The following is an 83,854-nucleotide window of genomic DNA, read 5'->3' on the forward strand; positions in this document are numbered from 1 at the left end:
GCTGATCTTAAACAGCGTATCTGTGATATCTATCATCACCATAAAGGTCGATATGGCTACCGCCGAATAACTCAAGCACTTAAGAACGAGGGTTTAACTCATAACCACAAGCTAATTGCACGGCTTATGGGACAGCTTAAGCTGACTGCCAGAATCAGAAGGCAGAAGTATCGATCCTACAAAGGACAATGCGGCGTCATTGCCAAGAACAGCGTTAAGCGTAGGTTTAGAGCGAAAGCGCCCAATCGCAGGTGGCTCACTGACATTACTGAGTTTAAAGTGGGCGATGATAAACTGTATCTGTCTCCAATACTCGATTGCTATAACAATGAGATTGTCAGCTACCAGCTCTCAAGACGACCTGTATATGATTTGGTCAAACACATGCTTGAACGTGCGGTTAAAGGCATAGCATTAAAGCGTAAGGGTAGAGAGGAGCTAACGCTGCATTCAGATCAAGGGTGGCATTACCAGATGAAACCGTTTGCCAATACGCTCAAAGAAAATAATATAAAGCAAAGTATGAGTCGAAAGGGAAACTGTTTAGATAATGCGTTAATGGAGAGTTTCTTTGGGGCTTTGAAGTGTGAAACTCTCTACATTCAAAAGCCTAAAACGATTGAGGCTTTAGAGAGACAGATTCATGAGTATATGCATTACTATAACCATGAGAGAATTCAGCTAAAACTAAAAGGACTGAGCCCTGTGCAATACAGAACTCAGTCCTTGATATCAACTTAAACTGTCCAAGTTTAGGGGGTCAGTTCAGCAAAACGCTAAGCGGTTTTATTTTTAACAGTCTAAAAGACTTACTGATTTTTCTCATAAACTGGCTTTTTCGCGCAGATGGCTTTTACTTTTTCGCGGGTATCAGCGATTACTTGCTCATCACCGCGGCTATCTAACACGTCACAAATCCAGTTCGCCACGTCTTTAACGTCTGCTTCATCGAAGCCACGAGTGGTCAATGCTGGCGTACCGATACGGATACCAGAAGTCACGAATGGAGATTTTGGATCGTTTGGAACCGCGTTTTTGTTTACAGTAATGAACGCATCGCCGAGCCACTTATCCGCTTCTTTACCAGTCATCTCTTGCTTAACGAGGCTAATTAACATCAGATGGTTTTCAGTTCCACCAGAGATGATTTCATAACCGCGATCGATAATTACCGCTGCCATGGCTTTGGCGTTTTTAACTACTTGCTCTTGATAAGTTTTAAAGTTGTCTTCGAGTGCTTCTTTAAAGCAGACCGCTTTGCCCGCGATGGCGTGCATCAATGGACCACCTTGGTTGCCTGGGAAAACCGCAGAGTTAAGCTTTTTGGCAAGCTTGTCGTCGCGCGACATGATGATACCTGAGCGCGGCCCACGTAAGGTTTTATGCGTAGTACTAGTGACCACATCAGCGAATGGTACTGGGTTTGGATACGCGCCAGTGGCAGCAAGGCCTGCAATGTGCGCCATATCGACTAAGAAATACGCGCCGATTTCATCAGCGATATCACGGAAACGCTGCCAATCGACGACTTGCGAATAAGCAGAGAAACCCGCGATGATCATCTTCGGCTTATGCTCGCGCGCTAAGCGATCGACCTCGTCATAATCAATAAGACCAGTTTCTTCGACTAAGCCATACTGTACCGCGTTGTAGTTTATACCTGAGAAGTTGATATGCGCGCCATGGGTCAAGTGACCACCAGCATCAAGACTCATGCCAAGCACCGTATCATTGGCTTCAAGTAACGCTAAGAATACGGCAGAGTTGGCTTGGCTACCTGAATGCGGCTGGACGTTGACGTACTCTGCGCCAAATAATTCTTTGGCACGGTCAATAGCCAATTGCTCAACGACATCGACATGTTCACAGCCGCCATAGTAACGCTTACCTGGATAGCCTTCGGCATATTTATTAGTTAGATCTGAGCCCTGGGCTTCCATTACCGCTTGCGAGCAGTAGTTCTCTGAGGCGATAAGCTCGATATGACTCTCTTGACGCTGGCTTTCAGCTTCCATGGCTTCAGCAAGTTTTGGATCAAATTCTTTTATAGAGATATCTTTAAACATAGTTATGTCCTATAGCATATTTTTATTGAGAATGATAAAAAGGGTTTAAAAATAGAAGAGTAAGCGCTGAGTGCTGGCTTATAATAAACCTAAAATAAACTCATGCTTGGTGACGATACTTCAGCATCCATCTTGCAGGTCTTATCCTACTGAAATTTTGCTGTAATTTGAGTTTAACATGAAACCCGATAAGGTAAATGCAAAAACTCACTTTGGGCTGAGTAAATGAGATTTTTTTAGGCTATGAAAAAAGAAGTACCAAAATAGCAGGCCTTGATGAGTTACTAGTTTAGCTTACTAAGCCACAATCTCCTCATTTATTGCGCACGTTCCTCAGAGATTTGCTCAGCACCTAGCACTTATCAAGACGAGACAAAAAGTCCGGCAAAAAGGTTTCACTAATTAATAATCTTCTACCGTACCAATCATAGCGGGTTTGGCGCTGCCACCCTTGCTCAGTATGGGAGATAAAGCGCTGATGGGGTAGCGTCCGGCGGCGCTTAAAGAGTACATAACCGATAGGCGTGCCTTTTAGCTGTTGTAAGCGCTTGGCAGATCCCTGCAAACTAGGTAGCGGAAAAACGCTTTGTGCCCATACCCAAGGCTGCTCACTATCGCCATATAGTTTCGCTTCGCGCACCCAAGCCAGTATCGGTCTGTTGTACTGCTTGACTGACATGCCGAGCTGCTTTTTTTGCGCTAAGCTCAATAGCCGATAACCTTCGAAACAGCGCTCTACCCGCAGAGGTTGACCTGACTTTGCTTCTAATATGGCAGTCAGTGAGCCTTCGACATTGAGCCAAGAAGATAACGCTGCCGGTGGCGATATAGTAGAAGGAGTACGAGCGTTAGAAGAGTGACTTGGCATAATTAACAAAAGCGATTGATTATTAGAGATAAAAACACAAAAAATAGCCTTCAAAACCCTAGTATTTGATAATAAGGTAGAAGGGAGGTTTTAAGTGGTGGTTATTGCTCACTATCAAAGACTGGCATATTGTCAGCATTGAACGGCAAAGCTTCGTGCGCTTGTTGACGATACTGCGCCATACGTTGGCGATCCTCCATACAAAAATTGCTGATCGCTGGAATAAAGCGCTCATCATAAATACGATGTAAGGAGTGGGTCGTCGTCGGAATAAACCCGCGCACTAGCTTGTGCTCGCCTTGCGTACCCGGATCAAAATACTGCAAACCTTGTTCAATAGCAAATGCTATGCCCTGATAATAGCACAGCTCAAAGTGTAAGCTGTCATAGTCAGCAAGCGCGCCCCAGTAGCGCCCATAAAGCGTTGAATGCTCGCTATCAGGCTTATCGTACAGAAACAAACTACTAGCGATAATCTCGTTATCGTTGTCATACGCGAGCGCCAGCATTAAGTGCTCAGGCATACTCGATGCGAGCGCCATAAAAAAGTCCAACGTGAGATAAGGCTGCTGACCGCGCACGGCATAAGTCATGACGTAACAATGATAAAACGCTTTCCAGTCACTATCGGTGATATCGCTACCGCGTTTACGCGCACATACGATATTTTGCTCGGCAACTTTACGGCGCTCAGCGCGGATAGTCTTGCGCTTTTTCGCTCTTAGCGTCGCCAAGAAGTCATCAAAATCAGTGAAAGGTTGAGCATTGGCGATCAAGTTTTTGTTTTGCCATAAAAACTGACAACCTTGACGCTCAAGGATAGGCAAAGACGTTTTGTTTATGCTTCTTGATTCTGGCTGCTGCCTTTGTGTCTGACTACCATCTTCGCCAGCTAAGGCTATGCGGCTCTTATCAATAACCTTCGCAATCTCTTGGCTTGATGAAGCAGCTATAGTCGCAAGCTTAGACTCAGCAAATAAGCAATGCCAGCTAGACGCGCCGACTTGCTGAGCAATATCATCTACCCCTTTGATGGCGGTCTGTATTATTTCAGGCGTTAAGCTCCGATTTGCCGCTAGCCATAGACGTTGACCACTAATCGGTGTATAAGGCACGCTCGTCACTAGACGCGGATAATAATCCAAACCGTAATGTGCGTAAGCCTGCGCCCAAGAGTAGTCAAACACAAACTCGCCTTGATGATGACCTTTAACAAAAACCGGCATCACCGCAATAGGACGGTGCTTATCACCATCATAAACAACGACATAAATCGGCAGCCAGCCTGCTTTTTCACCGATGGCACCAGTATCACTTAGCGCCTGCCAAAAGGCAAAAGACATAAATGGCGTGTCAGGCGCTTGCCAATCAGCTTGGGTTTGCCAACTCATATCACCTACTAGCGCATACTCTAAATTCATGACACCTACTATTATTGTGTACTAAGTCACTCTTAGCCTAACAAACTTTGATAAGAATGCGGTTACAATTTGCAAAACTCTAACGGTTCTCTTTTATGCATTTTTAGCGGTGAATTAGCTTTAATATGCGCTAAAAAATAAAAAAATAGCTCATACTAAAGCTGGCAAAAAGATGCTATTCATACTGATGACTGCTAGAATAAGGCTTTTAACAGTTTAATATAATTCCAAGATATGAGATATTAGCAATCATACTATCCCTAGTTCATTTTGATACATTGACATCGTCTTGAATTTATAGTTTGCCAACACAATGCATTATTTATCATTGACTATCATTGATTTTGGGCGGCTTACCTATGTAGGCGTTTTAACGATGATAGCCAAAAGACTTTTTGATAAAGGTTTGCTATAAAAAGGTTTATTGTAAAAACTCTCAGTAGAAGCAACATTCTGCAAGAGACCACCCGCCAATTCTTACTCTAAAATCATTTATTTACACGCGTAGCCGTTGTTAACTGAAGGCTGAAGGTAACTCAAAGCGGAATACTATTAGCAAATACGAAATTGCCAAACTTAACATTTATTATTGATAATCACTTAAAGGAATAACTACTATAATGTCAAAACTAATTTATACAATAACGGATGAAGCCCCAGCGCTAGCTACCCTCTCCTTTTTACCTATCGTCACAGCTTTTGCCAATACCGCAGGCATTGAGGTTGAAACTGCTGACATCTCGTTAGCAGGACGCATCATTGCTTTATTCCCTGATTTTTTGACTGAAGAGCAGCGTATTCCTAGCGCCTTTCAAAAGCTGCGTGAATTGGTTAAAACGCCTGGCGCTAACGTTATTAAACTACCTAATATTAGCGCTTCTATTCCACAGCTAAAGGCAGCTATCAAGGAGCTACAAGATAAAGGGTACTTCTTACCTGACTATCCCGATCATCCAGAAACGGATAAAGAGCAAGACGTACGTATTCGTTATGACAAGATTAAAGGCAGCGCGGTCAATCCTATTCTACGTGAGGGCAACTCAGATCGCCGCGCACCAAAAGCCGTCAAGGCTTACGCTAGACGTCATCCGCACTCCATGGGCGCGTGGAGTCCAGATTCTAAGTCGCACGTGGCGACTATGGATCATGGCGACTTTGCCGATACAGAGACCTCAGTGACAGTTGACGAGCCGACAGATTATCGTATCGAATTTACTAACGATAATGGAGAAATTACTGAGCTAAAAGCGTCAGCGCCCCTACTCGCAGGCGAGGTGATTGATGCAGCGGTACTGCGCCATGACGCCTTAGTTGCATTTTTAGACGCGCAAGTTAAGGACGCAAAAGCAAAAGATGTGTTGTTCTCTTTACATCTAAAAGCCACCATGATGAAGGTCTCTGATCCTATTATCTTTGGTGAAGCGGTAAAGGTTTATTTTAAAGAGCTATTTGAAAAATACGGCGATACTTTTAAAGCGCTAGACGTCAATGTCAATAATGGCTTTAGTAATCTACTCGCTAAGTTAGAGGAGTTACCTGCTGACAAACGCCAAGCCATTGAAGCTGAGATTGCAAATATCTATCAGCACAATCCTGGTCTAGCGATGGTAAATTCAGAAAAAGGCATCACCAATTTGCATGTGCCTAGCGATGTCATCGTCGATGCCTCCATGCCGGCGATGATTCGTAGCTCAGGCATGATGTGGGGCGCTGATCATGAACTGCACGATACCAAAGCCGTCATTCCGGATAGTAGCTACGCTTGTGTTTATGATGAGACCATTAAATTTTGCAAAGAGCACGGCGCCTTTGATCCAGCAACGATGGGTTCAGTGCCTAACGTCGGGTTAATGGCCCAAAAAGCAGAAGAATATGGCTCACATGACAAAACCTTCCAAATCCCATCTGCAGGCAGAGTGCAAGTACTAGATGCTGCCGGCAACGTGCTCACTGAACATCAAGTCGAACAAGAAGATATCTGGCGGATGAACCAGGTCAAAGACGCACCGATTCAAGACTGGGTAAAGCTCGCCGTCACTCGCGCTCGCGCTAGCCAAGTACCTACTATCTTTTGGCTAGATAAAAAACGCCCACATCACGCGGCTTTAATCAAAAAAGTAGAGCGTTACCTAAAAGATCACGATACTGAAGGCTTAGATATTCGTATCATGCCGGTACGCGAAGCCACGCGCTTCACCTTAGAGCGTCTAAAAGCAGGCAAAGATACCATCTCAGTCACCGGTAACGTGCTGCGCGATTATCTTACTGATCTATTCCCAATTTTAGAGCTAGGAACCAGTGCAAAAATGCTCTCTATCGTACCGCTGATGAACGGTGGCGGCTTGTTTGAGACCGGGGCTGGTGGCTCAGCGCCGAAGCATGTGCAGCAATTGGTTGAGGAAAACCATCTACGCTGGGATTCATTAGGCGAGTTTTTAGCTTTAGCAGAATCATTAGAGCACTTGGCTATTCACGAAGACAATGATAAAGCGCAAGTGTTGTCAGATACATTAGATACTGCGACAGAACAACTACTAATGAATAATAAATCGCCCTCACGCAAAGCCGGCGAGCTTGATAACCGTGGCAGCCACTTCTATCTAGCGCTATACTGGGCTCAGGCGCTAGCAGCGCAAAATGACAATAGTGAGTTAAAGCAGACCTTTACACCACTAGCTAAAGCCCTCGCCGATAATGAAGACGCCATTGTCAAAGATCTCAATGAGGTGCAAGGAAACGCTGTTGATATCGGCGGTTATTATCTACTAGACAAAGAACGGGCTGAAGATGTCATGCGCCCAAGCAAACTGCTAAATGATACGATCGCCTCAATACAATAGCTTTAAAATAGCTTTGAGCTCATAACGATTAAGTTGAGCCGTAATCCTTGATGCTCATACTTTAAACGATCTCCACGAATAGTTTCTGATATGAGCGTGGCACGTTTTATTTTAGTCTCGTTATGGTAAAAAACACTCGTGTCGCTGTTGTTCTCTGTGGGCTAATGTTAAAATTAGCCTTAAGCTATTCAAAATGAGACTATTTCCAATCGTTTAGAAGGGTCAATCAACTGAAACTGGCTATTATTAACTATCTTTAAGCACTCCCTTCGATGGTTAGCTTACCCGTATTATCACTTTGATAAATGAACCACTTATCGCCCTACCCGTTTGCAGCTGTCTTTATTTCAATTCGCAAACACCTTTTATTTTTATAAGAATCAAACGCTTAATGACAACCAAAAGGAATAAGAGATTACAATGTCAAAAATTATATACACAAAAACCGACGAAGCCCCAGCGCTAGCCACCCTATCTTTTTTGCCTATCGTTGAAGCCTTTACCAAAACCGCAGGCGTCGAAGTAGAGACGAGTGACATCTCCGTTGCCGCGCGCATTTTGGCTGAGTTTCCTGACTATCTTGACGAATCGCAGCGCGTTCCTAACAACTTAGCGGAGCTTGGTCGTCTCACCCAAGATCCTGATACTAATATTATAAAACTGCCTAATATTAGTGCTTCTGTGCAGCAGCTCGAAGCCGCTATCAAAGAGCTACAAAGTAAAGGCTATGCGATTCCTAATTTGCCAGAAGATCCGGAAACTGAGGAAGAAAAAGAGATTCGTCGCCGCTATGGCAAGGCTTTAGGTAGCTCAGTCAACCCAGTACTACGTGAAGGCAACTCAGATCGCCGCGCGCCAAAAGCGGTCAAAAACTACGCGCGTAAACATCCGCACTCAATGGGCGAATGGAAACAGTGGTCACGCACGCACGTCTCGCACATGCATAGCGGTGATTTTTACCACGGTGAGCAATCGATGACCTTGGATAAAGCGCGTACCATACGTATGGAGCTGTTAGCTGACGATGGCACTATCATGGTCAAAAAAGAGAAATTGGCTTTATTAGATAAAGAAGTCATCGATCTAATGTTTATGAGCAAAAAATCCTTGCTTGAGTTCTATGAGCGCGAAATGGAAGACTGCCGCGAAGCCGGTATCTTATTTTCATTGCACGTCAAAGCGACGATGATGAAAGTCTCGCATCCTATCGTCTTCGGTCATGCGGTCAGAATTTATTATAAAGACGCTTTTCAAAAACATGGCGCACTATTCGATGAATTAGGCATCAATGTCAATAACGGCATGGCCTCTTTATACGAAAAGATCAAAGAGCTACCCGCCTCACTGCGCGAAGAGATCGAAGAAGACTTACACGCTTGCCAAGTCCATCGTCCGCGCCTAGCTATGGTCGACTCTAATAAAGGCATCACTAACTTTCATTCGCCAAGCGATGTGATCGTCGATGCGTCTATGCCAGCGATGATTCGCTCAGGTGGTAAGATGTGGGGCGCTGATGGCAAGCTTTATGATTGCAAAGCAGTTATGCCTGAATCTACTTTTGCGCGTATCTATCAAGAGATGATCAATTTCTGTAAGTGGCATGGTAATTTTGACCCTACAACAATGGGAACCGTACCAAACGTCGGCCTTATGGCACAAAAAGCAGAAGAGTATGGCTCACATGACAAGACTTTCGAGTCAGCTGCAGACGGTATCGCTCGTATTGTCGATGTGGATACTGATGAAGTATTAATGGAGCAGCGCGTTGAAAAAGGCGATATCTGGCGCATGTGTCAGACTAAAGACGAGCCTATCCAAGACTGGATTAAGCTTGCTGTACGCCGTGCACGTGAGTCAAATACGCCGGTTATCTTCTGGTTAGATCCATATCGTCCGCACGAAAACGAGCTGATCAAAAAGGTCAATATGTACCTAAAAGACCACGACACTGATGGCTTACATATTGAGATCATGTCGCAGGTCCGCGCGATGCGTTACACTTTAGAGCGCGTCGCTCGCGGCCTTGATACCATCTCAGCTACCGGTAATATCCTGCGAGATTATCTGACTGACTTGTTCCCTATTTTAGAGCTTGGAACGAGCGCTAAGATGCTCTCGGTAGTACCACTAATGAAAGGCGGCGGTTTATTTGAGACCGGCGCTGGCGGCTCTGCTCCTAAGCACGTGCAGCAGCTGATTGAGGAAAACCATCTACGCTGGGACTCTTTAGGCGAGTTCTTGGCCTTGACTGAATCCTTGGAGCATTTAGCCAAGAATGACGACAATCCCAAAGCTCAAATACTTGCAGACTCACTAGATAAAGCTACCGAAAAGCTGTTAGTCAATGACAAGTCGCCATCGCGTAAGACTGGCGAATTAGACAACCGTGGTAGCCATTTTTATCTGGCAATGTATTGGGCACAGGAGCTTGCGGCGCAAGATCAAGATGCCGAGCTAAAAGCTCAGTTTGCGCCTCTAGCTGAGCAGCTTGAGAATAATGAACAAGCGATCGTTGAAGAGATGAATGAAGCGCAAGGCAAATCTATAGATATCAAAGGCTACTACTTAGCTGATGAAAAACTAGCGGAAGCGGCCATGCGTCCGAGTAAGTTATTTAACGAAGCTATCGCTTCATTATAATAGTGATTAACAAATCGCTACAACGCTAGTTGAGCGATATAGAGCGCTTAAATGATAGCTACACCTCAATGGTATAATACTGTTGAGGTGTTTTTTATGGCAAAGATTGATAGTATGACTATCTCTGATCTTTAATTAGGAACACCCCTCTCATGGCCACCTCAAGCTTAGTGCTTTTTAACAAACCTTATGGAGTACAAAGTCAGTTTCGTGATGACAGTAATAATAACCATATCACCCTATCGCAGTATTTCACCGATAAGTCACTGCGCGTAGCCGGCCGTCTAGATGCCACCTCAGAGGGTCTATTAATTTTGACTAGTGATGGACGGGTGAATAAAGCCATTACCCATCCGCCTAGCCAAAAAACCTTTAATGATGATAAGTATAAACAAGGTAAAACTTATCTGGTGCAAGTCGAGGGGACTGCCAGCCAAGAGCAGCTCGATAAATTATCAAACGGTGTGTTGCTAAAAGACGGTATGACGCTGCCTGCGACAGCAAAAATGGTCGCAGAAGACGAGCTACCTATTAAATTGTGGCAACGTGATCCACCGATACGCGAGCGCAGAAACGTTCCGACTTCGTGGCTGATTCTGACGATTTATGAGGGCAAAAATCGTCAAGTCAGACGCATGACTGCGCACGTGGGCCTACCTTGCTTACGCCTTATTCGCTGGTCGGTTGCTGGTTTTGACTTAGAGACACTCGCGAGCGGAGAGTTTATGCGAATTCATCTCAATGCTGAGCGCTGTAAGCAGTTAGGGATTGATAACTAATAGGCCTTTATACTGTTCAGAAAATCGTAGTTATTATTAAGGCTACCACAAGCGCCTTAATCATATTGAAATAGCTCTCTCAAACTCACTAGATTTATCTGTTAAATCTGCTAGTATTTAACTACCATTTTCTATGGTTACGTTTGATCCCGCCGGCTTATGTTAAGGATTACTATGATACTGTCATCGCGTTTTAGCGCTTCTCTCATCAGCGTTGTGGCAGGGCTTGCCCTAAGTGCTTGTCAGCCTGCCTCTGATCCTAGCGAAACAACAGTAGAGACCACCGATACCCCTATAGTCACGCAAAGCTCGGCGACTCAAGAAGAGACTGATGAGGTAATAGTAGCGGATGAAACGGACGAGAGTATGGTCAATAGTGAGCAGATGATGGAGGACTATAGCAAAGCGATGACTAGAATGGATAATGAGATCATGATAGGCATGGTTTATAACGACCCAGATACCGCTTTTGCCAAAAGCATACTCGCTCTTCATCGCGGCGCTGTAAATCTGGCAGAACTACAGCTCAAATATGGAACAGATCGTGAGCTCAAACTACTGGCTCAAGAAATTATCGACTCTCAGCAACAAAAGATCGGCATCAGCAATAAGTGGCTGGCCAGCCATCCTGATGCCCCTAACCCTAAGCCTAATACTGAAGCTATGCAGCTTGACTATGCGGATATTGTAGGTTCTATGAACTATAATATCAGAATGGGTACGGACTCTCCTGTCGCAGATTTAGCTTTTGCCCGCGGGATGCTTGCTCACCAGCGAGCCGTATTGCAACTCGCCCAGGTACAGCTTAGATATGGTACTGATGTAGAGATGCGCCGACTGGCCGTACAGATAACCAAAGACCAACCACGTATTATCAGAATCTTAGAAGATTGGCTGACTAAAAATGCTCCTACGCCTGCAGCAGAGGACTTAGAAGCAGAAGACAATACCGATGTCACTAATGAAAATGCAGCCTAAGCCTAACTACAGCTCAACCCTATTACTTACCAGCACGGCAACGCTGAAACAACCTAGATCGATGATAAGACTTTTACTATGAGTAAAAGTCTTATGCCTAAATAAGGTTTGAGCGCGATTAGTCAGATAGAACTTCTAGCCAAGCCGCAGCAGACGCTGCCTTGTCAGACTCTTTTTCCGCGTCATCTGCACTCGCTAGCGTTAAACTTATCTTATGCGGGAACGCTTCTTGTCCCTGAGTGGCGGTAGCGGCGCTCTGTTTTGGCCGCACCGTAATCGTCATTAGCTCGTCGCGGCGGAACAAATGACAGCTCACTGGTTGGTTAAGAGGACTAAATAGCGCTAACTGCTTACTGGTGGCCTTGATACCGTCAATGGCGACAATGATATCATTAGCTGAGATACTAGCCGTTGCCGCTATGCTACCGCGCTGCACGCGATTAACCTTTAGCCCCATAGCGGTTTCTTGACAGCGCATGCCCCAAGGGATGTTTTTATCTGCCGTTTCTATCTCGTTCTCATGCCAGCTGATACCATTAATGCTCAGCAGCATCTCAATGGGCAACTCCTCAACCCCATTGATATAACGCTGCTCAAAATCTTGCCACTCCGCCTTTGGCATAAACTCGCTAATCACTGCTCCCATATCGGCGCTACTGATACCGATACGCTGTTTGTCGTTTTGCTTGGCCCGCGCATAAAAGGCTCTGATAACATCGAATAAGCGATAGCGGCCGTCGCTCTTTTGTAACAGCGTTAGATCCAAACACAGCGCGACTAAAGCGCCTTTATTGTAGTAACTGATACCAGCATTGCCGGTATTTTCATCGCTACGATAGAGCTTAATCCAAGCATCGAAGCTCGATTCGGCAACGCTTTGGTTGGCGCGGCCATCGGTTTGATAATAGCGGTTGATCTGCTCTGCCAATAGCTTTAGATAGCTGGGTTTATCGATGACACCTGCCGCTTGCAGCATAAAATCGTCAATATAAGAGGTAAAGCCCTCAAACACCCAAAGAAGCGGGGTAAAAGCTTCGCGGCGCAAATCCACATCCATCATCACATCAGGGCGTACCGTCTTCACCCACCACGCATGAAAGTACTCATGGCTACACAGACCCAAAAAGCGCTGATAATCTGAGCTAGGCAATACGGGCTCATCACTACTTGGCAGATCGTTACGCGGCGTAATCAAACTCGTTGAATTGATATGTTCAAGGCCGCCATAATCTTGACCGCTGGCATAGGTCATAAAGGTGTAATCACTAAAGGGCGCGTCTCCTAACCAGTTCAGATAAGTCTGACAAATCTGCGTGATGTCTTGTTGCAAGCGCCCCATATTGGCATTATGTCTGCCTGAGAGATAAAAGCTATGTGGCAAGGTTTGATGCTTATCGTCTTGAATAATAAAGTCAAAGGACTGTTGCCTGGCAATCTCAAACGGATGATCAATCAGCTGATAGTAATCGTCTGCTTGCAGGCCATAACCGTGATGATTATCTAGCTGTAAATGGCTAGCTTTAAGGCCACAAGCTAACACCGCATCACTTTGGTTAGTCTCATTATTATCTATAAAGCTATCAGTTGTGGCATCATCATTATTATTGTTAGCTATAAAAGCGGCTGGAACTAATAAACTGACTTGTACAGGAGACTGTTCTTGATCTGTCACTGCCAAAGCTAGTGAGGTGAAATTACCATAAAGACGCTGCTGATCGACATAAGCGCTACGCACGGACAAATCATAGCAGTAGACTTCATACTGCACTTTTATTGCTTGTCCTACTATTGCCTCTGGTAGCTGCCAGCTGTGCTTATCTATTTTTTGCGCGCGGAAAGAGAGAGTCGGCTCATCTGCTCCCATCTCATAATGAACAGCGGTAATATTACGCGCAAACTCACGCATCAAATAACTACCCGGAATCCATGCCGGCAGCCACAGCTCAGGGCAGTCCATAGTCGCTGTAAAGCTCAAGGTCACGTCGACTAGGTGCTCATTAAAACGGGCGAAATCTAGGCTATAGCTAATAGCAGCGGTATTATCGCTTGAAGCCGTTTTTTTATTGTCCAAGCGCTCGGTTAAATGATTAAAAGTAGTTACGGTCATAATCTCTGCTTATTATCTTGATAGTATTTATCGTTATGGTAGAAGTCCTTGCACAAAAACGCAACGGCTAAAGCGTATGCTGCATCTAGCAGTAGCGCAAATTCAGAGCGGTCTAGACCGCAAATAGCATGATTATGCGATAAATCCTCTTTTTTTATGCTTTTTGCCTTGAAAGTTATCATAACCATCTCAATTAAAGAGGCTAACTGCTACAGTTACTCTAATTAATAGTGAAATTAACAGTTTCTATTTAACAGTTACCTTAATAAACTGATGATAATTGATTATTGATATGGCTCTTTAGCTGATCGACCTTTTTAGGTTTATTACCTCCAAATTTAATTTTATAACGATATTCAATTTAGGATAATTTATGACTACTATCGCAAAAGATACCGCCGTCAAATTCAACTATACGCTAAAAGATGATGAAGGTAACATCCTTGATCAGTCACCAGAAGGCCAACCTCTTGCTTATCTTCATGGTCATAGCAACATCATTCCAGGCCTTGAGCAGCAACTAGAAGGCAAATCTGCTGGCGAGAAAGTCAATGCAGTCGTTGAGCCTGCTGAAGGCTATGGCGAATACCAAGAACAAGCGGTACAAAAGGTCCCCCGCGATAACTTCCAAGGTGTTGATGACATCCAGCCTGGTATGCAGTTTCAGTCAGAAGCTGGCGGCCAAGTCATGCTAGTGACAGTAACTGATGTTAACGATCAAGAAGTTACTGTTGATGCTAACCACCCTCTAGCAGGTAAGCGTTTGACTTTCGATGTCGAGATTCAAGAAGTACGCGCAGCTACTGAAGATGAGCTGAACCACGGCCATGTCCACGGTGCCGGCGGCGTTGAGCACTAATCTACCATCAGATTTTTATAGCTGAGTTGTTTTAATACTCAGTTATAAAGCGCAAGAGCCCGTAGTGTAATAGCTACTGGCTCTTTTTCGTTGTAGATTCTATTTAAGGTTTTGTTTTTATTTAAACGTAAAAAGACCGCATCGTGACAAGCACCATGCGGTCTTTATTACTTAACATCCTTGTTAATATAACTTCATATCTAATCCCGAGATATGCTGTTATTCAGGCTTATAGCCCTATCTTCCTTGATCAGCAGTCCATCCCTGACGCAATTCATAAACCATCTATCTTATAACACCAATCCCTAGTGTAAATAAACAGTATCAATAAACTGTGCAGTGACACTATAATCGCAAATTAGACGGTAATAAGTAAGACGTTTAAGCGTCAGCGCATGTAAGCATATGCTTACATGATATAGATAGGATTATAAACTTTCCGCTGGGCTAGTAATCACAGTAGGCTCAGCGTCTAACATGAGACGCGCCGCTTCAAAGATATATGCTTCGTCCTCAGGCAGCTCTGGACGCTCACTCTCCTTCATCTTACTACGCTCTTCAAACTTCGCATCCATCGCTGCTTGATAAGTGTTCCAGTTAGCATAAGGGCTAGAACCTGTCGCTATTTGTCTTCTATTCTCAGCTTCTAAAGAGCGCTGCTCGATCAGCTTCATTTTGGCGCGGCGCTTGTTAATGTCTAAGGCGATAGGTTTTTTCTCGTCATCCATATCTCGAATATCATTAAGCGTAGATAAATAGACGAATTGAGGATTTCGTTCTTGCCGAATTTTGGACTGCTGATTCAAAGTGGTTAGCATATCAGTACTAAATTTGCCCTCAGGCTTATAAGCAGCGGTCTTGATAGTATCCCATGGTAGCGCATTCTTTTGCGCGCGCTCACCAAAAGTGGCATCATCATAGATATTGACGAGCTCAACATCTGGTACTACACCTTTATTCTGCGTACTACCGCCGGTGATACGATAAAACTTACGCTGAGTCAAAGTCGCAGACCCTAACGCGAGACTGTCTAACTGAATCTGCGCTGAGCCTTTACCAGTAGTCGTGCTGCCAACGACCAAACCGCGGCCGTAATCCTGAATCGCTGCGGCAAATATCTCACTAGCTGAGGCTGAGGCTAAGTTGGTAATAACCACTAGCTTACCATCGTAGAGCTGCTTGCCACCATCATCGTCGCGGTAGACTTGGATGTTACCGCGGTTATCACGGATCTGAACCAAAGGTCCACTTTTAATAAATAACCCAAGCATCTTAGCCACTTCGTCTAAAGACCCGCCTGGATCGTTACGCAAATCAATGACTAAGCCGTCGATGTTTTGCTTATTGAGCTCCTTGATAGCATTTTCGGTATCGATGCTGACGCTACGGTAATCCTCGCCATTACGGCGCGCTCTATAATTTAAATAAAAGCTTGGTATTTCAAGTACACCGATACGTTTTGGTACGGTATTAGCACTCTTCGCGCCGCTAGAATATGGCACCTCAACGACGCGCTGAGTCACTCCCGACTCTTCTTGTTGGATGACATCGCGTACCACCGTAATCGTACGAGCGCTAGCATCAGGAGTGTTTGGCTGACGCAGTTTTAGGGTGACTGACGTACCACGCTTACCACGAATGAGGCTCACAATCTCGCGAGTGGACCAACCGACCACATCGGTCATGTTTTTGCCATCTTTAGCGATACCAATAATCAAGTCGTTTGGCTTGATTTGTCCCGTCTTAGCAGCAGGGCCACCATCGACTAAAGTAACAATACGAGTATAGTCTGGGTTTTTGCGATCGGGACGAATAGAGACCCCAATACCTTCTAATTGTAGGCTGGATTGAATTTGCAGCTCATTGGCTTGAATTGGGGCATAATAATTGCTGTGCGGATCATAAGTGAGCATTGCGGTATTTAAGATAGTCTCCATGATCTGGTCATCTTTGAGACGCTCCATCTGCCCTTGCTGTCTTGACAAGCGGTTGAGTAAGATCTCACTTGGCGTGCGCTGATCATCACGTACCAAATCCTGACCAAGAGTGATATCAGGATCATCTAAGAAAACTTTTTCTTTCGCCTTTTCACTCTCTTGACCCAAAGTAATACTCATTAGCTGAAACTTCAACTGACGCGCCCAATAATCGCGCTGAGCTTTTTTACTTGTGAAATGAGGCAGCCCTTCACGGTCAAGAATAATAGTCTCATCATTGGTCAAATCAATATCAGTTTTGAGCATCTTTGTTGCCATCTCAAAATATTCATTGGAGCGCTTGCGATAACGCTCAAAGACATCAACACCAGCCGATAAGTCTCCACGCTTAAGGCGACTACCGAAATCGTCAGCATACTTTTTCTTAAACTCAGCAACATCAGCTTGCAAAAATAGCGTATGGTTTGGGTCTAAGCTGTCAATATACATATCTAATATATCGCTACCCATCTCAGTATCGAGCGGCTGATTCAGATAGTGACTACGATCTAATAAAGCGGCCACTTGCCTAGTTGTTATTTTTTGCTCGGGGGTTTGTACGAAACTTCCAGTCTCAGTGTTTGCCACTGCCGTACCGTAGCTTTGCGTCATAATAGCGCCGACCACGCCAATTGAGGCAATACTTAATAACCATTGTGTGGGTTGTTTTTTCATCATATCTACCTAGTTGTCTTAGGGGGTATCTTAAGTAAAAGTATAAAGAGCAGTCCATTATGTAACGATACTTTATAGGAGTTTTTGGATAGCACTCTTTGAACAGCCATATCGGCTAGTCACCTTTTATAACGACTGGTGGCTGACAGCTCACCGGCGACTACCATCAGTTTGTTATTAAAAATCAATCAATATTATCATGATTTATAGACCTGCGCTGTCTCAATCTGTATGAGCAAACCTTCTGTTATATTTATATGCTCATTCATAAACATTGCGGTGAGATTAACTGAGTCGTTACATTATAACTGTAGGGTAATTACTGGCATAATGGGCTAACCCTTAACTTTTACACTTATAGATAGAATCTAAGATATACCACTTGACCTATATCACTTAAACCAGCGAGCTTAGCAATTAAATTCAGCAAAGCCTAAGAAACTGAATTTATGATAATTGATATAGCGACCAATACTATTATGGAGAACAAACCATGTACGGCGTAATAATGACGGATGTTGGCGGCAGCACCTTAACAGCTGATGATGTCAGCTTGCTTGAACAAGCTCAGGTAGGCGGGATTATTTTATTTGCTCGTAACGTCGTCGATGCGGCGCAAGTACGACAGTTATGCGATGACATTCGCTATTATAATCCTGATATCTTAATCGGTGTCGATCAAGAAGGTGGCCGAGTCGCAAGGCTACGTGATGGCTTTACGCCGCTACCGGCAATGGGGAGGCTCGGCGACTTATTTGATCAAAATCCTAGCGAAGCGCTAAGCTGTGCCTATGATTGTGGCTATTTAATGGCCGCTGAAGTATTAGCTGTTGGTATCGATTTGAGCTTTGCCCCGGTGCTAGATACTAATAGCGTGAGTGAAGTTATCGGTGATCGCAGTTTTCACAAAGACCCGCAAGTGATCACGGCCTTAGCGACCCAGTTTATGCGCGGAATGCGCGCAGCAGGTATGGCAACGACCGGCAAGCACTTTCCAGGTCACGGCGGAGTTGCCCCGGACTCACACATTGCGGAAGCTATCGATACACGTTCTCTCGATGAGATTATAGGTCATGATATGCAGCCCTTTGCCCAGACTCTACCTTGGCTCGATGCCTTGATGCCAGCGCATGTGATCTTCTCGCAGGTAGATAATAGACCTGCAGGGTTTTCGAAGGTTTGGTTAAAGGACATCATTCGCGACCAACTGAAGTTTGATGGTGTGTTATTCTCCGATGATTTATCGATGGCAGGCGCGCAGGCCGCAGGTGATGTCAGCGACCGAGTACGCGCCGCGATCAATGCCGGCTGCGATATTGCCTTGGTTTGTAACGACCGAGTAGCTGCGCACGAAGCGGCAGAAGCAGCACAAGACTTACCTTACCCTGATCAGCAGCGTATTAAGACAATGCGCGGCCAAATTCCTGAATGGCGAGGAGATTTGGACTCAACTTGCCAGCAGTTTGAGCATTGGCAACAAGCTCGGCACCGAGTTCTAGAGACCTTTTTTAATATGCAAACGCCAAGCTCAGATAGTAGTCAAATGCAGGATAGCAAGACGTTAGATAATCCCAATAGTCTGAGCGATTTAAGAGATCCTACTGACTATAAATAACGCTTATCCCTACAAGATAAAAGTATAAAAAAAGCTGCCCTTTAAGTAGGACAGCTTTTTTGCGTTAAATGACAATACAGCTCGCTAAGATTAGTTAGTAGGATCTAAATCTATACCTTGACTTGGATCATCACCGTCTGGCAGTACATCATCATTATTATTGTCTAATGGGTTTAGATCAGGATCTATCATATTACCATCAGCATCCAAAGTACGATCATCACCATCTACTGTGACATCATCGTTATTAGCATCTAATGGATTTAAGTCTGGATCCGTATTTAAGTTTTGACCATCACCTACTGCTACCGCATTATCAGTAGCCATACTCTCATCATAAACGCTAAATTCGATACGGCGATTACGGAAGCGGCCTTGCTCAGTAGCGTTTGTCGCGATAGGATCAGTCTCGCCCATGCCTTTCGTCATAAGCTTACTAGCATCTACCCCTTTAGAGACTAAATACTCTTTTACAGCATTAGCGCGCTCTTGTGACAGTTCCATATTGTAAGGGTTAGAGGCTAGCTTATCCGTATGTCCAATAATCATCAGCTCCACATCTGGAGTTTCTTCGATCAGTTGGGCGGCGCGATCGAGATAAGGTTTATTCGCATCAGGAATGATAGCTTTATCAAGCTCAAAGTTAATAACTTGTAAACTTAGTGCGCGAGCTACATCTCTTGGATCTGGGTTTTCGCCAAGATTATTCATCGCGGCGTCAGTAGCCACTAAGCTCTCATCGATCTCACCTTGCAGATCTAACGGACCTTCGGCGCTCACTGTCATTCCAGGAGCTGCAGCTTGCAGATCATTAACTAATTGGTCGAGTACCCCTGCATCTGCGGCGTTAACGATAATCTCATCACCTTTAATAACCATATTTGCGTCTGGTACGCTTTGGAAAATAGGCAATATTGAAGACAATTGCGCAGCGGCTGGCATATCAGCGGCAAAGCTGTCATCCACATCGGCACGGCATTTATCGGCCTCAGCGCCAAAGGCATTAGATAGCGCGTTCATAACATTAGTTTGTAGCGCTTCATCACCTACATTCATGCGGCAAGCATATAACGTGTTCGCTTCACCAGTGGCTAACGTCAGTGAGGCCGGCTCAATATCAGCAGCAACGACCGTTTGCTCATCGGTCACCACCTCTTCGGTGGCAACTGGCGTAGCTACTGGGGCTGGATCTTCTTGACACCCTCTGAGCAGCGCCCAAGCTAGAGCACCTAAAATAATTAAACCGATAATAGGCAGCAGCGCTTTCATAAAGCTACCGCTTTTCTCTTCTTCGTGAACTAAAGGAGCAGTGCTTGTAGTGTTTGAGATACGCTCACCAGCCGGAGCATTAGCAATCATGCCAGCAGGAACAACGCCCGCTGCCCATGCTGGAATATGATGCTGATAAGTAGATAAATTGTCATTCAAAAACTGTGGTACAGGTGTGCTACCTGCTAAGCTTTTGATTTCATGAAAAGCTAACGGTGCGGCCATAGCAACCAGACCTCGCGACGCGGTCGCATCAACATTATGCTTAGCCGCAAGCTCACGAGAGATTTGATCACGGTGGCTACCGTCCGTCCATACTCTATCATAGAAGCCTTGATCGTCTTGAGCGATATTTTCGTTAGCAAAACGCCCATAGGTGTCCTTGTCAGCTAGGCGCGCGGCAAAGATGGCATAAAACTGTTCTAGTAGGTTTCTTTTCGCAGGGTTGTTATCATCCCCAAGTACTGCTGGAGTAACCGTGCGGGTTAAATGACTAATAATATCCATAAGAAGCTCTCTCCAATTATTATGATTTAATTTATAAAATTATATGGTTTAACTTATCATTATTAAGCTAACCTTTATTAAGCCAACTGTCCTTAACATTTATCGTATTAGTATTTGTATCACCCTTGATACTCTTAACATCAGTATTTTTAAGTAACGGTGTGGAATATTACGATATGGCTATTTAGTTTTACTAAAGACAGTATAGAAGTAGGAGCCTAAATATCACAATAAATGCGCTGTTGTACAAATGATACAATAGGTAATGTTTCAAGTATGACGCGTAACTTTGGTGACTATTTAGCGGGATTATTTTACATTGTAACGACTAAAATAAACCTCACAATCAATTAGAGCTTATACTTTATTCAACTCGAGACTCATTATCTAAGCGCTCAGCAACGATAACGCTATTGGCTAGATCGTCTACTTCCGCTGTAGACATTCTGCCTATCGCTCCAGTATTCGCTATAGGATTAGTATCTAGCTTAGGATTAACCCCATTATAAGTGCTGTTATTTGCATTATTGTTTACGTTGCTACTGACAGTATTGTTGGCATTATTGGTATTGGGATTAGCGTTATTATTAAAACTGTCATTGGCTGAAGGTTGGGGATTAAAATTATCGTTTTCCTGCGCTTCATTTTGCCATTCAGAATTATCAGCTAATACTGCTTCCTCCTCGCTTGATGTTGCCGGATTTTCTATAGCGCTAAAACTAGCATTAGTCGTTATGTTAGCGGTGGGCACCAAAGCGCGCATGTCTGTCAGCAAACGCTGTGACAAGCTATCATCGGGCGACTCTATGATGATAATATCGTTTTGTAGCTGTAATCGCGCGAATGGTGCAGACTTCAACAAGGTAAAAAGACTCGGTAGTAGCTCTACATTAACAGCAGTAAGGCTATCGGCAACGCCTGATTTTAGCTGCAATTCACAGATACTCGCTTCCTCACCAAAGCTGCTCACTAACGCTTGGCTCAGCGCGTCTTGTAGAGTCGAGCTACCAACGATACCGTTACAAGTATAAAGGCGGCCACTATTATCAACGGCGATCAGTAGCTCGGCTGGTGTCAATACTGCAGCGACTGGTTCAGGATCAATGATTACCATGTCCGGCTCTACGCTTACTGGCTCAGCTGTAGTGGTTGTGCTGATATAGTTAGGTTGAATCACCAACACCCATACCAGTGCCAAAGCGGCTATCGCGGCGGCTAATAACAGTAAACGCCATAATAAGTCCTGTCTGTTGTTGCGCTTACGAGTACGCCTAAACTGACTGTGGCTATGACTATGAGCGCTATCATCGATGGCAATATGCGATGCTGCGGCGCTTTGTTCACTAGCGTTTACTGTGGCTTTTGTAGCTGTTGTAGCAATGGGTTTGCCAGCTTCCATCGTTGTAGGAATAGTGACTTCATCAGCATTTAAGTCACTACGAAGGCTAACAGAATGCGAACTCCAATTAGAACCACTATCTATCTCCTGTTCCGTTAGTACTGATTCTGCCCAAACCGGCAAATAATGACGAATGTCTAGCTGCTGCTGTTGTAAAAATGCCGGTAAAAATTGACCATCCGCTAGTGTTTTGAGCTCATGGTAAGCTAAGGCACTTGCGCTAGTAATCAGCGCTGCTGTAGCACTCTTATCAAGATGATGGGTCGCCGCTAATTCATCAATAATGAGCTCACGCTGGTCTGGGTCTGGCCATAACTGACTGAACAAGGATCTATCTACTGTATTGACTGTTGATAGCTCAGTAGCTGTCAACACTTCTGAGGTTGATTGTTCAGCCTGCGCGGTGAGAGGAGGAGCCGCTTGTAATAGCTGGGTATAAACCTTAGGTAGGGTCAAACGCGCAATCAGCAGCGCATAAAACTGCTCTAACAGACTAATGCGAGCTATGTCTTGCTCTGCTCCTAGAAGCGGCAGGCTGACACTTTGCTCAAGCTGTTCGATAATAGTCATAAAGTCATCTTTACTAGAATTAAGAAGATCGTGATAAAATTTTAATTTAGAAACCACTAAGATATCATTGCTATATCATCGCGATACTCTTGGCCTCGTTCATAAAATATAATTTGTATAGCTATGTAAATTCAACTGACATGTAATTGTGCTTTATCCGTAAAGACCTTAAGATGATCTATATATAGCTATGCTTTATATTATAAATTATGTCTGCTATTTATTATTAGTTTTCTCATAACACTTGGCACATCATTTAGCAGTTATTAAAGCATAATTTTTGGTCTCTAATCGTTTTTTGCTTAGCCATTTTGGTATTGATTTTTAGTGTCATCTACTTGTCACTCATTTATATTTTTATCCATCAGGCGTTGCCTAAGGATTGTCTTTTGCTAAATCATACCACTCTTATTATCATCGTTACGGTGATTATTAGCTTATTAGCTTGGCAAAACAAAGCCCTGTTTAATCGGCTTATTTTTTACCCACCAGCAATCACTGATGGTCAATGGGACCGCTTTGTCACTCACGGCTTCATTCATGCAGATAGCATGCATTTGTTGTTCAACATGTTTACCTTGTACTTTTTTGGGCGTGCCATTGAGGGCTTATATCAGCCCTTTCTAGGGGGCTTTGGGTTTATCGCTTTTTATATCCTCGCCATTATAGTGGCGATGATACCAAGCTACCTTAAGAATAAAAATAGCGCCAGTTATTTAAGTCTAGGAGCTTCGGGCGGGGTGTCAGCGGTGCTATTTGCCTATATTTTGTTAGCGCCATGGGATATGATTTATTTGTTTGCCATCGTCCCTATCCCTGCTATTTTGTTTGCAGTGGCTTATGTGAGTTATAGTATTTATGCCAATAAGCGTGGTGGCTCTAATATTAATCACATGGCACATATGTGGGGCGGCGCTTTTGGAGTAGTCGCGACTATCGTCTTAGAGCCGCGAATACTACCTCACTTTATTAACGCGCTCCTCTCGCCTGGCTTTTAGCATAAAGCTTTTGGATGTGAGTTTTTCAAAGTTAACCACTTTGTGAGCAAATTACTTACAGTAGACTGGTTTAGTTGAATGACAGATAAATTAGATTAACCGTTATGATTATAGATATTATTGGTGATATTCATGGTTATGCAGATAAACTTACTGGATTATTGACGCAGTTGGGTTATGTACATAACGGTGAGTATTACGTACCGCCTACCAATCACCGAGCCTTATTCATCGGTGATTTGATTGACCGCGGCTCGCAGCAACTGCGGACGCTAGAGATTGTCTTTGCGATGCTCGATGCTGATGTCGCTGATGCCGTTATGGGTAATCACGAATACAATGCGCTGGCTTTTGCCACGCTTGACCCTCATAACGAGGGCCACTATTTGCGCTCGCATACTGAGCTGCATACTCGCCAGCATGAGGCGTTCTTAGCAGAAGCGCCATTCGACTCTAAAAGCCACCGCTACTGGCTTGAGCGCCTCTATGAGATTCCGCTTTGGCTTGAGACTGATTACGCCTGCTTTGTCCATGCTTGTTGGGACGTCGATAGTATGGCGATACTCAAACCCTTGCTAACCGCTGATAACTGTCTAACAAAAAATGCGTTAGTCATGACCTCGCAGCAGCCTAGCTTACATTTTGACGCCTTAGAGCGGGTATTAAAAGGGGTAGAAACACCGCTACCCGATGGTTTAGTCATGGTGGATAAAGAAGGCACTGAACGCTCGCGAGTACGAGTACAGTGGTGGCTAGAGGAACTTAACCAAAAAACCCTTCATGAAGTAGCGCGAGCGCCCAAATCAGGCTTGGCGCAAATCCCAAAAGATGCATTGGCTGAAAATATCGACTTTGCACTAAAGACCGATAAACCCATATTTGTGGGTCACTACTGGCTAACTGGTGAGCCGCAGCTGCTGAGCCCGCAAGTGGTCTGTATCGATTATTCAGCCGCAGTCGATAGTGGCTACTTGACTTGTTATCAGCTCGATACTAAGCAGCCATTGCCGTTAGATAGTGCTAATTTTGTACAATATCATCACGAGTAGATGACTTATCATTCATAGCTAAGTTTATTAACGTATATAAAGCCAAATACCTTATCACTTATATCTGCCCGCTTATTATAAAAACTTGTCTTTACGGCAGTAGGGAAACTTTTGTATGATGGGCTTTTTGAGGATATTGCACCATGAGCACACCATCTAGCGAACAACCAAGCCCTATTGCCTCCCCAGTCGGTCAGCCGAAAGTCGGCATCATTATGGGCTCGCAGTCTGATTGGGCGACTATGAGTGCAGCCGCGCAGCTATTAGCGGATTTCGATATTGCCTTTGCTTGTGAAGTGGTCTCCGCTCATCGTACGCCAGATAGATTATTTGAGTATGCTAAAAGTGCTAAAGATCAAGGTCTACAAGTTCTCATTGCAGGCGCAGGCGGCGCGGCGCACTTGCCTGGTATGTGCGCCAGTCAAACGCCCCTACCCGTATTGGGCGTACCAGTGAAGTCCTCTATGCTCAGCGGCTGGGACAGCTTGCTCTCTATCGTACAAATGCCAAAGGGCGTAGCAGTTGGTACTTTAGCCATCGGTACCGCCGGCGCTTATAACGCCGCATTATTAGCTATTCAGATATTGGCGCTGCATGATGAGGTTATCGCTAGTAAACTACATGAACTCAGACAGCAGCAAACACAGACCATTCTAGCTAGCCCAACGCCTGGCATCGTGAATAGCTGATAGTTAGTTTATAAAGCAGCTAGATGATTAGAAAATTGCTTTTTCAATCGTTTTACTTGATATTTATTATCAGATGCGTTTAACTAAACCTAAGGTGCCTATAACGATAGCGCACCTTTTCTTATTTCTACTCTGATCTAAATCGCTTATTTTAAATAGTTAGAAAGTCCAAAATAGTTAAAAAAACCAAACCCACCGTACTTACTGTACCTACTACCAAATTAAAGAGCCTGTTATGACCACCGCCAATGCCTACCCTACTTCTCAAACTATTCGTACCATCGGTATCTTAGGTGGTGGCCAGCTCGGCATGATGCTCGCTGAAGCTGCTCTACCGCTTGGCTATCAGTGTGTATTTTTGGAGGATAACGCTGCTTGCCCAGCCAGCCTTTATGGTACGGTCTATCATAGCGAGCAGCTAGAGGACTTTATCGCTGCCGCTGACGTCTTTACCTTAGAGTTTGAAAACACGCCGGCAGAAACGGTACAAAGGCTCGCTACTCTCGCAAAATCAGGTAAAAACAAAGGCATGTTTCCGCCTCCTATCGCCCTAGATGTCGCGCAAGATCGCCTAAAAGAAAAGCAGATGTTCAATGAGCTAGGTATCGCTACAGTGCCGTTCAAGGCCGTCCATTCATTAGCACAGCTACAGCAAGCTTGCCAAGACTTAGGGCTGCCTATCGTCCTTAAAACCAGCCGCGGCGGTTATGATGGCAAAGGTCAGTATGTGATCAAAGAGGACAGCGACATTAAGGCAGCTTGGCAAGCGCTCAAAGACGCGGTATCGGGCAAAGGTAGTCTGACAGCTACGCCCGCACCGCTGATCGCTGAGGGCTTTATCCACTTTAGCCGCGAGGTTTCTATCATTGCAGCGCGTGGACAAGAGGGAGAAGTGCGCTGTTATGAGCTGGTAGAAAACCATCATCATCACGGCATACTGGCCAAAACCCGAGCGCCAGCTGTCGGCACTAGCCATTTGTTTCCTAAAGCAAAAGCGGCGATGACTACGCTGATGAATCATCTCGGTTATGTGGGAGTCATGGCGCTCGAGCTTTTCGTCAGTAAAGATGCGCAAGGTCACGACTATCTGCTAGCCAACGAGATCGCGCCGCGCGTGCACAACTCCGGACATTGGAGCATTGAGGGCGCGATTACTAGCCAGTTTGAGAATCATATGCGTGCGGTCGTTGGTTTGCCGTTGGGCGATACTGATAATATCCACCCAGCGATTATGGTCAATGTTTTAGGACAATACCCCGATATCGAGGACGTGCTAGCTATCGATGGTGCGCACTATCACAGCTATCATAAAGAAGAGCGTGAAGATCGTAAAATTGCTCATATTACCTTAATGCCGAACGATGTGGCTGATCTAGAGCCTGCTTTAGCTAAGCTAGTCGGGGTATTGCCTAACAAGGTCGGTCTAGATAAAACCACCGACTTAGCCGCTAAAACGAAAAACTCAAACTCAGAAGCTAACGCTATAAGCGCTGATAAGACACAAACAACGTCAGAAGCGGGTAAGTCTAATGATACTGACAACAGCCCTACACCTAAAAAGACCAACCATAAGGCCAAAGAATAATGCAGATCTGGGTGGATGCTGATGCGGTGCCAATCATTGCCAAAGACTTGATTATCAAGACTGCTGAGCGCACGCAAACCATGGCTATATTTGTCGCCAATCAGCCTATCAAGCTGCGGAAATCACCGCTGCTACTGATGACGGTAGTGCCACATGGCTTTGATAAAGCCGATGACTATATCGTCGAGCAAATCCAAGCAGGCGATCTGGCTATCACTAGTGACATTCCTTTAGCAAATGACATACTAGAGAAAGGCGGGATGGTTTTGACCCCGCGCGGCATGATATATGATAAAAACAACATCAAGCAAAAGCTCAACATGCGCGACTTTATGGATACTATGCGCGGTACTGGGGTGCTAGAGCTACAAGAAATGAGCGGACAAAAGCCTTATGGCGAGCGCGATAAAAAAGCCTTTGCCGATGGCCTCAATCGTTTAGTGCGCTAAAGTTTAAGGCGAGTTTTTACTTTATTCTGTCATTTTGCAAAGCGTATACACTCTGCTACTAAACACTATGGAATAGGCACCTAAGCTAACCCAAGATATCCCCTATTTTTGTTATGCTAGCTTTAGTATTTCTTGAATACTTCAGTATTAAAAGATCATTGAAAGCAAAATTCAAGATTTTAAGAAAATCACTTTTTAAAAATAGTAATAAAAAAATAGGACTGTATATGAAGATTTTAGTAATAGGCGCTAGTGGCCGTGTTGGTAGTGATTTGGTCAAACAACTTTTAGCTGAGGATCATCAAGTCATCGGTACGACTCGTCAAGATGAAAGGCTGTTTTCTGATGACAACTACACTCAGCTAGATTTGGATATTATGGCCGATAAAGATAGTATCCAGCAGCAGCTAGAGGATGGTATAGAAGCCGTTTATTTTGTAGCCGGCTCCGGCGGTAAAGAGATACTAGAAGTAGATTTGCATGGTGCGGTAAAAACGATGCAAGCGGTACAAGATAAAGGTATTAAGCGCTATATCATGCTCAGCACCGTATTTTCTTTGGATACCAACAAGTGGGATAATGAAGGCATTAAAGATCTAAAAGGCTATTATATTGGTAAGCACTATGCCGATCAGTGGTTAGTCAATGATAGCCAACTTGATTATACAATTGTACAGGCAGGCGCGCTAAAAGAGCGGGCAGGCACAGGCAAAATCGCTATTGATAAAGATGAGGCCGGTGAGAACGCTATCGAAGATGTAGCAGCGACTTTAGTTGCAGTATTAAATGCAGATAACGCCAATAAAAAAGTCTTTAATATGCAAAATGGTGAGACGGCTATTAAAGAAGCAATTGCTAGTTTATAACTGCTAGAATCTCTCTAAGCAAAGAGCAGTTCAATGTAAAAAAGGATAAGTTAAATAACTTATCCTTTTTGCATTTATGCCAAACCACTTGGCAAAGCGATGACCTCTGAGAGCTTGTCAGTGCCAGTGATAACCATGAGCAGCCTATCTACCCCTAGTGCTATGCCGCTGCATGGCGGCAAATCATCACAAGCCACTAGCAAATACTCATCTATCGGCATCTGTGCTAAACCATGGATTGAGCGCTGCCTATTATCCGCCTCGAAACGCTCCCTTAAAGCCTGCCCATCTGCCAGCTCATCATAAGCATTAGCAATCTCAATACCATCGATATAAAGCTCAAAGCGTTTGGCGATCAGATTACCTTCTTTATCGAGACAGGTTTTGGCTAATGCTGCCGTGGCTGGTGGATAATCGATAATCAGCGTTGGCAAATCATGACCGAGCTTAGGCTCAACGAAATGGCTAAATAACAGATCAAGCCAGCCTTGCCGACTCTCTGCGCTATCTGCAGAGAGTGACTCTGGCGTCGCGACATCTATGTGAGCCAGCCCTTTATCTTCTGCTACCGCTTTTAGGGTCTCAAGGCTAGCGCTCAGCGGATGAATACCGACATGATCCATAAAAGCATCGATGTAACGATAATGATTCATAATGACCGGATAGCCATATAGCGCTTCTAGCAGCTTGCCTAATTCTTCAGCCAAATCGTTCAAACTATAATGCGGCTGATACCACTCTAACATCGTAAACTCGATATTGTGCCGCGAGCCGACCTCATTATCCCGAAACACTGAGCAAATCTGATAAATCGCCACTTGCCAGCTGGCTAGCAAACGCTTCATCGCAAATTCAGGAGAGGTATGCAGATAAAAGGGGCGCGGTTTATCCTGATAAGTGACGCGAGCGGCAACCGACTGCAAAAAGGTATCGGTATTTGCCGCTTGTGAGAGTAGCGGTGTCTGTACTTCTAATACTTGACGCTGGGCGAAAAACTGGCGAATCGTCGCTAGCATCTGCCCGCGTCTGCGCGCCATGTCTAAGGTCATGGTTGGAGCATAAGCGGGCTTATTATCTGACATATCTCTACTCATTAATCTTTATTACTGATCGTCTACTTTAGGTGCTCATCAATAGCGTTTACGGGTTACTATTTGCTGTTATTTATAGCTACTTTACTTGATCTATAATTGCCATTCGCGGCGTAGATGGTAGTCGCGTCTGAGCTGATCAAAGTCATGACCACTCACCTGCCCATTCACCACTTTTTCGCGCAGCTGCTCATCATCTTGTTTGATATCATAGAACTTGCTCAGTTTATCAGGAGCAGTCTTGAGCTCTGACCATAAGTAAAGATTATCAGGAAGCAAATTATGCATAGACTGAGAGGGTGTGATTTTGAGCTCATCGCATAGAGCGTCATAGATCATTTGCGTACCGCGAAGCTTACCTTCTAAGCTGTAGCCGGCAATGTGCGGCGTTGCTAGCGCTAGTGTGTGCAGCAAGGATGCCAAGATTTGTGGCTCATGCTCAAAGACATCGAGCACCACTTGGCGCCCATTACGCTCGATATCAGCCGCTAGCGCTGCCGCTTCAATCACCGGTCCGCGGGCACTATTAATCAGTAACGTAGCCGCCGGCATCTTCTGCAAGGCTGAGTTATCGATCAAATGGTAGGTAGAATATTCGCTAGCCTCTTCATCCGTTAAAGGTACATGCAAGCTTACGACCTGGCTTTGTAGCACCTGCTCGAAACTGGCATTATTGAACTTCGATGCTGGCAATAAAGGATCGTAGCCCAGTACTTGCCAGCCCAAATCAGTGGCATATTGCGCCAGCGTCTTACCAATATTACCTAAACCAATAATGCCTAGCGTTATAGTCTGGGACCAGTACTCTGGCCGCAAAGTCAAAATTGCAGTCAGCACGTATTGAGCGACTGAATGCTTGCTGGAGCCTGCCGCATTAGCAAAGCGAATGTGGCGCGCGCTTAGATAGGCTTGATCAACATGATCGGTACCGATAGTAGCAGAACCGACGAATGTCACGCTATGATTATCCGCTAATAGCGACTCATTGATAGGCGTTACTGAGCGGATTAGCAGTATTTCAGGTTGATGCTCAGCGAGCAACTGCGCATCAATATCACGCCCTGCTACGCGGATAATATTGACCCCTTGCTGAGTATTTTCCCCAAGCGTCTGCGCATTAAAAAACTCATCGAGGCTTGCGATATTGCTATCAGCAATGATGGTCAAGGGAGCAGTCTTCTGGGCTTTATCATTGGTCATAATTAGGCCTCTTTTGAGATAGTCGGTACAGGTTTACGGCGAAAGGTCCTAAGTCATGGGCACTTAAGCGATGACCAGGCTTCGGTGCTAGCTTGAACTTTTGTTATCCGGCTTATTTGCTAGCGAGACGACGCCATCGCCTGACAGTACCACATCTTGCGACGCAAAGATCTCATTTTTATGATTAGATATCCATTCCCGCCATACGGCCAAACCGATAGCTAGCACGACTGGACCGATAAACAGGCCGACAAAACCAAAGGCAGTCAAACCGCCTAATACGCCGATAAAAATAATAATAAAAGGAATCTTAGTAGCGCCGCTAATGACGATGGGCCGAATCAAATTATCGACCCAGCTGATGACTAATATTCCCCACAACGCCAGCCCAATGCCTTCTGTAGTATGACCTTGACTGAGCAGCCAAATCGACACTGCTCCCCACGCAAATGGCGTACCAAAAGGAATCAAAGCCACAATAAAGGTGATAATAGTTAGTAAGATAGGGCTCGGAGAGTTGGAGAAGTAATAACCAATCCCTGCGAGCAAGGCTTGCGCCAAGGCCGTTAAGCCAATGCCATAGACTACCGCTTGTGTCGTGGTACCGACAGAGTCAATATAGCCATCGATACGATTGCCGATGATATTACGCAACGCCTGTCTAATCTGGCGCATCAGACTATTACCATCACGGTAGAAGAAAAACAGCGTCATTAGTGCCATACCAAGTTTTGCTAAACTACTGAACACGACATCAAATGCCACTTTACCATAGTACAAATGCGACTGTATCCAGGTCCGGAACGCTTCAAGCGCGCTCTCAGGATCTTTATTGATACTCCAAAGAATATCTCTAATCTGCTGACCAATCACCGGCAAATCTTTGATCGCGTCTGGCACATCTAGATAACCCGCCTTCACGCGGTAGATAATATTGCTATATAAGCTAACCGCTTCTTGCTGGAGGATAAACACCCCAACAATCAAAGGCACCCCTATGATTAAGCTGATGCTAACCGTCATAATACCGGCGCTGACCCCTGAGCTGAACTTTGCCTTTTCATTAAAAAACTTATAAATAGGAAAAGTAACATAAGCTAAAATGGCCGCCCATAGCGCTGGTATAATAAAAAACTGTATTACTTGAAAACACAGAATAAACAATACCACTAGCAGCGTTACAGCCAGCAAGCGCTGAATAATAAACTCTTTTGTCCAGTTTTCAATCATAGCTATCAACCAAGAAGGCACCATAAAAACCGCAAGATTTTTATCGTAAAATGTATAAATATAACGATATGACGCCGCTGAAATGTATGGCGCTCATAAAGACAGACTCAATAGGGTGTGTTTGCTATTTCACGCGCAAGCACTGCTGATAATGATTAATGAACCTACTAGCGCTGTTTCAGGCAGAGTGCAACTTGACGATATAACAAATATAATAACTATTGATGGGATAACTCGTAATAGAAGACAGACTTCTAATAAGCTAGGTTTACTTATTTAGAGCTAAATCCTTTTAGTCACAGCATGAAGGAACACCAGCCCAATCGTCGATAGCCATTATGCAGCAACCCTCTATAGAACAGTAATAGTATGTTGTAATTTTTACTTACAATTTTATGCCTAAGGTTGCTAAAGGCTAAAGCTAAATCACGTTTTTAATGAAGAACAATCCTCTGAAAATAAGACCAACTAGCTGATAAAGCTGACTCGATGACTGACTCTTATCATGAACACTAGTCAGTCATCTACTAAGCTAAATGACCGCAGCATTCTCGTAGGCTTGGCAATTGATGTTATACTAAAGGCATTGTGCTCGTGTTTTAACCGCTATCCAATTGCTACTCGATAAGATAGTTTGTAAGTATTAGGGCTAAGGTTGGTTCTGCATTTAGATCTAGTATTTTAGATCTCTAAGGTTTATTTTTAACTATTTTAGCTTAGCAGTTTTGCTGATAAATAACAGCCCTAACCCCAAGCGCTACCCAAAAAAATAACAATGCATTTACTTTATTTTGCTCGACTTATAACAACTCATTACTCAGATAATATATCTATAGGAAAATAACAATGTCAAAAGACAACAACACAAACTCTGCTGATAAAGGCAGAGTTAATAATACCCATGCAAATGCTGATACAGTCACCAATAATGCCGCTGGCAGTGTCACTTTTGCGTTAGCACAATCACATTTTTTGGTTGGCGATATCAATGCCAATACCGACAAAATGCGCAAACTGGCTATCGAAGCTCGCGAACAAGGCGCAGATGTCATCGTTTTTCCAGAATTGGCTTTACTTGGCTATCCGCCGCAAGACTTATTACTGCGTCCTAGCCTCTCAGGCCGAGTCAAAAACGCGCTATCGGCGCTCAGTGATATCGAAAACATCGTCATGATCGTGGGCTACCCTCATGTCGATCATCATGGTACTTTTAATTCAGCAGCTATCTTGCATAATGGTCACCAAAAAGGTTTTTATCATAAGCAAATCCTGCCAAATTATGGCGTATTTGATGAACGCCGTTACTTTGATAAAGGCCGTAATCAAGTTTTATTTGACTATAAGGGTCTTACTATTGGCCTGCTAATCTGTGAAGACTTATGGGAAAAAGCGCCTATCAGCGATCTCAAAAAACAAGGCGCTGATCTGGTCATCAGCCTCAATGCCTCGCCTTTTGAGCTTGATAAGCAAGACAACCGTAAAGCTATGCTAGCTAAGCGTAGTAGCGAACAACAGCTACCGATTCTGTATCTCAATGCTGTCGGCGGCCAAGATGATTTGGTCTTTGATGGCGGCTCAATGGCGGTGCAAGCAGACGGCACTGTCGCTCACGAAGCACCAAGGTTTATGGAACAGCTATTATTAGCGAGTTTGGATGTCAGTACTGCCAAGTTTAACACACAGCAAAAAGCGCCCTTGAGCCTTAGCCGTGAGTCGGAGATGTACCAAGCCTTAGTTGTCGGTCTACGCGACTATGTCAATCATTCAGGATTCACGGGCGTAATTATCGGCTTGTCAGGCGGTATCGACTCAGCGTTGACCTTGTGTATCGCTGTTGATGCTTTAGGTGCTGACAAAGTCTATGCGGTGATGATGCCTTATGAATATACCTCAAAGATAAGCTTGGAAGACGCCCAAGCGCAAGCGCGCCGCTTAAATGTCTCTTACACCGTCTGCCCGATCTTCGATGCTGTTGAAGGTATTCGCCATACTTTAGCGCCTTTATTCAATAAATCACCGGCCGATACGACCGAAGAGAACATCCAAGCTCGCGCCCGCGGCGTTATCTTGATGGCTCTATCCAATAAGTTCGGTCACTTAGTGATTACCACAGGTAATAAGTCTGAGCTTGCAGTAGGCTACTCAACCTTATATGGCGATATGGCGGGCGGCTTCGATGTATTAAAAGACGTCTACAAATCACAGGTTTACGATTTAGCCAGTTATCGCAATCGCTTGGAGGACACGCCCGTTATTCCTGAGCGCGTCATCACGCGTCCACCATCTGCTGAGCTGCGCCCTGACCAAAAAGACCAAGACAGCTTACCTGACTACGATACTTTAGATGGTATTTTGACGCTCTATATTGATGAAGACATGGGCTATCAAGAAATCATCGATAAAGGCTTTGATGCGGAGCTAGTCGCCAAAACCATCAAGATGGTGGATAATAGCGAGTACAAACGTCTGCAAGCGCCAATCGGTACTAAGATCAGTCATAAAGCCTTTGGCCGTGAACGCCGCTATCCGCTAGTTAATAAATGGTCTATTAAAGGCTAAGCGCGCTTTTAACAAATAAACGTCTTACTTTTATCATTAGCTGGGTGCTTGCCCAGCTTTTTTAGTTTTTATAAATAAGTTTTTGTTGTTTTACCTTTATTCATCTCTTCCTTATCATCATTGTTTTTTCTTTTATAACCGAGTACGTCATGAGCTTGCTAACTGCTAGTGTATTTATCTTTATCTTAATTGCGCTCAGCGCTATTGTCTCAAGCTCGGAGCTGGCGCTGGCCTCTGCCCGTAAGATCAAGCTACAAGTCATGGCCAAAGAAGGTGAAGTACGCGCTCTTGATGTACTAGCGATGCAAGAGCAGCCCGGTAGCTTTATCACCGTGGTACAAGTCGCGCTAAACGCAGTGGCTATCCTCGCCGGGGTTATCGGAGAGTCCGCCGTCAGTCCTTATCTAGAGCATTTATTCGGTAATGAAACAGCGGCTTCTGTCGTGTCTTTCATAGTCGTGACGAGCGTGTTTGTCCTCTTTGCCGATCTGATGCCCAAGCGTTTGGCGATGTCTAACTCTGAAGCTATCGCGGTGAAAATGGTCCGACCAATGATATTTTTGATTTTTATTTTTAAACCTATTATTTGGGTGTTCGATGGCGCCGCAAACTCACTTTTCAAGCTCATGGGTGTATCGACTATACGTCAAGATGAAATGACCTCTGAGGATATCTATGCAGTGATGGATGCAGGAGCAGAGGCTGGCGTTATCAAGCGTCAAGAGCACCACTTAATTGAAAATATCTTTGAGATGCAAGAGCGTACCGTTACTTCAGTGATGAACCCGCGCGAGCATATTGTCTATTTTGATACCACTACTAGCACCGAAGAGGTTGTTAGCGTGATGATTAAGCAGCCACACAATAAGTTTTTGGTCTGTAAGGATGATGACTTAGAACATACTGTCGGCTACGTAGAATCGCGCACCTTTTTGGCCGCTGTGCTAGAGCAGCAAGAAGTCTGCTTGCTGGATAACGCGCTGATAAAACCGGCGCTGTATGTGCCTAATACCTTATCGCTATTTGAGGTACTAGAGACCTTTAAATCGACCGGCGCTGACTTTGCCGTTATCGTTAATGAATATGCGCTCGTTGTTGGCGTGATTACCCTCAAAGACGTCATGAGTATCGTGATGGGCGAGCTGGTCACCCTTGAGGAGCAGCCTATCGTGCAGCGCACTGATAACTCATGGCTCATCGATGGGATGACGCCGATTGAAGATGTAATTCGGGCGCTAGGTATTGTCAATTTGCCACACAGTCAAAACTACGAAACCATCAGCGGCTTTATGATGTATATGCTGCGCAAAATCCCCAAAAAGACCGATACGATCGAATACGCTAACTATCGCTTTGAGATTTTGGCGACACAGCACTTAAAGATCAATCAGTTATTAGTCACCAAACTTGATGACGATGCTTAAGGAAGATACCTAAACTTAAAGACCTTAATCACGGGCGCCAAAAATAGCGCTACCAACGCGTACCATCGTTGAGCCATGCGCTACCGCTTCCGTCATATCAGCGCTCATGCCCATGCTAAGGGTATCCCATGAGCTCAGATCTGGATGAGCTTGCTGCATCTCATCGAACAGCTGCTGTGTACGAGCAAAGGCATCGGTGTCTGCTTTGGCAGGGATAATCATCAGACCACGCAATTGCAAGCGCTCATAGCCTTTTATACTGGCTATTAATTCCGGTAGCTGCTCAGGCGTACATCCAGATTTACTGTCTTCGTCATCGATATTGAGCTGAATTAAGACGTTGAGTGCTGCCATACTATCTGGGCGCTGATCATTTAAGCGCTTGGCGATAATGTCGCGCTCAAGCGTTTGCACCCAATCAAAATGCTCGGCGATATCACGGGTTTTATTACGCTGAATACTACCAATGTAATGCCAGACGATACCTTCTACCTCTGCCTTTCCTCGCAATTGGGTGATTTTCTCCAGCGCTTCTTGTAGATAGTTCTCACCAAAATCACGCTGACCCCTTTCCGCTAAAGCGCTTATCATCTCTACAGGTTTAGTCTTTGAAACGGCTAGCAGCTGAACGTCATCTATGCGGCGATGGCTTTGCTTGCACGCCTCTTCTATCTCTGCATTGACTTGTCGCCAGCGGCTTAGTAGTTTATCAGTAGCCCTATTTTCAGTATTCATAAATGACTCAGTTATTTTAGATATTTTTTAGAAGTATTTGTTTACACCATAGACTAAAAGTGCCGACTTAGTCTATTTTTGCATTTTATTTATATAGCAGATGGTCATATAATCCCAGTCTTGTTATTATATTGTTACATGAATTAACGTAAGCGCATGATTCGCTTATCTCAACTGTACTGGTTATAAAGACCTGATTGCCAAGAACTGAACAATAGGAAAGCACCACTATGACTGAAAAAAGCGCTATAAGCATCGAAGACTTATTGCAGTTCACCGTCAAGCATAAAGCGTCTGATCTACATATCTCAGCAGGAATGCCAGCGATGATTCGAGTCGATGGCGAGATGACCCGTATCAACATGCCGGCGATGAGCCATCAAGTCGTGCATCAGCTTATTTATGACATTATGAATGATAAGCAGCGCGCAGATTTTGAAGAGTTTTTTGAAACGGATTTTTCTTTTGCTATACCAAACTTAGCGCGCTTTCGTGTTAACGCTTTTAATCAAGATCGCGGCGCAGGTGCAGTGTTTCGGACAATCCCTTCAACCGTTTTGACTCTAGAAGATTTAGGAATGGGCGAGATATTTAAGAAAGTCTCAGACTTTAAGCGCGGTATTGTATTGGTCACTGGCCCAACGGGTTCTGGTAAATCAACGACTCTAGCGGCTATGATCGATTATATTAATGAGACTCGTAAAGAGCATATCTTAACTATCGAAGATCCTATCGAATTTGTGCATCAATCTAAAAAGAGCTTAATTAATCAGCGCGAAGTGCACCGCGATACTTTAGGTTTCGAGCCAGCACTACGCTCAGCCTTGCGTGAAGATCCCGACGTTATTCTAGTTGGTGAGCTTCGTGACCTTGAGACCATTCGGCTCGCGCTGACCGCTGCTGAAACGGGGCATTTAGTATTTGGCACTTTGCATACTAGCTCGGCGGCTAAAACGATTGACCGCGTTATTGATGTCTTTCCGGCGGCCGAAAAAGACATGATTCGCGCTATGTTATCAGAGTCTCTACAGGCGGTTATCTCGCAAACCTTATTACGCCGTAAGACTGGTGGCCGTATCGCCGCCCATGAAATTATGCTCGGTACTCCTGCTATTCGTAACTTGATTCGCGAAAATAAAATCGCCCAGATGTACTCGTCGATTCAGACAAGTGCCGGTGACGGTATGATTACTCTCGACCAAACTTTAAAAAACTTGGTCAGCCGAGGTACGGTATCGCGAGAGGTGGCGCGCCCTTATGCCAAGCAGCCTGAGACTTTTTTATAGTAAGTTAAGAATGAATAGCGTTTTGCTAAACTCGCCAGTAACAGAGCTTGAGAAAGGATTTATAAAGCTTTTTAAACGTAGATATTTTTTAATTTTATCATTTCATTATTATAGTTTAGGAAAACCATGGACTTCGAGAAACTGCTGCAACTCATGATTGCAAAAAACGGTTCTGATCTTTTTATTACTGCTGATGTCGCGCCTTCAATGAAGGTGAATGGTCAGATTTTTCCGATTGGTAAAACACCGCTCAATGGTGAACAGACTATGAAGCTCGTCAAAAGCGTGATGACGGGTAATCAGCAACAAGAGTTTGAGGCCACCAATGAGTGTCAATTTGCCATAACCGATGAAGCACAGCAAGCGCGCTTTCGAGTGAGTGCTTTTGTGCAGCGCGATATGGCTGGCATGGTTCTGCGTAAGATTGAAAGTAAGATTCCAACCGTTGAAGAGCTGGGTCTTCCCGCCTCCTTAAAAGAGTTGGCGATGAAGAAACGCGGTATTATCTTATTGGTAGGCGCTACCGGTACGGGCAAATCTACCACTCTAGCGGCGATGATAGGCCATCGTAATAGACACTCGCACGGCCACATTATCACCGTTGAAGACCCTATCGAGTTTGTCCACGAGCATCAAGGGTGTATCATCACCCAGCGTGAAGTGGGTATCGACACGCACTCCTTTGAAGCTGGCCTAAAAAACACTCTACGCCAAGCGCCAGACGTCATTTTGATCGGTGAAATTCGTAACCCAACGGTGATGAGCTACGCCATTCAATATGCCGAAACCGGCCATTTAGTGTTTGCCACTCTACATGCCAATAACGCCAACCAAGCTATCGATCGTATTATTCACTTTTTTGAAAGCAATCGTCATACTCAGACCTTTATGGATCTATCCTTGAACCTACAAGCCATTGTCGCTCAGCAGCTCATTCCTACTGTTGACGGCGAAGGACGGCGCGCGGCTATTGAGATTCTCTTAAACTCGCAATTAATCAGTGATTACATTCGTAAGGGTGAGATTCATGAAATAAAAAATGTCATGACTCGTTCGCGTGATAGCGGGATGCAGACCTTTGATCAGGCATTATTCGACTTATACGAAAATGAGGAGATAGATTACCAAGAAGCGATTAAACACGCTGACTCTCCAAATGATTTGCGTCTACAGATCAAGCTCAATAGTAAAAAAAATAAACGTAGCTTTACGGATAACAGTGAAAGCTTATCTTTGAATAACAGTTAATTTTATTCAACAAACACAACAAAAGCAGCTTACCCTTTTGAGATAAGCTGCTTTTTTGATGCAACAATATTAGCTATCTAGCGTTATCTTGGCATTCTTGATTATTACAAATACCGTACAGCACTAAGGAATGACCTGATAACTTAAAGCCATGCTCTTTAGCCACTTTAAGCTGCTCTTCTTCGATGATCTCATTATGGAACTCAACGATTTTGCCACAGATGTCGCAAACCAAGTGATCGTGATGCTCCTCTTGGGTAATCTCAAACACCGATAAGTTATTTTCAAAATTATGGCGCTCAACAATACCGGCCTGCTCGAACTGAGTCAGCACTCGATACACGGTCGCTAGCCCAACATCCTCCCCCTGCTCAATCAGCGCTTTATAGACCTCTTCTGCACTCATATGGTGACGTTCTGCTTGCTCAAGCAGCTCTAATATTTTGACGCGCGGTAAGGTTACTTTTAACCCCGCTTTACGTAATTCTTGATTGGTAATAGTCATAATATCCCTTCTGACTGTTAAGTCTTAACAAATAAGAATAAAGAAATCATTATTAAAAGTAGTTAGCCTTATACTGACAAGTTTAAAGCCGAAATAACGCGGTTATCAATCGCTAGCATTATCTAGCCACCCTAACGCAAGTCTATGAATCTACACTATAAATCATTAAAATCAACCTCAAGCACTGCGTAAATAATGTCGTAAGTGGTAGGCAATTGCAAGTAAATGACGTATCATTTGTTCAAGATTGCCGGCTAGAGTCGCGATAATGGCGATACACCGTGCCCCACCCATTTTTTATGAGTTATTTTACCATGATAAAGTCGTTAGTTCTCCGTACTCCAAATCTTTTATCTTCTTGCACAGCTTCTTTGCCAAAAGCCTTTTTGCGTAACGGACTGCTTGCTATGACCTTGGGCGTTAGCGTCGCCTTATCTGGTTGCTCGTTATTCAGCGTCTATACGATAGACTTGCCACAAGGGACTCCTATTACCCAAACGCAAGCGCAAAAACTGCAAGTGGGTATGAATCAGAACCAAGTGCTCTATATCCTGGGTAGTCCTGCTATTAGAGATACCCTTGCGCCCAATCGTTGGGATTATATTTATGACTATCAGGCCGGCACTGAAGGCAAGCGCAAAGGCATTGCTGATATCAAAAACGCCAGTCAGCATCTGATCGTTTATTTTGACGAACAAGGGATTGTGACTCGTATCGAAGGTGTTGATTCGTTACCCGCCTCTTAACTAGAGGGCTTCGCGACACTTTTGCTTTTACGCTGAGACATCGGATCAGCGTTTAAGCTGCGGTAGACCTCAATGCGATCGCTGGCTTGCAACTGATAGCTTAAAGGCTGCTTTTGCGCGTAAACGCCGACGTGCCAGAGCTTGGCTTTTGGCACCTCTACATCTGCCATCTGCTCACACCATACCGCCAACCCCTCAAACTGCGAGAGCCAACCTGCTTGTGCTAGCGCCTCGTATAGCGTCGTGCCTATTTTTACAGCTAACGATTTGTAGTGCTGACGCTGCGCGGTTTCGGCATACGCCAAATATACGGTGATCATGGTCTGCATCGAGGCTTTGGTGCTAGCAGTGGCCTGCTTTGCTTCTATCTTATCCATCAGCTTGACCACGACAGTATCCAACCGACAAAGGCCAAAATCATCGCTAGTGGCACCACTAAACGTATTGCTATACGCCAAAGGTTGTATAGGGCTTCGCTACTGAAATTCAAAGCCTTACGTAAATGGCTGATCTTCATCTGCCAGCCTGCAAAGATGGACAAAAGCAGTACCGCGATACTGCTTACAATGACGAGTAAACCTACTAACCATATAGTCGGTACTGCTACTGCCAAGATCGCGACTAATACGAGCGCGAGCACTAGGCTGACTAGCAAGCCAAACTTATGCGCCAATTGCTGAGTACTATAATGTAGCAAATAGCTAGCAACAAATAATACCCCAAACCAATAAGATAACTGCCCGATAGGCGGTAAAGATAAGGCGCTCGTTAATAAAGCGATAACCCCGACTACTAACTGCAATATCCAAATCGGTAGCACTCGCTTCGTAGCCGGTAGCTTAGCTGATGTTCTACCAGTAGAGAGGCTAGAAACTGAAGTATTGGTGAATGAGCTGCTTTGCTGATCGCTAGATACCGCGGTGATAGACTCTTTACTGACTAAATGCTGCCCAAACCAATATAGCCCTGTACCTGCGCCGACGCTGACTAAAGCCAAAGCGACCGCTCGCGCCCATTCGCTTAGCGTAATGTTAGTCATAGCAAAATCAATGCTCGGTAAACCATTAGCAAACCCTAGCAATAACCCTATAATAATAAGCCCTAGGCCAATAGGTAAAGTAGTTGCGCCAAGTAGGCTTAATAACACTACGATGACGACTAAGCCGCCTGCTACGGCAAAATGAGGTAGATTAGGCGCACTATTTAGCTCCGTCAATGCTGCTAAGACGCCGCTGCTTGCTCCTGATATAACTAGCGCGGCAATGACTATAGTTACTCCTGCTGCCAACCAGCCAAAGCTGCGCCAAACGGGGCTCGCATCTGCTTCGCGAGTCAGCTTTTGCATACCGGCTAATGGCGCCTCGACACTGCGGTAGGCTAAAGCAATCTCAGCATAAACCACCGGTAGCGACACCAATACCATCGCCAATAACCACAGTAGCCAAAAATCAATCTGTCCTACTAAATCCGGTACAAACCAACGAAACAGTAATAGCGGCAGTAATGCTGCTATAAAATAAGAAGCATAGCGGCTCATCATAATCTTAATCCAAACTAATCTAAGGTTAGTAATAATACAAAAAATACGCTCATCTTTAAACGGTAGCATTCAAACGATAGTAATAGTAAAGGTTAAACAGCTATAAAAAAACCCCGAGAACGGGGTTTAATCATTTGCCAATTATTATCTAAAGTAAGCGAACCATTCAGTCTATCTACTAAACCATCTTAGTGTAGAGCGCTAATGTAGTCTGACAAAATGCGAATATCACGATCTGATAGTCTTGACGATACCATCTGCATCATGCCTTTTTCGCCTTCTTTATCTGCATCGTTATAACGCTTTTGATCATCACCCGTCACATCATCTTCACGGCCCGCAGCACGAAACAGTTTGAGCTGAGTGGAGATATACTCAGCGTGTTGACCGCCTAGGCGCGGAAAAGCGGCCCAAGTGTTACCAGCCCCATCGGGACCATGACAACCGGCACAGCCGATAACGCCGCGCGACTTATTGCCACCTAAGAATAACTTCGTCGCTTCTTGATTGGTAGCCGGATTAGCGAACCCTACGCCCCAAACTGGTTGTTCAGAATAGTAACCCGCTACATTAGCCAAATCTTGCTGTGACAAGTTCGCCACTTGCGACTGCATAATACCATTGACTCGGTAACCTGATTTAAAGTTGACCAGTTGTTTATAGAGATATTTCACATTCTGGCCACCTAAGTTAGGTTGCGCAGGTACGACACTCACTCCATCGACCCCGTGACAGGCAGCACATACTGTTTCAGCGATTTGTTTACCGGCATTAGCGTCATATTCAGGAACGATAATAGCAGCTTGGACGCTGTAACTTGCAACACATAAGCTGGCGGCAGCGATTAACTTTTTCATTGATACGAATCCTACTAACTCGGCGTAAGCATTACTTGGAGTATTTGTAATATAGAGGAACCAGACATCTGATACGTACAGACATCTGACACATAATCGTCACTATGCTACTTATTAGCACAGTGCGTTCCTCTTTAGGTCTCAATTACAAGCCGCCCAGAAGTACTTACTAACATCAGGGTTTATTTGCGATTATTATAGCAAGACTTTAATGGATTTGCCTACTTAATCGTCATACCTAAGGGTTTTTATCATAAGAGTAATCACTTAAAAAGCCATCAGCAAGGTATTAATTAGCCCTTATTTACTCATATAATCGATTAATTTACGATAATCATCATCATTACACTTATCGCATAAGCCGCCCGCTGGCATCTGAATCATACCGTTTTTTACAGAGCTGACTAAGGCAGGCATCCCTTTTTGCTGTTTCAGCTTGGCCCAAGCCGCACTATCGCCTTTTTTTAGTGCACCCAGCGCACCGCTATCATGGCAAGCTGCGCACGAGTTATCATAAGTAGTGGCAATATCAGCCACAGCAGGACTGCTCATCAATATGCTACTTAACATCATTGCAGCGACACTACCGCCCAAAGTACGACTGGTCTTTGCAACTGTTTTGAGTAATGAACGCATAACACACCTCCTCTAGTAGATTGGTTGTTTTGCGACTGTATTTGCTAGTATTGTAACAATATATGTCATGTTAATATAGTTCCCTCCTGTTTAATTATGGTACAGCTAATAGGAGGAAAAGCGGTAAGCCATCGTATGGCTCAACATTTAGTGCAATTAACTCATTCACACGCTTTGAGCAATCTTAAGTGCCTATTTGCTTTAATGTTGGGCGGTTATTGATATAATGCCTCTATTAATTATTTCAATAATGAGTCCGTTATGAGCACCCCCTACAGCGATGTTGCTAGTGAGCACGCCGCATTCAACACCAAATCGCGTCAACGCATCCAGCAAACTGAATTTATGACCTCAGCGCCTACTTTTCGCCTCTGTCCTCCTGATGCTGGATTGGAGATCGCCTTTGCAGGGCGCTCAAACGCCGGTAAATCATCTGCTATCAATGCTTTGACCAATCAGCGTCAGCTTGCCCGCTCTTCCAAAACTCCGGGGCGCACGCAAATGATTAATTTCTTCAAAATCGGCGACACCGATAGACGCTTGGTGGATTTGCCCGGTTATGGCTATGCAGCCGTGCCGCTGGAGATGAAAAAAGAATGGCAAGTAGAGCTAGAAGAATATCTAGTCTCGCGTGGGAGCCTTGCTGGGTTAGTGCTCTTGACAGATATCCGTCACCCTTTGAAGTTTTTTGACGAGCAAATGCTGCACTGGGCAAAAGAAGGTGAGCTGCCGGTACATATCTTGCTAACTAAAGCCGATAAGCTTAAATACGGCGCTTCCAAAAATGCGCTGCTAAATATGCGTAAGCATCTTAAAAAAATCGGCTTAAATTGTAGCATTCAGCTGTTTTCAGCGCTGAGAAAAGAAGGTTTAGAAGAGCTAGCTGGAGTGATGGGGCATTGGTACGACTACAAGCTTGACGCAGACGGTATGTTACAGCAGCAAGCTAGCGAAATGGTTGTAACACAATCTGATAAGATTGAAGTGGACAGCTCTGTCAGTAATAACAATGAGCACTAAAATAAGTAACCGATGAACCTGCTTATTTAAATATTGATCATTGAGCAAAAAAACAGGCTACCTTATCATCAATAAGGTAGCCTGTTTTTTTGGGTCTATTTACCACGCTTTTGCTAACAGGACAATAACTCGGCTAACGCTTCAGGGGTCTGCACCTGATAAGTAGGCTGCTGCGCGGCAAGCTCTGCATGAGTTGCAGTGCCGTAATCGACAGCGATGCTCGTCATTCCTAGACGATTCGCCATTTGGATATCATAGATACTATCGCCAATATAAACCGCACGACTGACCGGCTGTTTGCTAAAATTTAAAATATCATGAAGCATCTGCGGATCAGGTTTCGAGCCTGCTTCATCGGCGCAGCGAGTCATTACAAAATACTCATGACTAGCAGAGGCTGATATCACCCGATCAAGCCCGCGACGGTTTTTACCTGTAGCGACCGCAAGCTGTTTACCTTGAGCCTTTAAGTTTTTTAACATGGCTTCTATTGGCGCAAAAAAAGGCGTACGCGGGCTATTGGCAATATAGTAATCGGCATAGCTTTGCTGAATAGCCAACTGCTGCTCTACGCTTGCCTGCGGATAGAGTATTTCAATACCGCTCAGTAAACTTAGACCTATGATATCTTTGATGGCTTTATCGTTAGTAATGAAACCGTGTGCCTGCCCTGCGATGTGCATGGTTTCGACGATTAGACCGATAGAATCCATCAAAGTCCCATCCCAATCAAAGATAATCAGCGCTTTATGGGCTAAATGATGCTCAGGGAGTAAGTCATTGATGAGAACACTGCGCTCAATGGTGGCTTCGGTCATAAATTGGCCTTTATTTTAACTTTCTGCAAAACGCTATAGTCGGATAATTAAGTTTATTTTAGCAGCTAGGTTTATTCTGGTAGCTCAGTTTGCTCAGGGAGCCAGTCCGCCATATCTTCTGGCAATGGCGCAGTAATCATCTCATAGCCAGGAATATCCAAACGCCACGCATGCAAGCAGAGACGGTGAACGCCTGATTTATCATGGACGTTGTATTTATCATCGCCCAAAATCGCGTGGCCAATATGCGCTAAATGCACGCGTATCTGATGGGTACGGCCGGTCAGCGGCTTAGCTTCGATTAGGCTGACGGGCTGCTCATTTATAGTGAAGCGGCTATGGACAATAATATCAGTCTGGCTGTCTTTGGCTTGCTCATCTTGCGCCTCGACTTTGACGCGGCGCTCGCCACTAGCTAAGGTATAGCGTAGGAGAGGCGCGTCGATACGCTGCTCGCCCATCACAGGCTGACCTTTGGCCATACACAGATAGTGCTTCTGGATGGTTTTATCGACCAAATGCTGCTGCAAGCTCTTGAGCGTTGAGCGTTTCTTGGATATCATTAGCAGCCCTGAGGTATCTTTATCGATACGATGAATCAGCTCTAGGTATTTCTTACCAGTGACCTCGCGCATGGCTTCGATTACACCAAAATCAAGCCCGCTACCGCCGTGCACGGCAATGCCTGAGGGTTTATTGAGCACCATAAGGCCTTCATCTTCATATACCACGCGTGCCAGCAGACTTTTGGCAAACTCAGTACTGATAATAGGTTTTTCGCGCGTGGCTAGTTGCACCGGCGCAATACGCACTACGTCTTCACGCTGTACTCTATCATGAGCTTTGCAGCGCTTATTATTGACGCGCACCTCATCAGAGCGAATCATCTTATAGATGTGCGCTTTTGGCAGACCTTTTAGACGGTTCAGCAAAAAGTTATCTAAGCGCTGATCGTGCTGATGGCGGGTGACTTCTAAGTAATTAACTTTACCAAAATTACCAATTTCGTCGTCAGCGCTTTGGGGACGGGTTTTGCTGTTGAATATCACAGGGGCTTCATGGCTAGGTTTATCATCGGTCATTGTCGAATTCGTCATTTTTAGTTAGGTGTTTACACAAAGATTTGTTATAGTTTAGCATGTTGAGCACGGGTGGCGGTAATGTTACGCGTCTCATCCGATTTTAAAGCAAGATATTTGCTAATCAACCAAATACCATTTACTTAATACGTGCATAACGACAGCTTAAATGATAACTTATGTTTAAATTAGGATTTACAACCCTTTGTTTATTCATCAGCCAAGGTCGCGCTATTGAGCAAGTAAGAATAGTTTGAACTGATAATAAATAGCTGACTTACTAAATTAGTTTTAAAAAACTATTGGCGGTCAAACAGATTTAACTGGTAGCGACGATATCCTACCTACAGTACCTACAGCTTAGTAGCTGTGTTAGTCCCTATTCGCATCGACGTATAAGCATTAGTATTAACGATAAACATTAGTATTAACGCCTAAAATGTGCCCAAAAAGGCGCTTAACTTTGTTGCGAAATAAGGTGACTGAAACTTGAATATTTATTTTGTTTGCCAAGTACGCCCCGCTAACCTGAAGTACCGCTATCAATTATCAAAAAAATTATCATTGTAATAAATGCTTTACTTATAAAATAATAGACAACCTCTTTTGCAGGTCTAAACTGACAACTTGTGCTTTACAACCACTTTTGTTAACTGAACGCTTACAATCACTGTATCAAGGATATTGATTGATTGTTCAATACAAAAAACTTACGGTTTGCTTATATGATTTGCTCATAATGGCAACTCTTGTTAGGACAACCAAGGTTAGAACAATCAATTTTTAGAAGCGTATTTAAACCACAGTTTTGTGAATGCCGCTATAAAATAGAATCTACAGCTTTACACCCTCTAGATTTTATCAGGAGCTTGACAGTAAGCCTCTTAGCCCTTTAAAGAGAAGCGTATCTAAACGGCTCGTTTATCATAGCGACTGGCGGCGCAAACTTTGCAAAGCAAATATATCGTTATAACCCCTCTATTATTTTGTAAACATTTTTTATGAGCGCTGAGATGAAAATCAGCTCTACTTGCCCATCAGCCTAAAATCTAGCTTGTCGTGATTGTGCGTCCTCATAGGATATTAATATGAAGCGCATTTTAATCAACGCTACTCAAAACGAAGAGATTCGTGTTGCCCTGTGCAAAGGCAATCATCTATACGATTTCGATTTAGAAAACCGTACTCGCGAACAGAAAAAATCCAATATCTATAAAGGTCACGTCACTCGCGTCGAGCCTTCGCTTGAAGCTGTGTTTGTCGAATATGGCTCACAGCGTCAAGGGTTTTTACCTATTCGCGAAATCTCTACAGAATACTTAAGCGGCAATCCGCGTGATGAAAATATCAAAAAGCTCATCAAAGAAGGCGATGAGCTCATTGTGCAAGTCGAAAAAGAAGAGCGCGGTAATAAAGGCGCGGCGCTATCGACTTATGTGTCATTAGCGGGTCGTTATCTCGTGCTGATGCCCAACAACCCTCGCGGCGGCGGTATCTCTCGCCAGATATCCGGTAAGCTGCGTGAAGATATGAAACGTATGCTCGGCAATCTTGATTTGCCCAAAGGTATGAGCGTCATCATCCGTACCGCCGGTATCGGTAAAACTCAAGAAGACTTGCAGCACGACCTCAACCACTTGCTCAATATTTGGCAAGCCATTCAAGAGCAGAATAAAAAATACCCTTCACCGCGCCTGGTACACCAAGAAGCAGGCGTCGTGACCCGTGCAGTGCGCGACTATCTGCGTGATGATATCTCTGAGATTTGGATCGATAACGAAAACGCCTACGTTGAGGCGGCCGGCTTCATCGATGCAGTAATGCCAAAACAAGCAGAAAAACTGCGTAAATATACTGATTATGAGCCGATGTTCTCTCGCTTCAACATCGAAAAGCAGATCGAAACCGCCTATCAGCGTGAAGTGCGTTTGCCCTCAGGCGGCTCTATCGTCATCGATCAAACCGAGGCGCTCGTATCCATCGATATCAACTCGGCCAAATCGACCAAAGGCTCAGACGTCGCTGAAACCGCTTATCATACCAATTTAGAAGCCGCTGATGAAATCGCTCGTCAACTGCGCCTGCGTGATATGGGCGGTCTTATCGTTATTGACTTTATCGATATGAATGATAACAAGCATCAAAAAGAAGTCGAAAAACGGCTGATTGATGCCACCAAATATGACCGCGCGCGCGTGCAATTCGGCGATATTTCTAAGTTTGGTTTGATGGAAATGAGCCGTCAACGTCTGCGTCCATCATTAGAAGAATCGACGGGCTATATCTGCCCACGCTGTCATGGCAACGGTATGATTCGTGATTTACGCTCATTGTCGCTATCGATTATGCGGCAGATTGAACAGATCGCGTTAAAAGAGCGTCAAGGTGAAGTACAGGCTGAAGTACCGACTGATATCGCCGCTTTCTTATTGAATGAAAAACGCGACAGCTTAGTCTATCTTGAGCAAGACAGCGGTACTCGCATTACTATCTTGCCGCACGCGCATTTAGAATCGCCAAACTTCAAATTGCACTTCAATCGTGATGGCTTTGCGCCCTCAAGCTACGAGCGTATCACTGATACTCAGCAGCAAGAGCATAGCGATTTAGGCTACGATGTTGATTGGCAAACGGCTGAAAATGAGCGTCCAGAGCAGCAGCCGACGCGCCAACCTCGTCAAAGCTCAAAGCCTAATAGCTCGGCTCCAAGCAGTCAAAATAAAGCCCAAAACGACAGCGCAAACTCTCGTCAGGCGAATAGCTCGCAAAGTAGCGGCCGAAATAATAATGACAACCGGCCTCAAAGCCAGCAACACACGGCTGATCGTACGGTGACCCACAGCGATCACAGTAACGAGCGTCGTAGTCAAAGTAATCAAACCAACCGCAACGCCTCGAGCGATACCAGCTCAACCGCAGCTACTAGCTCTGCCGCGCAGCCGCAAGCCGTCGCTTGGCTATCCAACTTGTTCGCGCAAGCGCCGCAAGCTAAAGTCGCTAATGTCAGTAGTCGCGATGCCGCAGAAGCGATAGAAACTTTGGTCAACACTGGCGCGCAGAGCTTAGGTTCATTAGGTCAAACCGATAGCAGTGCTTTAAACCAAAATGCTGCTACAAGCTCGCAAGATCAGAATCAGAGTTCTGAAGATTCAGGTTCTGAGCAGCAGCAAACGCGTCAACACAAAAATGATGACGATAAAGACCGCAGAGGCGATGATAGACGCCGCCGCAAGACTCGTAAGCCTAGGTCCTCACAGTCTTCTAAGTCGCAGCAAAGAAAAGAGCAGCGCGATGGCTCAAGTAGTAACCGCAGTCAAGACGATAACGACAGTGCTGCTAATAATACTACCAACGGCAGTCGTCAAGATAGCAGAGCTGACAATAAAAACAGCTCTGATAAGCGTCATAGCGATCGTAATACTGATAGTGATCGTAATGGCAGTAATGAACGTCAGAACGATCAGCGCAGTACCGACTCTGATGAGCAAACCCTTGCTAAGCGCAAGCCGCATAGCAAACGCAGCTCACGGGGTTCGCTTGAGCGCGGCAAGACGCTAGACGCTACGGCAAAATCTAGCTCTGCTGACCAAACTAAATCAGATGACGCTCAGCACAGTAATGCCAAGCAAAACAGCCAGCCGCGTCATCAGGATAATAATGCCCAAACTGCTACTAATGCTCGCCGCAATCAAGACCCTAACGAAGTCACGTTACAGGTCAATGAAGCGCCCGTGCAGCTCAAGACGCCGGAGGTCGTACATCTATCGTTAGATGATAGCAAAGCGCCCGCTTCTCGCTCCTCAAAAGCGGATAAGCAAGCAGACAAGCAAGCGACTGACAATAAGTCTGACGCGCAAAAAGCAAGTCAAACGACGGCTAAAGAGGATGCTAGTAACAGCGAAAAAAGCGCAAGCTTGGAAGCTGACAAAAACGCTACCAGCGTAAAAGCTGAAAATGCGAAGCAGACTGCTAGCACGCAAAACGCCGATAACGCTGTTACTGGCGAGCATAAAGAAGCGTCTGCAGCAGCTGACGTCGCTGGCGACAAGCAGACGGCTGAGCCAAGCCGCGACTTTGTCCTAGATCATGATAGTTTATTTGCAGCGCGTTACGTCACTGCCAATAAGTTCGGTCAGGCTAGCAATGACCCACGCGTAGTACGCAGTCAGCAACTAGCAAATGCTCAGCCGCAAGCGGACGACTCAGCTTCTACTGCAGTCAATCCTACGCCTAGCATTCGCGGCTCGGTTGGCGCTTTTATTCGGGCGACTTTAGCTTCGGCTGAGAAGCGCTTAGCAGATGAAGGCGTGATCCATTGCTTTATTGCTGCGATAGCTGAGCATTCACAGCAAGAGGGCGCTGCCGCAGAGACCAGGACTGAGCAAAACACTGGCTCTGTAGATATCAGCACCTTTAGCTTTAGCAACTATGGCTATGACTCGCTAAGTGCCGAGTACCTTCAGCGCTTTGCGGCTATGACTACCGCCACAAGCCAAGTAGCAATAGAGCAAGGCAAAACTTCAGTAGCGCCGCGCCCTATCGCTCAGCGCGCGAGCAATGATCCTCGTGGTCAACATCCTGACTATCAAGAAGCAACTCAGCAAGCAACTTTGACTGTGCCTGAAGTCGCAGGCGACACTAGTGAGGTGGACGCTGATGAAGTAGAAGCTACTGCGCTATCAAGAGAGGCGCAAGCTGAAAGCATCACAGCCGAAAGTGAGCAGTTGTTACAGGAAGAGCAGGCGCTTGTTAGCCAGGAAAGTCTGGAGACGAGCGTGGCTGATGAGTCTGCCATTACTGACAGCGAAGTAGCAGCGACAGACAGTACCGGGGCTGAGAAGTCAAAAACGACTATCGCCAGTTATAAAAACATGATCGAAAATGTGGCTGAGCAGTTATTGCCACAAACGGGAATGTTTAATCTGACGACGCCAAAAGTGCCGAAAGCGCGAACGCGTAAGCCAAAGACTGAGCATAAGAAGCCCACGCAAGCCGAAAAGGCTGAAGCAGAGAGTATCGATAAAGAAGCGGATAGTTAATGACACTCGCTTTTGCTATTAGAAATAGTAAAAGCGCCGATACTCAAAAGCCCCGATAGTTAACTATCGGGGCTTTTGTTTGTCAGGGCTCTTTATTTTGTTTAATGCTATTTAATATGCTTAGTGCTTTTAATTGCAGATCAATGTGCGGCTGATTTTGTGCCATCATCGTCGCCGCGTATTTTACCAACGATAGTAAAAATACCAACGATAATAGCGCCGATAATAAAGCCGATGACCCCATTTAAGAGAGCGGTAGTCACGCTTTCAAAAACGCCTGTCAAATGGGCAATATCCTCTACCCCATGATCCAAAAAGCCAATACCATGCACTAAAATACCGCCACCCACTAAAAACATTGCTAAGGTGCCCGCAATAGACAGAAATTTCATCAGTTTAGGCGCAGCAGCAAATAATACTTTACCGACTTTTTGGGTGAAGTCACCTTCTTCTTCCATGAGATGTAAACCTAGATCATCTATTTTTACGATACCCGCCACTAGGCCATAAATACCTATCGTAATCGCGATGGCCAAAATAGATAATACTAAACTGCGCTCAAGAAGCGTTGCCGATGCTGTCGACCCCAAGGCAATCACGATAATCTCCGCGGATAAAATAAAGTCAGTACGAATAGCGCCTTTAATTTTACGTTTTTCAAAAGCGACCAAATCAACGTTTTCATCCGCATTGGCTTGTAGACGAGCCGCGTGCTCTTCGTCATCAGATAATGCGTGTGGCCAAAATCTATGGATGACTTTTTCAGCGCCTTCATAAACCAAAAACAGACCACCACACATTAGCAAAAAAGTAACTAGCGGCGGATAGATGGCACTAATAATAAGCGCGGCTGGTACTAATATAAGCTTATTTATAAAAGAGCCTTTGGCGACTGCCCAAACTACTGGCAGCTCACGATTGGCTTTGACCCCCGTCACCTGCTCAGCGTTCAGCGCTAAATCATCGCCTAACACCCCGGCTGTCTTTTTTGCGGCGACCTTGGTCATGACCGATACGTCATCCAATATCACACTGATATCATCAAGTAGCGTTAGTAAACTGGCACCTGCCATGTATATTCCTTAAAAGTTATGAATTTATAATTATGCGTCAACAAATAACGGTATATCGACACTTATGTCTGTCTGTGCCTATTTTATCTATGTCTTTATTATTAGCTTAATCATAGAAAACCTAGCTAATGATGACATAACCAGAATGACATTACATAGTAAGAATGTATTTTATTTTTGATTTCCTTACAAAGGCTGTATAAAATTCGACACTGTTACTTATGACATTGGTATTGATGACACAGATGCTCATATTGATACTGTTTACTTTTTGGATGATGCTAAGATAAGAATGTCTCACTTAGCGCCTATTTAATAAAATGTGTTAAGATACAATGTTTTATTCGTTTTTATTTAAGTTTTATTCGGTTTTACTTGTGCTTTATCTGCACTCATTACCAAACCATAGATAAGCGCTAGCGCTTATAGGAAACGTTATATGTCTCTACCCCCCTTTCCAAAAGCTGGTGCGGCTAGCCACAAATCCGCTAATAATCCTAGACGCAATAGGTTGACGCGGGCGATGATGAGTACCCTACTGGTAATGATAGCGGCCGGATGTTCGAACAATGCCGCTGACGCGACGAGCTCTGATGTCGTCAGCAATAAACAAGCCGTGGTAGCGACCAGCAAGCCAGCGAAAGACAACGATGCAGCAGTAGTGAGCGCCTTGCAAGCTAACCTAAACGCCTCTGGCATTGAGGAGACTATTCTCTCTGCTGTGCCCACTGATATGGAGGGTATCTACTGGGTAAGCGCCGAAGGTCTGCCTTCTTTTTTTACGGATAAAGCCGGCAAGCATATCATTCAAGGTCAGATTGTCGCTGTCGGCGGCGAGACACCTGTCGATATCAGTGCAGATTTAGTTGCTAGAACCGCAAAAGAAGCGTTAGAGCGCGTCGATAAAAAGGACATGGTTATTTTCCCTGCAACGGGTGCAACCAAGTCAGTAGTATATTCTTTTACGGATGCAGACTGCGGCTACTGTCGTAAGTTGCATGAAGAGATTGCCGATATCAATGCTCGCGGTATTGAGGTTCGCTACTTAGCTTGGCCTCGTAGCCCAGAATCTATTCCCAAGATGGAAGCTATCTGGTGTAGTCAAGATCGCAGGGCAGCTATGAATCAGGCAAAAATGGGCGCTGACGTACAAGCGCCTAGCTGCGCAAACCCCGTGCAAGAGCAAATGGCTTTAGGGGCGAGTCTCGGCGTGCGCGGTACGCCAGCTATCTTTACCGAAACCGGTCACCAAGTGGGGGGTTATCTACCCGCCGCGCAGCTAGAACAAGCGATTAATGCTACTAAGTAGCGGCTGCAAAAATTAATTTAGTAGCACTGCAGTCAATACACCGTAGTCAGCAACATTGCATAGACGCAACGGCAGCTTGTCGGTATGATACGATAAAGCGTTAAATAAGCTCAGCGTTAGAGTAAGGTGCACTGAATATTCTGCTGTGTCACTGACAAAGACTATTGGTAACTGCTCAATAGCATCTAGTGGTTAATGAAGCGTCTCCTTACTTAAGCCTTTATCTCATCTTTAAGGGCGTTTTTTGGTAGTTTAACTGAGTATTTTGATAACCCTGACTTATCTTTTTTATACACTTATTAATTTTTGAGGATACTGTGAGTAAATCCATAAAACTAGCGATACTTGGACTCGGTACTGTCGGTACTGGCGTCGTCCATTTGATAAATGACAATTTAGACGAACTTAAGCGCCGTAGTGGACACGATATTACCATCACTGAAGTCGGTACTCGTCGTCAACGTGAAGATATTGATGCCAGTATTACCCAAAATGCCGATCTCATGGCAGTAGCGGCGAGTGATAATGTCGATATCGTCATCGAAGTCATCGGCGGCACTACCCTTGCAAAAGACGTCATCCTGCAAGCCATCAACAATGGCAAGCATGTGGTCACTGCCAATAAAGCTTTGCTCGCTGAGCACGGTAATGAGATTTTTGCAGCGGCAGAAGCCAATAACGTCCATGTTGCTTATGAAGCTGCGGTCGCTGGTGGTATTCCGATTATTAAGGTTATGCGTGAAGCCTTAGCCGCCAATAAAATTGATTGGCTAGCAGGTATCATCAATGGTACGGGCAACTTCATCATGACGGAGATGCGCGATAAGGGTCGTCCGTTCGCTGAAGTGCTAAGCGAAGCACAAGAGCTTGGCTATGCTGAAGCGGACCCAACTTTCGATGTTGAAGGGATTGATGCCGCGCACAAGCTTGCGCTACTAGCGTCTATTGCTTTTGGTATTCCTCTACAGTTTGATAAAGTTTATTGCGAAGGCATCACTGATATTACTTTACAAGATGTCAGCTATGCTGAGGAGCTTGGCTACCGTATCAAGCACGTCGGTTTCGCGGTTCGCCGTGATGGAGACGGCGATAAGGATAAGGCTGGTATTGAGCTGCGCGTGCATCCGACGCTTATCCCGCAAGACGCTTTACTAGCGAACGTCAATGGTGTCAAAAACGCGGTATTGGTCAATTCACATCCACTCGGTCAGACGCTGTATTACGGTGATGGCGCTGGGGCTGGGGCGACCGCTTCTGCGGTGATGGCCGATGTGATGGATTTGGTGCGCGTGATCGGCAGTGATGTTGCTGCCAAACATGTGCCGCACTTATCCTTTCAGCCTGAGCAGCTATCTGATACGCCCATTTTGCGAGCAGAGCAGATGACTAGCGGTTACTATCTGCGTGTACATGCTTTTGATAACCCGGGAGTGCTAGCAGATATCACGCGCATACTAAGCGATGCTGGTATCAATATCGATGCCATCTTACAAAAACCTGCGCACAAAGTCGGTCAAGTACCGGTCATTATCTTGACCTTGCCGGTGGTAGAGAGTCAGATGAACCTAGCGATTGAAAAAATAGAGAAGTTAGAAGCTATTACGGGCAAAGTGGTACGTATTCGCTTGGATGAGTTGGCTTAACTGCTGACTGTGCCGAATGACTACGACAGATTGGTCTGAAAAGCTTGTTTAGGGTCTGTTCAACAGCCCCTAATGTCTGACCAGCTTTTTGTATCACTTTATCAGTATAAAACTGAGCGTTTTAAAACAGTAAGCTTGCCCCTATAATAAAAGCAAGGTTATTGTAAAATCTTCGTTGATAAAGAATACCAATAGCAAAAATTAATACTGAAAAGGACGAATAACTATGTCAAATGATGCAATCGTAATCGTCAATGGCGCGCGGACGCCAATGGGCGGCTTTCAAGGCGCACTAAAAGATGTCAGTGCGGCGGATTTAGGAGCAGCCGCTATCAAAGCTGCTGTTGAGCGTGCTGGTGTCAGCGCTGATAGTGTCGATGAAGTGATTATGGGCTGTATTTTGACCGCAGGTTTGGGTCAAGGCCCTGCCCGTCAAGCCATGCGCAAAGCTGGCTTGCCAGATAGTACTGGCGCGGTCACTATCAACAAGCTCTGCGGCTCTGGCCTTAAAGCGGTGATGCAAGCTTATAACGGCATCAAAGCAGGTAGCTTCGACATCGCCGTCGCAGGTGGCATGGAGTCGATGACTAATGCACCTTATATCATGCCAGGCGCACGCGCAGGCTACCGTATGGGACATAAAGAGGTCAAAGACCATATGTTCCTAGATGGTCTAGAAGATGCCGAAACCGGCAAGCTTATGGGCCAGTTCGCGCAAGAGATGGCGAATGAGAAAGGCTATAGCCGCGAACAAATGGACGAATTTGCTATTGAGTCTTTGAATCGCGCGCTAACCGCTATCAAAGACGGTCACTTCGACAACGAAATCACCCCGGTCACTTTTGAGACTCGCAAAGGCGAAAAAACCGTCGATACCGACGAAGAGCCGGGTCTTGCGAACGCTGAGCGCATCCCAAATCTACGCCCCGCTTTTGCCAAAGACGGTACCATCACCGCGGCCAATGCCAGCTCAATCTCAGATGGCGGCGCGGCCGTGGTAGTGATGAAAGAGTCGCAGGCAAAATCAGAGGGCTTAGAGTTTCAAGCGCGTATTATCGCCACCACCTCAAACTCTCGTCATCCTAGCGAGTTCACTATCGCACCTATAGGAGCGATCGAAAAGGTCTTAGATAAAGCGGGCTGGTCAGTCGCTGATGTTGATCTTTGGGAGATTAATGAGGCTTTTGCTATGGTGACTATGGCTGCTATGGACGAGCTAAATATCGAGCATAGTAAAGTTAACATTGAAGGCGGTGCTTGTGCGCTCGGTCATCCTGTTGGCTGCTCTGGGGCGCGTATCTTGATCACATTGATTAACTCGCTACAACGTACAGGCGGTAAAAAAGGTGTCGCTACCCTTTGTATCGGTGGCGGTGAAGCGGTAGCGGTAGCTATCGAACTACCATAAAGCGTGTTACTCAGTTTTTTAACCTAATAGTTTATCCATTATGACCGTATCAGCTAAAGCTATGCGGTTTTTTATTTTGGTTAATATCTAAAAAACAATATGAAAAAGCATTTACTGTAAACAACCGTTAACTTATACCTTCGCCATGTTATAGCGCTTACAGCCTATTACACGCTTTTACGTCTATCGCACATTTTGCTACCTCGCTTATATACCTCCTGCTGTTTGCTCTTGTTATTCTAATAACCAGTTGAGGCGAGGTAATTAACAATAACTAATTCACTTACCGAACTGAAATTTTACAGAATTAGTGGTTATCAAATCAGCTATTAAGATTTTGACTGCTATATTCTAAGTACTTAACATTGTATTTATCACTCAAGTTTTCATTTTCAATAAAAATTAACTCATATAAAAGGAAGATAATAATGAGCCAACTTATCCGTTTACAAGATATTCAAGCAACTCACCGTGACCTAATTGGTGATGACTATTATGACCCAACTGGCAAAACTGCTTATGGTGTTAACGAAGACAAAATCGGTAAAATCGATGGTGCTTTAGTAGAAGATACGACTGGTCGTATTCGTTACTTAATCGTTGATGCAGGCGGTTGGTTTAGTTCAAAAGAAGTATTAGTACCTGCAGGCCTCGCTCGTATTGTTGGTGATGATGTATTCTTTGATAGCTTGACCAAATCACAAGTAGAAGCGATGGAAGTCTATGATCATGACTATCAGTATAGCTATAAAGAGCAGTATGAAAAAGATCGTCAAGCTTTTGTAGCCGATACTGTTCCTACTGAAGAGCACGTAGAAATTTCTGATGCCCATTATGAGGCTCCGAACACTTTGGAGCTGTTAGAAGAACGCCTAACGGTAAATAAAGATCGTATCGTAGCAGGCTTAGTCAAAGTCGGTAAACACGTCGTGACCGAAGAGCGTAACGTCAATGTAGAGTTAGAAGAAGAACACGCCAATATCCAGCGTACTAACGTAGACCGTGTCTCTGATCGCAAGATTGGTGATGTAGGCGCTGGCGAAACTGTTGAAGTAGAACTAGAAGCAGAACGCGCTCGTGTTGGTAAAGAGACTTATGTGACAGAAGAGGTCAGTGTCGGTAAAACTACTGAACGTCATACTGAGACTATCGTTGAGACCATTCAGCGCGAAGAGCTTGACGTCAATGATGAAGGTAATGTCGTTGACCGTGAAGGTAACTTATATGACCGTGATGACATCACTGCCGAAGACGTCCGCCGCGCTCGTGGTATGTAATAAGCTAAACTACTCATAACAGTATTTTATGATAGTTAAAAGCAGCTGAGTTATCTCAGTAAATTAAGGCCAGAGCTAGTCTCTGGTCTTTTTTTATGTTTAGAGTTAATTTGCAACTATAAGATTTTAGGCTAACTATACAACTGGAAATAACAAGGAAGATGACTATGAATAATGAGTCTAATAAACCATTAAACCCTAACATCAGTAACTCTGATATTAATAACACCGATGTTAGTAATACTGCTCCCCATAACACTATAGATAAGAAAATAGAAGATCATACTAGCGAGCATAAACTCCCCGCTCCCGATGAGATTAGCAATCGTGATGTTACTAATAAAGGTATAAACGCTGATAGTAAGGCCAATCATTTGGCAGGAGCGACTATCAATAAAGGCAGCGGCTATCTTGAGCTATTAGAAGAGCGCCCTGTGGTCAATAAAGAGCGTTTGGACGTCGGCAAAGTCACTGTCACTAAGCATGCGCGCACTAGAACGATTGAGGTGCCCATTGAGCTGGTTGAAGAATATATCACAGTGACTACCGCTTATGAGGATAGTGAAAGCCAAGATATACTTGCAGGCAATTTTGATGATAAAGATATATTGCGCCATGTCGAACCGAGCTTGGACAGCAAAGCGGTTGTGACTATTAATGGCAAACAAGTCGAAATTGGCGATGCACCAGTGGAGATTGTGCTATCTAGACAAGTGGCGACGATTACCAAAGACACTTATGCGATCCAAGAGATCGATATTAGCAAAACTAAGCATACCCATACCGACACGATTCAAGTCGAATTGAAGCACGAAGAGCTTGATGTCAATGAAGAAGGGTTTTTGGCGCACGATAATCAACAGGCTCCTAAAAAGTAATTTCAAACCTTGCTTGTTGATGAGCGAATAAGTCTGTATTTCTCGCTAAAATGGCACTAAAAAAGCAACGCTACTTTAAATCAGCGTTGCTTTTTTTATTTGCACAACTTAGCTAAATCCAAGACCTTATTAAGGCTGTAAAAATTAATCAATCTCATCACATTGATAGGTATTAACGTCAGACTCGCCTTCACTAGCGGTACGAATCACGCCGGTCTCACGCTCTTGATGCGCGACACGCCACTGGGTAAAGCCTGCGCTACCATCGATCGTTGTTGTGCCTTCATAGACTTCTGGATTGGTGCCTTCGTTGGTTTTATTGACTGTGATCACTCCTTTATCTGTGCTCAGCACCGCTTCGTTGCTATCGTCTTTATAAGTGACATCGACTTTTAGCTCAGGCGCACATAAATAAGTGATTTGAGTGACTCCAGTGTTCACCTCAGCGACCGTATCGGCTTGTACTTCATTAAGCGTAGCATCAGCAGCGACGACAGTATCGTTAGGCTCAGCAGGTTCCGCTGACATCGGCACGGCTTGCTCAGCGGCAATATCTTCTTCTAAGCTTGGTTCAGTTTCAGGCTCTTGTTGGCAAGCGCTGAGACTGATGACGCAGGCGAATACTCCGGTCATCATTGCAGACGCTCGTAACGATTTTGATAATCCTAGGCTCATGCCTATCTCCTAAATTTAAATGCTGAAAACTGACAGTGTTAAATGCTTAAGCTTATAATGATAAAGCTCATATTGATACGATTTACAATAATCAAGCTTATGATCATTTAGCGTGTTCAATACTATAGCTTGTCTCTCTTTATGCGCCTATATCGGATTTGTAAACAAGCGGCATCGCTCTTAGCCAAATATAAACCAACTATAACTGTCACTAGCTATCCGCTTTATAGTAGCAAATAGTTTACTAAGTTTTAAAGTAGATTCAGTAAAAAAAGCCGCAGCTACAAAAAACCCTCATCTATAGTAGATGAGGGTTGACAACAGCAATAAACGATTTAAGCATTAAACTGCTTAGATTTTGCCATGACACTGCTTATACTTAAGACCAGAGCCACAAGGACAAGGCGCGTTACGGCTAACGTTCATATTGGCATAAGGATTACCCTCTGCGCCATTAGCAGCGCCTGCCACTGCAGCACCAGCTAGATTCGCGCGTGCGCTCTGTGTTTGATTTTGAGCTTGGCGTTGAGCTTGGCTTTGATTAGCATTGGGATTACGGGCGGCGGCTTGTTGCTCATTACCAGCAAGGCCACTTGCATCTTTATGCTCAAACTGCATTTGCATACGTTCGGCATCCGCGCGTTGCTGCGCCTCTAACGCTTCGATCTCTTCTTTAGTCGGAATGTGCACGCGTGATAAGTCTTGTACCGTTTCCGACTTGATAGCGCCAAGCATCATTTGGAACAGCTCAAATGATTCGCGCTTATACTCTTGCTCAGGGTTTTTCTGCGCATAACCGCGCAGATGAATCCCTTTTCGCAGCTGATCCATTTGCGTCAAGTGCTCTTTCCAGTGTTTATCTAAGCTTTGGAGCATAAAGTGACGTTCAAGCTGTGCCGCATCCTTTTCGCCCATTTGCTCACGGCGACCATGATAATGATCTAACGCTGTCTCAATAATCTTGGCACGTAGGCCTTCTTCATCGAGACGACGATCTTCATCTAGCCAATCATTGACTGGCATATAGAGTTTGAACTCGTCCTCTAGCTCATCTTCTAGTCCATCGATATTCCACTGATCATCGATAGAACCTGGCGGTATAAATTGGTTGATCATCGCGTTATAGACATCGTGATGCATGGCTTCGATAGCTTCTAACAGGTCCATATCCGCGAGCAAATCATCGCGCTGACCATAAATGACTTTACGCTGCTCATTGGCGACATCATCGTACTTGAGTAGGTTTTTACGGGCATCAAAATCGCGGCTTTCTACTTTACCTTGTGCGTTCTCGATAGATTTTGAGACCATCTTATGCTCGATAGCTTCGTCTTCTTTGAGGCCCATCGCCTTCATCATATTGACCACGCGGTCGCCAGCGAAGATACGCATCAGATCGTCTTCTAAGGATAAAAAGAAGCGTGACATACCTGGATCGCCCTGACGACCGGCACGGCCGCGCAGCTGGTTATCGATACGGCGTGATTCGTGACGCTCAGAGCCAATAATATGCAGACCACCAGCCGCGACGACTTGATCATGTTTTTCTTGCCACTTCTCTTTGAGGCGTCGCATCTCCTCCGGCGATACTGATTCGGGATCTTCGATAAACGACTCCCAGTTACCGCCTAGGATAATATCGGTACCACGCCCCGCCATGTTAGTAGCGATGGTGACCGATTTTGGGCTACCCGCCTGCGCAATGATATCGGCTTCGCGCTCGTGCTGCTTGGCGTTTAGGACATTATGCTTGACGCCTTCTTGATCGAGCAAATACGACAACTCCTCGCTCGCTTCAATAGTCGCTGTACCGACGAGCACGGGAGCGCCTTTAGCCTGAATCTCTTTAATCTCGCGGATGATGCCTTGATATTTGCCCAATTTAGTCAGATAGATCTGATCATCCATATCGACCCGAGCGATCGGCTTGTGCGTTGGGATGACAATAACATCTAGATCATAAGTGGATTTAAATTCTGCTGCTTCGGTGTCCGCGGTACCGGTCATACCAGATAGCTTGTCATACAGACGGAAGAAGTTCTGGAAAGTCGTCGTCGCCAGCGTCTGGTTCTCTGCCTGAATCTCGACGCCTTCTTTGGCCTCAACTGCTTGGTGCAGACCCTCTGACCAGCGGCGGCCCGGCATCGTCCGACCCGTGTTTTCATCGACGATGACCACTTCGCCCTCATCAACGATATAATGGACGTTTTTGACAAAGACATGATGGGCGCGAATAGCGGCTTGTACGTGTGCGAGTAGCGGCAAACGGCTTGGGCTATAGAGGCTCTCGTTTTCGCCAAGCTCGCCGACTTTGACCAAGAAGCGCTCAATCTTCTCATAGCCTTTTTCGCTGATTTCAATCTGGCGGTTTTTCTCATCGATCCAGAAGTCTTCGTCTTCGTTCTCTTTGTTGGCTTCTTCATCTTTTGAGCGTATCAGTAGCGGAATAATGGTATTAATCAGCGCATACATACGTGATGAATCTTCCGCTTGCCCTGAGATAATCAGTGGCGTGCGCGCTTCATCAATCAAGATAGAGTCAATCTCATCAATGATACAAAAATTCAGCGGACGCTGTTTTTTTTCTGCGAGGCTAAAGACCATATTATCGCGCAGGTAATCAAAGCCGTATTCGTTGTTGGTACCATAAGTGATATCCGCTTGGTAAGCGTTAACCTTTTCTTGTGCGGGCTGCTGCGAGTAAATAACACCAACCTTTAGACCTAAAAAGTTAAATAACGGCCGATTTAAGTCAGCATCACGCGCGGCTAGATAGTCGTTAACGGTGACTAAGTGTACGCCTTTATCACTGATGGCGTTTAGGTACATAGCGAGGGTTGCCATCAAAGTCTTACCTTCACCGGTTTTCATCTCAGCGATTTTACCTTCATGCAAGGTAATACCACCGATCAGCTGGACGTCATAATGACGCATACCAGTGATACGCAGTGAGGCTTCGCGGCAGACGGCAAACGCTTCTGGCAATAGCGCATCAAGGCTTTCGCCTTTTTTATGCCTATCCTTAAACTCCGCCGTCTTTTGCTGTAATTGCTCATCAGACAGGGCTTGCACGCCAGCCTCATGGGCATTAATCTTAGTGACCACTTTGCGCATACGCTTGAGCTCACGGTCATTTTTGGTGCCAACCACACTGCCTACAATCTTTGATAACATAATTTTTTAACCTATGGAAATATTCGATAATTAAAGCGCGCAGACCCACATTTAGCCTGACGTTTTATTATCACCCAATTAAGTGTGTCGTCATTATATATGGTTATGCTGCTGATGGATACAAGGGGCAACGACTAGATATTCGCTGTCATTAAGCGCCCGCTCTCGTGTTAAAATAGGGCTTATTTTTCGCTTTAGCGTTGAGGCTTTATCCCCTTAACTATCGCTAAAAAAGCCTTATAAGAGATTTTGCATGCCTGTTAAGCCCGTCGATCCTACTGCTAACTCCGATACCCTATTAACCATTGGTGATACCGTCTTCGACTTGGCGCACCATACGCCGATGATGGTGCAATATCTGACCATGAAAGCCAGTTATCCAAACGCTTTATTGTTGTACCGGATGGGCGATTTTTATGAGCTGTTCTTTGACGATGCCAAACGCGCCGCGCAGATATTAGATATTACTTTAACTCGCAGGGGTAACGATAAAGCCGGCAATAGCATCGCGATGGCGGGCGTGCCTTTTCACGCCGCCGATAGCTATATGGCACGGCTGATTGCAGCGGGCGAGACGGTGGTGGTTTGCGAGCAGATCGATGAATCGTCCAGTCATAATGCGCCCGTGCTCGCCGATAAACAAAAAAAGAATGCTAGCACCACACCGAATAATGGCATCATGCGCCGCGAAGTGGTCAAGACCTTGACTGCTGGCACGATCACCGATGATGCGCTCATTAGCGCCGGATCTACGCCAACGGTCGTCGCCATCGATATTCAGGCGGATTTAGTAAAACCGGCAACGACTAAGCGCACGAAACAACCGCTACAAGCCGCTATCAGTCAGCTCGACTTAGCGGCCGGTACGCTAACCACACAGACGCTAACGGTCGCGGACTCGGCGGAACCTGCTGAGGCTCGCGCCCAGCTACAAACACAAATGCTTACTGTACTCGCGCGTTTTGCGCCTAGCGAAGCAATTGTCAGTGAGTTAAGCGATGAGCAGTGGCTCGCTTGGCTGCGCGGCCAGCTAGCCTGTCCTATTATCGAGGTCGCGGCTACTGATTTTCACCCGGATCATGCGGCCGCTACCCTCTGTGAGCAGTTTCAAGTGCAGCGCCTTGATGGCTTAGGTATCAGTCAAGCGCTGCTAGCGCAAACCAGCTGTGCGGCGCTCATTCACTACGCGCGGCAAACCCAGCAACGGCAAATACCGCAGGTCAATCAGCTCATCATTGAGCACAGCGACGACTATCTCATCATCGATGCCGGCAGTCAGCAAAACCTTGAGCTGTTCACCCCGGTGAGTAGTAACGGCACTTCTTTAATCTCCGTGCTCAATCAGTGCCAAACGCCGATGGGTAAGCGCTTACTGGTGCAGCAGATGAAGCGGCCACTACGTCAGCGTACGCGTATCAATTTGCGTTTGCAGGCGATAAGCGCGCTATTGTCAGCCAACCACACCACTTCACACTCAAACCATTCTGCCTTAGTGAGTGAGCTGCGCGATACGCTAAACACCATTGGCGATATCGAGCGTATCAGTAGCCGTATCGGCCTGATGAGCGCCAAACCGCGTGACTTGCGCAGGTTAACCGATAGTATCGCGCAAAGTGCTCAGCTAGCACAGTTATTGACCGATGCTGGTATCGATGCTGAGCAAGCAGGCTTATTACCGATGCTAATGCAGCAGCTGCCCAATTATTTACCTGCTGTGCAGCAAGTCGCGGAGCGTATTGAGCGCGCTATCGTTGCGGAGCCGCCTGCGCATACTCGTGATGGCGGTATGCTCGCCACCGGCTTCGATGCTGACTTCGATCGGCTAACGCATCTGCATGATAATATCCAAGCTACCCTCGATACAATGGCAGATAGCGCGCGGCAGCAGTATAGCCTCCCGAGCTTAAAAGTCGGCTTCAATAAAGTCAGCGGCTTTTATTTTGAGCTGCCAAAGATGCAAGCTCAGCACGCGCCCACGCACTTTATTCGTAGGCAAACTCTCAAAAACGCCGAGCGCTTTATCACCGAAGAGCTAAAAGAGCTAGAAACTGAATATCTAAGCGCGCAAACTTTAGCGCTAGCGCGTGAAAAGCAGCTCTATCAGCAGCTGCTTAGCGAGCTGAGTGGACATCTGACTGAGCTGCAGCAACTGAGCGCCGCCGTAGCGCAGCTCGATGTGCTCGCCAACTGGGCTGATTTGGCAATAACTTATGACTGGCAGCGTCCAGTGATGACCGATGACAACGCGCATATCGATATAAAAGCCGGGCGTCATGTGGTGGTCGAGGCAGTATTGAGTAAGGCGAACCATCACAGCCAGGCGTCTAGTCAATTTGTGGCTAATGACTGTCAGTTGGACGCAAGCGAACATCCTGAGCGTTTACTACTGATCACCGGACCTAATATGGGCGGCAAATCCACTTATATGCGCCAGACTGCCTTAATCGTTATGCTCGCGCACTGTGGCAGTTTCGTTCCGGCCCAGAGTGCTCATATCGGCGATATCGATCGCATCTTTACCCGTATCGGCTCGGCGGACGATCTCGCCGGCGGTAAATCAACCTTTATGGTGGAGATGATAGAGACGGCCAATATCTTAAACCAAGCGACCAATAAGTCGCTAGTACTGATGGATGAAGTCGGACGCGGTACAGCCACCACCGATGGTCTGGCAATCGCCCATGCTTGCGTCAATAAACTACTTGATATCGGCTGCTTGACGCTATTTGCCACCCATTACTTTGAGCTGACGCAATTGGCGCAGCAGAATAAGGCCATTCGTAATGTCCATGTCGCCGCCAGCGAAGTCGATGGACAGCTGTTACTCTTACATAAAATCGTCGATGGCGCTGCCAGCTCTAGCTTTGGGCTACACGTGGCAAAAATGGCCGGTATTCCTAGTGCTGTATTGGCCGATGCCAAACGCTATCTGATCGATAATCTGATGAATCATAAAACAACCCATGACGATAGTAATAGCGCTGATGACAAAATCGACTTAACTCATTCCGTAACGGATGAACGTTCGCAGTATTATAATCATAATGACAATAAAGCTGATGCGACCCATTTAGTAACCGCTAGCAACCCATTATATGATACTCAACAAAATCAATGGTTTGCGATACAAGACGAGCTCAATAACATTGATCCGGACAGCTTAACTCCCAAGCAAGCGCATGATAGGCTCTACATCCTCAAACAACTCATTGGTCGTGAAAGGGAATTGTGAAAAGTGTCCAAAAGCGCTAAAATACGCTTTATTTTATATCATTCTTTTAGTCTGATTTGCTTTTAGCCCATTGGCAGTCAGTCGAACCAATAACAGGTAGCCCGCTATGACCTTTGTCGTTGCAGATAATTGTATTCTTTGTAAGCACACTGACTGTGTGGAAGTCTGTCCGGTGGATTGCTTTTATGAGGGGCCAAACTTCTTAGTCATCGACCCTGATGAGTGTATCGACTGCGCCCTCTGTGAGCCTGAATGTCCAGCCAATGCTATCTTCTCAGAAGACGAAGTGCCGAAAGGGCAAGAGGTCTTTATCGAGCTCAATGCGGAGCTGGCACAAAAATGGCCAAATATTACTGAGATGAAACCGCCACTGCCAGAAGCAGAAAAGTGGGACGGCGTCGAAGGTAAGATTCAGTATCTGGAGAAGTAGGCAACTCACTAACAGGTAGCCCGCTATGACCTTTGTCGTGACCGATAACTGCATCCTTTGCAAATACACGGACTGCGTGGAAGTCTGCCCGGTGGACTGCTTTTATGAAGGGTCGAACTTCTTAGCCATCGACCCTGATGAGTGTATCGACTGCGCATTGTGTGTGCCCGAATGTCCTGTCAACGCAATATATGCAGATGATGAAGTGCCCAAAGATCAACGGATCTTCTTCGAGCTTAATGCCGAGCTGGCACAGAAGTGGCCAAATATTACCGAGATGAAAGATCCCCTACCCGATGCGGAAAAGTGGGACGGTGTTGAGGGTAAGATTCAATATCTAGAAAGGTAACTGGATTGTTAACAGTGATTGCTTATACATAAAGCATTTTGATGAGAATTAGGCTGTGGCTTTCGCTACGGCCTTTTTTATGGCATAAATATTTTATGGAATAAATAGTACTTACATCGCCCGATAATAATAACGATCCAATCTTGGCACATCATCGGTATGCAGCGGCTGCGTACGATTAAAGAAATTCACTTGCGCAAGCCTCACGCTACCCGGACATTCAAAATTACAAAGCATGATATTTTGTATCTCATCGCGGTTACGCTTATTTGGTGTGGTCTTGGTGAGGATATAAGCGTCATCGCCAAACACCTCATGCCAGTTGTTAAATAGCGTCTGGCTATAGCCGTGCTCTGCATTGGCCTTGCCGATCATATTGGCCATGATATAGCTGCTATTATTCTTAAACTGTGTCAACGCTTCAAGCGTATATAAATTCCCAGCGACATGTCGCCCTTGAAAAGCATCTATCAGCATAAAGTCATAGCTAGCATCGCGATGACGCGTTAAATAGCCACGCGCATCATCACCGATAAACGTAATATTCTCCGCTATCGGCGCTTTTAGAAAGTGCGCTTCTACGATATCCGGCAGACCTTTGTCAATATCGATGACTGTCAGCGCCATATCCGGATTATGATGCGCCACTTCGCTGGGCGTACCCATCCCTGCGCCGCCGAGGAATACTAAGCTCTTTGGCTCGATTTGTTCAATCGCTTCAACGGTAATCTTGCCGTACCAGTGGCAGTTCTGTTTAGATAGATATATCCAGCAGCTACTGGTAGTCTGGCCGGGTTTATCAGTGATGGTAACGGCTAGTTGATCGTCGATGACGGTCTGTTTGATAAACCAAGCATTGGTGGCGGTTTGATAGCCCGTATCGACTTTATTGAGGACAATAAAAATAAAAGTCACCGCAACCGCTGCTAGTGCAAGACTATAATTCATGCGATGCGTCGATAGACTCAAGGGTTCGTCATTTTGTACTTGTATCGCTAAGCGGGTACATAAATAAGCGCTAATCGCTAAAGCGGCAATAAATAACGCGAGGCTACTCATAAGACCGATATAAGGCAATAATAATATCGGCGTCAGTGTCGAACCCAGCACACTACCGACAGTGGTAATCGCGACCATCATGCCAGCATTTTTACCGGCATCGACATTGTTATTATCATCAGCGTTCTCATATTTAAGCGATAAAAACTGGGTAATGAGCGGAATAGCGGTTGAGCCAAACGCCAGCCCGACGCCAAACAATAAACCGACACCGATAGCGGCAATAATCGGACTGTCGATACTAGCAGTCATCGCTGCAAGCAGTGGCAGTTGGATAATACAAGCGATCGCGTGAGAGATAGCAGAAAGCGAGAGCACATAACCGGCTTTAAGTAGCGCCTGCCTTGGGGTGTGAATATCTTGCGAGAGCCGTCCGCCATACCAGTAACCCACGGCAATGGCGATCAGTACCATCGCGAGGATGACGCCCGTAATCGAGATGGAGGAGCCGATATAAGTCGCGGAGATACGAATGGCATAAATCTCGATACCGAGACCGGCAAAGCCCTCGAGTAGCGCAATCGCGAGGCAAATCCCTAACACCTTTTTTTGCATAAAATGAGTCGTTATTGTAATTGGGGTGTGGTGATTTTACACTATTGGGGTTGGGCGTGTTTGGGAAGTGGTTGTTTGGTTTAATAGAAAGAATTTAATTAAGGCATTATCCGACAAGGCGAGCCATTAGGGATATCGCACTCGATACGAGCGTTGGAAGGAGATTTAACTATCGCTATTACTTTCTGCTGAGTAGCTAGCGTCCAGTCTGTTGTATCTGTGATTGATTGGCAAGATTGTAAAGTGGGTGCAATTGGATTATTGCTATCATCTTGATCATTAAGAATATAAAAAACGTTATTGCTATAGCTTTTTACTTCTGACAGACAGGCATGGTTGTAAGCTTCAACAATATACATAGTATAACTACGGGTTGCAATTACTGCTAACATTCCGAAGATAGCAATGACAATCATGATTTCTACTAGTGTAAAGCCAGATTGTTTATTACAGTGATTTGAACACATATAGATATCAAATATAGTTAAGGTTTACCTAGTTACTGCACATCTTGTACCAAGACACCTATCGAAATTAATTATTCGTAGTCACATAAAGAACGATCAATATAAAACAAACTTTTGCTTGGTTTTATATTGATCGTGTTTAGTTTAAAGGACTAACATAGTACTGAGTATAAGTTAGTTTAATTTATTAGATATAATCACCACTCTCTGCCCATGCGATAGTGCCCCCATTTTTTGTTCCTGTAAGAACATAAGTTTTGCTATCTACATTAGTACCTGTGATCACAATTTCACCCGCATCAACTTCATCTAAAACCACAGTAGAGACAGTTGCACCATTTTCCGCTTCGGTTTTTGTAGTCCCTATCTCTGCATAAGTATCACAACTTGCTAATGCTGCATCTTCTGTTTGAAAACATATATCAACTGCGTTTTTTACAGAGGCTACAGCTACTCTCGTTTCTGCCAAACGAGCTTTCGAAGTATAATTCTGATAAGCTGGAACGGCAATCGCAGCCAAGATACCGATAATAGCAACAACGATCATTAGTTCGATTAAGGTAAAACCTTTTTGAGCAGTGTTCATAAGAACTCCTTAGGGTGGTATAGAGACAGTCGGTTATAGTACGACCTATCTTTAATTTACAGATTAAAAATTGGCTATTACGCCTCATAGTATTAGTTGCACATAATATGCCAAAACTAAAAAATAACGGACGTAATAGGAAATTACGGGTTTTACCCCTATTTTTTACCGTTTATGACAAAATTTCTACCGCTTGTTAGTGTATCGTTAACATAATGTTACTGTCAACCTACTAATAATTGTCAACATAGTAATTTTTATAGAGAAAAATAGCAGCGGTTGACGTTTATTGTCACTAAATATTTGAGCTATACAAAAATTGTCAATTACTGCCATTCGTTGCCTGTACCACAGCTAGTATCTCGACACTTTAGCCCTTGATGATTGAGGGTAATATTACCATCGCCTGCCATTCTACTCCCTGTTATTGGAGTCGCGGTAATTGTCCAATTGGCGGTTAAGGGGTTTGGTGTCACCGTCACCGTATAGAGAGCTGTGCCTTGTGCCGGATAGCTCTTATTATTGAAGTCACTCATCACCGCCGTACTAATGGTGCTATAGCTGCCTTGTGCTAACTTACGGCTCTGAATCTCGGTGGCGATATTGTGTAGCTCGCTCATCATATCGGCGCGGTTGGTTCTCTCTACATAGCCTTGATAGCTGGGATAAGCGATAGCGGCCAGTATGCCAATGATAGCGACGACGATCATCAGCTCTATCAGAGTAAAGCCATGAGCATGTTTAGACATCATAGTTATTTTTAAACCCAGTTCAATTGACTTGTATTCTTATCACTTTTCTATCATTTCCTAACTAATAGACCGTTTATTGATTACCAATCTTGCTGATTGGTACCGCAATCAGTAGATTCATAATCCACATCTCGATCGATACTCTCACACCTAACCCCTGTACTAGTGAGCATAAACAGACTGGCGTTATAGTCCGCAAGGTCGCTATTGGGCTCAGCTAGCATGCGCCACGAGTTACCTGCAGTAGAGAATGTACCGTTACTAGCGGGCGCAAGCGTACTATCCGTACTGCCATCGACTAGAGTGATTCTATACTTATAATTGCTACTGCTACTCCCCGCCGGGATATAAACAGTCTGATTAGTAGGCGCATCATCATAGCCATGACTGACCGTACCATCATTAGCGATCTGTTTGGGTTGAAACCCTTTATAAGTCAAAGCCGTAGCACGCCAGCGATTCAGCTCAATCTCCAGCTGCTGCATACGTGCCTGCGCTTGCATCTCGGAGTTGCGGACGACATACTGCCTATACGACGGAATAGCTATCGCAGCCAAAATCGCGATGATAGAGACTATAACCATCAGCTCAATAAGGGTAAAGCCTGTCTGCCGTCTTAATGCTTTTGTACTCATAAGGCTACCCTATCAGTCTACTTCATACCAAGTTCTAGGCTGTAAGATAAAACGATCATTGAATATAAAGTCAGGAGCCGTGCCGCTACCTGGAATACGATCATTATTGTTTAGCGACTGATTCAAGCCTTCAGGCTTAGTGAGAGCATTAAAGAGGCCTTTATCATTATCAGTACCGAAGTTGACTCTATCATTAGCGCGTTCAGTCAAAGTCCTAGTGCCTATAAGCAAACGCTGGTTAGATAATGTTGAGCTACGCGGCCCTAAAGTCAGCTCCTGAATACCTTTGCCCGCTCTCACAAATCCGCCCAAGCCATTTTTAGACGCATCATCAGTACAGATACCATAAGGTAGACAGTATAACTGCCTCTCTGAACCACCGGTAATCTTAGCTGAGCAGGAGTCTACTGAGCCATAATTCATATCTGGATTATAGACTGTGGTGTATAAGAAGCTATCGATAACCTCGGATTTGCCGACGCCTTTGCTATAGCGGACGTTACCATAACCGTCAAAACGGGTCAGCGGAATATACCAGCCATTCTTTGATGTACCCTGTAGCGTTGAGATAGCATCGTTCTTTTGCGCTAAAGTGTAGCTACCCTGAGTACCGATAGCAGTCGGTAGTTCCGCTAAGTGACTACTTTCTGAGGTGTTGGCCGTTAGATTAACTACCTTTTGACCGTTAGCATTATTTGTATTGGTAAAGTTACTAGCATAAAAGATATTGTCCGCTTTAGTCACATCGGTATCCATGATGCCATAGAGTCTATCGGATTTATCAGGATTGCGTATTTTTGATAGCGGCGAGCTGCGATCTCCTGAGATTACATTGACCAAAGCAAATAACCGACTACTAATAGGATTACGGTAAAAGCTAACAACTGGACGCTCATAAAACCGGTGATTATACTTAGTATTAGTGCCAGTATAAGCAGGTTGTAGTACGCGAGTCACTCGAGTATTAGTAAAAGAGGTCTCAGGCGACGCTGTAGCTGTGGCAGAAGCCGTAGGCTTGAGAAAACCAGCATTGGTAAAATCAGCGCGGAATACTTGACCGCCCAAATCTGCGAAGTAAATATGATCCATAAAGCCATCGTTATCACGATCTAGAGTTGTCACCCCAGCGACAATACTGTTTTTCATAGTATCGACTGTCTTAGTTGCACTTGAATCGCTAGAAGCTGACCAAATGAGATCACCTGTGATGGCATTGATGATGTAGACGGCATTGCCTTTGATATCAGTATCTCTCTTGCCCGAGCAATTACCCAATTCACTATCAGTCACGCCCACTTGAAAGCCTTCGTACTCGTAGCACATGTCATAACCGCCGCCGAATATCAGCACATCTGTACCTTTATCGCTGGCAGCAGTACTGGTTTTTATCTTAGCTTTGGTAGGTTTAGACCAAATCTGCCCCATACGGCTAAAGCCTGAGGTTGCAGGCGTAATCGCAAACATCATACTAGGGCTTTCGTTACTTTCAAGATCTAGGCCATAAAAAGCTTCACCGCCCATACGTAGACCACCATAAGCATAGATGCCTTTATTATCTGTCGTGTCAATGTTGACGCGGCGAGCCTCAAAGTCATACTTATAATCGGCACTAACTAGCCAAGGCGCATCGATACCGAAGTTTGGTGCGCCGATATCCGTCTTAGTCGCGCCTTTGACTAGTGCCGCTGATTTCTCTGGATTGGCTAACATCTCTCTTGGGATAATCACGAACTTCTCTTCGCCCCCATTACCGCCAGCTCTAGCATCGTCAGCATTGACAAGATGTAGGCCACCTTCGGTTGAGCCAAAGAGCACATAATCATCACGAGTGGCAGTGACTTTACCATCATCATCTAAGGTAGCAGAATAAGAGACTGCAGCTGGCGTTGAGTGAATAGATGCGCCTACTACTTTGATCGGCTGAGTGACATTGGCACTAGTGAGCGTCATGTTTTTTACGGCGCCAGACGGTAAGTTATCAAAGCCTAGAAAGCTCAGTAGTCTTCTTAGCGTCGTTTCGTTATAAGTAGCGGTGTCATTGAAAGAAGTGTTGGTTAAAGCAGCATTGTTTATTAACACTTTACCTTCACCACTAATACTTACTTTTTTTAGGACTGGCTTTTTATTAGTCGCACTAGTCCAGTCCTCTACATATAAATTTCTGACAGAAGCTACGCCAGTGGCGGGTGTCGTTAGTTGTGAATAAAAGCCACCAGATTCGACCTTATCATTGGCTCCAGGGTAATTTTTGTCGGACCAAAAATCTTGTGCGGCTGGGTTTAACTCGCCTGCTATATTTTTGAAAAGCTTAGTATTACTTTTACCATAGAGTGTACCCTCATTTAAGATATACTTTTTCATGTTGCCTTCCCAAATCACGGCATTATCCGCGACTTTGGGCTGAATAGTGGGATAATAGGCGACGGCGAGCTGACTATCCGCGCGATAAGGATCGTCTGGGATAATAATCGTACCCGATGGCGTAGACGGTAAGGTTTGGTTTAGGTCACTGACAAAGTTGGTGATACTTTTGATGATATCTTCGGTGGACTGCGCTGAATAAAATCCACCTTCACCAAAGCCACCAACCCCTGGTAGTTCTTCATGAGCTTTTTCACCCCAGTTACAGGCGTTTCTGGCATCTTTATCATCAATGTTTTCACAGTTATAAAAATCACGATTGGCAGTGACGCCTGTTTTGGGATTGGTATAGGGAAGATTGCGAATGACTCGATCTTCTGGATCTTTTTCGGCATCTTCCTCTCTATCAACATTAAAATCTGAACCGAACCCAACTACTGCGGTATAGATTTCTCTATCAGTTCCTAATGGGTTCTGAGTAGGATCGCGTAGCGCTTTAGCGAACGCGCCTACTTGTGGCATGCTATTGTTAGATGAACTGCCACTCGGTAGACTGTTAGACGCTGTTACACTCAGAGAACTACCTAAAGCTAGTCCCATTAAATAGTTAGGATTAGGAGAGCTGTTAGGGGCGCCGTCTGTTAAAAAGTAGATACCACGTCCATCACAAGATGAGGGTGATGATAAGGGACTTATATAGCTATTACTGTCTTTAGAGGATTTAATAGAATCATCATAACCACTATAAGAAGAATCCGAGGTATTAGTACCTAACATATAAGCACCGACTTCAGCATAAGCATTAGCCGTTGGAGTGCCTAGTTCACCTTTCAAGGGTGCTACAGCTTCCTTGATTGCATCGCGCTGCGTCTGATCGAGCAGTCTTGCAGGTACTAATATTTTACCAGTGCTACTATCGGCACCATTATAATTATTATTACTATTACTTTGTGTAGAGTACTGACCAATACCTATGGCTACTTTTTCTGAATTGAGTTGTTGCGTATTTTTCATTAAGGTGAAGATAGCATCTTTCAGGCGCGTTAGGCGGTCGTAGTACTTTCCACCACCGATATCCTTATAATAATAAGTATATGTGTTAAAAAGACCACCTTTCTCAGTTAGATAAGAACCATTAATTGATGGTTTGCTAATTTCTTTGTCACATGAGTTTCTATTTGTGACACCTAGGCCATTGTTGCTTTCACAGAGATACCACTTGTTACCAAAAATACCTGAGTAGTTTGCAAAGAAATATCGCTTTTCACCCGATATTTCACAATACCTTCTCGTATAAGATGGCGTCGTCTCAGAATTCTCAGAACCAACCATATTTCTATTAAAACTGATATTCGAAGGCAAATCACAGGCATAATCAACTTGATCAATCCCCATACTACCTGAGGTATCGAGCATCATAGTGATGGTAGTCTTGCCGCCCTCAGCGGCTTTATAGATCTCCAAGTCGCCGATCTTTTTACCTGCTACATCTGCTTGCGCTACTGGTAGCGACATCATAGCGCCCATGACAACGACTAAATACTTCAAAGGTAACGCAACGGTGCCGCTAACTGGCGATACATTCTTAAGTCGCTTCATGACCTCTATCCTTTTATATAATGAGTCAACTGCTTATGGCGTAGCTTTGAGTACGCATTCTGTATTTAATGAGCCTCTGCCAAATGGAATACATTTTGTAGAAGCAGAGACGTTTTCGACATCCGCTTGCTCATATATCATCTTGCTAGGTGTGCTTGCAGCTTTCATACAGTCATTCAAGGACTTATTAGCAGCTGCGTTGGCTTTGACACTGGTCTGTGCAAAGCAGTTATCACCGTTAGCTTTTGGCTCACTATATGAAGGTAGTGCTGAGGTTGCTCTGATATCGAATTTAAACTTTTTACTGGTTCTATCTTCAATCTCTTTACCTATAACGACATGACCAAATCTTTCAGCATTGGGGTCGGGAGGTGTGACCGTGACGCTCATCTGAGTAACGACCGTTTGCCTAGCGCTAGTATAACCATCTGCGCTGTTGTAATCGCATACGCCATTGTCTAAGCTGTTCCAATAGCCGCCTGAATTTCCTGCTGGGCCTTTGACCTTGATAGTCGCATTCGATGCCAGATACTTTTTGGTACGCGGGTTAAAACAATAAATAAACTCATTAGTGGCGTTTTCAGGGTTTAATAAAAAGTGACCGAACACCCCGGCAGCACTGGTAACGTCTTTATATTCAGTAGTCGTCGCACTCCCATTAAGCATCATCTCAAGCTTTTGATTGGCACTATCTGCGGACTGTAGTAGTACGGTATTGATCTGATCGCTTGTAGCAATTTTTAGATCGGTACTGCTTTGTCTCACCGCTATAGCACCCGCTAGCATAATCAAAACCAAGAACAATAGCACCACTATTAGCGTTGCTCCGCGCTCGCGGCTTCGATATCTAAGAGTCATTTTGATATCTTTTGTGGTCGAACTTGATGAATAGTGCTTTGCAGTCACTCTTATTCTCCCTACCAAATGTTATAAGCCAGTCTTTACATTGACGACACGAGCATTACGCAGGAGCGTAGTTGTCTCGTAAGTGGTTCGCACTTGCTTACTACGGGAAGTATCATTTTTTAGGACGTTACTCTGGCCTAGTAGCGTAAAAGAAGTTTGATCTTCACTTCCCAATACAGGCGTACTGCCGTGAACGATTAATCCCATCTTAATAGCTGTTATAGCAGGTTTATCATCCGCTATTGCTAAATATGAACTGCTAGGTAAGTACATCATTTGACCTGCATTATTGCTAGAATCAGACTGAGTACCTAATAACACTTTAAATTGATCAACATTGATAATAAACTCTTGACCCGCTTGACCAAAATTGCGCGCATCTGAGCCACCAAAAGCAATTATCTCGCCTGACGTAGTATTGATCCGTCCTGAATCACAGGCTAACACTAGATTTTTGATAGTGCCACTACTCGTATCGTTAGTGACAGGACGCAAAAAATAGCGCTCGACAGCAGTCTCGTTTATCTCAACGGTTGACCCTTCACAATCGCTAAATGGGCTGCCCGTTATATTAGTATATTGAATGGTTAATTGGTCGCTAGCAACAGTTGTATTTGAGGCACCAGTCCAACCATTGGTACCGCTAGCGCTATCGCCTGCACGCCTTGTCAAATAACCTGTATCGGCATAAGGTAAAGCGACGCCTAAATTAGCGCCTGTTAATACTATGCCGCCCTTCGCCGTCGTATTATCAATTCTAGTCGCAGGATTACCTAAATTGGCTAAGCGAACTTTTTTTTCTAATTGTTGTAGCCCAAAAATACTAGCATCTTGTAGTTCACTGCCACTCGCTTGCACACTGCTAGTTTTGACATTGATCAGATATACTTGCATAACAGCAGCTGAGATCAGCAAACCTAGTACTAATGAGATCATCAGCTCTATTAGCGTAAAACCAGCTTGATGAGTATTATCGTGATTATATTTATCGGGGTTGGGCATCAGTAAGCCTCCATAATAAAGCACTCTGCGCCATTTTTATAAGTACCATTTTCATTGGCACAGGCATTGGCATCGCTATCGCTTAAGGCGACAGTAGTATCACCCCAACTGGCTACAAAGCATTGGCGCTCTTGGTTACCTGAAGTGCCAGGACAGCCATCAGGCATTAACCCTACATTGATATCATTATCATCTGCATACAATTTCATCAATAAGCCATCACGTGTCGCTAGCTGATCGATAGTACAGCTATCAGTAACGGCAGGTGCTCCAGCTGTATTTAATATACAACTGTCCTTGGTGATAGTAGCGCCATCTATAGTTATAGAGTCCGTATCGCCATTTACCGCAGCTTTAAAAGCACTTATACCCGTTGAATTAGCACGCATAGCCTCAGCACCGCCTCTCATGATAGTCAGCGCTCGTGTGCGCATGAGGCTCTCATCAGTCGCTTTGACAGCAGTCATTTGCATAGCGGAAAAACCTAGTACCGCTACCGCTAATAGCAGTAGAGCAACTAATACCTCTACTAAGCCTACGCCACGCTGACTCACTAGCTGTCTCATGAGCACGTTCCTCCTAGCTTATTGCTGACATTTGCGATAGCGCTAACTTCAACTTGCCGAGGGGTTGCTTTGGTATTGCTATCACAGACCGTATAGACGACTTGAGCACCATTAAATGTCGCTTTATTAGGTTGAAAGGTCACTGAAGTCGCCGTATTAGGAGTAATAGTTACCGTGCTCTCGATGTTAATATTATAAGTCGATAACACCTTATCACTAACGTTTTCCAAGGTAATCGTGTTGGCAGTGCTATCATGTATAACTTCGATATTCTGCCGCCGAATAACGCTTTCAGCCTTAGCTTCTTTTAACGCATTCTCAAGGGTAGCTGCCGTCGCCTTCACCCGCTGATTGGCCAGTTGCGTACTCACATTGGGTGCAGCAATACTAACGATGATAGCCAATACCGCAATAGTCACCATTAGCTCAATCAGGGTAAACCCTGAAACGCTTTTCGCTTGACACTTATATGACGAGTTAGGTATAGCGGCGTTCACATCCCAATCCTAAATTCTTAAAGTCTGTAGTTAGCTAAGATTCATCCGCTTACTACTGTAATTTTAACTCACTTATGTACGCAGTTATATATTCTAAATATGCAATATTTGTTCCATCTCCCTGAGTCTGAAAACTCAGAATGATGTATAGGCTATTAGTAGTCATGACCTATAGTTCAATAACTTTACAACTTTATATAATACAAAAACAATTCATCTTTATTATATACAAAAATAACACTAAAGACGTAAAGACTCTAGTTATACCATAAATAAACGGTAGCTTTTAGAAGATGAAAGGTACTATTTCTGATTTTGATTACCATGTGCAAGAGCGTAAGCTGAAATATGATACTTAGTCGTCTTAACATCAGCAGGCTGGCTGTCGCTATTAGAGCTATGACTTATATCCTTATTAGTCATTCCAGTGGCTTCTGGAGAGGTTAGATAAGGTTGAGTTGGAATGATAGCGCGCGCTAACGCCTGCAAGCTTGCGCCTGTGGTCGCGACATCATCGAATAACAGCAGACGTTTGACAGGCGGGATTTCGGTCAATACAAAAGCATCATTTAGATTGGTTAGGCGTTCGCTACGGCTTAGTCCTTGCTGACTGACAGTATTATCCTGACGCTCTACTCCATGCCATAAGGGGATTTGCCAGTGCTTGGAGAGGTAAATAGAGAGGATAGTGACTGGGTCGAAGCCACGTTTGAGCAGTCGATTATCGGTAGTGGGCATCGGCAGAATGACGCTATTACCCGCATGACAGCCTTTCGGCCTGGGCAATTGCCGCAGCATATGTACGAGTAAAGGTAGCCGGGTCATATCCTCGCTATGCTTAAAGGCGCGAATGGCTTGGCGCAGCGGATAATCGTAGTAGCTAGCGGCTTGAATTGGTAAGGTGACGGATGCTGCAATATCAACATAAAAAGGCGCCGGTAGCCAAGCGATACTGCGCTGACAGCGACTACAAAGCAGGCTTTTATGAGCAGTTGAAAACTGACTAGAGGAGCGTTTGGCCGATAGGTCTGCATGATTAGAATCTGCAGGGTCAGTATAGGGCGCTTTACGATAGCAGCCGCATAACTGGCAGCGTATATTGACATACTCTGCCAGCCATAACCCCAACTGATAAGGCGCCAGGCGGCGCATAACGACTAAGCTGACCTATAGCCTAAAACCCTTTAAAGTCATTGAGGACAATACCGAAACCGATAGCCGTATTTTCGTAATTATAGTCAATGATGGATTCACCATACCCATGGAATAGCTGCACGTAACCATTAACGTTTTCAGATAAAGGATAGAAGTAGTCAAGCTGCGCCGCCCCTTTATTAGTGCTAGGATTATAGCGCAACGTACCACTCAGACTTTGTTGATCTGGCAAGTCATATAAGAACTTGATATCGCCATAGCCCATAAAGTCTTCGATATCTTCATTGTCTTCGCTACTCTCATTCTCGTTATTGACCCGAGTCCAGATACGCGGTACTACCGACAATTTGCCCCACTCCGCACCCGCCATCAGATAGATACGGTTCCAAGAGCGTGAAATAGGATCAGAGCGCCCATTGGAATGGTGCATCGCTCCTGCGCCGAGCATCCGCAAACGACCACCAAAAGGCAAATCAGCGGTAACCGGCTGCGTCAAAAAGATCTCTGGCTGATAGTCAGTGGCGCGAAAAGGCCGTGAATTGTCTTCATTATAAACTTGCCAATGCGCCTGTTGGGTATAACCGAACCATAAGTCGGCATTGGTATCGAATAAATCTTCGCCGACTTTGGTTTTTAGCGATAGCTGAAACTTCAGCTCAGTATTACGTATCTGGTTAGACGTAAACTCGTCTCCCTCTTGAGAAGGAGAGTTGGGATTTAGATTTGGATCAGCAGTATAGAACAAAGGGAGCACATAGTTCGGTCGGTAGGGTCTCACTGTCCATGTACCGCGCTCACTGTTTTGGTCTAGATCATACGCCAAGCTTAGCGGAGAGTATTTTTCTATCTGCTCTTGGGTGACTCCCACCTCTTCTAACACTTTCGCTTCTCTTTGTGTCAGTCCCACGGTGTTCAAGCTTGCTGTAGTCTGCGCTTGTTCCGCGTCTAAAGTGTCGTCAGCCTCGTCTAAGTCGTCTTGCGCGAGTATCACCTGCGGGTTACCAGAGATAGTCGTTCTAAAGGTTTTGGCTAGATCTACCGGCTGCTTGCTCATGGTATAGGTAGGTGTTTTACCCTGCTCCGCTACTTTATCGAAACAGGCCAAACGCGCCGCGCTAGTCTGCACTTGGGTACATTCAAGGAACAGCTGCGCTTGCTGAGCGATAAAAGCATCGCTAGGCAGCTGGCTGCGATCAATAGAGCCATCAGGATTTGTCATCCGCTCATTCATACCTTGCGACGAGCCCTCACTTAAGTACTCTACATTGGCACCGGCTACTGGTATCTCGTTGTAGATAGGCGCTTCTGTAGCGGCTTGTGCTTGCAGAGCGATGCAACTTAAAGCGACACCTATAGCCACGTTCAGAGGCGTCTTTAGTGCAACGTTCAAAGTCGGCTGACGCTGAGCCTGATATCGGGTGATAACCTGAGCAAACATAGTAGTCCTTGGTCATAATGGGCAGAGATGCCGGCATATTATCTGCTGTCAACAGCACAAATAATTAGAGACTATACTCAGTTCAAAATAAAAAGGTTTGAGAGTTTTGGCGTACTACTGGTATAAACCCTTCTAGCGTGCGGTTTATTTTCGACGCGGCGCAAGATTTATCTCAGTAACCCATCATGCATTTTAAATTGAATCGACTATAGCGGTGATAGTCAGCTATATAAGAGACAAGTCATTGAATGTTCTTAAAAGCTACCGCTACTACTTTATCTAGGTAAAATAACGCGGCAGCATCGACTATCAAATATTGTTGCGTTATTGTAATAAAATTATGCGCATTATACTAGCGTTATCCCTACTTAATATTGGCAGGGTTAAATGAAAAAAGACTTAACAACGTTAATCGCTTCCAGTCACAAAAAAGCGCGATAGCCAACTTATAAAGCTGAGTATCGCGCTAATGAATACCTTATTAAAATTAATATCAATTATTCAAAGCTGTTAAAGTCTGCTCGAACTCTTGGCGACCGATTTCACCAACTTGCTTGTTGACCAGCTCTCCGTCGATATAATACAACAGTGAGGGCGGCCCAAACAGCTGATAGCGCGCTAAGATAGCTTTTGAGTCTGCCGTAGTCTCAGTGATATCGAGTCTAACCAATTGCCAGTCCTGCATCTGCGCAGGGCGATTATGAAATAAGTTCTTATCCATAATACGGCACTCGACGCACCACTCGGCAGTGACATCGACGATGACTTTCGGGCTTTTCGCCGTGATCGCATCGAGCTCTGCGAGCGTAGTGATGTGCTCATCTGTCGCCTTATTGGCTCCTGCCGCCTGACTACTAGTCTGGTTTGCTGATGACGTCATCATCGGTGCTGCAGTCAATGACGCTAGCGGATGCAAGCTGTCATCATTACCTAAAGCCGCGCCAATGATGAGCATCGCTGACCAAATACCGACGACTAGACCTAGCGCTTGCGTCAGCATACGCGCCCTACCGACCCAGCTCCACGCCCAAGTCGCTACCACCATAAACCATAGCGCCCAAACCAGTAACATCACCGGCGAGATAAACACCCGCTCAATTAGTAACAGTGCCACGGCGAATAGTAACAGCGCAAAGCCTTGCTTGACCCAGTTCATCCACACGCCAGCTTTAGGCATAATCTTGCCTTGCGTCGCACCAATCAAGATTAGCGGTGCGGAGAGACCAAACCCGAGCATAAATAATGCGGCGAAACCCAATAGCGGACTGCCAATAGTCGAGACCGCCAGTAGCGCGCCAAACAGTGGCGCAGACACACAAGGCGATACGACTAACGCCGATAAAAAACCAGCGACTAAGCTACCGCCTGTACTACCAAGCTTACTGTCGCCGGCTTGGCTGAGGCCTTGCATCTTAGAGCTGAGGGCGCGTGGCAGACGAATGCTAAAGACGCCAAGCATATACAGCGCCAGTAGTACAAACACAATCGCAAAGCTAATCAAGATAATAGGGTTTTGTAGCCAACCAATAATGCCGAGCGACTCACCAAATACTGCAATCACTGCGCCTAATATGCCATAAGCGATCGCTACCCCTATCGCATAGCTCATCGTTAAGATAACGCCCTTTTTGACGGTTGGATTCTCTTGACGCGCGACAATATTGGCAACGATAGGCAGCATCGGTAATACACAAGGCGTCAGCGCTAGCCCTAACCCTGCTATAAATAATAACAATAAAGCTAGCCAAGGATGGGTGGCGAGACCAAACGGATCATCGTTATCTAAACCGCTGACTAGGCTACTACTATTAGTCGCCGTACTGGTTGTCGTGCTTTCGTCTATGAGGCTTACACCCTCTGCACCATCAATACTGCTATCGGCGCCAGAGATCGAGCTAGTCGCTGTCATATCGCTATCTAAAGTATCATAATCGATAGCGTCGCTGTCTAAATCGTCATAGTCGATAGCTTCGTCAGTCGCTACCGCAGACGTCGAGACTGATTGGGCGTCAGTGGTTGCATTATTACTACTAGCAGTATTGCCAGCGACTACTGTTGTAGCCGTATCAGCGTTACTACCTTTACTACTATTGATAGATACCGTAGTTTTTATCTTCTCTGGTGGATAGCATAGACCCGCTTTGGCGCAGCCTTGCCAGCTAATTGTCACCTCGCCGTCGCTTATGCCGTTAGTACTTGTCAGCGTGGTGCTAGCGATCATATTGGCCTGATCAAATACTGGCACTTGCCCATAAGTCGGATCATCGATAGAGACCGGCTTTTGGTTGAACGTCAAGGGGCTGGCAGTTACTCCAGCTGGCAAGTCAAGCTTGAGCTGATCTTTATAGACATAATGCTCTGGGGTAATATCAAAGTTGATCGCTAGCCGCGTACCGTCAGCCAAGGCTTTTGTGGTACTAGTGACCTGAAAAGCCTCGTCCACCGGTAAGAACTTAGGGGACGCCTCACGGCTATTACCAAATAAATCGCTCAATCCTGCCGCAGACGCGGTGGAAGATGCCATCAGTCCTGTCGCTGCTACGCCCGCTAGCAACGAGCTACTAGATAATCCTAATGCCAATAGATAAGCGGCTCTTGAGCGTGCTTTTTTCTTCAGCGTCGGATAATTTATTACCGTCTTGCTAGACATAGAGGACTACCTTTTTATTACTAGTGTTGCACTGACAGGGTATTGATAAAGGGTGCTGATAAGGGCTATTAACGAGTCGCCGGAATATTGATTTTAGTTTTTACTTTTTCTGGTGGGTAGCATAGTCCTGCGGTAGCACAGCCTTGCCAATCGATAAGAATCGGGGCGTTTTTAGCGCCTTTACCGTTTTTGGTTGCTAAAGTTGTGGTCGCAACCACCGTTCTTTGTTTAAACACCGGCACTTGACCAAAAGTAGGGTCATCGATAGTCACCGGCTGTCGACTGTAGGTAAAAGGCGTCGCGCTGATGCCTTTAGGAAAACGTACCTTTAGCTGGTTTTTATAGACATAATGACCCGGCGTGATGTCAAACGTAATCGATAGGCGCGTGCCTTTACTCGTCGCTTTGGTGCTAGTCAAGACATCGAAGGCCTCATCCACTGGCAAAAACTTTGCTTTGCTCACGCTGTTATTGCCAAACAGCTCGTTTAAGCCTGCCGCTTGCGTGCTCATAGCAGCCATCGATAGCACAGACGCCATAGCTATCGCGCTCAGGCCAGTGGTTATTTTAGAAGTTCGCATAATTGACATAAAAAACTACCTTGTGTTGCAACGACTTACATTTATTGACTTCCTCCCCGCCATAAAAGGACGGAGATTCCTACTAAAGACGGCCAAGCCCGACCGCGAGAATGTTCTTTGCTCCATTAACGTCTCGTTGATGGGTCGTTTGACAAGAACGACAAAACCATACTCTTATACCAAGACCTTCTCTACCTTTCGGACTGTCTTGGCGAGAGCCGCAACACGAGCAGGTTTGGGTGGTGTACGCTTCATTTACTTCAAGATAGTGGCAACCTGCGTTCGCGCATTTGTAATCCAGCTGCCGCTTAATCTCAAACCAACCCGCGTCATAGACAGATTTGGCCAGTTTGCTTGAAGTGAACGATGTTGATTTGAT

General features: G+C 45.1%; 64 protein-coding genes. 28 read left to right on the plus strand and 36 right to left on the minus strand.

The window, feature by feature from the left end:
- The coding region (locus ACS8FD_RS08135; RefSeq protein WP_439275340.1) for an IS3 family transposase at positions 1 to 741 on the plus strand (741 nt) is incomplete at its 5' end.
- Between the two features lie 68 nt (positions 742 to 809).
- Here ACS8FD_RS08135 and glyA read toward each other — a convergent pair.
- The 3 genes from glyA to ACS8FD_RS08150 all read right to left on the minus strand — a co-directional run bounded on the left by glyA (position 810) and on the right by ACS8FD_RS08150 (position 4,355).
- Positions 810 to 2,066, minus strand: coding sequence for a serine hydroxymethyltransferase (gene glyA, locus ACS8FD_RS08140; protein ID WP_439275341.1), 1,257 nt, complete (start codon positions 2,064 to 2,066; stop codon positions 810 to 812).
- A gap of 352 nt (positions 2,067 to 2,418) precedes the next feature.
- The gene (locus tag ACS8FD_RS08145) at positions 2,419 to 2,934 is read right to left on the minus strand and encodes a chorismate--pyruvate lyase family protein (protein ID WP_439275342.1); all 516 of its coding nucleotides are present in this window, start codon (positions 2,932 to 2,934) and stop codon (positions 2,419 to 2,421) included.
- Between the two features lie 101 nt (positions 2,935 to 3,035).
- Complete coding sequence (locus ACS8FD_RS08150) at positions 3,036 to 4,355, minus strand: GNAT family N-acetyltransferase (protein WP_439275343.1); 1,320 nt, start codon at positions 4,353 to 4,355, stop codon at positions 3,036 to 3,038.
- A gap of 620 nt (positions 4,356 to 4,975) precedes the next feature.
- Here ACS8FD_RS08150 and ACS8FD_RS08155 point away from each other — a divergent pair.
- The 4 genes from ACS8FD_RS08155 (at position 4,976) to ACS8FD_RS08170 (ending at position 11,592) form a co-directional block, all read left to right on the plus strand.
- Positions 4,976 to 7,195, plus strand: a complete 2,220-nt coding sequence (locus tag ACS8FD_RS08155) for an NADP-dependent isocitrate dehydrogenase (protein WP_439275344.1) — start codon at positions 4,976 to 4,978, stop codon at positions 7,193 to 7,195.
- A gap of 420 nt (positions 7,196 to 7,615) precedes the next feature.
- The gene (locus ACS8FD_RS08160) at positions 7,616 to 9,835 is read left to right on the plus strand and encodes an NADP-dependent isocitrate dehydrogenase (protein ID WP_439275345.1); all 2,220 of its coding nucleotides are present in this window, start codon (positions 7,616 to 7,618) and stop codon (positions 9,833 to 9,835) included.
- 152 nt (positions 9,836 to 9,987) lie between these two features.
- On the plus strand, positions 9,988 to 10,614 hold the full coding sequence (locus tag ACS8FD_RS08165; RefSeq protein WP_439275346.1) for a pseudouridine synthase: 627 nt from the start codon (positions 9,988 to 9,990) through the stop codon (positions 10,612 to 10,614).
- A 174-nt stretch (positions 10,615 to 10,788) separates the two neighbouring features.
- Positions 10,789 to 11,592 carry a DUF305 domain-containing protein gene (locus tag ACS8FD_RS08170; RefSeq protein WP_439275347.1) on the plus strand — a complete coding sequence of 268 codons (804 nt, stop codon included), beginning with the start codon at positions 10,789 to 10,791 and terminating at the stop codon, positions 11,590 to 11,592.
- Positions 11,593 to 11,710: 118 nt separating this feature from the next.
- Here the strand turns inward: ACS8FD_RS08170 and ACS8FD_RS08175 are convergent, their stop codons facing one another.
- Positions 11,711 to 13,699, minus strand: coding sequence for a M61 family metallopeptidase (locus ACS8FD_RS08175; RefSeq protein WP_439275348.1), 1,989 nt, complete (start codon positions 13,697 to 13,699; stop codon positions 11,711 to 11,713).
- 373 nt (positions 13,700 to 14,072) lie between these two features.
- Here ACS8FD_RS08175 and ACS8FD_RS08180 point away from each other — a divergent pair, with 373 nt between their 5' ends.
- Positions 14,073 to 14,558, plus strand: coding sequence for an FKBP-type peptidyl-prolyl cis-trans isomerase (locus ACS8FD_RS08180; protein ID WP_439275349.1), 486 nt, complete (start codon positions 14,073 to 14,075; stop codon positions 14,556 to 14,558).
- A 428-nt stretch (positions 14,559 to 14,986) separates the two neighbouring features.
- On the opposite strand, the gene ACS8FD_RS08185 is transcribed toward ACS8FD_RS08180, so the two are convergent.
- Complete coding sequence (locus tag ACS8FD_RS08185; protein ID WP_439275399.1) at positions 14,987 to 17,209, minus strand: carboxy terminal-processing peptidase; 2,223 nt, start codon at positions 17,207 to 17,209, stop codon at positions 14,987 to 14,989.
- A 493-nt stretch (positions 17,210 to 17,702) separates the two neighbouring features.
- On the opposite strand from ACS8FD_RS08185, the gene nagZ reads away from it, so the two are divergent.
- On the plus strand, positions 17,703 to 18,824 hold the full coding sequence (gene nagZ / locus ACS8FD_RS08190; protein ID WP_439275350.1) for a beta-N-acetylhexosaminidase: 1,122 nt from the start codon (positions 17,703 to 17,705) through the stop codon (positions 18,822 to 18,824).
- Positions 18,825 to 18,914: 90 nt separating this feature from the next.
- Here nagZ and ACS8FD_RS08195 read toward each other — a convergent pair whose 3' ends face one another.
- Complete coding sequence (locus tag ACS8FD_RS08195) at positions 18,915 to 20,600, minus strand: OmpA family protein (protein ID WP_439275351.1); 1,686 nt, start codon at positions 20,598 to 20,600, stop codon at positions 18,915 to 18,917.
- A gap of 364 nt (positions 20,601 to 20,964) precedes the next feature.
- Positions 20,965 to 22,569, minus strand: coding sequence for a hypothetical protein (locus ACS8FD_RS08200; protein ID WP_439275352.1), 1,605 nt, complete (start codon positions 22,567 to 22,569; stop codon positions 20,965 to 20,967).
- 389 nt (positions 22,570 to 22,958) lie between these two features.
- Here ACS8FD_RS08200 and ACS8FD_RS08205 point away from each other — a divergent pair, with 389 nt between their 5' ends.
- The 6 genes from ACS8FD_RS08205 (at position 22,959) to ACS8FD_RS08230 (ending at position 28,205) form a co-directional block, all read left to right on the plus strand.
- A complete protein-coding gene (locus ACS8FD_RS08205) occupies positions 22,959 to 23,567 on the plus strand; it encodes a rhomboid family intramembrane serine protease (RefSeq protein WP_439275353.1) in 609 nt (202 codons plus the stop codon).
- 104 nt (positions 23,568 to 23,671) lie between these two features.
- A complete protein-coding gene (locus tag ACS8FD_RS08210; protein ID WP_439275354.1) occupies positions 23,672 to 24,616 on the plus strand; it encodes a metallophosphoesterase in 945 nt (314 codons plus the stop codon).
- Between the two features lie 143 nt (positions 24,617 to 24,759).
- The gene (gene purE, locus ACS8FD_RS08215; protein WP_439275355.1) at positions 24,760 to 25,305 is read left to right on the plus strand and encodes a 5-(carboxyamino)imidazole ribonucleotide mutase; all 546 of its coding nucleotides are present in this window, start codon (positions 24,760 to 24,762) and stop codon (positions 25,303 to 25,305) included.
- Between the two features lie 235 nt (positions 25,306 to 25,540).
- Positions 25,541 to 26,890, plus strand: coding sequence for a 5-(carboxyamino)imidazole ribonucleotide synthase (locus tag ACS8FD_RS08220; protein WP_439275356.1), 1,350 nt, complete (start codon positions 25,541 to 25,543; stop codon positions 26,888 to 26,890).
- Entirely contained in the window at positions 26,890 to 27,339 is a 450-nt protein-coding gene (locus ACS8FD_RS08225) for a YaiI/YqxD family protein (protein WP_439275357.1), read from the plus strand. Before ACS8FD_RS08220 ends, ACS8FD_RS08225 begins: the two co-directional genes overlap by 1 nt.
- Before the next feature lie 227 nt (positions 27,340 to 27,566).
- On the plus strand, positions 27,567 to 28,205 hold the full coding sequence (locus tag ACS8FD_RS08230; protein ID WP_439275358.1) for an NAD(P)H-binding protein: 639 nt from the start codon (positions 27,567 to 27,569) through the stop codon (positions 28,203 to 28,205).
- Positions 28,206 to 28,279: 74 nt separating this feature from the next.
- On the opposite strand, the gene epmA is transcribed toward ACS8FD_RS08230, so the two are convergent.
- The 3 genes from epmA to ACS8FD_RS08245 all read right to left on the minus strand — a co-directional run bounded on the left by epmA (position 28,280) and on the right by ACS8FD_RS08245 (position 31,726).
- On the minus strand, positions 28,280 to 29,287 hold the full coding sequence (epmA, locus tag ACS8FD_RS08235) for an EF-P lysine aminoacylase EpmA (protein WP_439275359.1): 1,008 nt from the start codon (positions 29,285 to 29,287) through the stop codon (positions 28,280 to 28,282).
- A 102-nt stretch (positions 29,288 to 29,389) separates the two neighbouring features.
- Positions 29,390 to 30,496: a 4-phosphoerythronate dehydrogenase gene (locus tag ACS8FD_RS08240; RefSeq protein WP_439275360.1), complete on the minus strand. Its 1,107-nt coding sequence runs from the start codon at positions 30,494 to 30,496 to the stop codon at positions 29,390 to 29,392.
- 87 nt (positions 30,497 to 30,583) lie between these two features.
- A complete protein-coding gene (locus ACS8FD_RS08245) occupies positions 30,584 to 31,726 on the minus strand; it encodes an AI-2E family transporter (protein WP_439275400.1) in 1,143 nt (380 codons plus the stop codon).
- A gap of 846 nt (positions 31,727 to 32,572) precedes the next feature.
- Between ACS8FD_RS08245 and ACS8FD_RS08250 the strand changes: the two genes are divergently transcribed.
- Together ACS8FD_RS08250 and paeA are read left to right on the plus strand one after the other, a co-directional pair.
- Positions 32,573 to 34,285 (plus strand): NAD+ synthase, encoded by a 1,713-nt coding sequence (locus ACS8FD_RS08250; protein ID WP_439275361.1) that lies wholly within the window; start codon positions 32,573 to 32,575, stop codon positions 34,283 to 34,285.
- A 149-nt stretch (positions 34,286 to 34,434) separates the two neighbouring features.
- The gene (gene paeA, locus ACS8FD_RS08255; RefSeq protein ID WP_439275362.1) at positions 34,435 to 35,709 is read left to right on the plus strand and encodes a polyamine export protein PaeA; all 1,275 of its coding nucleotides are present in this window, start codon (positions 34,435 to 34,437) and stop codon (positions 35,707 to 35,709) included.
- 24 nt (positions 35,710 to 35,733) lie between these two features.
- Here paeA and ACS8FD_RS08260 read toward each other — a convergent pair whose 3' ends face one another.
- The gene (locus tag ACS8FD_RS08260; protein ID WP_439275363.1) at positions 35,734 to 36,444 is read right to left on the minus strand and encodes a YggS family pyridoxal phosphate-dependent enzyme; all 711 of its coding nucleotides are present in this window, start codon (positions 36,442 to 36,444) and stop codon (positions 35,734 to 35,736) included.
- 248 nt (positions 36,445 to 36,692) lie between these two features.
- Here ACS8FD_RS08260 and ACS8FD_RS08265 point away from each other — a divergent pair, with 248 nt between their 5' ends.
- Both ACS8FD_RS08265 and ACS8FD_RS08270 read left to right on the plus strand, forming a co-directional pair.
- Complete coding sequence (locus tag ACS8FD_RS08265; protein WP_439275401.1) at positions 36,693 to 37,730, plus strand: type IV pilus twitching motility protein PilT; 1,038 nt, start codon at positions 36,693 to 36,695, stop codon at positions 37,728 to 37,730.
- A gap of 126 nt (positions 37,731 to 37,856) precedes the next feature.
- Positions 37,857 to 38,978, plus strand: a complete 1,122-nt coding sequence (locus ACS8FD_RS08270; RefSeq protein WP_439275364.1) for a PilT/PilU family type 4a pilus ATPase — start codon at positions 37,857 to 37,859, stop codon at positions 38,976 to 38,978.
- A 73-nt stretch (positions 38,979 to 39,051) separates the two neighbouring features.
- Here the strand turns inward: ACS8FD_RS08270 and fur are convergent, their stop codons facing one another.
- Entirely contained in the window at positions 39,052 to 39,483 is a 432-nt protein-coding gene (gene fur, locus ACS8FD_RS08275; RefSeq protein WP_439275365.1) for a ferric iron uptake transcriptional regulator, read from the minus strand.
- Between the two features lie 407 nt (positions 39,484 to 39,890).
- On the opposite strand from fur, the gene ACS8FD_RS08280 reads away from it, so the two are divergent.
- Positions 39,891 to 40,229 (plus strand): outer membrane protein assembly factor BamE, encoded by a 339-nt coding sequence (locus ACS8FD_RS08280; RefSeq protein ID WP_439275402.1) that lies wholly within the window; start codon positions 39,891 to 39,893, stop codon positions 40,227 to 40,229.
- Here ACS8FD_RS08280 and ACS8FD_RS08285 read toward each other — a convergent pair.
- From ACS8FD_RS08285 to ACS8FD_RS08300, 4 genes are all read right to left on the minus strand, one after another.
- Entirely contained in the window at positions 40,226 to 40,630 is a 405-nt protein-coding gene (locus tag ACS8FD_RS08285; RefSeq protein WP_439275366.1) for an RnfH family protein, read from the minus strand. The two genes, ACS8FD_RS08280 and ACS8FD_RS08285, sit on opposite strands and share 4 nt — an antisense overlap.
- A complete protein-coding gene (locus ACS8FD_RS08290) occupies positions 40,606 to 41,769 on the minus strand; it encodes a hypothetical protein (protein ID WP_439275367.1) in 1,164 nt (387 codons plus the stop codon). Before ACS8FD_RS08290 ends, ACS8FD_RS08285 begins: the two co-directional genes overlap by 25 nt.
- A gap of 188 nt (positions 41,770 to 41,957) precedes the next feature.
- Positions 41,958 to 42,626, minus strand: a complete 669-nt coding sequence (locus ACS8FD_RS08295) for a c-type cytochrome (RefSeq protein WP_439275368.1) — start codon at positions 42,624 to 42,626, stop codon at positions 41,958 to 41,960.
- 300 nt (positions 42,627 to 42,926) lie between these two features.
- Positions 42,927 to 43,262: a c-type cytochrome gene (locus tag ACS8FD_RS08300; protein WP_439275369.1), complete on the minus strand. Its 336-nt coding sequence runs from the start codon at positions 43,260 to 43,262 to the stop codon at positions 42,927 to 42,929.
- Between the two features lie 261 nt (positions 43,263 to 43,523).
- Between ACS8FD_RS08300 and yihA the strand changes: the two genes are divergently transcribed.
- Positions 43,524 to 44,282, plus strand: a complete 759-nt coding sequence (gene yihA / locus ACS8FD_RS08305) for a ribosome biogenesis GTP-binding protein YihA/YsxC (RefSeq protein WP_439275370.1) — start codon at positions 43,524 to 43,526, stop codon at positions 44,280 to 44,282.
- A 113-nt stretch (positions 44,283 to 44,395) separates the two neighbouring features.
- Here yihA and ACS8FD_RS08310 read toward each other — a convergent pair whose 3' ends face one another.
- Positions 44,396 to 45,100 carry an HAD-IA family hydrolase gene (locus ACS8FD_RS08310; protein ID WP_439275371.1) on the minus strand — a complete coding sequence of 235 codons (705 nt, stop codon included), beginning with the start codon at positions 45,098 to 45,100 and terminating at the stop codon, positions 44,396 to 44,398.
- Positions 45,101 to 45,171: 71 nt separating this feature from the next.
- Positions 45,172 to 46,182 carry an RluA family pseudouridine synthase gene (locus ACS8FD_RS08315; RefSeq protein ID WP_439275403.1) on the minus strand — a complete coding sequence of 337 codons (1,011 nt, stop codon included), beginning with the start codon at positions 46,180 to 46,182 and terminating at the stop codon, positions 45,172 to 45,174.
- 1,085 nt (positions 46,183 to 47,267) lie between these two features.
- Between ACS8FD_RS08315 and ACS8FD_RS08320 the strand changes: the two genes are divergently transcribed.
- The gene (locus ACS8FD_RS08320) at positions 47,268 to 51,218 is read left to right on the plus strand and encodes an Rne/Rng family ribonuclease (protein ID WP_439275372.1); all 3,951 of its coding nucleotides are present in this window, start codon (positions 47,268 to 47,270) and stop codon (positions 51,216 to 51,218) included.
- A 140-nt stretch (positions 51,219 to 51,358) separates the two neighbouring features.
- Here ACS8FD_RS08320 and ACS8FD_RS08325 read toward each other — a convergent pair whose 3' ends face one another.
- Positions 51,359 to 52,291: a DUF808 domain-containing protein gene (locus tag ACS8FD_RS08325; RefSeq protein WP_439275373.1), complete on the minus strand. Its 933-nt coding sequence runs from the start codon at positions 52,289 to 52,291 to the stop codon at positions 51,359 to 51,361.
- A gap of 439 nt (positions 52,292 to 52,730) precedes the next feature.
- Between ACS8FD_RS08325 and ACS8FD_RS08330 the strand changes: the two genes are divergently transcribed.
- From ACS8FD_RS08330 to ACS8FD_RS08350, 5 genes are all read left to right on the plus strand, one after another.
- The gene (locus ACS8FD_RS08330) at positions 52,731 to 53,600 is read left to right on the plus strand and encodes a DsbC family protein (protein ID WP_439275374.1); all 870 of its coding nucleotides are present in this window, start codon (positions 52,731 to 52,733) and stop codon (positions 53,598 to 53,600) included.
- A 317-nt stretch (positions 53,601 to 53,917) separates the two neighbouring features.
- Positions 53,918 to 55,243, plus strand: a complete 1,326-nt coding sequence (locus ACS8FD_RS08335) for a homoserine dehydrogenase (RefSeq protein ID WP_439275375.1) — start codon at positions 53,918 to 53,920, stop codon at positions 55,241 to 55,243.
- Positions 55,244 to 55,469: 226 nt separating this feature from the next.
- On the plus strand, positions 55,470 to 56,651 hold the full coding sequence (locus ACS8FD_RS08340; RefSeq protein ID WP_439275376.1) for a thiolase family protein: 1,182 nt from the start codon (positions 55,470 to 55,472) through the stop codon (positions 56,649 to 56,651).
- A 428-nt stretch (positions 56,652 to 57,079) separates the two neighbouring features.
- The gene (locus ACS8FD_RS08345; RefSeq protein WP_439275377.1) at positions 57,080 to 57,928 is read left to right on the plus strand and encodes a DUF2382 domain-containing protein; all 849 of its coding nucleotides are present in this window, start codon (positions 57,080 to 57,082) and stop codon (positions 57,926 to 57,928) included.
- Positions 57,929 to 58,095: 167 nt separating this feature from the next.
- Entirely contained in the window at positions 58,096 to 58,806 is a 711-nt protein-coding gene (locus ACS8FD_RS08350) for a YsnF/AvaK domain-containing protein (protein WP_439275378.1), read from the plus strand.
- 144 nt (positions 58,807 to 58,950) lie between these two features.
- Here the strand turns inward: ACS8FD_RS08350 and ACS8FD_RS08355 are convergent, their stop codons facing one another.
- Positions 58,951 to 59,481 (minus strand): hypothetical protein, encoded by a 531-nt coding sequence (locus ACS8FD_RS08355; RefSeq protein WP_439275379.1) that lies wholly within the window; start codon positions 59,479 to 59,481, stop codon positions 58,951 to 58,953.
- Between the two features lie 351 nt (positions 59,482 to 59,832).
- Positions 59,833 to 62,655, minus strand: coding sequence for a preprotein translocase subunit SecA (gene secA, locus ACS8FD_RS08360; RefSeq protein ID WP_439275380.1), 2,823 nt, complete (start codon positions 62,653 to 62,655; stop codon positions 59,833 to 59,835).
- Between the two features lie 253 nt (positions 62,656 to 62,908).
- Here secA and mutS point away from each other — a divergent pair, with 253 nt between their 5' ends.
- The 3 genes from mutS to fdxA (ACS8FD_RS08375) all read left to right on the plus strand — a co-directional run bounded on the left by mutS (position 62,909) and on the right by fdxA (ACS8FD_RS08375) (position 66,666).
- Positions 62,909 to 65,887, plus strand: coding sequence for a DNA mismatch repair protein MutS (gene mutS, locus ACS8FD_RS08365; protein WP_439275381.1), 2,979 nt, complete (start codon positions 62,909 to 62,911; stop codon positions 65,885 to 65,887).
- Positions 65,888 to 65,993: 106 nt separating this feature from the next.
- Entirely contained in the window at positions 65,994 to 66,317 is a 324-nt protein-coding gene (fdxA, locus tag ACS8FD_RS08370; RefSeq protein ID WP_439275382.1) for a ferredoxin FdxA, read from the plus strand.
- 25 nt (positions 66,318 to 66,342) lie between these two features.
- Positions 66,343 to 66,666, plus strand: coding sequence for a ferredoxin FdxA (gene fdxA, locus ACS8FD_RS08375; RefSeq protein WP_439275383.1), 324 nt, complete (start codon positions 66,343 to 66,345; stop codon positions 66,664 to 66,666).
- A 111-nt stretch (positions 66,667 to 66,777) separates the two neighbouring features.
- Here fdxA (ACS8FD_RS08375) and ACS8FD_RS08380 read toward each other — a convergent pair whose 3' ends face one another.
- From ACS8FD_RS08380 to ACS8FD_RS08450, 15 genes are all read right to left on the minus strand, one after another.
- Positions 66,778 to 68,280: a fused MFS/spermidine synthase gene (locus ACS8FD_RS08380; protein WP_439275384.1), complete on the minus strand. Its 1,503-nt coding sequence runs from the start codon at positions 68,278 to 68,280 to the stop codon at positions 66,778 to 66,780.
- A 98-nt stretch (positions 68,281 to 68,378) separates the two neighbouring features.
- On the minus strand, positions 68,379 to 68,747 hold the full coding sequence (locus ACS8FD_RS08385) for a type IV pilin protein (protein WP_439275385.1): 369 nt from the start codon (positions 68,745 to 68,747) through the stop codon (positions 68,379 to 68,381).
- A gap of 187 nt (positions 68,748 to 68,934) precedes the next feature.
- Positions 68,935 to 69,333 (minus strand): pilin, encoded by a 399-nt coding sequence (locus tag ACS8FD_RS08390; protein ID WP_439275386.1) that lies wholly within the window; start codon positions 69,331 to 69,333, stop codon positions 68,935 to 68,937.
- 326 nt (positions 69,334 to 69,659) lie between these two features.
- Positions 69,660 to 70,085: a type IV pilin protein gene (locus ACS8FD_RS08395; RefSeq protein ID WP_439275387.1), complete on the minus strand. Its 426-nt coding sequence runs from the start codon at positions 70,083 to 70,085 to the stop codon at positions 69,660 to 69,662.
- 80 nt (positions 70,086 to 70,165) lie between these two features.
- Complete coding sequence (locus ACS8FD_RS08400) at positions 70,166 to 70,720, minus strand: type IV pilin protein (protein WP_439275388.1); 555 nt, start codon at positions 70,718 to 70,720, stop codon at positions 70,166 to 70,168.
- 12 nt (positions 70,721 to 70,732) lie between these two features.
- Positions 70,733 to 74,680 carry a pilus assembly protein gene (locus tag ACS8FD_RS08405; protein WP_439275389.1) on the minus strand — a complete coding sequence of 1,316 codons (3,948 nt, stop codon included), beginning with the start codon at positions 74,678 to 74,680 and terminating at the stop codon, positions 70,733 to 70,735.
- 33 nt (positions 74,681 to 74,713) lie between these two features.
- Complete coding sequence (locus ACS8FD_RS08410; RefSeq protein ID WP_439275390.1) at positions 74,714 to 75,586, minus strand: PilX N-terminal domain-containing pilus assembly protein; 873 nt, start codon at positions 75,584 to 75,586, stop codon at positions 74,714 to 74,716.
- 21 nt (positions 75,587 to 75,607) lie between these two features.
- The gene (locus tag ACS8FD_RS08415; protein ID WP_439275391.1) at positions 75,608 to 76,588 is read right to left on the minus strand and encodes a PilW family protein; all 981 of its coding nucleotides are present in this window, start codon (positions 76,586 to 76,588) and stop codon (positions 75,608 to 75,610) included.
- On the minus strand, positions 76,588 to 77,154 hold the full coding sequence (gene pilV / locus ACS8FD_RS08420; protein ID WP_439275392.1) for a type IV pilus modification protein PilV: 567 nt from the start codon (positions 77,152 to 77,154) through the stop codon (positions 76,588 to 76,590). The genes ACS8FD_RS08415 and pilV overlap by 1 nt, the downstream gene beginning before the upstream one ends.
- Positions 77,151 to 77,651 carry a pilus assembly FimT family protein gene (locus ACS8FD_RS08425; protein WP_439275393.1) on the minus strand — a complete coding sequence of 167 codons (501 nt, stop codon included), beginning with the start codon at positions 77,649 to 77,651 and terminating at the stop codon, positions 77,151 to 77,153. The genes pilV and ACS8FD_RS08425 overlap by 4 nt, the downstream gene beginning before the upstream one ends.
- Positions 77,652 to 77,954: 303 nt before the next feature.
- The gene (locus ACS8FD_RS08430) at positions 77,955 to 78,803 is read right to left on the minus strand and encodes a ComF family protein (protein ID WP_439275394.1); all 849 of its coding nucleotides are present in this window, start codon (positions 78,801 to 78,803) and stop codon (positions 77,955 to 77,957) included.
- Positions 78,804 to 78,825: 22 nt separating this feature from the next.
- Positions 78,826 to 80,244: a phospholipase A gene (locus tag ACS8FD_RS08435; protein ID WP_439275395.1), complete on the minus strand. Its 1,419-nt coding sequence runs from the start codon at positions 80,242 to 80,244 to the stop codon at positions 78,826 to 78,828.
- A 493-nt stretch (positions 80,245 to 80,737) separates the two neighbouring features.
- Positions 80,738 to 82,894, minus strand: coding sequence for a cytochrome c biogenesis protein CcdA (locus ACS8FD_RS08440; protein WP_439275396.1), 2,157 nt, complete (start codon positions 82,892 to 82,894; stop codon positions 80,738 to 80,740).
- A gap of 68 nt (positions 82,895 to 82,962) precedes the next feature.
- Complete coding sequence (locus ACS8FD_RS08445) at positions 82,963 to 83,484, minus strand: protein-disulfide reductase DsbD N-terminal domain-containing protein (RefSeq protein ID WP_439275397.1); 522 nt, start codon at positions 83,482 to 83,484, stop codon at positions 82,963 to 82,965.
- Between the two features lie 73 nt (positions 83,485 to 83,557).
- A partial coding sequence (locus ACS8FD_RS08450) for an RNA-guided endonuclease InsQ/TnpB family protein (protein WP_439275398.1) occupies positions 83,558 to 83,854 on the minus strand: 297 nt, incomplete at its 5' end.

Source organism: Psychrobacter sp. 1U2 (assembly GCF_051847575.1).

What these genes read in the sequence shown, in the direction of transcription:
- ACS8FD_RS08150 (WP_439275343.1), bottom strand. Translation starts at nt 4,355, where the DNA reads ATGAATTTAGAGTATGCGCTAGTAGGTGATATGAGTTGGCAAACCCAA.
- ACS8FD_RS08290 (WP_439275367.1), bottom strand. Translation starts at nt 41,769, where the DNA reads ATGATGAGCCGCTATGCTTCTTATTTTATAGCAGCATTACTGCCGCTA.
- ACS8FD_RS08325 (WP_439275373.1), bottom strand. Translation starts at nt 52,291, where the DNA reads ATGGCAGGTGCCAGTTTACTAACGCTACTTGATGATATCAGTGTGATA.
- ACS8FD_RS08260 (WP_439275363.1), bottom strand. Translation starts at nt 36,444, where the DNA reads ATGAATACTGAAAATAGGGCTACTGATAAACTACTAAGCCGCTGGCGA.
- ACS8FD_RS08210 (WP_439275354.1), top strand. Translation starts at nt 23,672, where the DNA reads ATGATTATAGATATTATTGGTGATATTCATGGTTATGCAGATAAACTT.
- ACS8FD_RS08240 (WP_439275360.1), bottom strand. Translation starts at nt 30,496, where the DNA reads ATGACCAATGATAAAGCCCAGAAGACTGCTCCCTTGACCATCATTGCT.
- ACS8FD_RS08345 (WP_439275377.1), top strand. Translation starts at nt 57,080, where the DNA reads ATGAGCCAACTTATCCGTTTACAAGATATTCAAGCAACTCACCGTGAC.
- ACS8FD_RS08280 (WP_439275402.1), top strand. Translation starts at nt 39,891, where the DNA reads ATGACCTTGGGCGTTAGCGTCGCCTTATCTGGTTGCTCGTTATTCAGC.
- ACS8FD_RS08160 (WP_439275345.1), top strand. Translation starts at nt 7,616, where the DNA reads ATGTCAAAAATTATATACACAAAAACCGACGAAGCCCCAGCGCTAGCC.
- pilV (WP_439275392.1), bottom strand. Translation starts at nt 77,154, where the DNA reads ATGAGACAGCTAGTGAGTCAGCGTGGCGTAGGCTTAGTAGAGGTATTA.
- ACS8FD_RS08230 (WP_439275358.1), top strand. Translation starts at nt 27,567, where the DNA reads ATGAAGATTTTAGTAATAGGCGCTAGTGGCCGTGTTGGTAGTGATTTG.
- purE (WP_439275355.1), top strand. Translation starts at nt 24,760, where the DNA reads ATGAGCACACCATCTAGCGAACAACCAAGCCCTATTGCCTCCCCAGTC.
- ACS8FD_RS08435 (WP_439275395.1), bottom strand. Translation starts at nt 80,244, where the DNA reads ATGTTTGCTCAGGTTATCACCCGATATCAGGCTCAGCGTCAGCCGACT.
- fur (WP_439275365.1), bottom strand. Translation starts at nt 39,483, where the DNA reads ATGACTATTACCAATCAAGAATTACGTAAAGCGGGGTTAAAAGTAACC.
- ACS8FD_RS08145 (WP_439275342.1), bottom strand. Translation starts at nt 2,934, where the DNA reads ATGCCAAGTCACTCTTCTAACGCTCGTACTCCTTCTACTATATCGCCA.
- ACS8FD_RS08200 (WP_439275352.1), bottom strand. Translation starts at nt 22,569, where the DNA reads ATGACTATTATCGAACAGCTTGAGCAAAGTGTCAGCCTGCCGCTTCTA.
- ACS8FD_RS08220 (WP_439275356.1), top strand. Translation starts at nt 25,541, where the DNA reads ATGACCACCGCCAATGCCTACCCTACTTCTCAAACTATTCGTACCATC.
- glyA (WP_439275341.1), bottom strand. Translation starts at nt 2,066, where the DNA reads ATGTTTAAAGATATCTCTATAAAAGAATTTGATCCAAAACTTGCTGAA.
- ACS8FD_RS08415 (WP_439275391.1), bottom strand. Translation starts at nt 76,588, where the DNA reads ATGCCCAACCCCGATAAATATAATCACGATAATACTCATCAAGCTGGT.
- ACS8FD_RS08250 (WP_439275361.1), top strand. Translation starts at nt 32,573, where the DNA reads ATGTCAAAAGACAACAACACAAACTCTGCTGATAAAGGCAGAGTTAAT.
- ACS8FD_RS08385 (WP_439275385.1), bottom strand. Translation starts at nt 68,747, where the DNA reads ATGTGTTCAAATCACTGTAATAAACAATCTGGCTTTACACTAGTAGAA.
- ACS8FD_RS08320 (WP_439275372.1), top strand. Translation starts at nt 47,268, where the DNA reads ATGAAGCGCATTTTAATCAACGCTACTCAAAACGAAGAGATTCGTGTT.
- ACS8FD_RS08430 (WP_439275394.1), bottom strand. Translation starts at nt 78,803, where the DNA reads ATGCGCCGCCTGGCGCCTTATCAGTTGGGGTTATGGCTGGCAGAGTAT.
- ACS8FD_RS08165 (WP_439275346.1), top strand. Translation starts at nt 9,988, where the DNA reads ATGGCCACCTCAAGCTTAGTGCTTTTTAACAAACCTTATGGAGTACAA.
- nagZ (WP_439275350.1), top strand. Translation starts at nt 17,703, where the DNA reads ATGTACGGCGTAATAATGACGGATGTTGGCGGCAGCACCTTAACAGCT.
- epmA (WP_439275359.1), bottom strand. Translation starts at nt 29,287, where the DNA reads ATGTCAGATAATAAGCCCGCTTATGCTCCAACCATGACCTTAGACATG.
- ACS8FD_RS08180 (WP_439275349.1), top strand. Translation starts at nt 14,073, where the DNA reads ATGACTACTATCGCAAAAGATACCGCCGTCAAATTCAACTATACGCTA.
- ACS8FD_RS08315 (WP_439275403.1), bottom strand. Translation starts at nt 46,182, where the DNA reads ATGACCGATGATAAACCTAGCCATGAAGCCCCTGTGATATTCAACAGC.
- ACS8FD_RS08225 (WP_439275357.1), top strand. Translation starts at nt 26,890, where the DNA reads ATGCAGATCTGGGTGGATGCTGATGCGGTGCCAATCATTGCCAAAGAC.
- ACS8FD_RS08185 (WP_439275399.1), bottom strand. Translation starts at nt 17,209, where the DNA reads ATGAAAAAACAACCCACACAATGGTTATTAAGTATTGCCTCAATTGGC.
- ACS8FD_RS08390 (WP_439275386.1), bottom strand. Translation starts at nt 69,333, where the DNA reads ATGAACACTGCTCAAAAAGGTTTTACCTTAATCGAACTAATGATCGTT.
- ACS8FD_RS08395 (WP_439275387.1), bottom strand. Translation starts at nt 70,085, where the DNA reads ATGATGTCTAAACATGCTCATGGCTTTACTCTGATAGAGCTGATGATC.
- ACS8FD_RS08355 (WP_439275379.1), bottom strand. Translation starts at nt 59,481, where the DNA reads ATGAGCCTAGGATTATCAAAATCGTTACGAGCGTCTGCAATGATGACC.
- ACS8FD_RS08350 (WP_439275378.1), top strand. Translation starts at nt 58,096, where the DNA reads ATGAATAATGAGTCTAATAAACCATTAAACCCTAACATCAGTAACTCT.
- secA (WP_439275380.1), bottom strand. Translation starts at nt 62,655, where the DNA reads ATGTTATCAAAGATTGTAGGCAGTGTGGTTGGCACCAAAAATGACCGT.
- ACS8FD_RS08405 (WP_439275389.1), bottom strand. Translation starts at nt 74,680, where the DNA reads ATGAAGCGACTTAAGAATGTATCGCCAGTTAGCGGCACCGTTGCGTTA.
- ACS8FD_RS08245 (WP_439275400.1), bottom strand. Translation starts at nt 31,726, where the DNA reads ATGATTGAAAACTGGACAAAAGAGTTTATTATTCAGCGCTTGCTGGCT.
- ACS8FD_RS08155 (WP_439275344.1), top strand. Translation starts at nt 4,976, where the DNA reads ATGTCAAAACTAATTTATACAATAACGGATGAAGCCCCAGCGCTAGCT.
- ACS8FD_RS08310 (WP_439275371.1), bottom strand. Translation starts at nt 45,100, where the DNA reads ATGACCGAAGCCACCATTGAGCGCAGTGTTCTCATCAATGACTTACTC.
- fdxA (WP_439275382.1), top strand. Translation starts at nt 65,994, where the DNA reads ATGACCTTTGTCGTTGCAGATAATTGTATTCTTTGTAAGCACACTGAC.
- fdxA (WP_439275383.1), top strand. Translation starts at nt 66,343, where the DNA reads ATGACCTTTGTCGTGACCGATAACTGCATCCTTTGCAAATACACGGAC.
- ACS8FD_RS08330 (WP_439275374.1), top strand. Translation starts at nt 52,731, where the DNA reads ATGTCTCTACCCCCCTTTCCAAAAGCTGGTGCGGCTAGCCACAAATCC.
- yihA (WP_439275370.1), top strand. Translation starts at nt 43,524, where the DNA reads ATGAGCACCCCCTACAGCGATGTTGCTAGTGAGCACGCCGCATTCAAC.
- ACS8FD_RS08295 (WP_439275368.1), bottom strand. Translation starts at nt 42,626, where the DNA reads ATGAAAAAGTTAATCGCTGCCGCCAGCTTATGTGTTGCAAGTTACAGC.
- ACS8FD_RS08440 (WP_439275396.1), bottom strand. Translation starts at nt 82,894, where the DNA reads ATGTCTAGCAAGACGGTAATAAATTATCCGACGCTGAAGAAAAAAGCA.
- ACS8FD_RS08175 (WP_439275348.1), bottom strand. Translation starts at nt 13,699, where the DNA reads ATGACCGTAACTACTTTTAATCATTTAACCGAGCGCTTGGACAATAAA.
- ACS8FD_RS08445 (WP_439275397.1), bottom strand. Translation starts at nt 83,484, where the DNA reads ATGTCAATTATGCGAACTTCTAAAATAACCACTGGCCTGAGCGCGATA.
- ACS8FD_RS08400 (WP_439275388.1), bottom strand. Translation starts at nt 70,720, where the DNA reads ATGAGTACAAAAGCATTAAGACGGCAGACAGGCTTTACCCTTATTGAG.
- paeA (WP_439275362.1), top strand. Translation starts at nt 34,435, where the DNA reads ATGAGCTTGCTAACTGCTAGTGTATTTATCTTTATCTTAATTGCGCTC.
- ACS8FD_RS08380 (WP_439275384.1), bottom strand. Translation starts at nt 68,280, where the DNA reads ATGCAAAAAAAGGTGTTAGGGATTTGCCTCGCGATTGCGCTACTCGAG.
- ACS8FD_RS08170 (WP_439275347.1), top strand. Translation starts at nt 10,789, where the DNA reads ATGATACTGTCATCGCGTTTTAGCGCTTCTCTCATCAGCGTTGTGGCA.
- ACS8FD_RS08300 (WP_439275369.1), bottom strand. Translation starts at nt 43,262, where the DNA reads ATGCGTTCATTACTCAAAACAGTTGCAAAGACCAGTCGTACTTTGGGC.
- mutS (WP_439275381.1), top strand. Translation starts at nt 62,909, where the DNA reads ATGCCTGTTAAGCCCGTCGATCCTACTGCTAACTCCGATACCCTATTA.
- ACS8FD_RS08340 (WP_439275376.1), top strand. Translation starts at nt 55,470, where the DNA reads ATGTCAAATGATGCAATCGTAATCGTCAATGGCGCGCGGACGCCAATG.
- ACS8FD_RS08270 (WP_439275364.1), top strand. Translation starts at nt 37,857, where the DNA reads ATGGACTTCGAGAAACTGCTGCAACTCATGATTGCAAAAAACGGTTCT.
- ACS8FD_RS08195 (WP_439275351.1), bottom strand. Translation starts at nt 20,600, where the DNA reads ATGGATATTATTAGTCATTTAACCCGCACGGTTACTCCAGCAGTACTT.